The 108,979-nt window shown below is 64.3% G+C and carries 83 protein-coding genes, 1 tRNA gene and 2 pseudogenes; 50 read left to right on the forward strand and 36 right to left on the reverse strand.

Annotation, left to right across the window (positions count from 1 at the left end):
- On the forward strand, positions 1–1,924 hold a 1,924-nt coding region (locus RQI43_RS20125; RefSeq protein WP_311276370.1), incomplete at its 5' end, for a helicase-related protein.
- 32 nt (positions 1,925–1,956) lie between these two features.
- Positions 1,957–2,670, forward strand: coding sequence for a ligase-associated DNA damage response endonuclease PdeM (gene pdeM, locus RQI43_RS20130; RefSeq protein ID WP_311276424.1), 714 nt, complete (start codon positions 1,957–1,959; stop codon positions 2,668–2,670).
- A 26-nt stretch (positions 2,671–2,696) separates the two neighbouring features.
- On the opposite strand, the gene RQI43_RS20135 is transcribed toward pdeM, so the two are convergent.
- The gene (locus RQI43_RS20135; protein WP_311276371.1) at positions 2,697–2,996 is read right to left on the reverse strand and encodes a hypothetical protein; all 300 of its coding nucleotides are present in this window, start codon (positions 2,994–2,996) and stop codon (positions 2,697–2,699) included.
- 545 nt (positions 2,997–3,541) lie between these two features.
- On the opposite strand from RQI43_RS20135, the gene RQI43_RS20140 reads away from it, so the two are divergent.
- Positions 3,542–5,008 carry an FAD-dependent monooxygenase gene (locus RQI43_RS20140; protein WP_311276372.1) on the forward strand — a complete coding sequence of 489 codons (1,467 nt, stop codon included), beginning with the start codon at positions 3,542–3,544 and terminating at the stop codon, positions 5,006–5,008.
- Between the two features lie 4 nt (positions 5,009–5,012).
- On the opposite strand, the gene RQI43_RS20145 is transcribed toward RQI43_RS20140, so the two are convergent.
- Together RQI43_RS20145 and RQI43_RS20150 are read right to left on the reverse strand one after the other, a co-directional pair.
- Positions 5,013–5,450 (reverse strand): DUF3429 domain-containing protein, encoded by a 438-nt coding sequence (locus tag RQI43_RS20145; RefSeq protein WP_311276373.1) that lies wholly within the window; start codon positions 5,448–5,450, stop codon positions 5,013–5,015.
- A 250-nt stretch (positions 5,451–5,700) separates the two neighbouring features.
- Positions 5,701–9,153, reverse strand: coding sequence for a hypothetical protein (locus RQI43_RS20150; RefSeq protein WP_311276374.1), 3,453 nt, complete (start codon positions 9,151–9,153; stop codon positions 5,701–5,703).
- A gap of 284 nt (positions 9,154–9,437) precedes the next feature.
- Here RQI43_RS20150 and RQI43_RS20155 point away from each other — a divergent pair, with 284 nt between their 5' ends.
- The 3 genes from RQI43_RS20155 to RQI43_RS20165 all read left to right on the forward strand — a co-directional run bounded on the left by RQI43_RS20155 (position 9,438) and on the right by RQI43_RS20165 (position 13,243).
- The gene (locus tag RQI43_RS20155; RefSeq protein WP_311276375.1) at positions 9,438–11,225 is read left to right on the forward strand and encodes an acyl-CoA dehydrogenase C-terminal domain-containing protein; all 1,788 of its coding nucleotides are present in this window, start codon (positions 9,438–9,440) and stop codon (positions 11,223–11,225) included.
- A gap of 206 nt (positions 11,226–11,431) precedes the next feature.
- On the forward strand, positions 11,432–12,640 hold the full coding sequence (locus tag RQI43_RS20160) for an acetyl-CoA C-acetyltransferase (RefSeq protein WP_311276376.1): 1,209 nt from the start codon (positions 11,432–11,434) through the stop codon (positions 12,638–12,640).
- Between the two features lie 120 nt (positions 12,641–12,760).
- Entirely contained in the window at positions 12,761–13,243 is a 483-nt protein-coding gene (locus tag RQI43_RS20165; protein ID WP_056426222.1) for a hypothetical protein, read from the forward strand.
- Positions 13,244–13,309: 66 nt separating this feature from the next.
- Here RQI43_RS20165 and RQI43_RS20170 read toward each other — a convergent pair whose 3' ends face one another.
- Positions 13,310–14,095 (reverse strand): EAL domain-containing protein, encoded by a 786-nt coding sequence (locus RQI43_RS20170; protein WP_082470028.1) that lies wholly within the window; start codon positions 14,093–14,095, stop codon positions 13,310–13,312.
- Between the two features lie 110 nt (positions 14,096–14,205).
- Between RQI43_RS20170 and RQI43_RS20175 the strand changes: the two genes are divergently transcribed.
- Positions 14,206–16,410 carry a 3-hydroxyacyl-CoA dehydrogenase NAD-binding domain-containing protein gene (locus tag RQI43_RS20175; protein ID WP_311276377.1) on the forward strand — a complete coding sequence of 735 codons (2,205 nt, stop codon included), beginning with the start codon at positions 14,206–14,208 and terminating at the stop codon, positions 16,408–16,410.
- Between the two features lie 60 nt (positions 16,411–16,470).
- A complete protein-coding gene (locus RQI43_RS20180) occupies positions 16,471–16,887 on the forward strand; it encodes a DUF779 domain-containing protein (protein WP_207411653.1) in 417 nt (138 codons plus the stop codon).
- Between the two features lie 290 nt (positions 16,888–17,177).
- Here the strand turns inward: RQI43_RS20180 and RQI43_RS20185 are convergent, their stop codons facing one another.
- Positions 17,178–17,915 carry a class I SAM-dependent methyltransferase gene (locus tag RQI43_RS20185; RefSeq protein ID WP_311276378.1) on the reverse strand — a complete coding sequence of 246 codons (738 nt, stop codon included), beginning with the start codon at positions 17,913–17,915 and terminating at the stop codon, positions 17,178–17,180.
- Positions 17,916–18,055: 140 nt separating this feature from the next.
- Between RQI43_RS20185 and RQI43_RS20190 the strand changes: the two genes are divergently transcribed.
- Both RQI43_RS20190 and RQI43_RS20195 read left to right on the forward strand, forming a co-directional pair.
- Positions 18,056–18,280, forward strand: a complete 225-nt coding sequence (locus RQI43_RS20190) for a hypothetical protein (protein WP_311276379.1) — start codon at positions 18,056–18,058, stop codon at positions 18,278–18,280.
- Positions 18,281–18,603: 323 nt separating this feature from the next.
- Positions 18,604–20,268 (forward strand): OFA family MFS transporter, encoded by a 1,665-nt coding sequence (locus RQI43_RS20195; protein WP_311276380.1) that lies wholly within the window; start codon positions 18,604–18,606, stop codon positions 20,266–20,268.
- 238 nt (positions 20,269–20,506) lie between these two features.
- Here the strand turns inward: RQI43_RS20195 and RQI43_RS20200 are convergent, their stop codons facing one another.
- Entirely contained in the window at positions 20,507–23,038 is a 2,532-nt protein-coding gene (locus RQI43_RS20200) for a glycogen/starch/alpha-glucan phosphorylase (protein ID WP_311276425.1), read from the reverse strand.
- Between the two features lie 329 nt (positions 23,039–23,367).
- Between RQI43_RS20200 and RQI43_RS20205 the strand changes: the two genes are divergently transcribed.
- Positions 23,368–24,993, forward strand: coding sequence for an alpha-amylase family glycosyl hydrolase (locus tag RQI43_RS20205; RefSeq protein ID WP_311276381.1), 1,626 nt, complete (start codon positions 23,368–23,370; stop codon positions 24,991–24,993).
- Positions 24,994–25,139: 146 nt separating this feature from the next.
- Positions 25,140–26,672, forward strand: coding sequence for a glycogen synthase GlgA (glgA, locus tag RQI43_RS20210; RefSeq protein WP_056429248.1), 1,533 nt, complete (start codon positions 25,140–25,142; stop codon positions 26,670–26,672).
- Positions 26,673–26,979: 307 nt separating this feature from the next.
- Here the strand turns inward: glgA and glgB are convergent, their stop codons facing one another.
- The 5 genes from glgB to treZ form a co-directional block, all read right to left on the reverse strand.
- Positions 26,980–29,292: a 1,4-alpha-glucan branching protein GlgB gene (gene glgB / locus RQI43_RS20215; RefSeq protein ID WP_405030671.1), complete on the reverse strand. Its 2,313-nt coding sequence runs from the start codon at positions 29,290–29,292 to the stop codon at positions 26,980–26,982.
- Positions 29,293–32,550, reverse strand: a complete 3,258-nt coding sequence (gene treS, locus RQI43_RS20220; protein WP_311276382.1) for a maltose alpha-D-glucosyltransferase — start codon at positions 32,548–32,550, stop codon at positions 29,293–29,295. It abuts the gene before it with no gap.
- A 169-nt stretch (positions 32,551–32,719) separates the two neighbouring features.
- A complete protein-coding gene (locus tag RQI43_RS20225) occupies positions 32,720–36,103 on the reverse strand; it encodes a maltotransferase domain-containing protein (protein ID WP_311276383.1) in 3,384 nt (1,127 codons plus the stop codon).
- Between the two features lie 134 nt (positions 36,104–36,237).
- Positions 36,238–41,148 carry a malto-oligosyltrehalose synthase gene (locus RQI43_RS20230; protein WP_311276384.1) on the reverse strand — a complete coding sequence of 1,637 codons (4,911 nt, stop codon included), beginning with the start codon at positions 41,146–41,148 and terminating at the stop codon, positions 36,238–36,240.
- Positions 41,145–42,950, reverse strand: a complete 1,806-nt coding sequence (gene treZ / locus RQI43_RS20235; RefSeq protein WP_311276385.1) for a malto-oligosyltrehalose trehalohydrolase — start codon at positions 42,948–42,950, stop codon at positions 41,145–41,147. Before treZ ends, RQI43_RS20230 begins: the two co-directional genes overlap by 4 nt.
- A gap of 285 nt (positions 42,951–43,235) precedes the next feature.
- Here treZ and RQI43_RS20240 point away from each other — a divergent pair, with 285 nt between their 5' ends.
- Positions 43,236–43,721, forward strand: a complete 486-nt coding sequence (locus tag RQI43_RS20240; protein WP_311276386.1) for a YidB family protein — start codon at positions 43,236–43,238, stop codon at positions 43,719–43,721.
- A 48-nt stretch (positions 43,722–43,769) separates the two neighbouring features.
- Here RQI43_RS20240 and mgtE read toward each other — a convergent pair whose 3' ends face one another.
- Positions 43,770–45,140 carry a magnesium transporter gene (gene mgtE / locus RQI43_RS20245; protein ID WP_056429265.1) on the reverse strand — a complete coding sequence of 457 codons (1,371 nt, stop codon included), beginning with the start codon at positions 45,138–45,140 and terminating at the stop codon, positions 43,770–43,772.
- Positions 45,141–45,668: 528 nt separating this feature from the next.
- Between mgtE and pqqA (RQI43_RS20250) the strand changes: the two genes are divergently transcribed.
- The 6 genes from pqqA (RQI43_RS20250) (at position 45,669) to RQI43_RS20275 (ending at position 48,013) form a co-directional block, all read left to right on the forward strand.
- Positions 45,669–45,758, forward strand: coding sequence for a pyrroloquinoline quinone precursor peptide PqqA (gene pqqA / locus RQI43_RS20250; RefSeq protein WP_056429267.1), 90 nt, complete (start codon positions 45,669–45,671; stop codon positions 45,756–45,758).
- 63 nt (positions 45,759–45,821) lie between these two features.
- Positions 45,822–45,911 carry a pyrroloquinoline quinone precursor peptide PqqA gene (gene pqqA, locus RQI43_RS20255; RefSeq protein WP_018042171.1) on the forward strand — a complete coding sequence of 30 codons (90 nt, stop codon included), beginning with the start codon at positions 45,822–45,824 and terminating at the stop codon, positions 45,909–45,911.
- A 282-nt stretch (positions 45,912–46,193) separates the two neighbouring features.
- Positions 46,194–46,457 (forward strand): hypothetical protein, encoded by a 264-nt coding sequence (locus RQI43_RS20260; protein WP_056429269.1) that lies wholly within the window; start codon positions 46,194–46,196, stop codon positions 46,455–46,457.
- A gap of 531 nt (positions 46,458–46,988) precedes the next feature.
- Positions 46,989–47,339, forward strand: coding sequence for a hypothetical protein (locus RQI43_RS20265; protein ID WP_056429271.1), 351 nt, complete (start codon positions 46,989–46,991; stop codon positions 47,337–47,339).
- A gap of 7 nt (positions 47,340–47,346) precedes the next feature.
- Positions 47,347–47,697 carry a 4-fold beta flower protein gene (locus tag RQI43_RS20270; protein ID WP_207411641.1) on the forward strand — a complete coding sequence of 117 codons (351 nt, stop codon included), beginning with the start codon at positions 47,347–47,349 and terminating at the stop codon, positions 47,695–47,697.
- Positions 47,698–47,788: 91 nt separating this feature from the next.
- Positions 47,789–48,013, forward strand: a complete 225-nt coding sequence (locus RQI43_RS20275) for a hypothetical protein (protein ID WP_056429276.1) — start codon at positions 47,789–47,791, stop codon at positions 48,011–48,013.
- Between the two features lie 433 nt (positions 48,014–48,446).
- Here the strand turns inward: RQI43_RS20275 and RQI43_RS20280 are convergent, their stop codons facing one another.
- From RQI43_RS20280 to RQI43_RS20295, 4 genes are all read right to left on the reverse strand, one after another.
- Complete coding sequence (locus tag RQI43_RS20280) at positions 48,447–48,923, reverse strand: hypothetical protein (protein ID WP_311276387.1); 477 nt, start codon at positions 48,921–48,923, stop codon at positions 48,447–48,449.
- 188 nt (positions 48,924–49,111) lie between these two features.
- Entirely contained in the window at positions 49,112–49,624 is a 513-nt protein-coding gene (gene ldtR / locus RQI43_RS20285; protein WP_056429280.1) for a transcriptional regulator LdtR, read from the reverse strand.
- 163 nt (positions 49,625–49,787) lie between these two features.
- Complete coding sequence (locus RQI43_RS20290) at positions 49,788–50,255, reverse strand: DUF6163 family protein (protein ID WP_056454291.1); 468 nt, start codon at positions 50,253–50,255, stop codon at positions 49,788–49,790.
- Positions 50,252–51,328 (reverse strand): enoyl-CoA hydratase/isomerase family protein, encoded by a 1,077-nt coding sequence (locus RQI43_RS20295; protein ID WP_311276388.1) that lies wholly within the window; start codon positions 51,326–51,328, stop codon positions 50,252–50,254. The genes RQI43_RS20290 and RQI43_RS20295 overlap by 4 nt, the downstream gene beginning before the upstream one ends.
- 247 nt (positions 51,329–51,575) lie before the next feature.
- Here RQI43_RS20295 and hemB point away from each other — a divergent pair, with 247 nt between their 5' ends.
- The 4 genes from hemB to RQI43_RS20315 all read left to right on the forward strand — a co-directional run bounded on the left by hemB (position 51,576) and on the right by RQI43_RS20315 (position 54,834).
- A complete protein-coding gene (gene hemB / locus RQI43_RS20300; RefSeq protein WP_056429287.1) occupies positions 51,576–52,631 on the forward strand; it encodes a porphobilinogen synthase in 1,056 nt (351 codons plus the stop codon).
- 1 nt (position 52,632) lies between these two features.
- Positions 52,633–53,004 carry a hypothetical protein gene (locus RQI43_RS20305; protein ID WP_056429290.1) on the forward strand — a complete coding sequence of 124 codons (372 nt, stop codon included), beginning with the start codon at positions 52,633–52,635 and terminating at the stop codon, positions 53,002–53,004.
- A 172-nt stretch (positions 53,005–53,176) separates the two neighbouring features.
- A complete protein-coding gene (locus RQI43_RS20310) occupies positions 53,177–54,235 on the forward strand; it encodes a methyl-accepting chemotaxis protein (protein WP_311276389.1) in 1,059 nt (352 codons plus the stop codon).
- Positions 54,236–54,336: 101 nt separating this feature from the next.
- Positions 54,337–54,834: an RDD family protein gene (locus RQI43_RS20315; protein ID WP_056429293.1), complete on the forward strand. Its 498-nt coding sequence runs from the start codon at positions 54,337–54,339 to the stop codon at positions 54,832–54,834.
- A gap of 37 nt (positions 54,835–54,871) precedes the next feature.
- On the opposite strand, the gene RQI43_RS20320 is transcribed toward RQI43_RS20315, so the two are convergent.
- Complete coding sequence (locus tag RQI43_RS20320) at positions 54,872–56,101, reverse strand: glycosyltransferase family 2 protein (protein WP_311276390.1); 1,230 nt, start codon at positions 56,099–56,101, stop codon at positions 54,872–54,874.
- Positions 56,098–57,693, reverse strand: coding sequence for a glycosyltransferase family 39 protein (locus RQI43_RS20325; RefSeq protein ID WP_311276391.1), 1,596 nt, complete (start codon positions 57,691–57,693; stop codon positions 56,098–56,100). Before RQI43_RS20325 ends, RQI43_RS20320 begins: the two co-directional genes overlap by 4 nt.
- A gap of 407 nt (positions 57,694–58,100) precedes the next feature.
- On the opposite strand from RQI43_RS20325, the gene RQI43_RS20330 reads away from it, so the two are divergent.
- On the forward strand, positions 58,101–58,847 hold the full coding sequence (locus RQI43_RS20330) for an arginyltransferase (protein WP_311276392.1): 747 nt from the start codon (positions 58,101–58,103) through the stop codon (positions 58,845–58,847).
- A gap of 48 nt (positions 58,848–58,895) precedes the next feature.
- Here the strand turns inward: RQI43_RS20330 and RQI43_RS20335 are convergent, their stop codons facing one another.
- Positions 58,896–61,001, reverse strand: coding sequence for a TonB-dependent siderophore receptor (locus RQI43_RS20335; RefSeq protein WP_311276393.1), 2,106 nt, complete (start codon positions 60,999–61,001; stop codon positions 58,896–58,898).
- A 422-nt stretch (positions 61,002–61,423) separates the two neighbouring features.
- Here RQI43_RS20335 and purB point away from each other — a divergent pair, with 422 nt between their 5' ends.
- From purB to RQI43_RS20360, 5 genes are all read left to right on the forward strand, one after another.
- Positions 61,424–62,731 carry an adenylosuccinate lyase gene (gene purB / locus RQI43_RS20340; protein ID WP_311276394.1) on the forward strand — a complete coding sequence of 436 codons (1,308 nt, stop codon included), beginning with the start codon at positions 61,424–61,426 and terminating at the stop codon, positions 62,729–62,731.
- A 102-nt stretch (positions 62,732–62,833) separates the two neighbouring features.
- The gene (locus RQI43_RS20345; RefSeq protein WP_311276395.1) at positions 62,834–63,679 is read left to right on the forward strand and encodes a D-amino-acid transaminase; all 846 of its coding nucleotides are present in this window, start codon (positions 62,834–62,836) and stop codon (positions 63,677–63,679) included.
- A 91-nt stretch (positions 63,680–63,770) separates the two neighbouring features.
- The gene (locus tag RQI43_RS20350; protein ID WP_311276396.1) at positions 63,771–64,109 is read left to right on the forward strand and encodes a hypothetical protein; all 339 of its coding nucleotides are present in this window, start codon (positions 63,771–63,773) and stop codon (positions 64,107–64,109) included.
- A 137-nt stretch (positions 64,110–64,246) separates the two neighbouring features.
- Positions 64,247–65,539 (forward strand): adenylosuccinate synthase, encoded by a 1,293-nt coding sequence (locus RQI43_RS20355; RefSeq protein ID WP_207411629.1) that lies wholly within the window; start codon positions 64,247–64,249, stop codon positions 65,537–65,539.
- A gap of 182 nt (positions 65,540–65,721) precedes the next feature.
- Complete coding sequence (locus RQI43_RS20360) at positions 65,722–67,290, forward strand: histidine kinase (protein ID WP_311276397.1); 1,569 nt, start codon at positions 65,722–65,724, stop codon at positions 67,288–67,290.
- A 68-nt stretch (positions 67,291–67,358) separates the two neighbouring features.
- Here the strand turns inward: RQI43_RS20360 and rpoH are convergent, their stop codons facing one another.
- Both rpoH and RQI43_RS20370 read right to left on the reverse strand, forming a co-directional pair.
- Entirely contained in the window at positions 67,359–68,249 is an 891-nt protein-coding gene (rpoH, locus tag RQI43_RS20365; RefSeq protein ID WP_207411627.1) for an RNA polymerase sigma factor RpoH, read from the reverse strand.
- Positions 68,250–68,546: 297 nt separating this feature from the next.
- Positions 68,547–69,548, reverse strand: a complete 1,002-nt coding sequence (locus tag RQI43_RS20370) for an RluA family pseudouridine synthase (protein WP_311276398.1) — start codon at positions 69,546–69,548, stop codon at positions 68,547–68,549.
- A gap of 95 nt (positions 69,549–69,643) precedes the next feature.
- Between RQI43_RS20370 and RQI43_RS20375 the strand changes: the two genes are divergently transcribed.
- Positions 69,644–69,719, forward strand: a tRNA-Glu gene (locus RQI43_RS20375).
- A gap of 210 nt (positions 69,720–69,929) precedes the next feature.
- On the opposite strand, the pseudogene RQI43_RS20380 reads toward RQI43_RS20375, so the two are convergent.
- A pseudogene (locus tag RQI43_RS20380) lies at positions 69,930–70,769 on the reverse strand (IS5 family transposase).
- On the opposite strand from RQI43_RS20380, the gene RQI43_RS24595 reads away from it, so the two are divergent.
- From RQI43_RS24595 to RQI43_RS20400, 4 genes are all read left to right on the forward strand, one after another.
- Entirely contained in the window at positions 70,703–71,047 is a 345-nt protein-coding gene (locus RQI43_RS24595; protein ID WP_405030672.1) for a transposase, read from the forward strand. The pseudogene RQI43_RS20380 and the gene RQI43_RS24595 overlap by 67 nt on opposite strands.
- 1,324 nt (positions 71,048–72,371) lie before the next feature.
- Positions 72,372–75,224 (forward strand): hypothetical protein, encoded by a 2,853-nt coding sequence (locus RQI43_RS20390; RefSeq protein WP_311276399.1) that lies wholly within the window; start codon positions 72,372–72,374, stop codon positions 75,222–75,224.
- Positions 75,225–75,330: 106 nt separating this feature from the next.
- Positions 75,331–76,416, forward strand: coding sequence for a polysaccharide pyruvyl transferase family protein (locus tag RQI43_RS20395; protein WP_311276400.1), 1,086 nt, complete (start codon positions 75,331–75,333; stop codon positions 76,414–76,416).
- Between the two features lie 51 nt (positions 76,417–76,467).
- Positions 76,468–77,526, forward strand: a complete 1,059-nt coding sequence (locus tag RQI43_RS20400) for a polysaccharide pyruvyl transferase family protein (RefSeq protein ID WP_311276401.1) — start codon at positions 76,468–76,470, stop codon at positions 77,524–77,526.
- On the opposite strand, the gene RQI43_RS20405 is transcribed toward RQI43_RS20400, so the two are convergent.
- Positions 77,488–78,105 (reverse strand): hypothetical protein, encoded by a 618-nt coding sequence (locus tag RQI43_RS20405; protein ID WP_311276402.1) that lies wholly within the window; start codon positions 78,103–78,105, stop codon positions 77,488–77,490. The genes RQI43_RS20400 and RQI43_RS20405 overlap by 39 nt on opposite strands.
- Here RQI43_RS20405 and RQI43_RS20410 point away from each other — a divergent pair.
- Together RQI43_RS20410 and RQI43_RS20415 are read left to right on the forward strand one after the other, a co-directional pair.
- Complete coding sequence (locus RQI43_RS20410; RefSeq protein WP_311276403.1) at positions 78,055–78,711, forward strand: HAMP domain-containing sensor histidine kinase; 657 nt, start codon at positions 78,055–78,057, stop codon at positions 78,709–78,711. The genes RQI43_RS20405 and RQI43_RS20410 overlap by 51 nt on opposite strands.
- A gap of 409 nt (positions 78,712–79,120) precedes the next feature.
- A complete protein-coding gene (locus RQI43_RS20415) occupies positions 79,121–79,282 on the forward strand; it encodes a hypothetical protein (RefSeq protein WP_200919205.1) in 162 nt (53 codons plus the stop codon).
- 25 nt (positions 79,283–79,307) lie between these two features.
- On the opposite strand, the gene RQI43_RS20420 is transcribed toward RQI43_RS20415, so the two are convergent.
- Positions 79,308–80,213: a metallophosphoesterase gene (locus RQI43_RS20420; protein WP_311276404.1), complete on the reverse strand. Its 906-nt coding sequence runs from the start codon at positions 80,211–80,213 to the stop codon at positions 79,308–79,310.
- A 369-nt stretch (positions 80,214–80,582) separates the two neighbouring features.
- On the opposite strand from RQI43_RS20420, the gene RQI43_RS20425 reads away from it, so the two are divergent.
- From RQI43_RS20425 to lpxK, 3 genes are read left to right on the forward strand one after another with little or no spacing between them, the layout of a single operon-like run.
- A complete protein-coding gene (locus tag RQI43_RS20425) occupies positions 80,583–81,335 on the forward strand; it encodes a lysophospholipid acyltransferase family protein (RefSeq protein ID WP_311276405.1) in 753 nt (250 codons plus the stop codon).
- Positions 81,332–82,636 carry a 3-deoxy-D-manno-octulosonic acid transferase gene (locus RQI43_RS20430; RefSeq protein WP_311276406.1) on the forward strand — a complete coding sequence of 435 codons (1,305 nt, stop codon included), beginning with the start codon at positions 81,332–81,334 and terminating at the stop codon, positions 82,634–82,636. Before RQI43_RS20425 ends, RQI43_RS20430 begins: the two co-directional genes overlap by 4 nt.
- Positions 82,636–83,667 carry a tetraacyldisaccharide 4'-kinase gene (gene lpxK / locus RQI43_RS20435; protein WP_311276407.1) on the forward strand — a complete coding sequence of 344 codons (1,032 nt, stop codon included), beginning with the start codon at positions 82,636–82,638 and terminating at the stop codon, positions 83,665–83,667. The genes RQI43_RS20430 and lpxK overlap by 1 nt, the downstream gene beginning before the upstream one ends.
- Here the strand turns inward: lpxK and RQI43_RS20440 are convergent.
- Entirely contained in the window at positions 83,612–83,836 is a 225-nt protein-coding gene (locus RQI43_RS20440; RefSeq protein WP_056429621.1) for a DUF2093 domain-containing protein, read from the reverse strand. The two genes, lpxK and RQI43_RS20440, sit on opposite strands and share 56 nt — an antisense overlap.
- Positions 83,837–83,990: 154 nt before the next feature.
- Between RQI43_RS20440 and cdd the strand changes: the two genes are divergently transcribed.
- The 5 genes from cdd to RQI43_RS20465 all read left to right on the forward strand — a co-directional run bounded on the left by cdd (position 83,991) and on the right by RQI43_RS20465 (position 87,769).
- Entirely contained in the window at positions 83,991–84,428 is a 438-nt protein-coding gene (cdd, locus tag RQI43_RS20445; protein WP_311276408.1) for a cytidine deaminase, read from the forward strand.
- Positions 84,421–85,230 (forward strand): purine-nucleoside phosphorylase, encoded by an 810-nt coding sequence (locus RQI43_RS20450; protein WP_311276409.1) that lies wholly within the window; start codon positions 84,421–84,423, stop codon positions 85,228–85,230. The genes cdd and RQI43_RS20450 overlap by 8 nt, the downstream gene beginning before the upstream one ends.
- A gap of 8 nt (positions 85,231–85,238) precedes the next feature.
- Positions 85,239–85,985 (forward strand): deoxyribose-phosphate aldolase, encoded by a 747-nt coding sequence (gene deoC / locus RQI43_RS20455; RefSeq protein ID WP_311276410.1) that lies wholly within the window; start codon positions 85,239–85,241, stop codon positions 85,983–85,985.
- Entirely contained in the window at positions 85,985–87,283 is a 1,299-nt protein-coding gene (gene deoA / locus RQI43_RS20460; RefSeq protein ID WP_311276411.1) for a thymidine phosphorylase, read from the forward strand. Before deoC ends, deoA begins: the two co-directional genes overlap by 1 nt.
- Positions 87,284–87,370: 87 nt before the next feature.
- On the forward strand, positions 87,371–87,769 hold the full coding sequence (locus RQI43_RS20465; RefSeq protein WP_311276412.1) for a hypothetical protein: 399 nt from the start codon (positions 87,371–87,373) through the stop codon (positions 87,767–87,769).
- A gap of 194 nt (positions 87,770–87,963) precedes the next feature.
- Here the strand turns inward: RQI43_RS20465 and RQI43_RS20470 are convergent, their stop codons facing one another.
- From RQI43_RS20470 to dnaK, 3 genes are all read right to left on the reverse strand, one after another.
- Positions 87,964–88,599 (reverse strand): class I SAM-dependent methyltransferase, encoded by a 636-nt coding sequence (locus RQI43_RS20470; RefSeq protein ID WP_056429636.1) that lies wholly within the window; start codon positions 88,597–88,599, stop codon positions 87,964–87,966.
- Between the two features lie 184 nt (positions 88,600–88,783).
- On the reverse strand, positions 88,784–89,947 hold the full coding sequence (dnaJ, locus tag RQI43_RS20475) for a molecular chaperone DnaJ (RefSeq protein ID WP_056429639.1): 1,164 nt from the start codon (positions 89,945–89,947) through the stop codon (positions 88,784–88,786).
- A gap of 117 nt (positions 89,948–90,064) precedes the next feature.
- A complete protein-coding gene (gene dnaK / locus RQI43_RS20480; protein WP_311276413.1) occupies positions 90,065–91,981 on the reverse strand; it encodes a molecular chaperone DnaK in 1,917 nt (638 codons plus the stop codon).
- 510 nt (positions 91,982–92,491) lie between these two features.
- Here dnaK and RQI43_RS20485 point away from each other — a divergent pair.
- On the forward strand, positions 92,492–93,478 hold the full coding sequence (locus tag RQI43_RS20485) for a hypothetical protein (protein WP_311276414.1): 987 nt from the start codon (positions 92,492–92,494) through the stop codon (positions 93,476–93,478).
- A gap of 20 nt (positions 93,479–93,498) precedes the next feature.
- Here RQI43_RS20485 and RQI43_RS20490 read toward each other — a convergent pair whose 3' ends face one another.
- Entirely contained in the window at positions 93,499–94,095 is a 597-nt protein-coding gene (locus RQI43_RS20490) for a YqgE/AlgH family protein (RefSeq protein WP_056429645.1), read from the reverse strand.
- Between the two features lie 532 nt (positions 94,096–94,627).
- Between RQI43_RS20490 and RQI43_RS20495 the strand changes: the two genes are divergently transcribed.
- Entirely contained in the window at positions 94,628–95,110 is a 483-nt protein-coding gene (locus tag RQI43_RS20495) for a peroxiredoxin (RefSeq protein ID WP_056429647.1), read from the forward strand.
- A 4-nt stretch (positions 95,111–95,114) separates the two neighbouring features.
- On the opposite strand, the gene RQI43_RS20500 is transcribed toward RQI43_RS20495, so the two are convergent.
- Both RQI43_RS20500 and ligA read right to left on the reverse strand, forming a co-directional pair.
- Positions 95,115–95,966 carry a 3'-5' exonuclease gene (locus RQI43_RS20500; RefSeq protein WP_311276415.1) on the reverse strand — a complete coding sequence of 284 codons (852 nt, stop codon included), beginning with the start codon at positions 95,964–95,966 and terminating at the stop codon, positions 95,115–95,117.
- Entirely contained in the window at positions 95,963–98,386 is a 2,424-nt protein-coding gene (gene ligA / locus RQI43_RS20505; protein ID WP_311276416.1) for an NAD-dependent DNA ligase LigA, read from the reverse strand. The genes RQI43_RS20500 and ligA overlap by 4 nt, the downstream gene beginning before the upstream one ends.
- 225 nt (positions 98,387–98,611) lie before the next feature.
- On the opposite strand from ligA, the gene RQI43_RS20510 reads away from it, so the two are divergent.
- The 3 genes from RQI43_RS20510 (at position 98,612) to RQI43_RS20520 (ending at position 101,021) form a co-directional block, all read left to right on the forward strand.
- Entirely contained in the window at positions 98,612–99,505 is an 894-nt protein-coding gene (locus RQI43_RS20510; RefSeq protein ID WP_311276417.1) for a protein-methionine-sulfoxide reductase heme-binding subunit MsrQ, read from the forward strand.
- An 84-nt stretch (positions 99,506–99,589) separates the two neighbouring features.
- A complete protein-coding gene (locus RQI43_RS20515) occupies positions 99,590–99,910 on the forward strand; it encodes a hypothetical protein (RefSeq protein WP_311276418.1) in 321 nt (106 codons plus the stop codon).
- A 97-nt stretch (positions 99,911–100,007) separates the two neighbouring features.
- Positions 100,008–101,021 (forward strand): adenosine kinase, encoded by a 1,014-nt coding sequence (locus tag RQI43_RS20520; protein ID WP_311276419.1) that lies wholly within the window; start codon positions 100,008–100,010, stop codon positions 101,019–101,021.
- 111 nt (positions 101,022–101,132) lie between these two features.
- On the opposite strand, the gene RQI43_RS20525 is transcribed toward RQI43_RS20520, so the two are convergent.
- From RQI43_RS20525 to RQI43_RS20535, 3 genes and pseudogenes are all read right to left on the reverse strand, one after another.
- Positions 101,133–104,042 (reverse strand): bifunctional [glutamine synthetase] adenylyltransferase/[glutamine synthetase]-adenylyl-L-tyrosine phosphorylase, encoded by a 2,910-nt coding sequence (locus RQI43_RS20525; RefSeq protein ID WP_311276420.1) that lies wholly within the window; start codon positions 104,040–104,042, stop codon positions 101,133–101,135.
- Positions 104,043–104,302: 260 nt separating this feature from the next.
- On the reverse strand, positions 104,303–105,232 hold the full coding sequence (locus RQI43_RS20530) for an alpha/beta hydrolase (RefSeq protein WP_311276421.1): 930 nt from the start codon (positions 105,230–105,232) through the stop codon (positions 104,303–104,305).
- Positions 105,229–105,563 (reverse strand): annotated as a pseudogene (locus tag RQI43_RS20535) (GIY-YIG nuclease family protein). The gene RQI43_RS20530 and the pseudogene RQI43_RS20535 overlap by 4 nt, the downstream one beginning before the upstream one ends.
- 118 nt (positions 105,564–105,681) lie before the next feature.
- Between RQI43_RS20535 and RQI43_RS20540 the strand changes: the two are divergent.
- Positions 105,682–106,287, forward strand: coding sequence for a DUF2239 family protein (locus RQI43_RS20540; protein WP_311276422.1), 606 nt, complete (start codon positions 105,682–105,684; stop codon positions 106,285–106,287).
- A 314-nt stretch (positions 106,288–106,601) separates the two neighbouring features.
- Here RQI43_RS20540 and RQI43_RS20545 read toward each other — a convergent pair whose 3' ends face one another.
- Complete coding sequence (locus RQI43_RS20545; RefSeq protein ID WP_311276423.1) at positions 106,602–107,990, reverse strand: HAMP domain-containing sensor histidine kinase; 1,389 nt, start codon at positions 107,988–107,990, stop codon at positions 106,602–106,604.
- Positions 107,987–108,697: a response regulator transcription factor gene (locus RQI43_RS20550; RefSeq protein ID WP_056429667.1), complete on the reverse strand. Its 711-nt coding sequence runs from the start codon at positions 108,695–108,697 to the stop codon at positions 107,987–107,989. The genes RQI43_RS20545 and RQI43_RS20550 overlap by 4 nt, the downstream gene beginning before the upstream one ends.
- Between the last annotated feature and the right edge of the window lie 282 nt (positions 108,698–108,979).

Here is a 108,979-nt window from a genome sequence, read left to right on the forward strand (position 1 = left end):
GCCCCCTCTCCCGCCTGCTCCGCAGGCACCCTCCCCCGCAGAGGGGGGAGGGTTCGGTGATGCCATGGCCGATCTCGTCGTCGTGAAGGGCGGGGCAGCACCTGACCTCCACCTGCTCGATACCGGCCTGACCCTGCCGCTCGCCGGCCACACCGCCAGTCAGGCGATGCCGGCGATCTACGAACTGATCGAGGCGCACCGGACGGTGCTGGTCTTCGTCAATACCCGGCTCCAGGCCGAGTACACCTTCCAGGAACTCTGGCGGATCAACGAGGCGTCGCTGCCCATCGCGCTCCATCACGGCTCCCTCGATGCCAGCCAGCGGCGGCGGGTAGAGGCGGCCATGGCGGCGGGGCAATTGCGGGCCATCGTCTGCACCGCGACCCTCGATCTCGGCATCGATTGGGGTGATGTCGACCTCGTGGTGAATATCGGCGCACCGAAAGGCGCGAGCCGGATCATGCAGCGGATCGGGCGCGCCAACCACCGCATGGACGAGCCGTCGAAAGCCTATCTCGTCCCCGGCAACCGCTTCGAGATCCTCGAATGCCAGGCCGCCCTCGACGCGGTGGAGGAAGCCGCACAGGACACGCCGGATGCCCGGCTCGGCGCGCCGGACGTTCTGGCCCAGCATGTCCTCGGCATGGCCTGCGCCGATGCGTTCGATCCGCTGCAGCTCTACGAGGAGATCGTCTCGGCCGCGCCCTTCGCGACGTTGTCCTGGGAGGATTTTGAGGCCGTCGTCGATTACGTGGCGACGGGGGGCTACGCGCTGCGGGCCTATGAGCGGTTCGCCAAGATCCTGCGCGGGCCGGACGGGCTGTGGCGGGTGCGCGATGCGCGGATCGCCCAGCAATACCGCATGAATGTCGGCACCATCGTCGAATCCGCCAAGGTGAAGGTGCGCCTCGCGCGCGGCGTCCGCGGCAAGCCGGGCGCCATCCTGCCCAAGGGTGGGCGCGTGCTCGGCGAGATCGAGGAGGATTTCGCCGATACCCTGACGCCGGGCGACACCTTCCTCTTCGCGGGGGAAGTGCTGCGCTTCGAGGGCCTGTCCGAGGACGAGGCCCTGGCGAGCAAGGCCGGGCCGGGCACCGACCCGGCGATCCCGTCCTATGCGGGAGCGAAGTTTCCGCTCTCGACCTTCCTCGCCGCCCGCGTGCGCGCCCTCATCGCCGATCCGTTCGAATGGGACCGGCTGCCGAAACAGGTGGCCGATTATCTCGTCCAGCAGCGCAGCCGCTCGATCCTGCCGGGGCCCGACGGCCTCCTCGTGGAGACGTTCCCACGGGCCAAGCGCCATTACCTCACCGCCTTCCCGTTCGAGGGACGACTGGCTCACCAGACCCTCGGCATGCTGCTCACCCGTCGCCTGGAACGGGCGGGCCTGCGTCCCCTCGGCTTTGCCGCCAACGATTACGGCATCGCCATCTGGATGACCCGCGACGTGAGCGAGGCCATCGCCCGCGAGCCCGGCTTCCTCGGCGCCTTGTTCGCCGAGGACATGCTCGGCGACGATCTCGAAGCCTGGCTCGACGAATCCTCGATGATGAAGCGCACGTTTCGCCAATGCGCCGTGATCGCCGGGCTGATCGAGCGACGCTATCCGGGCCAGAAGAAGACCGGGCGGCAGGTCACCATGTCCACCGATCTCGTCTACGACGTGCTGCGCAAGCACCAGCCCGACCACCTGCTCCTGCGCGCCGCGCGGCAGGATGCGGCAACCGGACTCCTCGACGTGGCCCGCCTCGGCATGATGTTGAGGCGCATCCAGGGGCGAATCACCCACAAGGCGCTGGACCGCGTCTCGCCGCTCTCCGTGTCCGTCATGCTCGAAATCGGGCGCGAGAAGGTCTACGGCGAGGGCGCGGACGAGATCCTGGCGGAGGCCGAGGCGCAGCTTCTCGAAGAAGCGCTCGGGTGACGCGCCCCTTCCCCGAATTAGAGGATGCGATCTTGGCGCTCGGCCAGAAACTCGAACGGACCATCAAGACCCCCGGCCTGACGCTGGCCGGCGAAGCGCTCACCCTCGACCTCTGTGGCGGGTTGTGGCTCGCCGCGCACCGGACCCTGATCGTCTCCGACCTGCATCTGGAGAAGGGCTCGGCCTATGCCGCGCGCTCGGGCCAGTTCCTGCCGCCCTACGATACCCGCGAGACCCTGGCCTGCCTGCACGAGGCGGTGGTCCGCTTCGACCCGGCCTGCGTCGTCGCGCTCGGCGATTCCTTCCACGATGCGCGCGGCCCCGAGCGGATGGAGCCCGGTGACCGGGCCATGATCGCCGCCCTCCAGGAAGGCCGGGACTGGGTTTGGATCGCCGGCAACCACGACCATGCCGTCTCCGAGGGCGTCGGCGGGCGCTATGCCGAGACGCTGGCGCTCGGTGGACTCACCTTGCGGCACGAGCCGCTGCCGGATGCGCCGGAGGGCGAGATCGCCGGGCATCTGCATCCCTGCGGCAAGGTCGCCATGCGCGGCCGCGCGGTTCGGCGCCGCTGCTTCGTCACCGACGGTAAGCGCTTGGTGATGCCGGCTTTCGGTGCCTATGCGGGCGGCCTCAACGTGCGCAACCCGGCCTTCGATCCGCTGTTTCCTGCCGGCTTCACCGCGCATCTCCTGGGAGACGGCCGGGTCTTCGCCATCGGCAAGGCGATGCTGGCGCGGGACTGAGCGCCACCCGGCCGCGTGCCGTCTCTTCAGGCCTTGATGTCGGCGAAGGCTCCGACGACTTTCTCCCGGCCTTGCTTCACCAGTTCCTCGATTTTTTCCTTGATCGCCTGGTTGATCTTTTCGAGCTCCTTCTGCGGCATCCCGGCCAACGCTTCCTCCGTGAGGCCCATCTTCTTGAGGATTTCTTCGCGGATTTTCTCGGCGGGCGTCATCTTGGCATATTTCAGGAAGTCGTCCTTCGCCGACGCCTCCGTCGATCCTGACGGTGTCGTGCGGACGGGGTAGCTCGCTCCCGGGGCGGATAATCCGGTGAGACCGATGGACATGGCGGCACGACTTTCCCAGTGATACACGCCTGCATTGCAAAAACGCCGCCGTCGGTAGTGGCGTGAAATCCTGTTTCATGTCAGATACTTAGAGAAACCCCATCGCCGCTGGGGCGTCCCGCGCGGCAAATCCTGCCCCGGCCATCGCTGCCGAGCGACGATGGCGGCATGGGGGCACTCTCCGATCTAAGGGCGTCGTCGATCGGGTTCATGGGTCGACGACCCGGGGAGTATGGACCATCCCAACCAATCGCCTCATCCTGAGGCGCCGCAGCGCACCGGAGGCCTCGAAGGATGAGGTCGCGTTTCGGTCAGGTGAGGAGGCGGCCGAGGGCGAACGAGACGATCAAGCCCGCATGCAGGGAGGCCAGTCCGCAACCGATCGGAGGCCACCACGCGGTCGTCTTGGACTCCATCGCTACCCCCGGCCCGGAATGGTGGTCGCCCCATACCCTCCTGGCAGGGAGGTCTGTCTCTACCGAGGGTGATCGAATCTCCGATACAGTGGCTTCGAATGCGAATCGCAGCGGAGCCAGGGCACGGTCATGCTTCAAGCGCTCATCGTCGGGGCCGGCCCGGTCGGGCTCACCCTCGCGACCGAACTGGCCCGATACGGCATCGGCATCCGCCTGATCGACAAGAGCCCGCAGCCGACGCAGACCTCGAAGGCGCTCGTGGTCTGGCCGCGCACCCTCGAACTCATGGACCGGATGGGCTGCAGGCAAGCCTTCCTCGATGCCGGTCTGCGCGTCCATGGAGCGGCCCTGCGCAGCGCCGGCAGCATCCTCGGCCATATCCGGTTCGACGCCGTCGCCAGCAGCTACAACTTCGCCCTCATGATCCCGCAGCGGGAGACCGAGCGCCTGCTGATCGAGCATCTCGCCACGTTCGGTGTCGCGGTGGAGCGCGAGGTGGAACTCGTGAGCTTCGTGACGGGTGACGAGCATGTCGAGGCGACGCTGCGCCACGCGGACGGTGCCGAGGAGACCATTTCGGCATCCTGGCTCATCGGCTGCGACGGCGCGCACAGCACCGTGCGGCACGGGCTCGATCTCGCCTTCGCGGGCGAGGCGCAGGGGGACGACTGGCTCCTCGCCGATATCCGCGTTGAGGGCGACGACGCACCGCCCGGCGACGAGATCGCGACCTATCTCCACCGGGATGGGCCGCTCGTGGTCTTCCCGATCCCCGGCGGCCGCGCGCGGGTCATCGCGCAGGTCGGCAAGACCGATCCGGCGCATCCGCGCCCGGACCCGACCCTCGGCGACGTACAGGCCCTGGTGGACCAGCGCGCGGGCGGCTTTCGTGTCGTCGATCCAGTCTGGCTCACGCATTTCCGCATCAACGAGCGCAAGGTCTCGCGATATTCGCAGGGGCGTGCGATCCTGGCCGGCGACGCGGCGCATATCCATAGCCCCGCCGGTGGCCAGGGCATGAATACCGGCATGCACGACGCCATCAATCTCGCGTGGAAACTGGCGATGGTGGAGCGGGGGCAAGCCGCGCCCTCGCTCCTCGACAGCTACAGCCCCGAGCGCAGCGCCGTCGGCGACATGGTGCTGCGCAATGCCGCCCGGCTCACCGATATGGCGACCCTGTCGAACCCCGTGGCGCAGGGATTCCGCAACCTCGCGCTCCGGTTCATGCTCGGCTTCCACGCCGTACAGGACAAGATGGCGGCGACGATGAGCGAGGTGGAGATCGCCTATACCGACAGCCCGCTCTCTCACGGCCCCGAGGCGGGAAAGCGCTGGGCCCCGGCGCAGGATGACGGATTGCCCGCCGGCTCCGGCCCGGTGCCGCTCTTCGTTCTCTACGCGGCAGATACGGCACGGGGAGCGAGCTTCGCGGAGCGGTATCCCGCCCTGCTCGAACCGACGCCGCGACGCCCGCCCGAAGGCGACCGCCTGATCCTCGTTCGGCCCGACGGCTATGTGGGCTTTTCCGGGACGGCCGACACCTGGGACGAGGCGGATCGCTACCTCTCGCGGCTCGGCCCCGACCGGCCCTGAAAGCTCAGGCCGCGATCAGCAGCGCGCATCCGGCCACGACCGACAGGATGAGCCGCAGACGTCCGAGCCATGTCGGCACGAGGCCGCGCCGGACGAGATCGAGATCGACGAAGCCCCAGCCGAGCACGAGCAGGCCGAGCACGCGCAGGTCCCACGGCATGGGGAAGGCCAGGGCCGCCCAGGCGATGAGGGAGGGCAGGATGGCGATGACGTAGTCGCGCCCGCCCGCTCCGCCCGACGCGGCGGCGCCCCAGCGAATGCCGCCGAGGAACGATGCGATCACCGCGCCATAGGTCGAGAGGATGGTGCGTGGGGCCAGCCCGACATTGCCGAGGCCACCATCGCTGCCGCTGAGAGAGAGAGCTGCGAACCCCAGAAAGGGAATGAGGCCGGCGACGCCGAGAACGAGGGCTGATGTCGGTATGGGCGTCACACTCGCCATCGAATCTTCGGCTCCATTGGTCCGTGATCCCGCGATCGTCCGCGATCCACGGCCAGGATCTCACCGCCGTGACTATACACGGTTCTCGCCGCGCGAAACGCCCCGCCGATCGAGAGCCACCGACGGATCGAGTCGCGTCCGGGTTCAGGTAAAGCTCTGAACAAGAACGTCGATTCGACTTCGCTCCGCCCGCGTCGACGCTACGCGCGTCGCTATCACGCGCGGTCCATGTCCGCATGCGACCGGTGTGTCACGCACCCGTGGTGCGGCGCGGCGCGGTCGGAGCCGGTGTGGCGGGGGGCGGTGCACCGATCAGGCTCATCGACCCATCCACGCCGGCGCCGGTGGGCGCGGGAGGCTCGTTGACGGCCGCCACCGATGCCTTCGGTTTGAAGGCGGTGCTGAGCTTCTGCGCCACCACCAGATCCTTCGGCGCCAGCTTGGCGGCGACATCGTCGCGCTTCCGGCCCGCATCGTCGTCGCCCTGGGCCGCAGCGGCGGAGAACCAGAGGTAGGATTGGACCAGATCCTGCTGCAACCCAAGGCCCCGCGCGTAGAGGACGGCGAGGTTGTACTGGCTGTCGCGCATGCCGTACTCGGCGCCGCGCCGGAACCATTGCGAAGCCGTGGTGTAATCCGGCTTGCCGTTCGCCGACGGATTCTCGGCGTAGACCACGGCAAGGTTATGCATCGAGCGGGCATGGCCCTGTTCTGCCGCGCGGGCGTACCAGAGCTTGGCCTGGGCGAGGTCGCGCACCACGCCCGAGCCCTTCTCGTAGAGGCCGCCGAGCTTGTACTGCGCCGGGGCGTAGCCGACTTCGGCCAGGGCCTCGAACAGCTTTGCCGCCACCGCGAAGTCGCGGGGCATGCCCCGGCCTTCGAGGGCGCGGGCGGCGAGATCGTAGACGGAGGCTCCATCGCCTTCGAGAGCGGCCTTGCGAAGCTGCGCGAGCCCCGTCGGCACCGCCCCGAGATCGCCCGCCAGATTACCGAGGGCAGCGACCTTCGGCACCGGACGCTGGGCCGGCTGGCTCGAGGATTCGGTCAGGGTCGGTACGGCCTTCGACGAGGCCGGCTCGGAGATCGACTGTGTGGTTTCCGGGTCCGGCCGCGCAGGCGTATCCGCGGCGACCCTGGCCGTCTCGGTGGGAGATGCGTCAGCCTTCGATGCGTCAGCCTTGGCCGTGTCGGCATTGGCCGAATCGGTTTTGGCCGCGCTGTCCGAGGGCTGGCCTGGGGCGGCCTGCGCTTCGGCGATTTGAGCCGCCGACACATCCGTCGCGGTACGCCGTGAGTCGATGGCCTGCAATGCACCGAGCGCGAGGACGATGGCGGCGAGGCCGAGGAGGAGCGGCTTGCGGCGCTTGTCGAATTCGGCGCGCAGACGCGCAACGCGCCCGGGGGTCGAGGTTTCCAGGGCGTCGTCGGAGGCACCGCGACGCTGCATCTCGGGCGAGCGGGCGGCGATCGCGGCCTCGTTCTGCGCGGCCTGCGCCGCACGCCGCGCGGCGGCGATGAAGCTCGTCTTGATGTCGCTCTCGGTCGGCTTGATCGCGTCCGAACCGCTCTCCGCGGACCTGTCCGGGCTGGGACGGCGGGCGCCGGGCTCCAGCGGCTCGTCCGTGACGCGACCGAGCTCGAAGGATTGGGCCGTCGGGCTCACCCGCAAGGGCTCGGCCCGCCGGATCATGGCGCCCGCCTGCATCGGGGCCCGCTCGTCCACGCGGCCGGTGGCGATTCCGAGCCGCTCGGCGAGGTCGTGAGACGAGGTGGAGCGGCCGGCGGCGAGCGGGCCGGCCTCGGCCAGGACGCCCAGCTGGCCTACGAGCCTGTCCAGGGTGGAATGGACGCCGTCGAGCGTCGCCTGCATCCGCTGCTCGGAGGCCGTCTGCTGGGCGCGCAGATCCGCCAGGCTGGCCCGGAGCATCCCGAGTTCGCCCGTCTCGCCGGTGGTCCCGATGCTCTCGGCCACGGCATTGCGTGCGGCGCGCTCTACTGCGGCCTCGATCGGAACCTCTTCGCGCAAAGCCGAGACCTGGCCGAGCAGGTCGGACATCGTCCGCTCGAGGCCGGCGATCGCGGGGTCCGCGTCGCGTGTGTCGATGCGGCTGGCCAGCGCCAGAACCTGCTTCTCCAGCACGTCGAGACCTTCGGCGCGGGGTCCGGCGGGGCCTCCCACCCGGTCGAGCTTGTCGGCGAGGTCGTGCAGCATGCCGTGGATCGAGGCGAGGTCGCCGCCGGGAATCACCGGCCGGCGCAGGGTCTCGCCGAGATCCTCGAGGCGGCCGATCAGGTCGCCGACCGGATTGACGCTGACCCGCTCGACCTTGTCGGCGAGGGCGTCTATCCGCACGATGATCTCGTCCGAATGGCTGCCGCCGCCGACGGAGCCGCCTTCGCGCAGCGCGTCGAGCTTGGCGCCCATCGCCTGGATCTGTTCCTCGATCCCACCCGAAGGCGGGGTCCGCAGGCCGAGGCGGATCTCTTCGAGCAACGGCCGCAGCTCGGCCATGTTGGCTCCGTCACCGCCGACGCCGCCCTGCAATTCTGTGATCTGGGCGCTGATCGCCTGGAGCCCCTGGGCGAGGCTCTGGATCCGCTCCGGCCCGGCGAGCGAACCGATCAGGCGGCGGATTTCGTCCAGTTCGCGGAACAGGTTACCGAGTTCGTCACGGTCGGCGAAGCCCGGCGCGCTGCTGCTGAGCGCCCCGTCCACCTTCGCCGCGAGGCGCTCGACGTCGCTGGCGACGCGGGCATGGACGTTCTCCGCCACATCGTCGGCGAGACGGGCGACCTGAACGCGGATCAGTTCGATGGGGGCCGCGATGGCGGCGAGGTCGGAGGGCTCCTGCGCGCGCTGGACCCCGGTGACGAGGGAGTGCATCGCCTGTTCGAGGGCACCGACGTCGCGGCCCGTGGCGAGGCCGGTGATCGATTCGCGAAGACGGCTCGTCTCGGCCTGCAATTCCGAGAGCGCCGGCGACGGCGCCCGTGTCGCCGAGGCGGCGGGCTTCTGCTCGGCAGTGGCCGCGTCGGAATCGAGTTCGCGCTGGCGCTGGCGGATTTCAGCCACGGCGTCGCGCAGCTCCACCTCGACGGGGCGGCCGCGCCGGCCGATGGGGCGCGGCGAGGCAAGCTGCTCGCCGAGTTCGACCATGCGGCGCTCGATCTGCGCCAGACGCTCGGCCATCTGTGCCGCCGGGGACAGGCCGGCATCCAGCACCGTGCTGATCCTGGCTTCGATCTCCTCGATCGTCCGCGTCGCCGTCTCCTGCGAGATCTGGTGATCCTGGGCGATCTTATGATCGATCTGGTCGAGACGCCGCATCATCTCGGCGATGGAGGTGGTGAAGGGCGCGATCGGGTCCGGTGCAGGAGCCGAGACGATGGGGGACGAGACGACGTCAGCGCCGTCGGTGACGACGGCCTCCGCGGCGTCGACGGGTGCGGGATCGGCCTCGGCGGATGCGGGATTGGCCTCGGCGGGTGACGGCGCGCTGCTCGAAACGTCGACGAGCGGGCGGGTCTGATGCTGCATCGACGAGGTCAAGCGGCGGCGGCGTGCCTTGGGCTTCTGGTCCGGCGTGACGATCGACGCGATCCAGGTCTCGACCGGCACCCCTGCGCGACGCGCCACATCGCGGGCGGCATCGAGGATTTCCGGGTCGAACTCTTCCAGGTTGAGCGTCGCGTTGCGTTTCATCGTCAAACCCGGGGCAGCGAGGTCCGTGACCCAATCCGGTTTGTCAGTGTGCAACGCAGAGGTGTCGCAGCGGCAGCGAAACGGATCGATTGCCGCTGACATTTCGCACTCTTGGTAAACAGGCGGTTAAGCCCTGTGCCAAACTGGCCTTATGTTATCGTCGACGTCTCGCGGACGGTGCCCCTTTCCCTCCGCACGGCGATAGTTTATATATGAACTATCAAGCGTGCCGGGGCTGAGAGGCCGAATCGGGCATGCGATCAAGCGGGTGGAGGACGGACGAGATGCCGAGTTATCGTGCACCGGTCGAGAACGTGCAGTTTCTCCTCAACGACGTCTTCGCCTTCCATGGACGCAACAACCTGCGCGGTTTCGCGGATGCGTCGCCCGACCTGATCCAGGCGGTTCTGGTCGAGGGCGCCAAGCTGGCCGAGGGCGTGCTCACCCCCCTCAATGCCGTGGGCGACAGGCAGGGCTGTACCCGCCAGGCGGATGGCAGCGTCTCCACGCCGGACGGGTTCAAGGCCGGCTACGACGCCTATGCCGAGGGCGGCTGGATGGGCATCTCCGTGCCGGAGGAATATGGCGGCCAGGGCCTGCCGCACACGATCAACACCGCGATCTCGGAATTCACCTCTTCGGCCAATCTGGCATTGGCCATGTATCCGGGCCTGACGCAGGGCGCGATGGCGGCCCTCCTCGTCCACGGCTCGGAGGAGCAGAAGGCGACTTATCTGCCCAAGATGGTGGAAGGCGCCTGGACCGGTACGATGAACCTCACCGAGCCGCATTGCGGCACGGATCTCGGGCTCCTCAAGACCAAGGCGGTGCCGAACGGCGACGGGTCTTACAGCCTCACCGGCACCAAGATCTTCATCTCGGCCGGCGAGCACGACCTGTCCGAGAACATCGTCCACCTCGTCATCGCCCGGATCGAGGGTGCGCCGGCCGGCACCAAGGGCATCTCCCTGTTCGTGGTGCCGAAATTCCTCGTCAACGAGGATGGATCGGTGGGTGAGCGGAACGGCGTCTCCTGCGGCTCCCTCGAACACAAGATGGGCATCCACGGCAATTCCACCTGCGTCATGAACTATGACGGCGCGAAGGGCTGGCTCGTCGGCCAGGAGAACCGCGGTCTCAATGCGATGTTCGTGATGATGAACGAAGCGCGCCTCGCGGTGGGCGTCCAGGGTCTCGCCCAGTCGGAGGTCGCCTACCAGAACGCGGTGGCTTACGCGAAGGACCGGCTCCAGGGCCGCGCCCTCACCGGCGCCAAGGCGCCGGACAAGGTGGCCGACCCGATCATCGTCCATCCCGACGTACGCCGGACCCTGATGGGCATCCGCGCCTTCAACGAGGCTGCCCGCGCGCTGGTGCTGTGGACCGCGCTTCAGGCCGATATCGGCCATCGCTCCGACGATGCGGCCGAGCGCCAGAAGGCCGAGGACCATATGGGCCTGATGACCCCGGTGGTGAAAGGCGTGCTCACGGACAAGGGCTTCGACAACGCGGTGGCGGCCCAGCAGCTCTTCGGCGGCCACGGCTACATCGAGGAATGGGGTATGTCGCAATTCGTGCGCGATGCCCGCATCGCCATGATCTACGAGGGCGCCAACGGCATCCAGGCCATGGACCTCATCGGCCGCAAGCTGCCCAAGGATGGCGGCCGGGCGATGATGAGCTTCCTCGCCGAGGTCCAGACCTTCATCAAGGACCATGACGAGGAGGCCGAGATGAAGCCGTTCACCGGCCCGCTCCAGGCCGGCCTGAACGACCTCCAGGGCGCCACCATGTGGTTCATGCAGAACGCCTTCTCCAAGCCCGACAATGCCGGGGCCGGCGCCACCGACTACATGCACCTCCTCGGCCTCGTCGCCATGGGCTACATGTGGGGCCGGATCGCCAAGGCGGCGCTGGCGCGCATCGCCCAGGGTCCGTCGCCGGAGATGGACGACAAGCTCGTCATCGGCCGGTTCTACATGGAGAGGACGCTGCCCGAGACCGCCCTGCGGCTAGTGCGGATCAAGGCCGGGGCCGACACGACCATGGCGTTGAGCGCCGAGGCGTTTTAGAGCGGACGACAGACTTTCAGTTCACCACGTCATTCCGGGACGCTCGCAGAGCGAGCCCGGAATCCAGAACCGCCGACGCGACAAACCTTGGATGTGTTCGCGGATCTGGATTCCGGGCTCCGCTTCGCGGCCCCGGAATGACGGCGAGACCGAGAGCAGACTTTGAAAGCCGTCGCTCCGCAGGAGCGGACAACAGGGAAACGCATATGCCCGAGGCCTTCATCTACGATCACGTCCGCACGCCGCGCGGCCGCGGCAAGCCGGATGGCGCGCTGCACGAGGTGACGGCCCTGCGCCTCGCCGAGACGGCCCTGCGCGCCCTCAAGGAGCGCAACGAACTCGACACGCGGCAGGTGGACGACGTCATCCTCGGCTGCGTCGATCCCGTCGGCGAGGCCGGTGGCGACATCGCCCGGGCGGCGGCCCTGGTGGCGGATTACGGCACCCATGTCCCCGGTGTGCAGATCAACCGCTTCTGCGCCTCCGGGCTCGACGCGGTGAACTTCGCCGCGGCCCAAATCATGGCCGGCCAGCACGACATGACGGTCGGCGGCGGCGTCGAATCCATGAGCCGCGTCGGCCTCGGCGCCTCCGGCGGGGCCTGGCCGGTGGACCCGGCCATCGCCATCAAATCCTGGTTCATGCCGCAGGGCGTGTCGGCCGATCTCATCGCCACGAAATACGGGTTCAGCCGCGACGAATGCGACGCCTACGCGGTCGAATCGCAAAAGCGCTCGGCGAAATCCTGGGCCGACGGGCTGTTCAGGAATTCCGTCGTCCCGGTGCGCGACGTCAACGGCATCACCCTGCTCCACACCGACGAGCACATGCGTCCCTCCACCGACATGCAGTCCTTGGCCGGGCTGAAGGCCTCCTTCGTCCAGATGGGCCAGATGGGCGGTTTCGACGCCGTGGCGGTCGATGCGCATCCCGACGTGGAGGTGGTCAACCACGTGCATCACGCCGGCAATTCCTCGGGGATCGTCGATGGCGCCGCCGCCGTGCTGGTGGGCTCGAAGGAAGCCGGCGAGCGGGCCGGCCTCAAGCCGCGCGCCCGTATCCGCGCCTTCGCCAATATCGGCTCGGACCCGGCCCTCATGCTCACCGGACCGGTGGACGTGACGAAGAAGGTGCTGGCCCGCGCCGGCATGACCATCGCCGATATCGACCTGTTCGAGGTCAACGAGGCGTTCGCCGCCGTGGTCCTGCGCTTCTGCCAGGCCTTCGGGCTCAATCCGTCCGAGGTGAACGTCAATGGAGGCGCCATCGCCATGGGCCATCCGCTGGGCGCCACCGGCGCCATGATCCTCGGCACGGTCCTCGACGAGCTGGAGCGCACGGGCAAGGAGCGCGCCCTCGTGACCCTCTGCATCGGCGCCGGAATGGGCACCGCCACGATCATCGAGCGGGTGTAGAACCGGGCCGGGGCGGGCTTTCGCCGGTCCCGCCTCCCAAACCCTTCGAAACGCTGTTAGACGGCGCGCTCCCGCCGCCGGAACCGGCGGCGCAAAGACAACATCGGGAGACACGCCAAGATGACACGCATTCTCGCCACCATGATGCTGACCACGGCATTGATGGCGCCGCTCGCCGCCCGCGCGGACGACATGTCCGACCGGGTCACGATCGCCAAGGATCTGGTTCAGAAGACGCTGATCAAGAACCTCGAAACCGGCTTCACCGGAGCTCTCGAGAAGACCGTGCAGCCGATGGCGGAAGACAAGGCCGAGGCGGTGCGCAAGGAAGTCCGCGCCGAGTTCGAGAAGCAGCGCGAAGTCATGATCGACGGTCTCTCGAAGGCCTATGCCGAGAAGTTCAACATCGACGAGCTCAAGCACCTCAGCGGCATCTACGACGACAAGATCTACCAGAAGTTCCAGGCGATCAATTCGGACCCGGCCTCGACCGTCACCGTCATCTCGCAGGGTGCGGTCACCAAGATCCTGAACATGTTGGCGATCGCCTCGGCCGGCGACAAGCCGGCCGCTCCGATGCCGCCCATGCCCGGCGCCAAGTAGAGACAGGCGCCAAGTAGAGACCGGCGCGAAGTAGAGCGCGAAGACTGGGAGGGGCTTCGCCCCGCCTTAGGACGCGAGGTCGAGGCGCGGCTCCCGCGCCTCGAAGCCGGAAACGCTCGGGAGGGCTTCGAGTTGGGGACGGGCGAAATAATAGCCTTGGAACAGATTCGCGCCGAGTTCGCGCATGGTCGCGAATTCCGCCTGCGTCTCGATTCCCTCGGCGATGACCTCGATGCCGAGTTGCCGGGCGATCGAGAGGATGCCCGCCGTGATGACCTGCCGCGCCCGGTCACGGTCGATGCCGCGCAGCAGGTCCATGTCGATCTTGATCAGGTCCGGCTGAAAGTTGGCGAGCAGGCTGAGCCCGGCGAAGCCGGCGCCGAAATCGTCGAGGGCGGTCAGGAAGCCCTGGCGGCGATATTCGTCGACGATGCGCTGGAGATGCGCGATGTCGCGGAATTTCTCGTTCTCGGTGAACTCGAACATGATCCGCTCGTGAGCGAAGCCGAATTGGCGCGCCGCCTCCAGGGACGAGCGGATGCAGGCCGCGGGCTCGTAGACGGCGTTCGGCATGAAGTTGATCGACAATCTGGTGTCGTCGTCGGCCTGGAACAGGCGTCCGGCGAGTTCGATGGCACGCACCCGCGCGGCCTGATCGAACCGGTACATGGTCGCTTCGGTCACCTGCCCGAGGATCGATCCGGCGGACTGGCCCTCCGGGCCCCGGATGAGCGCTTCGTAGCCCCAGATCCGGTCGACCCTGGTATCGACGATCGGTTGAAAAGCCATGGTAAAATCAAGATCGAGATCGACGCCATCACGACATCCTTGGCAGGCCTTCCTCGACGCCATCAACTCTATCCCATGTTAAGACTTTGAACTTTCTCGGAAAACTATCCATCGGAAGGTTTTAGATCGCCTTAATGGATACGATTCCTTCGCCGAACCTTCGAGGGTCAGAAATGAATCTCACGAATTTCCGCTACGACGTCGATGCCGACGGGATCGCCCTCGCGACCTGGGACATGCCGGGCCGTTCGATGAACGTCTTCACCGAAGAGGTGATGAGCGACCTGCATCAGGTCATCGACGCCGTGGTGGCCGATCCGGCCGTGAAGGGCTGCGTCATCACCTCGGGCAAGGACAACTTTTCCGGCGGCGCCGACCTGACCATGCTCCAGGGCCTCGGCCAAGCTTACGAGAAGCTGAAAGCCGAGAAGGGCGAGGAGGAGGCCATGCGCCACTTCTTCGAGGAATCGCGCAAGCTCACCCTGGTCTTCCGCAAGCTCGAGACCTGCGGCAAGCCCTTCGCGGCGGCGGTGAATGGCATCTGCCTCGGCGGCGCCTTCGAGCTCTCGCTCTCCTGTCACCACCGGGTGCTGTCCGACGACCCGAAGACCCGCGTCGGCCTGCCCGAGATCAAGGTCGGGCTGTTCCCCGGCGCAGGCGGGACCCAGCGCGTCCCCCGCCTGATGCAGACCGGCGACGCCCTGCAGATGCTGTTCAAGGGCGAGCAGATCCGTCCGCTCATGGCCAAGAACATGGGCCTCGTCCACGAGGTCGCGCCGAAAGACGAGATCGTCGAGAAGGCCAAGGCCTGGATCAAGGCCGGCGGCTCGGCCGTCGCTCCCTGGGACCAGCCGAAGTTCAAGGCCCCCTCGGGCAAGGTCTATTCGCCCGCCGGCATGATGATCTGGCCCCCGGCCAATGCGATCTACCGCCGCGAGACCCACGACAATTATCCGGCCGCCAAGGCCATCCTCGCCTCGGTCTACGAGGGCCTGCAGCTGCCGATGGATCTCGCCCTGCGGGTCGAGAGCCGGTACTTCGCCAAGATCCTGCGCTCCAAGGAGGCGGCGGCGATGATCCGCACGCTGTTCATCTCCATGGGCGAGCTGAACAAGGGCGCGCGCCGGCCGAAGGAGATCGCCAAAACCAGCGTGAAGCGGGTGGGCGTCGTCGGCGCCGGCTTCATGGGGGCCGGGGTCGCCTACGTCACCGCCAATGCGGGGATGGAGGTGATCCTCCTCGACCAGTCCACCGAGGCGGCCGAGAAGGGCAAGGCCTACGCCCACAAGCTCGTCACCGACCAGATCAACAAGGGACGGGCCAAGACCGCCGACCGCGAGGCCTTGCTGGCGCGCATCACCACCAGCGCCGATTACGCCGACCTGTCATCCTGTGATCTCGTGATCGAGGCGGTGTTCGAAGACCCGAAGGTGAAGGCCGAGGTCATCGCCAAGGTGGAGGCGGTGATCGGCGAGGACGTGATCTTCGCCTCCAACACCTCGACCCTGCCGATCTCGGGCCTCGCCAAGGCGTCCCGGCGCGCGGGTAATTTCGTGGGCATCCACTTCTTCTCGCCGGTGGAGAAGATGATGCTCGTCGAGATCATCAAGGGCGAGCAGACCGGCGACGCCGCGCTCGCCACCGCCCTCGACTACGTCCGCGCGATCAAGAAGACCCCCATCGTCGTCAACGACAGCCGCGGCTTCTTCGCCAATCGCTGCGTCGGCGCCTATCTGTACGAGGGCCACAAGATGCTCATCGAGGGCATCCCCGCCGCCATGATCGAGAATGCCGGCCGGCAAGCGGGCATGCCGGTGGGGCCCCTTTCCCTCACCGATGAGGTCGCCGTCGACCTCGCCCTGAAGATCGTCAAGGCCACCGAAGCGCAGCTCGGCGCCGAGGCGATCGATCCCGCTCAGAAGGCTCTGCTCACGACCCTGGTGGAGGGTGAGGGCCGGCTCGGCCGCAAGAACCGGAAAGGCTTCTACGACTATCCGGAAGGCGCCTCGAAGAAGCTCTGGCCCGGCCTGTCGGAGCTCCAGACCACGCGAATCGACCCCGACGACGTCGATTTCACCGAGCTGAAGCAGCGGCTGCTGGTGGTTCAGGCCCTGGAGGCCGCCCGCACCGTGGGTGAAGGCGTGATCACCGACCCGCGCGAGGCCGATGTGGGCTCCATCCTCGGCTTCGGCTTCGCCCCTTTCACCGGCGGCGCCCTGTCCTACATCGACTTCATGGGTGCGAAAGCGTTCGTGGCCCTGGCCCAGGGCCTGGAGGCAAAGCACGGGTCGCGTTTCGCAGTGCCGGAGAACCTCCTGCGCATGGCGGAGTCCGGCGGCACGTTCTACGGCGAGGCCGCTGCCAAGAAGGCGGCGTGAACGAACACCTCGGCTCGGGACATTCCCCGGCCGAGGTCACATGACGGGAGGGAGCGTTCCATGAGCACGACCGAAGCGACCACCGCCGATCAGGTCGGCGCCGACGGAACGCCCCTGCGGGTCACGGCGACACCGGCCGCCATCGCGTTGATCGAGGAATTGCGCGCCGAGCACGGGCCGGTGATGTTCCACCAATCGGGCGGGTGCTGCGATGGCTCGTCGCCCATGTGCTACCCGGTGGGAGATTTTCTCACCGGCGACAGCGACGTCCATCTCGGCCAGGTGGCCGGCGCAGATTTCTGGATCAGCCGTCCTCAGTTCCAGGTCTGGAAGCACACCCACCTGATCCTCGACGTGGTGCCCGGCCGCGGCGGCATGTTCTCGCTGGAGAACGGCCGCGACAAGCGCTTCCTCATCCGCTCGCGGATTTTCACCGAGGCCGAGAACACGGCGCTCGAAGGCGCGTGCCGGATCTGACCCGCACGCAGCGCGCTTCCCTCATAGGCGAAAGCCCCCGCCTGGTCGCCCGGCATGGTCGGTTGCGTGTGATCCTTGACGAGCCTTGGAAGGGGCCGCTTTCGTGCCGTTTCACGGGGCGGAGCGTACGACCGGGTTTGGTGGAGAGCGGTCAGACAGCTTTCGGAAAGGAAACAGCCAAAAGCTGCTATCTGCATGGAGTCGTCAGTCGTTCCGAGTTCGATTGTGTCTTGGGCGAAATGGCCCGTCGAATAGGAAGTAGAAGGGCCGCAAATTCGTCAGAGCCTCTGCTAGCATTTGCGAGCAACAATTGTCTGCATCTGGTTGATTGACGTGTCGATCTCTACAGAAAATCCTAGCCGGCACATTTCGGCAGCAACCCATGAGGGACTCAGCCGAAGCTTTCGATAACTGCTTTTGTGAAGTTCCCAACCATGGTCAGATAGGAGATACACAAGGTCGTTCACGACAACATGCTCAGGCTCATACAACAACGCGCATAGCATAATACGCTGGTCGTCTGATCGCACAGGTATGAACCGATCAGTCCCGGTCAGTTCGGTCGAGAAATCACGAAATGTGAGTGCAAGCCGGCCATCGGAACGCAACGCACGATAAGTATCTTCGAGCAACCTTGATACATCATTCTGACTTTCAAGGTGAGTGAGGGTGTCTCCCATGCAGACGATGGCGTCAACTCCCCCTTCCGTGACGAGCCTTGGAAATGTTCGCAGGTCTGCAAGTATCGCCTTGATCGAGCGGCTTTCGATAGTTTTGCTTAACTCATCCAATAATGCTTGGCTCGTATCAAGCGCCAGCACGTTCTTATACCCAAGATCAGAAAGTGCTAGCGTTTGATAGCCGGGTCCGCAGCCAAGATCAATGGCTACTTCCATAGAGCTAGTCGGAAAACCAAGTTCAGCCAACATGTTGCACTGCTCCGCGAGCTTGCTAGCGAACGACATTCCATTCATCCACGAATAGTGCGCTGCTAAAAAATCGTCGTAATGCCGCTGAACATCGCTCACGGTTGTAACTCCACAGGTAAGATTGTCGTCCAACCGCTAATAATATCGACTTTGGCCAATGGGGCAGGCTGTCGGTGGTGTGAGGTGACTAAGCGTGAGTGACAGGTGGGCTGGTTGCATCTCCGCCAAAAGACACCGCTATGCTGTCCCTAACTGCTCACTTCGCCGGGCTCATCCTGGCCTTCGGGCCGCTGTTCGTCCACCACTCATGGCGGCATGCCCATCTATTACTGGTCGGGGCGATCCTGACGCCGGGTCGGCGCACGGTGACGAGTAGTCTACGCATCATGGGTCTCGCGCAGGAGCGGCTGTCCATGAACGCCCATCGCATCCTGCTCGGGCTCCTGTTCAACGCGTTCGCGTAGTGCGGCCGAGAACACGGCATTGGAAGGCGCGTGCCGGATCTGACCCGGTCGTGCTGCTCCGTCGAGCGGGATTCCGATGCGGCAGCCGTCGCGCGAGGGCACCCGTAAAGGAGACGTTCCCTCGCTCCGTGGCGGACATGAGCATCCCCCCGTTCGCCGGACGATGGCCCTTCACGGAGGCGCAGACGCATCCTCCGGCCACGAGGCGGCCGAGCGGCATACAACCCTCACCCCGGGACCACACCATAGCGTAGCAATACGTTTATAAACCTGTGTTAATCCTGAGGACCAGGCCGCCTTTCGGTCTGGATGAGAGATGCCTCATGAACATACGTATCGGTGACGCCGCTTTCGCGGGAGCGGCCGCCCCGCACTGGCTCTCACGTGAGGCCACGGTCGCGAAGCGCGGGTTCAACCGGTGGCTCGTGCCTCCCGCGGCGCTGGCCATCCATCTGTGCATCGGAATGTCCTACGGATTGTCGGTGTTCTGGCTACCGCTGTCCCGAGCGCTCAGTATCGGGCGAACGGCACCGGCGGCTTGTCCGGACATGAGCATCGCCACGTCCCTGTTCACCACTGCCTGCGACTGGCGCGTCAGCGACCTCGTCATCGTCTTCTCCATCGGCATCGTGATGCTCGGCCTCTCGGCCGCCGTGTTCGGCGGCTGGCTGGAGCGGGCCGGCCCGCGCAAGGCCGGCCTCGCTGCAGCCCTGTGCTGGGGCGGCGGCTTCCTGATCGGGAGCCTCGGCGTCTACCTGCATCAGCTCTGGCTGATCTGGATCGGCATGGGAGTGCTCGGCGGCATCGGCCTCGGGCTTGGCTACATCTCCCCGGTCTCCACCCTGGTGAAATGGTTCCCCGACCGGCGCGGCATGGCCACGGGAATGGCCATCATGGGCTTCGGCGGCGGCGCCATGATCGGCTCGCCGCTCGCCACCCTGCTCATCAACTCTTTCAAGACACCGGACTCGGCCGGCGTCTGGCAGACGCTCTCGGCGATGGGCGGGATCTACATCGTGGCAATGCTGTGCGGCGCGTTCGGCTACCGCGTGCCGCCGGCCGGCTGGCAACCCAAGGGATGGACCGCGCCGGCAGCGAAGAGCGCGATGATCAGCTCCGGCCACGTCCATCTGGACCAGGCTCACAAGACCCCGCAATTCTGGCTGCTATGGGCGATCCTCTGCCTCAACGTCTCCGCCGGCATCGGCGTCCTCGCCCTCGCCTCACCGATGTTGCAGGAAATCTTCGGCGGCGCGCTGATCGGCCTGCCCGGCCTCGGCTTCGGGGAGCTCGATGCCGGCCAGAAGACGCAGATCGCGGCGGTGGCGGCCAGCTTCGTCGGATTGCTGTCGCTGTTCAACATCCTCGGCCGTTTCTTCTGGGCGTCGATCTCGGACAAGATCGGTCGCAAAGTCACCTATGCGACCTTCTTCGTCCTCGGATGCCTGCTCTATGCCGGCGCGCCCTGGGCGGCGTCGATCGGTTCGAAGGCGCTGTTCGTCACGTTCTTCTGCGTGATCCTGTCGATGTATGGCGGCGGCTTCGCCACGATCCCGGCCTACATCGCCGACATCTTCGGCACGCAGTTCGTCGGCGCCATCCACGGGCGCCTGCTCACCGCTTGGTCGACGGCGGGCGTGGTCGGTCCCTTCGTGGTCACGGCGATCCGGCAGGCTCAGGTGGATGCGGGCCTCGAGAGCGCGGCGCTCTACACCCGGACCATGTACATCCTCGCCGGTTTCCTGGCGGCGGGCTTCGTGGCGAATCTGCTGGTCCGTCCGCTGGCCGCGCGCTGGTTCATGAGCGACGCCGAACTCGGTGCCACAGCGAAGGACGGGGTCGCCGCCCTGACGGGCGGGGTCGGCGATTTCGGCATCGGCCGCGGCGGCGTCACGCCGCTCGCGGTTCTCGCCTGGGTCGCCGTCGGCCTGCCCATTGCCTGGGGGATATGGAGCACGCTGTCGAAGGCGACGATTCTCTTAGGGTAGGCACCGAGAGCGCCACCCCCTTCCGCGGCAACGGAGGTTCGTCTCCGTCCGCGACCCGAGACCGGTCGCGCATGGCGGCCGGCGCGACCGGCCTCTTCGGGACATCGACGCGACCGGGACGACGTCGTCTGTGACAGCCCGCAAGCAGACCGACGCAAGTCGGCCCCGCAGGGTCCTTCCGGGCGGAGCCGCTACGTCGGTCTTCGACCACCCGGCGGGTGGGGTTGAGCCTTCCGGCTCACCCCACCTTCACCCGCCAGATGTCGTCGGCATATTCGCGCATGGAGCGGTCGGAGGAGAACCAGGCCATCCGGGCGGTGTTGAGGATGGCCTTCTTCCACCAGCTGGCCTTGTCGATCCAGGCGGCGTCGATCTCGCGCTGGACGCGCCAGTAATCGTCGAAATCGACCGTGAGCAGGTAGCGGTCGTTGTGGCGCAGGTCGTCCACGATCGGCTGGAAGCGGCCGCGCTCCTCCGGCGAGAACCCGCCCGCCTCGATGAAATCGAGGGCGGAGGCGAGGCGCGGTGAGGCCGCGATGGCCCGGGCGGCGTAATCCGGCTCGGCCGCACGCTTCTGAACCCCGGCCGCGTCGAGGCCGAAGATGAAGATGTTGTCCGCCCCCACATGGTCGCGGATCTCGATATTGGCGCCGTCGAGCGTGCCCACGGTGAGCGCGCCGTTCAGCGCCAGCTTCATGTTGCCGGTACCCGACGCCTCCATGCCGGCGGTGGAGATCTGCTCAGACAAGTCGGAGCCGGGGATGATCGCCTCGGCGAGGCTGACGCGGTAATTCGGCAGGAACACCACCTTGAGCCGGCCGGCGATATCCGGGTCGCTGTTCACGAGCTTGGCGACATCGCAGGCGAGCTTGATGATGAGCTTGGCCTGGACATAGCTCGGCGCCGCCTTTCCGCCGAAGACCTTGACGCGCGGCGTCCAGTCCTTGTGCGGCTCGGCCTTGATCGCCTGGTAGAGCGCCACAGTCTCGATGACGTTGAGGAGTTGGCGCTTGTATTCGTGGATCCGCTTGATCTGCGTGTCGAACAGGGCCGACGGATCGATGACGATGCCGGTATTCTCGGCCACCACCTTGGCGAGGGCCTCCTTGCGGGATGTGCGCATGGCGGCGTAGCGGGCCTGGAAGGCGGGATCGGCGGCGTGATCGGCCAGCCCCAGCAGCGCCTCGGGATCGTCGAGGACGCGCTCGCCCACCACCTCCACGGCGAGCTTCGTCAGCTCGGGGTTGCAGTTGTGGAACCAGCGCCGGAAGGTGATGCCGTTGGTCTTGTTGACGATCTTATCGGTGTCGAGGGCGTGGAGGTCCTTGAACACGGTGGAGCGCATCAGGTCGGTGTGGAGCGCCGAGACACCGTTCACCCGGCGGGCGCCCAGGAAGGCGAGATGGCCCATCCGCACGCGCTTGCCGTTGGCCTCGTCGATGAGCGAGACCGAGGCGAGCTGCGCCGCATCGGCCCGGCCGTGGCGTCCCTGCTCTTCGAGATGCATCCAGTTGATCAGGTAGATGATCTGCATGTGGCGCGGCAGCAGCCGCTCCATCAGCTCCACCGGCCAGGTCTCCAGCGCCTCCGGCAGGAGGGTGTGGTTGGTGTAGCTCAGCGTGTTGGTGGTGATGTGCCAGGCATCCTCCCAGGTCACGCCATGATCCTCGAGGAGGATGCGCATCAGTTCCGGCACGGCAATGGCCGGATGGGTGTCGTTGAGCTGGATCGCCGCATGGTCGGGCAGCGAGCGCAGGTCGCCACGCTCGGCCACGTGCCGGGAGACGAGGTCCTGCAGCGAGGCCGAGGTAAAGAAGTATTCCTGGCGCAGGCGGAGTTCCTGGCCGGTCTCGGAGGAATCGCTCGGATACAGCACCCGCGAGATCGCTTCGACCTTGGACCGGGCGGCCACCGCGCCCACATGGTCGCCGCCGTTGAACTGCGCGAGTTCGAGGGGCGATTCCGCCTCCGCCTTCCAGAGCCGCAGCGTGTTGACGTGCTTGCCCCGCCAGCCGACCACGGGGACGTCATGGGCCACGGCCCGAACGGTCTCCGCCGGGTGCCAGTGCCGGCGGATCACGCCGTCCGAGATCGCCGACATGGTGACATGGCCGCCGAACCCGATCGTGTAGGTCGCCTCGGGCCGCACGAACTCCCAGGGATTGCCCTCGGCGAGCCAGGTTTCCGGCGCTTCCTTCTGCCAGCCATCCTCCAGGGATTGCTTGAACAGGCCGTGATCGTAGCGGATGCCGTAGCCGATGGCGGGGATCGACAGGCTCGCCATGCTCTCCATGAAACAGGCGGCGAGACGGCCGAGACCGCCATTGCCGAGCGCCGCGTCCGGTTCGGCCGCCTCGACGTCGCCGAGATCGATGCCGAGATCGCGCAAGGCCCGGCGGGTCGTGTCGACGAGGCCGAGATTGTTCATGGCGTCGGACAGGAGCCGGCCGATGAGGAATTCGAGGGAGAGGTAATAGACCCGCTTGTTGGGAATGCTCGTGGACCTGCCGTCCATGCAGGCATCGACGATCCGGTCGCGCAGGGCCAGGGCGGTGGCGGCGAACCAGTCGCGCTCGCGAGCGGTCTCGGGGGTCTTGCCGATGGCATAGGCGAGCTTGGCGAGGATGGCTTCGCGCAGATCCGCCACTGGGTCGCCGGAAGCGGGCTTGGCGGGAGCGGTCCAGCCCGGCCGGGCCGGCGCTTCCGCCGCGGCGGCGCGCGTGCCGGTCTCGTCACTCCGTGCGGAGGCGGCCAGGATTTCGTTCAGCATGGTCTCGTTCCCCCATAGTGTCGCTGCCGCGACGCCGATTTCGCCACCCGCTTCTTCCGGCGGTGACCGTTCGGCAACGGCGATATCGATGAGGTCGGCCCATGGGACCAAGCGGTCCCGCTGCCCGCGCCCGATCCTCGCGATTCGCCAATCTCACATCGAAACAGCGCGGGAATGAGACCATTTCGCGCTGAAGGTTTCATGAATGCGGCAGATGAGCGCTGGCGCGCCATAAGGCGGACACAGCCACGGCGGGGTCGCTTGACGCGCCCGCGCAGGCTAGGCTGTTACCGCCATCGGGGCGTGAATCGGGTCAGACCGGGGGACGGATGACGTCAGGCGAGACGACTGTTCCGGATCTGGCGAAAGCCGTCTGGTGGAAGCGGGGGACCGTCTATCAGGTCTATCCGCGCTCGTTCCAGGACACCAACGGCGACGGTGTCGGCGATCTCGCCGGCATCACGCGCCGCCTCGATTACCTCGCTTGGCTCGGCGTCGACGCCGTCTGGATCTCACCGATCTATCCGTCGCCCATGGCCGATTACGGCTACGACGTCGCCGATTATTGCGGCGTCGACCCGCTCTTCGGCAGCCTCGCCGATCTGGACGAGCTGGTCGCCCAGGCCCATGCCCGGCGGCTCAAGGTCATCCTCGATTTCGTGCCGAACCATTCCTCCATCGCGCATCCCTGGTTCACGGAGAGCCGCGCGTCGCGCGAGAATCCGCGGCGGGACTGGTACATCTGGCGCGATCCCGCGCCGGATGGCGGACCGCCCAACAACTGGCTGAGCAATTTCGGCGGCCCGGCCTGGACCTTCGACGAGGCGAGCGGCCAGTATTACTACCATGCCTTCCTGGCCGAGCAGCCGGACCTGAACTGGCGCAATCCGGCGGTGCGGGAAGCGATGCACGACGTGCTGCGCTTCTGGCTCGACCGGGGCATCGACGGGTTCCGCGTCGACGTGATCTGGCACCTGATGAAGGACGAGGGTTTTCGCGACAATCCCGCGAACCCGGCCTTCCACCCCGAACAGCCGGAGATCAACCGGTTCGATCAGGTCTATTCCGCCGACCGCCCGGAAGTGTTCGACATCATCGCCGGCATGCGCCGCGTGCTGGACGGTTACGACGACCGGGTGCTGATCGGCGAGATCTACCTGCCGATCGAGCGGCTGGTGGCCTATTACGGCCCCGGTCTGACCGGCGTCGATCTACCCTTCAACTTCCAGCTCATCCAGACCCCGTGGCAGGCCGATGCCGTGGCGGCCCTGGTGGACGAGTACGAGGAGGCGCTGCCCCCGGGCGGATGGCCGAACTGGGTGCTGGGCAACCATGACCAGCCCCGCATCGCCGCGCGGATCGGCGAGGCGCAGGCGCGGATCGCGGCGATCCTCCTCCTTACGCTTCGCGGCACGCCCACGGTCTATTACGGCGACGAGATCGGCCTCGCCCATGTGGAGATCCCGCCGGAGCGGATGCGCGACCCCTGGGGCTTCAACGAACCGGGCCATGGCCGCGACCCGGAACGGACCCCGATGCAGTGGGACGACACCGAACATGCCGGCTTCAGCGAAGCCGAACCCTGGCTGCCCCTGAGCGCCGACCGGGACAGGCGGCATGTGGAGGCATTGCGGGACGATTCCACTTCGATCCTCACCCTTTACCGGCGGCTCCTGCATCTCCGCCGCGCCTATCCCGCTTTGGCGGCGGGAAGCTACCGCCGGCTCGATACGGACGGGCTCGAACACGTCCTCGCCTATGAGAGGATGGAGGCCGGCGAGACCGTGCGGATCGTGCTGAACTTCTCGGCGTCACCAGTCCGGTTCCCTCTGGCGGGCGAATCAGGCTGGAGCGTTCTCCTCTCCACCCATCCCGGGCGAGCCGATATCGGTGCCTCGGAGGTGCTCGACATGGCCGGAAACGAGGGCGTGATTCTGCTCAAACACTCGGATTGAAACCTCGCACGCTGAGGGAGGCGGAAAAAACTATCGCGGCGCGACATTTTCCCCGCGCCGCAGCAAACTGAACGTAGTATTAACCGACCCAGTGGCTTGAGTTGTGCATCGCGAAGAGCACGATCTGCCCTAGAGGTCTCCATCATATGCCGGCGACGACCACCTCCAGTGCCGACCTCGCCTCGCCGATTTTCGCCTCCGGCGCGGCCGATGCCGAGGTGATCCGGAGCCTCTCGCTCCAGCCGCGCATCCTCTACGCCACCCCGGAAATGTCGGATTTCGTGAAGACCGGCGGTCTGGGCGAAGTCGCCGGCGCCCTGCCCCGGTCGCTCCGCCGCCATTACGACGTCCGCGTGCTCATCCCCGGCTATCGCCAGGTGGTGGACCGGTTCGACCACATCCCCGTCGTCGCCCATCTGCGCGGCCATGCCGGCATCCCGCCCTGCGATCTCGGCCTCATCGAAACCGGGGACGGCCTCAAGGTCTACATCATCCTGAGTGCCGACCTCTACCAGCGCGACGGAACGCCCTATGGCGACGCGCAGGGGGATTTCCGCGACAACGACCTTCGCTTCGCGCGCCTCAGCCTCGCGGCGGCGGAACTCACCGGCGGGGTCGACCCGTCCTGGTCGGCCGACCTGCTTCACCTCAACGACTGGCAGACGGCGCTCGCCCCCGCCTATCTCGAATGGACCGGGCAGCGCGTCCCCAGCGTGCTGACGATCCACAATCTCGCCTATCAGGGTCTGTTCCCGAGTGATTCCCTCGGTCGCCTCGGCATCCCGGACGGGGCCTTCCAGATGGATGGCTGCGAGTTCTACGGGCATCTCTCCTTCCTCAAGGCCGGCATCTACTACGCCTCGCACGTCACCACGGTGAGTGAGACCTATGCCCGCGAGATCATGATGCCGGAATCCGGCTGCGGCCTCGACGGCCTGCTGCGCACGCGCGCCGCCCAGGGGCGGCTGGCCGGCATCCTCAACGGGATCGACGAGAGCTGGGACCCGCGCACCGATCCCCACCTCGCCACGCGGTTCGAGGCGGACGATTGGAAGGGCAAGCGCGCCAATGCCGAGACGGTGCGCCGGAAGTTCGGCCTCGCCGTATCGCGCGGCCCGCTCTTCGCCATCGTCTCGCGCCTCGTCCATCAGAAGGGCATCGACCTCAGCCTCAGCGCGGCCGAGACCATCGTGGCCGAGGGCGGTCAGATCGTCGTCATCGGCGAGGGTGAGCGCCGCTTCGAAACCGCGCTCAGCGATCTCGCCCGCCGCCATCCGGATGCCGTCGGGGTCCATGTGGGGTTCGAGGAGAAGGAAGCGCGGCGGATGTTCGCCGGAAGCGACTTCCTGCTGATGCCCTCGCGTTTCGAGCCCTGCGGCCTCGCGCAGATGTACGCCCAGCGCTTCGGCTCGCTGCCGATCGTGCGCCGCACCGGCGGCCTCGCCGACACGGTGGAGGACGGCGTGACCGGCTTCACCTTCGGCGAAGCGTCACAGACAGGGTTCCTCGGCGCGGTCCGCCGCGCCCTCGACACGTTCGGCGAGAAGAAGCGCCTCAACGCCATGCGCCGCCGCGCCATGTCCCGCTCCTTCACCTGGGACGGCGCCGCCATGGATTACTCGGCGCTCTACGCCCGGGCTTTGGGGAATGGCGGCGGTCTCCGCGCCCAGACTGTCTGAGAGTCGGTCTCCGACCGATCTTAGCGTCCGAACAGCCGATTTGCATTGTCTTCCAAAGCTTTACCTCATCCTGAGGTGCCGCGCAGCGGCCTCGAAGGAGCCCTCCAGGGATCGCTTCGGTCTCTGGAGGGCTCCTTCGAGGCCTCCGCTACGCTCCGGCGCCTCAAGATGAGGTGGTCGGTTTGGATGATCGACTTTCCCGTCAGCATCCGCTGAGCAATCCGATCAAACAGCCTCCAACACAAAAGGGCGCCGGTTCATCGAACCGGCGCCCTTACTCATGGTATCTTTAAAACACGAGGCGATCTCAGCCCTCGAGCACGAAGATGATCGTCCCGAGCGGCGGCGCCGAGAGCACCAGCGAATAGGGCTGGCCGTGGCTCTCCACGGCTTCCGCCTGGATACCGCCCATGTTGCCGACATTCGAACCGCCGTAGCGCTCGGAATCCGAGTTGATCGCCTCGCGATAGAACCCCGCCTCCGGTACGCCGATCCGGTATCCCTCACGCGGAATCGGCGTGAAGTTGGAGACCACCACCGCGACCTCCCCCGGTGGCTTGCCCTTGCGGGCCCAGGCAATGACGCTGTTGTCCTGGTCGTCGGAGACCAGCCACTGGAAGCCGGCGGCCTCGCAATCCCTCACATGCAGGGCGGGGGTGGAGGTGTAGAGGTGGTTCAGGTCGCGGACGAGATCCTTCACGCCGCGATGCAGAGGATCGTCGAGCAGGTGCCAGTCGAGGCTCTGGTTGTGGTTCCACTCTTTCTGCTGGCCGAACTCGCCGCCCATGAAGAGCAGCTTCTTGCCCGGATGGCCCCACATGTAGCCGAAATAGGCGCGCAGATTCGCGAATTTCTGCCAGCGGTCGCCCGGCATCTTGTCCAGCAGCGAGCCTTTCCCGTGAACAACCTCATCGTGCGAGAGCGGCAGGATGAAGTTCTCGGAGAAGGCGTAGAGCAGGCCGAAGGTCAGGTCATGGTGGTGATAGCGGCGATGGATGGTCTGCTTCGACATGAATTCCAGGGTGTCGTGCATCCACCCCATGTTCCACTTGAAGCCGAAGCCGAGACCGCCCGTATAGGTCGGGTGTGACACACCCGGCCAGGAGGTGGATTCCTCGGCGATCGTCATCGTGCCCGGCGCGTGGCTATAGGTCGCCTCGTTGGTCTTGCGCAGGAAGTTGATGGCGTCGAGATTCTCGTTGCCGCCGTATTGGTTGGGAATCCACTCGCCCTGTCGGCGCGAATAGTCGAGGTAGAGCATGGAGGCGACGGCATCCACGCGCAGGCCGTCGAGATGGTAGTGTTCGAGCCAGAACCGGGCATTGGCGGCCAGGAAGCTCGACACTTCCGTGCGGCCGAAATTGTAGATGTAGGTGCCCCAATCCTGGTGGAAGCCCTGGCGCGGGTCGGCATGTTCGTAGAGATGCGTCCCGTCGAACTGGCCGAGACCATGCGCGTCGAGGGGGAAGTGCCCCGGCACCCAGTCCAGCATCACGCCGATGCCGGCCTCGTGGGCCACATCGACGAAGGCCGCGAAATCGTCCGGCGTGCCGAAGCGGCTCGTCGGCGCGAAGAGCGAGACCGGCTGGTAGCCCCATGAGCCGTCGAACGGATATTCCGTGATCGGCAGCATCTCGATATGGGTGAAGCCCATTTCCTTGACGTAGGGGATCAGGCGCTCGCCCAACTCCTTGTAGGTCAGGTAGCGGTTGCCCTCCTCGGCGACGCGTGCCCAGGAGCCGAGATGGACTTCGTAGATCGAGATGGCGGTGTGGCGTGGATCCTTCTCGCCGCGCGTCGCCATCCACTTGTCGTCTCTCCAGACGGGCGCGTTCGTGCCCTGGAGTACGGAGGCCGTCTCCGGCGGCTTCTGCGCCGCGAAGGCGACGGGATCGGCCTTCAGCGGCAGGAGCGAACCGTCGGGTCCGCGGATCTCGAACTTGTAATGGGCTCCTGCGGCGAGGCCTGGAACGAACAATTCCCAGATGCCGCCATTCTGCCAGAGCCGCATCGGGTGGCGTCGGCCATCCCACTCGTTGAAATCGCCGACGATGCTCACCCGGCGGGCATTGGGGGCCCAGACCGCGAAGCGGAACCCGGCGATGCCATCGAGCTCCATGGATTGGGCGCCGAGCACCCGATAGGTCACGTCGCTGCCGATCTCGCGCAGGTTGTCGATATCTTGCTGATGCAGCGATGAGCCGAAGCTGTAGGGGTCGTGGCGCGGACGCTCGGTACCGTCCCAGCCTTCCACGGCCAGCTCATAGAGCGGCCGTCCCTGGCTCTCGACCCGGGCGACGTAGAACCCGTCCTGATGACGCCGCTCGAACGGGATGCGCTTGCCCGCGGTGAGAAGGGAGGCCGACTTCGCCTCCGGTAGGATGACGCGCACCTCCCAGAGGCCGGGGCCGATCTGGTGAGGGCCGAGCACCGAGAACGGATCGCCGTGATCCGCCCTCATCACAGCGGCGACCGCGTCCGGATGGACGCCCTGAACGGTCGACGTATCGGCATCGGCCTGGCGGGAACTCCCCGACGCGGCCGAGCGGGCCGCGATCCGTTCGGACCGCTTCCGCTCCTGCTCGGACGTCTTCGCCAGGCTCTCGTCGATATCCGTCATTCAAACGCCTCTCTTGGTGTCGTCCAGAATTGTGAGAACCCCACGGGCTGGGATTTCGATCCAATCCGGCCGGTTATTGGCCTCGTAATCGACCTCGTAGAGCGCCTTCGCCAGGAGCGAGAGCGCGAGCAGCCGCGTCTCGGTCTCCGGGTCGGTCACTGCCGCACGGCTGGTCGAGGCCACGCCGCGGTAGGCATCGAGGAACGCGGCATCGATCATGCCACGCCAGGCGATGGACGCGTTGCGAGCCCGGCCCTCCGAATCCGCGAACCTCGCCGCGATCTCGCGGGTGACGGTCTCGGCCCCATAGGCGAAGGAGCGCAGCATCCCGGCGACGTCGCGCAGCGGCGTCGACTTGGCGCGGCGCTCATCGGCCGGGCGAGCGGGCTCACCCTCGAAGTCGATGATGATGAGGTCGCTCTCGGACGCGAGAACCTGGCCGAGGTGGAAGTCCCCGTGGATCCGGGTCTTCGTTGCCCCAACCGGCGGACGCGACGTCATGTCCTCGATCAACAACTCGACTTCGCGGCGGCGACCGGCCAGCTCGGTGATCGCCGTGCTGGAGGTGCGGCCCGCCAGGGCGTCGAGGGCACGGAAGGCCCTCTCGCCCATCCGGCGTGCATCCTCACCGAGGTCGCGCAGGTCGTCATGCGTGAACGGTTCGGGCGCAAAAGCCGGGTCGTCGGTCTCGATGGCGAAGGCGTTGTGGAGCTCGGCGGTGCGGCGGCCGAGGAGTTCGGCCCAACGCAGATGCGGGGCGAAGGCTTCGGTGGGCTCCGGCGCCTCGCTCTCGGGAGCGAGCACGACGGTATCGAAGTCGCGGCGTAAGCCCTCCAGCATGAGGGTCCAGGCATCGCCCTGGTTCGGCACGAAGGCCTGGAGCACGGCGAGCGCCGTCCGTGTCCCGTCCCCGTCCACGTGCTCGACGACGCCGAGCAGGGCCGGAGTGTTGGCGAAGCCCGCCTGCTCGGTGAGGAACCGGCCGACCTCGATCTCGGGATGCACCCCCGTCTGCATGCGGCGGAGGAGCTTGAGCATCATCTTCGAGCCGATGGCGATCGAGGTGTTGCTCTGCTCCGCGTTCAGGCTGCGGACTTCCGCCAGATCCACGGCGACATCGCGATCGAAGGCCGAGGTATGGGAGAAGACGAGCTTGCCGGTCTCTGTCGGCAACTCGACGCCGTTGCGCATGCCGTCGATCAGGGCGACCGAGAAGGCCGGCGAAGCGGACGCTCCGAACAGCAGGCCCGTGCGCGGTCCGCGACGGACGCGGGCGACCGCATGCGACAGCAGCGTCTCGTCCTCGCGGCCCTCATCGACCCCGAGGGGCACGAAGTAATCCTGGCGCTCGCCATTGGCGAGATGCACCGCCACGCGCGGCAGCAGGAAGCGGGTGAAGCCGCCGGCATCCTTGAGGGTGGCGCTGTCGATCACCGAGACCGACTTGATGCGGGTTCCCTTGGCGCCGAACCAGCGGCGGGTGCCGATAAAGCGCGGCGCCACGGTGCGTTCGAAGGCGGTCCGCTCGCGGCCGGCCATGAGGGTCTCGACACCGCCGGTGAGGACCAGGGTGAAGAGCTCCGGCGTCTCCGGCTGCGGGCCGATTTCCCCGGCATTCGCCGCGTTCAGCGAGAACCAGTAGAACCCGTAGGACGGCAGGGTCAGCAGGTAGGGCAACTCGCCGATGGCCGGGAATTCCGAACCGCCGGTCAGCTCGATCGGCACGGCGCTACGGAACTCGGACAGGTCCAGCTGCACGGCCTGCGGCGCGCGGGACAGGTTGGCGACGCAGAGGACGCGCTCCCCCTCGAACTCGCGGATCCAGGCCAGCACCTTGCGGTTCGTCGGATACAGGAACTGCATGCCGCCGCGCCCGAGGGCGACCGAATTGTTGCGGATCGCGATCATGCGGCGCGTCCAGTTCAGCAGGCTCGTCTGCGACTGGGTCTGCGCCTCGACGTTGATCGCGTCGAAACCGTAGATCGGGTCCTGCACCGAAGGCAGGAAGAGCTTGGCCGGGTTGGCGCGGGAGAAGCCGCCGTTACGGTCCGGAGACCATTGCATCGGGGTGCGCACGCCGTCGCGGTCACCGAGATAGATGTTGTCTCCCATGCCGATTTCGTCGCCGTAGTAGAGCACCGGCGTGCCGGGCATCGACAGGACGAGGGACTTCATCAGCTCGATCTTGCGGCGGTCGTTCTCCAGTAGCGGAGCCAGACGGCGGCGGATGCCGAGATTGATGCGGGCGCGGCGCTCGGCGGCATAGAACGACCAGAGGTAATCGCGCTCCTCCGCCGTGACCATTTCGAGGGTGAGCTCGTCATGGTTGCGCAGGAAGATGGCCCACTGACATCCCTCGGGGATTTCCGGGGTCTGGCGCATGATGTCGGTGATCGGATGCCGGTCCTCGCGGGCGATCGCCATGTACATGCGCGGCATCAGCGGGAAGTGGAACGCCATGTGGCATTCGTCGCCGTCGCCGAAATACTGCGCGGTCTCCTCCGGCCACTGGTTGGCTTCCGCCAGCAGCATGCGGTCGGGATAGCTCGCGTCGAGCGCGGCGCGAATCGCCTTGATGACCGTGTGGGTCTCCGGCAGGTTCTCGCAATTCGTGCCGTCGCGCTCGATCAGGTAGGGGATCGCGTCGAGCCGCAGGCCGTCGACGCCCATGTCGAGCCAGTAGCGCATGACCTCGATCACGCCCTCCAACACAGCGGGGTTGTCGAAGTTGAGATCCGGCTGGTGGCTGTAGAACCGGTGCCAGAAATACTGCTTGGCGACCGGGTCCCAGGTCCAGTTCGAGGTCTCGGTGTCGAGGAAGATGATGCGCGTGTCGGAATACGGCGTGTCGGTGTCCGACCAGACGTAGAAATCGCGCTCAGGGCTGCCGGCCGGCGCCTCGCGGGCGCGCTGGAACCACGGATGCTGGTCCGAGGTGTGGTTGATGACGAGCTCGGTGATGACGCGCAGGCCACGGTCATGCGCGGCCTCCACGAACTTCCGGAACTCCTCCATCGTCCCGTAGGACGGATTCACGTCGCGGTAATCGCCGATATCGTAGCCGTCGTCGCGCAGGGGCGACGGATAGAACGGCATCAGCCAGATGGCGGTGACGCCGAGGTCCCGCACATAATCCAGTTTCTGCGTCAGGCCCTCGAAATCGCCGATCCCATCGTTGTTCGAGTCGAAGAACGACTTGACGTGGATCTGGTAGATGATGGCGTCACGGTACCATTGCGGATCGCTACGATCGATCATCGCGTCGTTGCCTCATGCGTCGGGTTCAAGGGCGTGTTCGGCTTCGCGGCGCGCGCCCTTCGCCGAAACGAAGGGCTTGGCCGCGTCGGCCGCAGCTTTGGCACCAGCTTCTGGGCGACAACGCGACGGACGGCTGAAAACTCGAAGTTTTGTGCTGACACGCGGGCGGCTACTCCGCAACCCGCTGGGGTGCGCGCAGCCGCCATACGATGACGGACCGCTCCGCCGGATCGAGGGCGATGCGGTGGGACTTGCCGCGCAGCTCGAACTTGTAGCCGAGCAGCAGGTCCTCCACCTCGACGGCGCCGTGATCGGGCTCCCCAAGGAGCCAGAGCGGTACCTCGTAGGTGCATTCCTGGCGGTTCTTCGGATCGAGGTTGACCATCACGAAGATGCAATTGTCGCCCTCGGGCGTCGCCTTGGCGTAGGCGACGATCTGGTCGTTATAGGCCGCCGTGAAGGTGATGTTGCGGAAGTCCCAGAGTGCCGGGTTCTCCTGCCGGATGCGGTTGAGCTTGATGATGTGCGCGCGGATGTTGCCCGGCGCATGGTAATCCCAGGCCTTCAGCTCATATTTCTCTGAATTGAGATATTCTTCCTTGCCAGGATAAGGTGCTGCCTCGCACATCTCGAAGCCGTTATAGATGCCGTAGACCGAGGACAGCGTCGCCGCCAGGGTCGCCCGCACGATGAATCCGGCGCGGCCGCTGGTCTGGAGGTAGACCGGATTGATGTCCGGCGTGTTGGCGAAGAAGTTCGGCCGGTAATATTCGCCCATCTCGCCGGCGAGCTCGGTCGAGTAGTCGATGAGCTCCTGCTTCGTGTTGCGCCAGGTGAAGTAGGTGTAGCTCTGCTGGTAGCCGGCCTTGGCGAGCTTCTTCATCATCTTCGGCCGGGTGAAGGCCTCGGCGAGGAAAATCACGTCGGGATAGCGGGCATTCACCTCGGCGATCATCCATTCCCAGAACGGGATCGGCTTGGTGTGGGGGTTGTCGACGCGGAAGATGCGGGCGCCGAGTTCGGCCCAGCCCATGACGATGTCGCGCAGTTCGATCCAGAGCGAGGGCAGCGCGCCGCCGTAGAAGTGGACGTTGGAGATGTCCTCGTACTTCTTCGGCGGGTTCTCGGCGAATTTCAGAGTGCCGTCGGGGCGCCACTCGAACCATTCTGGGTGGTTCTTGATCCACGGGTGGTCGGGCGAGCACTGGATCGCGAAATCGAGCGCGATCTCCATGCCGTAGGCGTGGCTCGCGGCGACCAGCCGGCGGAAATCGTCGAGGGTGCCGAGTTCGGGATGCACCGCCTCGTGCCCGCCCGCCTCCGAACCGACCGCATAGACCGAGCCGACATCGCCTTCGAGCGCCGTGAGGGTGTTGTTCTTGCCCTTGCGGTTGGTCTTGCCGATCGGGTGGATGGGCGTGAAGTAGAGCACGTCGAAGCCGAGTTCCCGGATCTCGGGCAGACGCCGGATCACGTCGTCGAACATGCCGTGGCGGTTGACGTCCATGGATTGCGAGCGCGGGAAGATCTCGTACCAGGCCGAGAACCGGGCCGCGAGGCGGTCGGCGATCACCGGCACGTTCACCGGGTAGCGCGAACGGTTGACCCGGTCCGCATGCTTGCGGATCAGGGACGCAGTCTCGGGGGCGAGGATGAGATCGAGCTGCGCTGCCGATCCGGTTTTCTCCGCTCCCAGGGCCGAGACGATGGCCTGGAGCCGGGCCTGGTCCGGCCCGGTGGCGAGGTCCGCCGCCCCCTGTACGAAGCTGGCGCCCTCGATGGTCTCGAGGCGCACGTCCACGCCCGCATCTCGCTTCTTCAGCGTGTCGCGGATCCAGGACGAGAAGGCGTCGCGCCAAGCCTCGATGGTGAATTCGTAGCGGGCATTGTGTTCGAGGGGGAAGGAGCCGCTCCAGCGGTCGTTGTCCACGAACACCATGCGGTCTCGGCGCCACTCCTCCTCGCCGACGACGCGCGACAGGATCGCGGCGTCGATGATCTCGTGACCGTCGCTGAAGATGTCGGCGGAGACCGCCACCTGCTCGCCGACCACGCGCTTGACCGGGGAACGGCCCCCGTCGATCTCGGGCGAGACCGCCTCGATGACGACGCGACCTTCGCCCGACGGCGTGGAGGGAGCGGGGGGCTTTGCCACCACCCGCCGCTCGGCGGCGAGGATGCGGATTTCGCCGGGCGCGAGATCGAGGCTCGTGCCGGGGAGGAACTCGATGGGCTCCGCCTCGGGGGTGAGGTCCTTGAAGCGGCCGAGCATGCCGCCCGTCCGAGCCACCAGAGGCCCGGCATCCACCGCCACCGCCACGGGGCCGGGGTTGAACAGGACGAGGGTGGCGTGGCGCGCGGAGGCGCCGTGTCCGGTGTCGAATTTCAGCAGCGCCACATAGGCCGCATCCGGCGCCGAGATCCGCGACTGCGCGCCCTCCACATTGGCGGAAGCGAGGCTGGCCTTCAGGGCGTTGATGGCCGCGACATAGCCGGAAATGTCGATGCCGGTATCGGTTTCGCGGGAATCCGGCGTGGTCTCGACCACGTGCAGGGCGCGGCGATAGCCCCATTCGTAGCCGATGGGCAGGAGTACGCCGGCCGAGAAGAACGCGGCCAGGGCGTAGCGCGCCTTGAGCCGTCGCGCGATGGCGTCCGGCCCGCCGGAAAGCCCGCCCGCGAGGCGGGGCATGTCGTGGTTCTCGGGGAAGGCGATGGAGGGGGCGATCACGCGCAGGCGGTCGTATTGTTCGAGCGCCCATGGCGCCTTCAGGTCCCACCAGGCGAAGGAATTGAACAGGTAGTCGAAGCCGGCGCCCGCCGTAGCCTGGGCCTCCTCGAAGGTGCAGCCCAGGGTCTCGGCGGCGAACAGGCAATCGGGCTCCAGCGCCTTGGCGGCGCCGATGAGCGAGCGCCAGACATCCGGCGGCACCTTGTAGGCGGCGTCGCAGCGGAACCCGCCGACGCCGAGATCCTGCATCCGATTGATGTAGCCGGCCCAGAGCCGGGTCAGCTCCTCGCGCGCACCGGCCGAATGATAGTTCAGCTCGGCGAGGTCGCCCCAGACCGTGCGGATCGACGGATCGTCCGGGTCGACGGCGGCCGGGCTCTCGATGTTGCCGGCCTCGTCGCGCAGGAACAGATCCGGCCGCTCCCGCGCCAGGGGGCCGTCCTTGGCGGTGTGGTTGATGACGAGGTCGGTCATCACCCGGATGCCGTGCGAGGTGGCGGCGGCGCAGAAGCGGCGGATCTGCTCGTCGTCCGAGGTGCCGTCATCGTCGCGGAAACGCTCGTCGAGCCTTTCCGGGTCGGAGACCGCGTAGAGGCTGCGCGAGCCGCCGGTCTGGTGGAACGGATTGAGGTAGATCCAGTCGAAACCCATCCCGGCGATGCGGGGAAGCTCCGCCGTCCAGGCCGAGACCTTTCCCACGAGGAGGGGGAACAGGTTGTAGATGCGCGGCCCCTCGGCCCGGGGGGCGAGGCCCGCAGGCAGCGCCACGGTTCCGGCTTCGGTCCGCGCGGCGGAGATCTTGGCTGGGCTCGGCGCGTTCATGCGTACTCCGTTCATTTGAATAGCGTGTCCCCGTCTCCCGAAGGAGCCTCCCGCGCGGCGGCGGGTGAGGTGGGGATGGGCGGTCCCCGTCGAGGACCGCCCTTCAGGGTTCGGCTGCCGTCCCGAACTCGGGCTCAGGCGGTCCGCTTCAGGACTGCGTAGGGCAAACGCGCGAACAACCGGCCGAGATCGACCGATGTTCCCTCCGGCTGCACCTCGGCCCCCGACATCAGGTCGACCCAGCGGCTCTCCGCCGGCACCGGCAAGGTGGTGCCGGAGAAGGCCTCGCCCGACCATGCCGCATCGCCGACGAGGCCGGAGACGAGTCGCGGCACGGCGACGAGAAGGTCGCCCTCTCCGCTTGTGGCATCGGACCGTGTGAATGCGATGACATGGGCGCTCAACCGGCCTTCTGCGGTCACCGCAAGATGGTCGGCATCCGCGTAGAAGCTGGGTCGCTCCGCACGGTCGGCAAGGAGGCGCGCCAACGTCGCCTGCTTGACTCGCCCGTCCGGCCAGTGATCGATCAAGCCGGCGATGTCGGCGCTCCCGTTCAGGGCTTCGGCACGGGCCGTATAATCCACGGGGCGACGGTTATCCGGGTCCACGAAGGAGAAGTCCCAGAATTCCGTCCCCTGGTACACGTCGGGCAAGCCCGGAAGCGTGGCCTTCAGCACCGTCCGGCCGAGGCCTGCGACCATGCCGAGATGGGCGAGCCGGAGCGCGATCGGACGCATGAGCGTCATGAACTTCGCGCCCGGCGCGATCAAGCCGGCGAAGAACCGCTTGACCGCCGCCTCGTACTGCTCGTCCACATTGACCCAGCTCGACCGGCGCTTGCCCTCGCGAAGGGCCTTTTCAGAGTACGCGTCGAGACGTTCGCGGAATTCCGCGATGGCGGCCTCGTCGTCCCGCTCCAGCAATTCGAGCGGCCAGGCGCCGAGGATGGCCTGCAGGAACATCCACTGATCGTTGGCGTCGGGCGCGGGGCCCTCCTCCATGGCGGTGAGATGGGTCCGGGCCGATTGGCCGAGGATGGTCCAGGCCTCGGCCCACACCTCCGGGATCTCGGATAGGGCGAGGAGGCGCGAGCGGGCATCCTCGCCGCGCTTGGTGTCGTGGGTCGCCGTGGTGATCATGGCGTTCGGCCAGTCGCGGGCCCGCGCCGCCTGGAGCGCGTGGAAATGCTCCAGATCGATCCCGTATTCGCCCGGATCGCCGCCGACCTCATTGAGGGCGAGGAGTTCCGAGAACCGGTAGAACAGCGTGTCTTCCAGGCTTTTCGCCATGACCGGCCCGGTCAGCTGCTGGAACCGGCGGCGGAACCGCAGGATGACGGCGGGATCGGGCCGCCCCGGCCCGCCGGAATCGACCCGCCCCAGCAGGGCCTGCGAGGCGAAATCGTGGACCGACCTGTCCGGCAGGGCGCTCCAGCGCTTGGCCTTGGCCACCGCGCCCTCGATCAGGCGGATATCTTCACCCTCGACGTCGCTCTCGTCGAGATCGCCCGGCAGATAGGAGCGGTAGGTGGGAAAGCGCGCGATGATCTCGATCAGCGCGCGGCGGATGGCGTTCACCGAGAAGTCGCGCGTGCGCCGGTCCGCATCGGCGATCCGCTTCAAGTCGGCGGTGAGCACTTCGAGCTCGCTGGCGAAGCTGATCTCGAGGATCTCGGCCTTGGCCGCCCGGAGCTGCGCCTTGTAGGGGTCGTCCATGCCGGTGGCCCAGCGATAGAACCGGGTGATCCTGGTGTGCTTCTCCTGATCCACCAGGATTCCGTCGAGCTGGTTCAGCACGTCGTAGCCGGTGGTTCCGGCGACGGGCCAGGGCCGCAGCTTCTCGCCGGGTTCGAGGATCTTCTCGACCACGACGTAGAAGCCCGGGCCGACAGCGCTCTGCAGGGCGCGCGCATAACCCTGCGGGTCGGCGAGACCGTCGATATGGTCGATCCGCAGCCCGTCGATCCGCCCCTCGGAGATGAGGCGGAACACCGTCTCGTGCGAGCGGTGGAAGATGTCGGATTTCTCCACGCGCAGGCCCGCGAGGCCGTTAACGTCGAAGAAGCGACGGTAGTTGATGTCGCTCGCCGCCACGCGCCAATGGGCGAGACGGTAGGATTGCTGCTCGAGGAGCCGGTGGAGCGGCCCGAAACTGTCGGGCCTTCCCTCGAAACCGTTGAGCAGGGTCAGCGTGCGGTCGATGGCCTTGGCGATGGCCGGCGAGGCCTCCACCGCGTCGGCGAGCCGGCGCTTGAGGCCGTCGGCCTCCTCCGGGAAGCCCCGGCGGCGCTCCGCATTCGTCTCTTCGCTCATGAGACGCAGCCGCTCGGAGACGGCGAGAACTTCTGCCGCCGCGTCGTCGCCGATCTCGCCATGCGCCGCCAGGGCGCGGTTGAGGATCGAGGGATATTGCAGCGGGCAGATCGGGAATTGATGCTCGTAATGCCAGACGCTGAAGGCGCCGGCGGCGGCATCGTATTTCAGGTCGAGGGTGCCGTGTTCGAGGGCCTCGCCATAGCGATCGCCCAGGAACGGGATGACGAGGTTGTTGCGCGCGCCCTGGCGCTGCCAGTCGATGTCGAAGGCATGCGAGAGCGGCGAGAGATCGCCCCATTCGAGAACGGAGAGCCACCACGGATTGTCGGCCCCGCCGACGCCCATATGGTTCGGCACGATGTCGAGGAGCAGCTTCAGGCCGTGCCGCTGCATCACGTCGGAGAAGTGGACGAAGCCCTCCTCGCCGCCGAGTTCCGGATTGATCGTCGAATGGTCGACGATGTCGTAGCCATGGGTCGAGCCGGGCCGCGCCTTCTGGATCGGCGAAGCATAGACGTGGCTGATGCCGAGTTTCGCCAAATACGGCACGATCTGCTCGGCATCGGCGAAGGTGAAGTCCTTGTGGAATTGCAGCCGGTAGGTGGCGCGCGGCGGCGGCGAGGCGAGACGCGCCGCCCCCGAACGGGGGCCGCGTTCCTCGGCCGACAGCGCGGCGGCGAGCTTTGCCAGCGGACCGCCCTGCGCCGCGATGGCCTCCAGGCTCCGGTCGAGCTTGCGCCGCCAGTTCGGATAGCCCTCCGTCGAGCCCGGCACGTTGGCCTGGCTCAGTTCCGAGATGACGTCCTCGTATTGCACCGCCGTCAGCATCGAGGGCGCCCGCGCGAGGTAGCGTGCCGCTGCTTCGAACGGCGCCGTCTCGGGCACGTCGTAGCTCGGCAGCAATTGCTCGGAGGCCAGAGCCTCGGCGAGGCGGGCGCGCTCGGTGACGCGCTCGCGCCGCTCCGCTTCCGCCCGCTCGGCGTCGTAGAGGCCCAGCGCCTGGCGAGTGTCGGTATCGACGCCGCGCCACCAGCCGACGAAGGTCGGCAGGTCATGCGTGGTAATCGCGGTCAGCGCATCGCGCGGATAGGCGCCGGGTCCCTTGAACCGGCCGCCATGCTCGCGCTCGAAGGCGAGGATGCGGTAGCTCAGGATGCCGGCCTGCATCAGCGCGTCGGAGAAGCCCTCCGGCGCGGTGCCGAGGTCCTCGGCGATGACGAGGCATTTCGCCCGGTGGCTCTCCAGCCGCAGGACCGCGAGCATCGGCTCGAACGGCATGGCGACATAGGCCCCGTCCTTCGCCGATCCGGTGATCGGGATGAGGAAGAGCCGGGCGAGCTGGAACGCGTGGTCGATGCGGATCGCACCGGCATGGCGCATGTTCGCCTGGACCAGAGCGCGGAACGCCGCGAGCCCGTTGCGCTCCATTTCGAGGGGGTGGAAGGCCGGCAGGCCCCAATCCTGGCCCTTGGGCGCCAGTAGATCGGGCGGCGCACCGATGGAGACACCATTGGCGAAGCGCTCAGGATGCGACCAGACTTCCGACCCGCCGCGATCGGCGCCGACGGCGAGGTCGCGGTAGAGGCCGAGCCGCATCCCGCTTTCGAGGGCGGCCTTCGACGCATCGGCCAATTGGCGATCGGCGAGGTATTGCAGCCAGATATGGTAGGTGACGGCCTCGGCATGGGCCATCGCGAACGCCTCCACGGCCGGTGTCCCGGCGCGGCGCATCTCCTCCGGCCAGTCGCCGGACCAATAGGCGCCAAGCGCCTTGTAATGGGCGGACAGGGCCTCGAACGTCCCGTGGGCTTCGAGATCCGCCCCGCCCTCCTCGCGGAAGGCCGAGAAGGCGGGGTCCTGCCCCGCGCGAGCCGGGGATTCCTGCCAGAACGCCTCCAGCACGGGGGACAGCACGCCCCAGATGCCGGGATGGTCCACCAGGGTCGCGGCCTGAAGACCGGCGATGTCGGTCGCCTTGTCCGCCAGTAGCGCGGCGGCACGCGAATTGGTGAAACCGGGCAACGCGCCGGGTTCGATGAACAGGGTCTCTAAGAACAATCGCGAGGACGGCGAATAGGGCGAGATCTTGCCGCGGTCCGATTCGAACAGCGCATGGACCGGGCTCAGGCCCAGGAACGAGGCACCGCGAATGCCGGCATCGCGCGCGGCGCGGCCCGCATCGGCGTAGCTGCCGATGCCGAGGTTGTGCGGCGAGCGCAGGCCGTAGAGCTGCGCGGCGAGGCCCCAATCCCGCGCGCCCTCGTCGGCATAGGCGGCGGGGCGCCAGCAGCGCTGCGGCGCGGAGATGACCCAGGCTTCCGATTTCCGCTCGCCGAGCGCCACGGTGAGCCGGTGGTAGCCCGGCGTCAGGGGCGGCAACTCGATACGGGGTTCGCCAGCGCCGGTGATCGACGCCCTCCCCTCCCGCGCGAGGCCGCGCTCGTCGACGAGGCGCCACGACACGGCGCCGTGCGCCTCCGCGGCCTGAAGCGGGATCGTGGAGGCACGCCTCGCTTCGACCGGGTTCAGAGACGGGACGAGCCCGAGCCGGACGGATTCGACCTCGGCGAGGCTGCTCGCGATCACGTCGTCGTTGCTCGCCGGGAAGCCCAGGGCGGCGACCATGCCGCGCCGAGTTTCGATATCGGTCGCCACGGGCTGGCCGAACGCGTCGGTATAGCCGGATGCGATGCCGAGGAGGTCGGCCAGGCGTTCGAGATCGCGGCTCATCGGGCGGCTCCCGTCAGCACGATACCCGTCCAGGTGGGAAGCTCGATCTCGCTGCCCGTATGACCGTTCGACCAGATCACCTGACCTCCATGGGAATCGACGGCGAGGGGATCCGCGCCGAAATTGGCGACGAAGCGCAGGGTGCCCCCCGCATAGCGCCACGTCACGTCGAGGGAATCCGGGGACGGCCGGGTCACGTCGGCCCCGAGATATTGCGTCTTCGTCAGGGGCACGACGGATTGGTGCCTGATCTGCAGCAGGTTGCGGGTGTCGGCCCAGACACCGCGATGGGGCTGCCGCTCCGGCTCGGACCAGTCGAGCTTCGAATCGAGGAAGGTCTGTTCCGCCGTGGGATCGGGGATCACCGACGTGTCATCCGCGAAGGCGGCGAAGCTCTTGAACTCGCGACGGCGCCCCTCGCGCACGGCCTTGTTGAGCTCCTCGTCCGGCGCGAAATCGACGAAGAACAGGAACGGCGTCGTGGCCGACCATTCCTCGCCCATCCACAGCATCGGAATCTGCGGAGCGAGCAGGAAGCCGGCCCTGGCCAGGCTGAGTTTGTCGGGGTCGCTGAGCGCGCTCAGGCGCTCGCCGAGCGCCCTGTTGCCGACCTGATCGTGGTTCTGGAGGAAGGTGACGAAGGCCGATGGCGGCAGATGGGAAGAGGGCTCGCCGCGCGGGTGGTTGTCGAGGCTCGGGAACGGCTCGCCCTGATAGGCGAAGCCTTCCGCGAGGCAGCGGGCGAGATGCTCCACCGGCTTGCCGGCGAAGCTGACATAATAGCCCGCATCCTCGCCGGTCAGCAGCACATGCCAGCAATGGTGGAGGTCGTCGGCCCATTGCGCCGTGTGCTGGAGCGGCTGGGCCTGATCGTCGCGTTCGAGCCAGCGGGCCTGGTTGGCCTCGTTCTCGAGAACGAGATGTATGTGCCGGCCAGGCAGGCGCGCGCGGATCGTCTCGGCGAGTTCACCGATGAAGTGCTTGGGCGAATCGTCCAGAATGGCGTGGACCGCGTCGAAGCGGATGCCGTCGAAATGGTATTCTTCCAGCCAGTAGAGCGCGTTCTCGATGAAGTAGTCGCGCACGACCTTGCCGCTGGTCTCGCCGTCGAAGTTGATGCCGGCGCCCCAGGGCGTCTGATGACGCTCGGTGAAGAAGGTCTTGGCATAGGCGTGGAGGTAATTCCCGGCCGGGCCGAAATGGTTGTAGACCGCGTCGAGGAACACCATCAGCCCGAGCGAATGGGCCTTGTCGATCAGGTGCTTGAGCTCGTCCGGGCGTCCGTAGACGGCGTCCGGCGCGTAGGGCAGCACGCCGTCATAGCCCCAGTTGCGGGTACCCTTGAAATCGGCGAGCGGCAGAAGCTCGATGGCGGTGACCCCGAGATGGGTCAGGTCCTCGAGCTTGGCCTCCAGGGCGGCGTAGGTGCCCTCCGGCGTGGCGGTGCCCACATGCAGCTCGTAGAGGACGGCCTCTTCCCAGGGGCGGCCGGTCCATTCGCCGTCGCTCCAGTCGAACGCCTTCGGGTCGATGACCTCGCTGAGGCCCGACACGTCGTCGGGCTGGAAGCGCGAGGCGGGATCCGGCACCACGAGGTCGCCGTCGATGCGGAACCCGTAGCGGGCACCCGGGCGGACGTCCGGCACGGTGGTGCGGCGCCAGCCTTCGCCGGCCTCTGGGATGGGATGCTCGGCCCCGTCGACCACGAGGGCGACGTCCTTGGCCGTGGGTGCCCAGAGGGCGAAGCGCACGCCGTCCGCCGCGATGGCGGCACCGAAGTTCATGTCGTGTGTGCGCCGCATCAGACCGCCATCTCGCTCATTGGGAAACCTCGCGGCGGAGTCGCACCCGCCTGCGGTGAGAAGGCTGTCCGCGGTGCTCTGGTTCCCTCACCGAACAGCTTCGCTTGCGACGTAATGCGCGGGTCGCGGCGGACAACCGCCGGGCAGAGAAGTTTTATGTGCAGCGCGCCATTGATCCATGATTGTGCCCGTTCCGGCGGCGCGATGCATCGGTAAGCGCCACATGCACGTTGATGAGCGTCGCCTCGCCGATCAGCTGGCGGCAAACCTCAAGGGAGACAGCGCATGAGCCGCGGATATCCGTCCATGACCGCCTTGCTGGGCCTGCTCGCCGTGGCGGGCTACCAGAACAGGGACAAGATCGCCGAGTTCCTGGGCGGTGCTTCGAACAAGAGCACGGCTCCGGGCACGCCGGGGGCCGTCACCGATGGCCAGAGCGGCCTCAATCAAAGCGGGCTTGGCGGCATCCTCGGCCAGCTGGGAAGCGCCCTCGGCGGTGCAGGAGCCGGCGGCCTCCTCGGCGGTGGCTTGAACGAACTCGTCGAGCGGTTCACCCAGAACGGCCACGGCGAGACGGCGTCGTCCTGGGTCAACCAGGGTCCGAACCAGGAAATCGCGCCGCAGAACCTCGAAAAGGCGATCGGCCCGGACATCCTGGCGACCCTCGCGCAGCAGACGGGACTGACCCGCGAGGAATTGCTGTCCCGCCTGTCGCGGGAATTGCCGCAGGCCGTCGACCGCTACACCCCCGACGGCCGCGTTCCGGCCTGAGGCGTCGTCTCCTCCCGGGCGCGCTCCGCCCGGGAGGATCGATGAGGGTCAGAGCAGCGTGCCGCGCAGGATCAGCATCGCCACCGAGAAGTAGATGACGAGGCCGGTGACATCGACGAGCGTCGCCACGAAGGGCGCCGAGGCCGTCGCCGGATCGAAGCCGAGGCGCTGGAGCACGAAGGGCAGCATCGATCCCGTCAGCGAACCGAAGGTGACGATCCCCACCAGGGCGGCCCCCACCGTCGCCGCCACCAGCATCCAGTGCTCGCCGTAATCGTAGAGCCCCGCCTTCTGCCAGACGACGATGCGAATGACACCGATCGTCCCCAGGATGGCGCCCAGCAGCAACCCGGTGGGCACTTCGCGCAGGGCCACCCGCCACCAGTCGCGCAGGCGGACCTCGTGGAGCGCCAGAGCGCGGATGAGGAGCGAGGTCGCCTGACTGCCCGAATTGCCGCCCGAACTCATGATGAGCGGGATGAACAGGGTGAGGACGATGGCCTTCTCCAGCTGCCCCTCGAACCCCTGCATCGCCGTGGCGGTCATCATCTCGCCGAGGAACAGGGCGCAGAGCCAGCCGGCGCGCTTCCGGATCATCGTGCCGAAGCCGATATCCATATAGGGCTCGGGCAGGGCCTCCATCCCGCCGAAGCGCTGCACGTCCTGGGTCTGCTTCTCGACCATGGCGTCGATCATGTCGTCCACCGTGACGATGCCGATGAGGTGGCCCACCGCATCCACCACCGGCAGGGCCAGCAGATCGTATTTCGAGATCAGCCGCGCCGCCTCCTCGCGGCTGGCGGTGGGCGAGACGGCGAGCGGCCGCCGGCCAGCGGCGACGCTGAGGACGTTGTCGTCGGGATTGCCGGAGATCAGCCGGCGCAGGGGCACGGCCTTCGTCAGCGCCTGGGTGCGCGGGTCGAGGACGAAGATCGCGTAGATCGTCTCGCGGGTCTTCTCCACGGTACGGACATGGTCGAGGGTCTGCTGCACCGTCCAGTTGCCCGGTACGCTGACGAATTCCGTGGTCATCAGCGAGCCCACGCTCTCCTCGCCATAGGCGCTGAGCCGGTCGATCGTGCCGCGCGTCTCCGCATCGAGGCGCGCCCTCAGATCGGAGCGGCCCGGCTCCTCGATCTCGCGGAACACGTCCGTCACCCGGTCCGCCGACATGCCGGACAGGTAGGACGCGACCCGGTCGCGCGGCAGCATCTCGATGATGTCGGCGGCGAGGTCGAGTTCCGGCTGGTCGAGCACCTCCACCGCCCGGTCATGGGGCAGCCCGAGCAGGATCGCGGCGGCGACCTCGGGCGCCTCCTCGTTCAGCGCCTCGACGATGTCGGGCGCGCGTTCGTCCGACAACCGGGCGGCCAGCACGGAGGGATCGATCTTGGTCGGGAAGGGGGCGATCTGGTTCATGGGCTCACCTCGGGGGAGGAGTGCGATCGGGCCGTGTTCGGCCGGATCGCGGTGAGCCGCGTGTGAACCCGTCAGGGCCTCAGGCGGTCAGAACGAAATCGGCCGGGCGGGCTGGATCGACGGGACTGTCGCTGGGCATGGATGGGGAATTCGGGCTCCAAAGCTTCCACCTGCGATGCGCACATGCGGATCGCCGAGGGGAAGCCGTCGGCGGCGCCCCCATGCGCTCCGCCACGGGGCGCGTCAAGATGAATTTCCTCCTGTCTTTCAGACCTATCGGCGGGATGGCCGGGACGGCCGTGGGAGCCGCCGTTTCGACGTTCGGAACGGGCGGCGCCGGGGCCGGGATCGCGCACCGACGGAGCACAATCCTGCATCATAGTTCCCTAAAGAAGGAAAATCGTCCTCTTATCGGGGAAAATTCGGCCCTTACGATCCATCATATGAAAAATATAAGTCTCGTGCCCGCTTGTATTGCGCCCAACTCATTGCTTATGTTGAGGGCGTCGGACACGAAGGAGTTCTGCCATGGCATGGTCTACCCCCGTTGTTCAGGAAATCTGCGTCGGCATGGAAGTCACCAGCTACGAGTCGGCGGAAATCGATCCCTTCAACTAAGGGATCGGCGCCCTCACGGGCCCGTGTCACCAAGCCTCATCACTACCAACCAGGAGAAACGTCATGACGTGGTCTGCCCCCATCGTTCAGGAAGTGTGCGTCGGCATGGAAGTTACCAGCTACGAGTCGGCTGAGATCGACACCTTCAACTAAGTCGATCGCGACCAAGTCGATCGCTCCCTGGAGCGGTTTGAAGGGGCGGCATTCCATCGGGAATGCCGCCTTTTTCGTGTTCGCTCGGGACAGGGGATCGGGTCGGTGCAGAGATCGTCAGTCATGTCACCCATCGGAATGTCGACGTCACTGGTCTCGCCGCAAGGGTGAACTTTACGAGACCGTTCCGTCGAGAACTCTGCTAGGATGGTCACTTCGGCTCATGAGATGGGGACACGTTCGGGTCCCTGCGGTGAACTCGTCATTCGAGAGAAACACCCCATGACCCACGAGATGCCAGCCATGGAATTCTCGGACCTCACAGGACGGGCGACCCAGGACGGCATCACGGTGACGGTGAACGTCTATCGCTTCGCCGGCACGCAGGATCGGTGGACACTCGAAGTCATCGATCAGACGGGTTGGTCGACGGTCTGGGCCACCACCTTCGCCTCCGACGAAGATGCCCTCGACGCATTCATCGAGGCCGCCGAGGAAGGTGACGGCATGCGCGCGTTCCTCGAACCGCCGCCGACCTTGCACTGACGCAGATCGATATCGGCCTTCCGCCGCCGCACGCGCCTACCGGCTTCGCACAGCGACTCAAACGCCGTTCGCTTCATCCAAGCTCTTCGACAATAGGGGCGACGGGTTCCCTCTGCTGCAAGGAGACGGTATTCACCCATCTACTTGTGCAGGCAAAACGCCTCCCTCTCCGCCTTGTGGGGAGAGGTCAGGAGTGGGGTGGCGCCGCTTGCCTCCGCAGCTTGAGGGTCGCCCAACCAGCCCCACCTCCACCCCACAAGCTCGACGGATCTCGGGCAGGCCCGAGATCCGCTGGGGAAGAGGGCTGCGCAACCTGCGAGATGTTTGAATATCGTAGCCCCCGCACCGCGAAATCTCGCGGCGTGGATGGCAGCGCCGCCCTGCCCCTCATGCCGACATTCGAGTGCCGGCCGAACAAAGTCCACGTCACACCCAAGGACGAACGCCCCCGCAGGGAACATCGCGCGTCGATGCATTCAGTCTCTGCGGGTGGACCACGTGCCATCACAACAATTGGAAAGTAGATCCATCATGAACCAACCCGACCTGCTCGCCGAGAACGTCTCCATCGCGGATCTCGCCGGCCGGAAAGCCGAGCGTCTGGAATATCTGAAAGGCGTCTACCTCAACATGGTCCCCGACCAGACGCGCAACCCGACGCTGCGTGTTCGCCTCAGCCGGGTCGGATCGAAAGTCCAGCCGCACTACCGGATCGAGAGCGACGACACCGATGGCCAGACCGTCATCTTGGGGGTCTATCAGGGCGACAAGCACAAGCCGCTCGCCAAGAGGCTGCACGACGATGACGGACCGACCTGGAGCAGCGAGACCATGAGCTACGTCGACCTCCGCACGCTACACAACAGCCAGATCGGGGTTTGAGCCGTCCATGATCGAGTTCTTCGACAGAGATGGCGGCGAGGCGGTTTTCTGCCACGACGGGCACTCGCTCTATCTCTGGAACGGCAAGGCCGCGGCTTTCATCCACGATGACAAGGTCTACGCCTATGACGGCCGCTTCATCGGCTGGGCGGATCGCGGCTGGATCTCGGACGAGGACGGAGCCTGCCTGCTCTTCGAACGGGACGCGGTGGGCGGCCCTCCCAAGCCCCAGCGGCAGGGGAAAACGACGCCCGGTCCGAGACGCCCGAAACCGGCACGGGCCGAAATGCAGCAGGCCCCGTCTCGTCCCGCCTCATTCGCGGCCTGGTCCCATCGCGTCTTTTCCGACCTGATCTGACCCTCGGCCGAACCCGTTCGCACGACCTCCCTCGCCACGTCGAACGGTGTGACGAGAGGGGTCGGGCGATGCCTGACGATAGGAAACTCGCATGACACTGACGAAGAAGCTGGCTCGCGTCCTCACCGACGAGACGGCGGGAGGCTATCGACTGACCATCGAGACCGTGGACGGGGAGATCTTCCGTATCCTCGCCACGGAGGATCAGGTGAACGACCTGATCGATGAACTCGATGAACTGGTCGGAGACGATGCCGACGACATTCCCGCTCTTTCCGAGGAGGAAGAGCGTGTCGGGGAGGAGCAGCCTTCGTAACGACGGGCCGAGCGTATGAATGCCCGGAGACGAATCCGGGTTGTTCCTGAACGTCGATGACGAGCGGGTTGGCTGTGCGCGCTCGCCGAGTTCCGTCATCTGTTCGGCGATGGCAGACTGATCGTCCCGGCCTAAGCCGGTGATCGAGGTGCTTCGCTCGACACTACACCGCGCCGGGAGAAACGACCGGTTTGGATACCCATACCGTCTTTCCGGGGCGCCGAAGGCGAGCCCGGAATCCAGAACCACCGAGCGTGTAATATATAACTCGCGTGGAGGCTCTGGATTCCGGGCTCCGCGATGCGGCCCCGGAATGACGGACTTGCATGCTCAGTGTCATGCCGAAACTCATCTATCCGAGTTCGAAACCCTGTAGCGCCCCCGACTATCGGTTAGCGCCAAAGCCCGTCATCCTGCTCATGGGACGTGGATTTCATTCTGTCGAGGCATCGGGGCCATATCGAGCAATGACCGCTTGCAGCTCCTGAACCTGTAATCTTTCGAAATCTTTCTCGAAAAAATTGTCCTCTTGGTACGCCGCGATGTACTGCCGGGCTTCTTCGTAATGAGGGATCTGAACCCGCCGCATAAGTTCCAGAAACTCTTTCATGTTGGCCACGCGCCTATAACCACTACTATTCGAAAATGAACCTTGATCTTCGACCATCTCCATGAGTCTGAGCAAGCCGTTCGGTCCAATAAGCCGGTTCATGTGCATGTTCGGCCGCCCGGAAGCGGCGTCGAATATGCTGTATGATTGAAAGCCTTCTGGTGTTGCTAACTGGTGGTGACAAATCCGAAATCCGGTTCGGCCGCCGTCTCTATGCCCAAGCCACTCTACCCAAGCGTCCTCAGGCGAGAAAATCACTTCGCGGCAGCTATCACAAAGCCATTGCCTGAGCGCCTTCATTGCACCTCCTACTATACCGCTTGGGGGTGGAAGCGTAACGACGATTCGGCAGGGTTCCAATCAAACTGTCGGTGAAAGCTCAGCATCGGAAAACGACCGGAAGACTGGCGCGCACCGGGCTGCCTCTTGCAGCGTCCGGCCACCCCGGTTCACACCTTGCTCTTGGCAATTCCCTACGTCCGCCAATGCTACAGCCGGTAGCGGATCTGGTCGGTCCAGAAGCGCTCGAGACGGCCCAGGGCGACGTTGAGGCGCCCGAAATCGTCGTCGGAGATGCCGCCGATCGGCTGGATGGTCCGGGCGTGCTTGTCGTAGAGGCCCTGGATGATGTCGTGGATGGACCGGCCCTTGTCGGTGAGGCTGATCCGGACCGAGCGGCGGTCGGTCTTCGACCGGGCGTGGTGGAGGTAGCCGGCCTCGACGAGCTTCTTGACGTTGTAGGAGACGTTGGAGCCGAGATAGTAGCCCTTCGTCCGCAGCTCGCTGGCCGTCAGTTCCTTGTCGCCGATGTTGTAGAGCAGCAGCGCCTGGACGCTGTTGACGTCCTCGCGGCCCCGGCGCTCGAACTCGTCCTTGATCACATCGAGCAGGCGGCGGTGGAGCCGTTCCACGAGATGCAGCGCTTCGAGATAGGATCCATGCACCGGGGTGGTCTCGGTGGAAGTATTGGTCTCGATCACCTTGGCGGACTGGGACTTCATCTGATTGCCTCGTCAGGGTTCTTGCTCGGGCGCCGTGGTGTTCGGCACCGCTTATGAAGCCAATTTACGAGTGACCGATGAAAGACGATTTAAGCGATAGGATGAATATGCGATTTACCTCTGTCGGTAAATGCAAAATGAAAGTAATCCAGTAAGGTGTTGTTTACCTGACCTCGCGAGCCGCAGCCCAAGACAAAGCGAAGTAGACCACAATGATACTTGCATGCGCAGCAAGGGACGGGACCGACATCGGCAGCAGATGCGGAGTGAGGATCGCCAGGGTGACGGCACTCGTGGCGGCCAACAACCAGACCACACCGCCCCAGGCGCTGGTCAGCCACATCCCGATCGCCGCCGTGAAGTCGATCACCGCGAAATAGACGATGACGGCTTGGCGGCCGAGGGGTTCGGCCTCGAAAGGACGGGCTCCGGGAAAGATATCGAGGATCGTCGCCCAGGTAGAGACGCCCTTTGCCAGCCAGAACATCGCCGTCAGGCGCATGAACCAGACCAGAACCACGTCCCAGCCCGTCTGCGGTGCACGCGGCGACCGCTCGATCCGGTCGCCGGCCATCTCGCTGGCGCGCCCGCGCCCGTCCCGCGTCGCACCGACCTTGGTCAGTCCCCTCATGATAAGATCCTTTCTGATCCATCGAATTTCGGCGCGTCGCCATCGGGCAGATCGGTGAAGGCCTCGGCGATCGCCGCCGGGTCCACCTCGGCCAGGGTCACGGGTCGCCAGTCCGGGCGGTTGTCCTTGTCCACGAGCACGGCGCGGACCCCTTCCCGGAAGTCGTGCCAGTGCATGGCGCGCATGGCCAGGCGATACTCCGCCTGGATCGCCTCGGCGAAATCCATGGCGAGGCCGCGGTTCATCTGTTCGTGGGCGATGCACAGGGAATGCGGGGAGCGCGTGCGCATCAATGCGGCGGTCTCGGTGGCGAAGGGCGACCCGTCCGAATCGAGCCTCGCCAGGATTTCGACGACGCTGCCGGCGGAGAAACAGGCCTCGATCGTACCGCCATGCGACGTGATCGGCCCAACCTCCTGAAAGGCGGTCGCGTGGCGGTCGAAAGCCCGTCCGATGACGCCACCTTCGGCCAGGTCATCCGTGATCGCGTCGAAGTTTTCCGCCGCCGAATGATGGGTGGCGAGCCCCAGAGCGAGGGCATCTCCGGCACCGATCCGGGCGCCGGTGAGGGCGAGATAATGTCCCGCGTAACCGGGCAGACGCGGCAGCGCATGAGTCATTCCCACATCCGGAAAGAACCCAATTCCCACTTCCGGCATCGCCAGCGCGTAGCGCTCCGAGGCGACCCGATGGCTGCCATGCAGGGACAGCCCGACTCCGCCGCCCATCACGATCCCCTCGATCAGGGCGATGTAGGGTTTGGTATAGCGCTTCACATAAGCGTTGAGGTGGTACTCGGCGAGCCAGAACTGCCTCACCTCCTCGTCCAGCCCCTGGCGCGCGAGGTCGTAGATCTGGCGGATGTCACCACCGGCGCAGAAGGCCCGGCCGCCCCGGCCACGGACGACTACGCGGGTGATCCTGTCGTCCCGCTCCCATTCGGCCAGGGCGCGATACATCGCCGTCGACATGGAGAAGGTGAGCGCATTCAGGGATTTAGGCCGATTCAGCGTGATGAGGCCAGCTTCGCCGCGCCGCTCGAACAGGATCTCCGGCTCGTCTGCGCCTGTCATCCATCGTCTCCGGTTGGCCTCCGGCGGGGGCTGTCTCGCCCCTCGGGGGGCTCGCGGGTTTCCACGTGGTCCGTGGTGCGAGCATCGGGACATGCCACGCTCGCCCGGTCGCTTAGACGAACTCTGCCGAGACCCGTCAACATGCGCCGTCCATCGGGGAGCGGCGATCGGCCCGGGTTTCGAAGAGTTTTGGGGATGTGTTAGGCCGGCTCCGACGCGCCCGCGACGAGCATTCGAGACGAAGACCATGACCGAAGCGACCCCGACCCCGCGTCCCCTCGCCATCGAGACGGCCAAGGCGAGCTCCGCCGCGTCGCTGAGCATCACGCAGCGCCCCCGCCGCAACCGCAAGGCGGAGTGGTCGCGCCGCCTCGTGCGGGAAAATACCCTGACGGTGGATGATCTTATCTGGCCGCTCTTCGTGATCGAAGGGACCGGCCGACGCGAGCCCATCGCCTCGATGCCGGGGGTGGAGCGCCTCAGCGTGGACGAGGTGGTCCGCGACGCCGAGCGCGCGGCACGGCTCGGAATCCCTGCGATTTCGTTCTTTCCCTATACCGACCCCGCCCTGCGCGACCCGACCGGATCGGAATCCCTGAACTCCAACAACCTCGTCTGCCGCGCGGTGCGTGCGGTGAAGAAGGCCGTGCCCGAGATCGGCGTGATGACCGACGTCGCCCTCGATCCCTATACCAGCCACGGCCATGACGGCCTGATCGAGGACGGGGCCATCCTCAACGACGAGACGGTGGCGCTCCTCGTGGAGCAGAGCCTGATCCAGGCCGAGGCGGGAACCGACATCATCGCCCCCTCAGACATGATGGACGGTCGCGTCGGCGCGATCCGGAGCGGCCTCGACAAGGCCGGCTTCCGCGACGTCCAGATCATGGCCTACGCGGCGAAGTATGCCAGTGCCTTCTACGGCCCGTTCCGCGATGCCATCGGCACGACGGCGGCCCTGGTGGGTGACAAGCGCACCTACCAGATGGATCCGGGCAATTCGGACGAAGCCCTCAGAGAGGTCGCCCTCGACCTCGACGAAGGTGCCGATTCCGTGATGGTGAAACCCGGCCTGCCCTATCTCGACATCATCCGGAGGGTGAAGGACGAGTTCGGCGTGCCGACCTTCGCCTACCAGGTCTCGGGAGAGTACGCGATGATCGAGGCCGCCGCCCTCAACGGCTGGCTCGATGGCACCCGTGCCATGACGGAGAGCCTCCTCGCCTTCAAACGCGCCGGCGCCGATGGCATCCTGACCTACTACGCCCCCCGTGTGGCCGAACGCCTGCGCGACGGCCTCTGAAATGCGCCGACGGGCCGTCATCGGCCCTGCTGCGCTCCTGCTTCTGGTCGCCCCCTTCCTGGCAGGCTGCGACAGCTCCATCGACCGGCAGCGGATCACCACCTGCCGGCGAACGCTCCCTGCCTTGGTGGCATCGGACCTCCCGCCCCGTCTGCTCCATGTCGGCCGTGGATCGGCGCCCGACAGCGTGCGCGTCGATTACGCTTTGGGCCAACGCCAGCACCGCATCGACTGCCTGTTCGACGGCGGCGCGGGTCTCATCGGCGTCCGCATGGACCACAAGGCGGTGTCGGGCGGAGCGCTTTTCATGCTTAAGAAATACTATCTCGAAACATTAGATTCCGAAGCAAACGACCCCGTGCCGGCGCGCTAGGCATTCGCGCGCCCCTGGCATTCTTATTGCTTGGGTTTCCTTGGGGAGGCGACAGGATTGTCTCTGACCGGCAGACCTCGAATCGTTCGCAGTCGCCTGCCGGCCAATCTAGATCTTGAATCGATATTTAAATACCAAGCGCTGAGCTTGGGCGGTCCATTTTGAGGATGCGATGTCGACAAAACTCAACGAGGCAGATCATCCAGCCGACAGTCTTTCGATGCTCGTGGAGACGTCGACCCAGCAGCTGAAAGCCCTCACTCACCGCAGCGTGGGATCGATCAAGTCCATCACCCGGCGCATGAATCTGCTGGCCCTTAACGCCCTCATCGAGGCCGCTCATGCGGGGGAACGCGGGGCCGGCTTCTCTGTCGTCGCCAATGAGGTCCGCACCGTTGCGGGTGAGATCGAGGGTCTCGTCTCAGGCCTCGGCAACGCCCTGGGAGACGGTGTCGACAACCTGACGCAGGCCGTAGAGCATCTCGCCAGCGAGACCCGCTCGGCCCGCTGTATCGATCTTGCCCTCAACGCCGTCGAGATCATCGACCGGAACCTCTACGAGCGCACATGCGACGTAAGATGGTGGGCGACCGATGCCGCGGTAGTCGAGTGCGCGCTCGCCCCGTCGGAAGCGGCACGGAAACACGCCTCGCACCGGCTCGGAGTCATCCTCTCCGCCTACACGGTCTATCTCGATCTCTGGCTGTGCAGCCTCGACGGCAAGGTCATCGCCAATGGCCGGCCCGACCGGTTCAATGTGGTCGGCCAGGATGTGAGCCATGAGCCGTGGTTCGCCCGCGCCAAGCCGCTAGCCTCGGGCGATGACTTCGCCGTGGCCAATGTGGCGCGGGTCGCCGCGCTCAACGGGGCGCAGAGCGCCACCTATGTCGCCTCCGTGCGAGCAGGTGGTGAGACGAACGGCAAGGCGATCGGCTTTCTCGCGATCCATTTCGATTGGGAGCCGCAGGCACGCACCATCGTCGAGGGTGTCCGCCTCGCGCCGGCGGAGCGGGCCCATAGCCGTGTCATGCTGCTCGATGCCGAGAACCGCGTCATCGCCTGTTCCAAGGGCAACGGACTCCTCACCGAGCGCTATCCCCTCCGCACGGAGGGACGGAGCCAGGGAAGCTACATCGACGCAGCGGGGCGCCTCGTCGCCTTCCACGAGACCCCGGGCTACGAGACGTATCGCGGACTGGGATGGCGCGGCGTGATCGAGCAATCCGCCTGACTTCGAACCCGGCAAGGCCCGTGTGACCTTGAGCGAAGGCATGGGTCCTCCCATGTCTTCCCATGAAGGAGAATCGTCTCCCCTCCTAAAGGCTACCGGCCATGCTCAACACGCCCCCAGGCTACGACCCCGCCGGCTATGCCGAGCGTTTCGGGACCGGCTTTCCGAGCAACCTTCCGATGCCCTTCGTGCGGGCGAGCCTCGGCGCACGTTTCGTCGCCTATCTCCTCGACATCCTCTTCATCCTGGGCTTCACCGCGCTCCTCACCCTGGCGATCACGGTGCTCGGGGTGCTGACCTTCGGGCTCGGCTGGACCCTGTTCGCGATCCTTCCCGCCAGCGGCATCCTCTACAGCGCGGTGACGGTGGGCGGCGCCGCCCAGAGCACTTGGGGCATGCGGATGATGGGTTTGCGCGTGGTGACTCCGGCCAGCGGCCTGCGGGTGGATTTCCTCACCGCCGCCATCCACGCCCTGCTGTTCTACGTCGCCATCTCGACGTTCCTGCTTTGGTTCGTCGATATCCTGTTCGGCCTCATGAGATCGGACCGGCGCCTGGGCCACGACGTTCTCGTCGGCCTCGCGGTGGTGCGGCTCTGATCACACCGGGGGACGAGGTCCAAGGAGGATTTCTTCTCTACCGCGAGACGTAAGGGGGCTGCGCGATACCGATGTCTCCGCCGCCCTTCGATAGAACGGCGTCTCCCTCAGGCGCTTGCTTCTCCCGATCTTTCCGCTTGTCGAAGCGCCGCCAGACCGTGAGGGCCGACAATACGTAGTTGCAGGCGGCACCCACCAGGATGCCCACCCCCGTAGCCAGCCACCAGATGCCCGTCGCTGTGTAGATGAGGTGTGCGACCAGGATATTGTTGAACGCACCGCAGGAACAGGACAGGCAGAACACCGCAAGCCCTCGCAGCAGGTCGATCCCGACGATCCGCTGGTCCCGATATGTCAGGACGTTGTTCAGGAAAAAATTGGCCGTCATGGCGCCGAGCGTGGCAACAGTCTGAGACAGCAGGAAATTATCGTTCAGGACGTATAGCATCAGCCCCAGAAGGGCCAGATGGACAATGACACCTAGGCCACCGACCAGGGCGAAGGAGACGAACCGCGTAGGCAGTGCTCCGAAGACGGATTTCGCAATGAGAAGGACGGCGAAGTCGAAGAGAACCCTCTCGTCGAGCTTGCTTTGCCCGGTAAGCCGGGGGCCGAAGACGTAGGGAACCTCCTCGATCTTCATCGCCCGCCCACCCTGAACAAGGATGTCTGCGAGAAGCTTGAAGCCGTCGCGGCTCAGGCGCGGCTCGGCTTTCACCAGAATACTTCGGCGCATGAGGAAGAAACCGCTCATGGGATCGCTGGTCTGGACCCGCAGCAGAGCGCGTACCAGACGGTTGCCGGCATTGCTCAAGGCTTGTCGGACGGACGAAAAGGCCGCCACGTCGGGATCGTCGACATAACGGCTGGCGATGACGATGTCGCACTTGGTCGACGCCATCAGGTCGAGCATTGGCACGAGGGTCGCAGGCTCGTGCTGGAGGTCCGCATCCATGACCGCGACGAGTTCGGACCGCGCCGCGAGCATCCCCTCGATACAGGCTCCCGCCAGCCCGCGTCGTCCGGTCCGCGTGATGATTCTGATCCGGGAATCGGCCTTGGCCAAGCTCTCGACGACGGCTGAGGTGCCATCCGGGGAATCGTCGTCGACGACGATCACCTCGAACGGATGTCGGTCGAGCGAGGCGGCGATCCGGCCGCAGATGACCGCGATGTTATCCCGCTCGTTGAATGTCGGGATGACGATCGTGACGAGAGGCCGATCCGCATCGGGTGCGAACGTCGCCTGGGGCAAAGTGAGAGTCACTGGCGGCCTTTCGCGCCGATCCTGGGCTTCGGCCAGGTACCATCGAAACGGCTCGCCCGGACGATCTTCAGATCGTGCATCTTGCGCCCATTGAAAGTCAGACGGATGGGCGAGTCCTCCGAGAACGTCTCGAAATGACCGTCGAGATTATACCGGATTGCATCGGGATTGGCATACCTGTCGACGATGATGGCATCCATACCCCGGAAGCGCGCCGGATCCGCGAGATAGGTGAAGTGGATATTGTCTCCGGCGAGGCACAGGCTGCGGAACTGCTGTCGGATGGCATAGAAGGCCTTGGCGCAATCTTCCCAACGAGTGGCGGCAATGAAGGTGCGGGCGGGATCGACACCGCGAGCGGTCAGCGCGGAGGGAAGATCGCTCCAATCGTAGAGTTCCAGGAGGATTGGATCCTGGTTTCGGAACGCTTTAGCCGGAGCGACCCGCTCGGCCCAGCCGGTAAAGGCATGTAGCAGTAGTAGGCCGATCGCCAGGATCGTCGTTGCGGCTAGCGTCGCGAGCCAGCGCCGTGCGGCGTCCGGCCGGTCGCTGGCTGCGAGGCCGTCCGCCCAGGCGCCTACGAGCGGCAGCAGGGGAAGATACCCCATGGACGCCCAGTGATAGCCGCGCAGTGGATGGCTGCTCCACACCATTACACCGAGAATGAACAGAAGAACGGGCGCCGCGAGACAGGCGAGAAGCCAGGGTCCTGCCTCCCTCGGGCCGTTTCTCAGGCTTCGATACAGCATGTAGAAGGCGGGAAATAACACGAGTGGGTGGACGATCATTACCTGTGTCAGGGTCCAGCGGAACGCTCTCGTGAGGTTCACGCTCCCGTTCCCTTCGGCGCGCGCACCCTGATATAGGAACGAAACCCAGCCGTGCTCCGCATTCCAGATGATGACCGGGAGGAGCGGCAGCAACAGGAAGACGAGGCCGAAATAGGTGGCCGGCCGAAGGAGCCAGCGCCTTCCCTCGGCTTGGCTCGCAACTGCGACGAGAAGGCCCGGCACAAGAAGGACCGCGAGATACTTCGAGGCAAGGGCACAACCGAACAGGAAGGCGCAGACAAACCAGATCCCGTTGTCCTGCAGTCTTCGGGCGCTGAAATCGATGTGAAGGAAGGCAAGCAGGGCGGCTAGGATGAAAAGGGTCATCGGCCCGTTCGTCTGGGCCAGACTCCCATCCGACAGTCCGAGAAGCGGGGACAGGGAGTAGGCGCAGACAGCGTAGAGACCGGCACGCGAATTGAAGATCCGCAGTGTGATCAGGTAGATCAGCCACCCCGAAACCACCGACATCACCAGGAATGGGAGGCGCACGATCACTGCATCGTCGGATCCGAACAGACGCATGACACCGGCGATCGTCCACCATGTCAGGGGTGGCTGATCGAAGAACGAGATCGACGGGTTCCTCGCGACGACAGCACCGTATGTTTCCATGAAGGTAAGGTCGAGAAACCGCACCGCGACCAGCCGGGCGATGAACGAGACGATCAAGATAACGATGACATGATGCGTATAATCGGCCGACCGAGCGGCATCCCCGAAGGGACTGGCCTTCGCGGCACTCGGCGGGTCGTAGCGCATCGGCGTTAGTTGGAGGGAGCTGATCTGACTAATTCCTTGTCCAGTCTTGCAAAAGTAGATCGACCGCGTCCGAGTCGCATGCCGGTCGTCTCGCGATCCTCCGATGTCGCGTCACGATTTTGCCCCCGCTGATGGCAACGAACACAATTCACGTGAGAATTTTGCTATCGTGTTTCAACTCACCGACATCACCCCGGTCACGACATGGGATGATTTCGTCCTGAATTGCCTCCGAAATACGGTCGCTCCCCACCCGGGCGCGGTGATACGCTCGGCGGGCCGACCATGCCAGCCTTCACGCTGAAAATGAGATACCGCGACGTTCACCCACTTGAGACCTGGCACGGGGCGGGTACACTCATCGAGTGCGGGGAACGCTCCCGCCGGCCCCGAGGTCAGCTGCAAGCGTGACGAGCCATCCCCGAGACACCCCGCAATTCTATCTGACGGCACCTTCGCCCTGCCCTTATCTGCCGGGTCAGGAGGAACGGAAGGTGTTCACCCATCTCGTGGGGCGGCGCGCCCGTGACCTCAACGAGATCCTCACGCAGGGCGGCTTCCGACGCTCGCAGACCATAGCCTATCGCCCGGCATGCGAGACCTGTCGGGCATGTATCTCCGTGCGAGTTCTGGTGTCGGATTTCGTCGCTTCGGCGAGCCATCGCCGCATCCTCCAGCGGAACGCGGATCTCATCGGCAATCCCGAGCCCAATCGTCCTGCCTCGGAGCAATACGCTCTCTTTCGCCGTTATCTCGACGCGCGCCACGGTGATGGTGGCATGGTCGACATGACGGTGCTCGACTACGCTATGATGATCGAGGACAGCCACGTCGATACCCACCTCGTGGCCTATCGCCGACGCGGCCCGGACACCGCGATCAACGGGCGGGGTACGGGTCCGACCGTAGCTCTCTGCCTGACGGATGTGCTCTCCGATGGCCTGTCGATGGTCTATTCCTTCTACGATCCGGTGGAGGCCCAGCGTTCGCTCGGAACGTTTATGATCCTCGACCATATCCGCCGCGCCGCTTCCCTCGGCCTGCCCTATCTCTATCTTGGCTATTGGGTCGATGGCTCACGCAAGATGGATTACAAGGCCCGCTTCCGACCCCAGGAGCGCCTGATGGGGCCGGGCTGGCAGCGGGTGGATTAGTCCGCCGCCCCGATCGCTCACCGGAGCGGCGTCGACGCGAACCACGCGTCAGAATTTGGCAATCACCTGAGCGCGAATGATCCTCGGTGCGCCCGGGCTGATGTTGTTGTTGCCGTCCGCCGTGGCGATGTAGCCCCGGTCGAAAAGATTCTCGATGTTGATCTGCGCCCGCACCAGATCCGTGACCTGATAGAAGAGGCCGAGATCGAAGCGGGTGTAGCCTGGGAGTCTGACCGTGTTGTCGGCTGCCGCGAACGTGTGGGTCTGATGGATCGCGCCGATACCGAACGAGAAGGACGGCGTGACCGCGAACTTATTCCATAGGGTGACGGCGTTGAACGGCACCAGTCCGACATGGTTGCCCGGGACGATAAGTGCCGAGCTGAACCCGCTGACGATGCGCGCATCGGTGAAGGCATAGCCGCCCGCGACCTGCCACCAATCGGTGACGAAGCCGTTCGCGCCGATCTCGACACCCTTCGCGTTGGTCTGGCCGCTCAGCAGGAAGAAGCCAGGGCGGTTCGGATCGGCGAGCCGCTGGTTGAACCGGTCGAGGTCGTAGAGCGCGCCGGTGAGTTGGAGCGTCGACGAGAGGTCCCATTTCACGCCGACCTCGCGGTTCTCGAACCGCTCCGGCTCGGCGATGGCGAGCCCTTCGGACAGGGCGCTGAACTGGTCGCCGGCGGATGGCAGGTAGGAGATGCTGTAGTTGCCGTAGAAGGCGAGGCTGTCCACCGGCTTGAACACCAATCCGACCCTGGGCGACAGCAGATCATCGATGCGGGAATTGGTGACGTTGGTGCGCCGGTCCGTCGAGGAGAAATCGAAATGATCGTAGCGCAGGCCACCGATCACCTGGACATGGGGGCCGATCTCGATCTGATCCTGGACGTAGACCGCAGCCAGTCCGAGGTCGTAGCGGCTGTTGGAGGACGAAGCCAGGTTGCGGAAACTGACGGGGACTCGCGAAACCGGTGAGAGCGGATTGACGGTCAGCGTCTGCGTTCCGGTCGTCGCGAAGAAGCCTTCCTCCCGGTAGGTGATGCCTTCCTGCTTGCCGAGTTCGAAACCCGCGAGCAGCGTATGGGCCAGCGGCCCCGTGGCGAATTTGTACGTGAAATCGTTCTGGTTGAAGAAGTTTGTCCTCGGCGTGTCGTTGTTGAACGCGCTGAGATCGACGGTCGTCCCGGCGGCGTTCACCGCACCGCCGGCGCGGATGCTCGGATACACGACCTGATAGGCCTTGGCGTAATCGGCGTAGCGGAACTGGCTCCGCATCTCGACGCCCGAGGCGAAGCGGTGATCGAGAACCGCCGTCGCGATATGTGCATCCACGCGGGAGTAGCTGAGGTCGGGATTGCCGAAGAACGTTCTGATGTTGTCGCGATACCGATAGGGCCGCCCGAACTGGGACGGGATCCCGCGATCCGCCGTCCGATCGTCGTGGAAATACTCGTAGGACAGTTTTAGCGTGGTCTCGGGCCCGAGCAGGATCGTCGCCGTCGGATTGATGCCCCAGCGCCGCAGATCGACGTGGTCACGATAGGTGCTACTATCCTCGAACATTCCGTTGAGGCGGAAGAACACGCTGTCCGCGACCCGGTCGCCGACATCCACGGCCACCCTTTTATTGAAATACTGGCCACCCTGAAGGATGACTTCCCGAACCGGAGTTCCGGTGGCGTCCTTGAGCACGCGATTGACGACGCCCCCGCCGCCGCCGCGACCGAAGATCATTGCGTTCGGTCCCTTGAGCACTTCGATCCGCTCGACGTTGTAGAGATCGCGGTAGTACATCGCGTCGTCGCGCATGCCGTTGACGTAGAAATCGGCGCTGGATTGCTGCCCGCGGATCACGACCTCGTCCCGGTTGCCGGCACCCTGGTGCAGGAACACGCCGGGCACGTAGCGCAGGGCTTCGGTGACTCCCTGGAACCCCTGATCCTGGACTTGCTCGCGCGTAATGACCGTCACCGCCTGCGGGGTGTCGATCAGCTGGGTGTCCGTCTTCGTCGCGCTCCGGCTGCGGTTGGCGCGGTAGCCTGTAGTATGTCCCCCTGTTCCCTCGACATTGAGCTGGTCTAACGTGACTTCAGCATGATGACCGGAATCGGGAATATCTGCCTGTGCTTTGGCTGCCCGCACGTCCGACATGAAAGGTACGGCTGTTAGAACCGTGATCAGACGTAGGCGGACAAAGGAGTGCATCGGTGCGCCTCAGTTATATTTGCAATATTCTGCATAAATAGCGATATATTCCGCTCATCGTGCAGATGCTATTTGTCTAATAGACACGCTAAATTGATCGGCAACCGGTTGCGGCCAGTTTGACAGCGATCTAGATTTTGGAATCTTTTGATAATTATTCTAGAATATCGCCCAAGTTTCAGGACATGCGATGGAAATCCCGTCATTAGTGCATCAGCTCGGCTATTCGGACGCCTCTGGTTTCGCCACTGCGATGCATAAATGTATCACTCCATACAGAGTGCTTCTGTGACGTCGCGTTGAGCGCAGCCTCCGCTCATGCTAGGCGCCAGCCTCATCGCTCCAACCCGTCCTGCCCGAGGCGTCGCATGATCCCCCGCTATAGCCGCCCCGAAATGACGGCGATCTGGTCACCTGAAAGCCGCTTCCGCATCTGGTTCGAGATCGAGGCTCACGCCACCACGGCGCTGGCCGAGATCGGCGTCGTGCCCAAGGAAGCTGCTGCGACGATCTGGGAAAAGGGCCGCGACGCGGTCTTCGACGTCGCCCGCATCGACGCCATCGAGGCGGTCACCAAGCATGACGTCATCGCCTTCCTGACGCATCTGGCCGAGATTGTGGGCCCCGATGCGCGGTTCGTGCACCAGGGCATGACCTCATCGGACGTCCTCGACACCTGTTTCAACGTGCAGCTCGTCCGGGCCGCCGACATCCTGATCAAAGATGTTGATGCGCTTCTCGCCGCGATCAAGCGCCGGGCATTCGAGCACAAGCTGACCCCGACCATCGGTCGCTCGCACGGCATCCATGCCGAGCCGGTGACCTTCGGCCTGAAGCTCGCCCAGGCCTATGCCGAGTTCGAGCGCACCCGCGCCCGTCTCGTCGCCGCCCGCGAGGAAGTCGCCACCTGCGCGATCTCTGGCGCCGTCGGCACCTTCGCCAACATCGACCCGCGCGTGGAGGAGTATGTCGCCAAGGCGATGGGCCTCACCCCCGAGCCGGTCTCCACGCAGGTCATCCCCCGCGACCGCCACGCCATGTTCTTCGCCACCCTGGGCGTCGTCGCGAGTTCGGTGGAGCGTCTCTCCATCGAGGTACGCCACCTGCAGCGCACGGAAGTTCTGGAAGCGGAAGAGTTCTTCTCCGAGGGCCAGAAGGGCTCGTCGGCCATGCCGCACAAGCGCAATCCCATCCTCACCGAGAATCTGACGGGTCTCGCCCGCATGGTGCGCTCGTTCGCCCTCCCCGCCATGGAGAACGTGGCGCTCTGGCACGAGCGCGACATCTCGCATTCCTCGGTGGAGCGCATGATCGGCCCGGACGCGACGGTAACTCTCGATTTCGCTCTGGCGCGACTGACCGGCGTGATCGACAAGCTGCTGATCTATCCCGAGCAGATGCAGCGAAATCTCGACAAGCTCGGCGGCCTCGTCCACTCGCAGCGGGTGCTGCTGGCCCTGACGCAGGCGGGCGTATCCCGCGAGGACGCGTATCGCCTGGTTCAGCGTAACGCCATGCCGGTCTGGCGCGGCGAAGGCGACTTCCTCACCCTGCTGAAGGCCGATGCGGACGTCACCGCGTCGCTGAGCCCGGAGCAGATCGAGGAGTGCTTCGACCTCGGCTACCATTTCAAGCACGTGGACACGATTTTTTCGCGCGTTTTCGGTACGGCCTGATCGTCAATCGTACCCGACGCGGCGATCCGCGGAGCACATTTCGTGCTTCGTGGATCGCGTAGCGGCGTAGCCGCCGTTTCTGCCCGGAGAAAAGGAAGTTCGATGTCGCGCATCGTCTACGTCAACGGCGAGTTCGTGCCCTTCGAGGCCGCGACCGTGTCGATCATGGACCGGGGCTTCCTGTTCGCGGACGGCATCTATGAAGTGTCGGCCGTCCTCGACGGCCGTCTCGTGGACAACGCGGCGCATCTGGCCCGGCTCGACCGGTCGCTGGGCGAGATCGGCATCCGCAATCCCTACCCGACCGAAGACTGGATCCGGCTAGAGACCGAACTGGTCCGTCGCAACGGTGTCGACGAGGGCCTCGTATACATGCAGGTGACGCGGGGGGCCTACGAGCGGGATTTCGCCTTCCCGCCGGCCGAGACCGAACCCACCGTGGTGATGTTCACCCAGGCCAAGACGGTAGCCAGGAACCCGCTGGCGGAGCGGGGCGCCAAGGTCATCACCGTTCCCGATATCCGCTGGAAGCGGCGCGACATTAAGTCGGTGGCGCTCCTCGCCCAGGTTCTGGCCAAGCAGGAAGCGGCCAAGGCCGGCGTCGCGGAGGCCTGGATGGTGGAGGACGGTTTCGTCACCGAGGGCTCCTCGTCGACCGCCTTCATCATCACCGGCGGAAAGGTGGTCACCCGCCCGCTCTCCACCGCCCTGCTGCCCGGCATCACGCGCCTCGCCGTCATGCGCCTTGCCGAGGAAGCAGGCCTGACGATCGAGGAGCGGCTGTTCTCCGTGGAGGAGGCGTTCGCGGCGCAGGAGGCCTTCTACACGAGCGCTTCCGCCTTCGTGATGCCCGTCATCGACATCGACGGGCACGAACTGGGCGACGGCAAGCCGGGCGCGCTGACGAAGCGGCTGCGCGCACTTTATCTGGAGATGGCCGGGACATAAGGGCGGGCCGGTCTCATCCGTCATCCGGCGCCGCCATAGGAACTGCATCGCCGCCGGAGCGGTTTGTCTCCCGACTTTCTGGGGGACATCGATGCCGAGACCGTTTCGTCACGCCGCACTGCTTGCTTTCGCCCTGACGGCGTCGGGCGCCTATGCCCAGTCGCCCGATGTACCGCTGAAAGGGCGCGACACCTCCCCGAACATCCCGCCCTCCACGGAGACGGTGCCGGAGAAGGTTCGTCCGTCCGAGGAAGGAACCGGCGGCTCGACCTTGAGCGACAAGCTCGAGAAGAACGACGGCGTCATCACGCCGCCCGGTAATTCCGCACCGGGCCTGGTGGTCAAGCCTCCCGAGTCCGAGAACAGCGGCATGCCGGTGATCAAGCCGGGCCAGTTGCCGGGCCGCGAACCGGGGACGGAAGCGCGCTAGGAATTGGGCGCGCCTCAAGACTTCGGGCGCGGTTTGCTTGATTTCCGGCCTGGGATCGCGGAAAGACCCCGGAGATGCGTGTCGGCCCGCCTTCGCGGCGGGGCGTTTCCACGCGGGCACCGGACAGGTTGAAGTGAATGGCGAACGTCGTCGTCGTGGGCGCCCAATGGGGCGACGAAGGCAAGGGTAAGATCGTCGACTGGCTCTCGGAGCAGGCCGACGTCGTGGTTCGCTTTCAGGGCGGCCACAATGCCGGGCATACGTTGGTCATCGACGGTGTGACCTACAAGCTGGCGCTTCTCCCCTCCGGCGTTGTCCGGGGCGGAAAGCTCTCGGTGATCGGCAATGGCGTCGTGGTCGATCCGTGGCACCTCGTGGACGAGATCGCCCGGCTTCAGGCGCAGGGCGTCGAGATCTCGCCCGAGAGCCTCCGCATCGCCGATAACGCGACGCTGATCCTTCCGCTTCACCGGGAACTCGACCATTTTCGCGAGACGTCCAATGCCGGTCTCAAGATAGGCACGACGAAGCGCGGTATCGGCCCAGCCTACGAGGACAAGGTCGGTCGTCGGGCCATCCGCGTGGTCGACTTGGCCGACGAAAGCACGCTGGAATCGAAGATCGAGCGGGTGCTCACCCACCACAATGCCCTCCGCCGCGGCCTTGGGATCGACGAGGTCGATGCCGGCGCGTTGCTCGCAGAACTGAAGGCGATCGCGCCGACGATCCTCCCCTACGCCACCACCGTGTGGAAGCTCCTCGACGACGAGCGCCGGGCGGGCAAGCGCATCCTGTTCGAGGGCGCGCAGGGTGCCCTCCTCGACGTCGATCACGGCACCTACCCGTTCGTCACCTCCTCCAACATCGTCGCCGCCCAGGCCGCCACTGGCTCCGGCATGGGGCCGTCCGCGATCGGCTACGTGCTGGGTATCGCCAAGGCCTATACGACGCGCGTGGGCGAAGGCCCGTTCCCGACCGAACTATTCGATGAAATCGGCGAAACGATCGGGGCCAAGGGCCGCGAATTTGGCGTCAATACGGGGCGCAAACGTCGGTGCGGCTGGTTCGACGCCGTTCTGGTGCGCCAGACCGTCCGAACCTCAGGCATCGACGGCATCGCCTTGACCAAGCTCGACATCCTCGACGGGTTCGAGGAGATCAAGGTCTGCACCGGGTACCGCCTCGATGGCCAGGTTCTTGACCATTTGCCCGCCAATCAAGCGGCACAGGCTAAGGTCGAGCCGATCTACGAGATCATCGAAGGCTGGTCCGGCACCACCGCGGGTGCGCGCTCATGGGCCGATCTTCCCGCCCAGGCGATCAAGTATGTACGGCGGATCGAAGAACTGATCGGGGCACCCGTGGCGTTGCTCTCGACGTCGCCGGAGCGCAACGACACCATCCTGATGCACAATCCCTTCGAGGATTGAGCGTCCGGCTGAGGCTTCGGCACTTGGGGTAGCGACAAGGCGACCGGTGGCAATTTCCCGAGTGATCAAGCGCTGTAGGGCTGGTGGGTGCCTCGTTCGAGGGACAGGCATCGCGGATCATGCGGTCGCGCCCCGCCGGGCGCCCATATCTGGACGGTGAGAACAGGGCGGACCGAGGTTCGATGGCCGATTATTACCCTTTGCTGGCACGAGCGCTTCAAGCGATGCCGGATCGGTCTCCCGCCCTGCGCAAGGCGGTCTATGACCGGGCGCGCGGCGCTCTGATCGGACAGCTCCGGTCGCTCGAACCACCGCTATCCGAAGCCGACATCGACCTCGAGAGCAAAGCCCTCGAAACCGCCATCGAACGGGTCGAGAACGAATTTGGCGAGCCGCCGGCCGCCGCGGCCAACGATGTCGTGCCGCCGATCTTCGTTGCCCCCGAGGAGCGCGACACCCTGCCGGAAGCGGCGGCTCCGGATCGATTACCGGAACCGACCAAGCGCGACTTCGCCGAACCGACCCTGCCGCCCGCACCTGAGCCGAACTTGGGCATTCGGCCCTCGCGGCCGGATCGCTCGCGTGTTGCAAACGCAGACGCGTCGCCACCCAAGTCTCTTCCCCCGGCCTCGGAACAGGTGCCTGTCTCAGACGGCCCTGCTACGGTCTTGCCGATCAAGCCGCGGAAGGCGAAATCTGCCGACAGGGTCGCCGACCGGAAGGCTGCGCGAGACGCTGCGAAGATGACCTCGGGCGCTGAGACGCCATCTGGTCAATCCACGGAGTCGGAATCACCCATAGAACCATCGATCGAAGCGCCGCCCGCCGAGCGTGACGCGGCGGGCATGCCTGTCGATTCCTCGAATGCGCGGCATCGTCCACGGATCGACGTCGTCGCCCCGCGTAAGGGCCGCCCTCGCCTTCTCCGGAATGTCTTCGTGGGAAGCGTTCTCCTGGTCGTCGTCGGGCTCATCGCGGTAGCGGCCTTCATGCTTCGCGACAAACCATCGGACCTGCAGCCTGGAATCACGGAGACACAAGAGGAGGGGTCCGATCCGGCGGCATCGAAATATGCAGATCGGATCGGCGGTGACGCTCCCGCCCTCCCGGAGCGACGCGACCAGACCTCTCGTCAGGCTCCCGCCCGCCCGACGACGGCAACGCCGGATGCCGGCAAGGCACCGACCCAGCCCGATGTGGCAGTCGCACAGCGGGCCGTTCTTTTTGAAGAGAATACAGCGGGCGGAAATGCACAGCCGATCACCTTCCAGGGCATGGTGGTCTGGCGTCTCGAGGCGATGAATGGCGAACAGGGCCAGCCACTGGAGACCGTGATCCGGGGGCGTGTGACCTTTGCCGATGCTGGCCTGTCGCTGGTGATGACGATCCGACGGAACCTCGATCCCACCTTTCCTGCGTCCCACACCATCGAACTTGCCTTCACCACCACCAGCCCCGCCGGGGATACGCATGCGGTTCAGGATGTCGGCCTTCTGAGTGCGAAGGATGAAGAAGGAGGCCGGGGATCGCCTGTCTCGGGCCTTCCGGTACGCGTCAAGGAAAACCTGTTCCTGATCGGCCTGTCCTCGCTTCAGGCCGATGTAGACCGGAACACCGACCTGTTGGAGCATCGCAACTGGTTCGACCTACCGATGAAGTTCGTCTCGGGCCCTCGTGGCGTCCTGACTTTCGAGAAGGGCACTTCGGGCAATCAGGTCATCCGCTCGGCCTTCGAGCAATGGCGTCGATAGGCACAAAAAAAGGCCGGTTCCGCATCAGCGAAACCGGCCTTCTTTCTAAGTGCCTTTCGGAGGAAACTTCAGGCGTGAGCTGCCGCCCGCGGGGCCTCGCGAGTAGCGAGGTTGCGTTTCACCGCCTCCTGGATCTTCTCAAAGGCTCGAACCTCGATCTGTCGGACGCGCTCGCGCGAGACTCCAAACTCGCCTGACAGGTCTTCGAGGGTGATCGGGTCGTCTGCCAGTCGGCGCGCCTCGAAGATGCGACGCTCACGCGGGTTCAGGACCGACAGCGCATCGCGCAAGGCGGTCAGCCGGTTCTGGCCCTCTTCCTCGCGGGCGAGCACGGTTTCCTGACTCGGGCTGTTGTCCACCAGCCAATCCTGCCACTCGCCCTCACCTTCCTCGCGGAGGGGAGCGTTGAGGGAGGTATCGCCGGACAGGCGGCGATTCATGTCGATTACGTCCTGCTCGGGCACGCCGAGCTTGACCGCGATCTGAGCCACCTGATCGGGTTTCAGATCCCCTTCATCCAGGGCGGAGATCTTGCCCTTGGCCTTACGGAGGTTGAAGAACAGCTTCTTCTGGTTTGCGGTGGTGCCCATCTTCACCAGCGACCAAGAGCGTAGAATGTACTCTTGGATCGCAGCCTTGATCCACCACATAGCATAGGTGGCGAGTCGGAAGCCCTTGTCCGGCTCGAACCGCTTGACCGCTTGCATGAGGCCGACATTCCCTTCGGACACGACTTCGCCGATGGGAAGGCCATAACCACGGTAACCCATGGCGATCTTGGCCACGAGTCGGAGATGCGATGTCACGAGCCGGTGCGCCGCATCGCGGTCGCCCTTTTCACGCCAGCTCTTGGCAAGCGTGAACTCCTCGTTCGGCTCGAGCATCGGAAACTTGCGGATCTCATCGAGGTAGCGCGAAAGTCCACCTTCGGTGGCGAGCACGGGTAGTGCGCCTGCCATAGTCATCTCTCCCTACAAGGTCCCCCATCCGGGCAGACCAGAAACGAACCGCCGCTCTATGAGCCGACCGTCCCACTCCCCGAGCCTACCCGGAAAGAAAACGGTACGGTAGCGGTCCGTGACTCGAACGTGGCTAACAACGCGCCAGTGAGCCGATGGCTCGAAGGTGACACGAAAGGCCGCGGGCCGGGGTGCGCCCGCACACCTGTTTGCCGGCCATCCTTGACAGGCGCAACTCCGCAACAGTGACGGGAATCGACGATTCCGTCCGAATACCTGGGGTCGCTGCTCGGCTCCTCAAGGCTTCGATGGTCCCCGCAAGGCAGCGATGAGGGCAGCCATATCCGGCGGGATCGGGCTTTCGAACCGCAGCACCTCGCCGGTGCGTGGGTGCTCGAAACCCAATATGGCAGCGTGAAGCGCCTGCCGACCCAAAGCTTCGAGCTTGGCCCGCGCCGCTTCGCCGAGTCGGCCGGCCTTGGTCTTGAAGGCGTTGCCATAGACCGTATCGCCGAGAAGCGGATGGCCGCGATGACTGAGATGGACGCGGATCTGATGCGTCCGTCCGGTCTCGAGCCGGCAACGGACGAGAGCGACTTCGGCGCCCGCATCCAGGATCTCCTCGACAACGTAATGGGTGATGGCTGTACGGCCCTCCCCCGGGCGCATGACGGCGATCTTCTCGCGATTGCGCTGGCTGCGCGCGAGCTCGACATCGATCGTGCCCAGCCGGGGCTCCGGCGCTCCCCAGGTCAGGGCGAGATACGCACGCTCCAACGGTCCGTTACGGCCATGGTCGGCAAACTGCGCCGTGAGCCCCTTATGGGCCAGATCGTTCTTGGCGACGACGAGGAGACCGCTCGTGTCCTTGTCGAGCCGGTGCACGATACCAGGCCTCCGTACACCGCCGATCCCCGACAGGCTCTCGCCGCAATGAGCGATGAGGCCATTCACAAGGGTTCCAGCATCGTGACCGGGCGCCGGGTGAACCACCAGCCCCGCCGGCTTGTCGATGACGATCAGGTCGTCGTCCTCGTGAACGATAGCGAGATCGAGGGCCTCCGCCATTGGCGTCGCATCCACCGGCGCAGGAATCGTCACGTCGAGGACGGCACCTCCGCTGACCTTCAGGGAGAGGTCCAGCACGACGATTCCATCCTTGCTCACCTGACCGGTACGGATCAGCTCCTGCAATCGCGAACGCGACACGTCCGGCAGCGCGCGGGCGAGCGCCCTGTCGATGCGCTCCGCCTCTGCGTCCAGGTCGAGGACGACACGGCGGTCCTGCGGTTCTTGCACGATATGATCTCTTTCGATGCCGATGAAATTTAAGCGCTCGGGAGGCCTTGCTCCCCCGCTCGACCGTCGCTATACGATCGCCAGCCGCCCGGAAAGCTCCCATCGTCTAGCGGTCTAGGACGTCGCCCTCTCACGGCGAAAACAGGGGTTCGATTCCCCTTGGGAGCGCCAGCGGGTGTTACTGGTCGTTGCAATTTTGACATGTTGCGGTGAGGTCGGTTGACTGAGGTGACACAGGCTATTGTTAGCCGTTGCCCGTGCAGTTATCAGCCTTACAAATTGCTCAAGCTCAGCTGCAACAGACAAGTTTGAGGGATAGGACCTGTGCTCACACGAGTCGCGTTCCTCGTGCACCACTTAGACCTTCAAGCCGGGCAAGTTCTAGAAGTCCATCCGAGTACCGAGTTTACGAGGTCGGATGAGCGTCGAAGTCGAGGTCGTAGGCACACAAGATTGCAGCCAGATACAGAGGGCGGCGGATTTGACGCTGGCGAGATAGTTGGACGAATCCTTGTCGTAGTGGGTAGCTATTGCTCTGAAGTGTTTGATCTTGTCGAAGAAGCGTTCGACGAGTTTGCGGTACCGGCACAAGAATGAGCTGAAAGCCGGGACGTTCTTGCCGTTGGGCATCGGCCGGACTTTGGCCTACGCTCCCTGTTTCGCCAAACGGTCTCGCCGTTCGTCGCTGTCATAGTTCAGGTGACCGAGCAGGGTCTGACCGGGACCAATCGCGCCATGCATTTCGTCCGTAGAGCGACTATCATGGGTCTGCCCCCCGGTCTGCTTGAGAGCGATGGGGCGGCCCTCGGCTTCGACTAGAGCTGGGATCTTGGTGGTCGGGCCGCCACGACCTTCGAGAGCCTCAGGATGAGGCGACCGATGCAACCGGATCGGCCGTCTTTGTTTAGCGGTGGCAGAATGCTGATGCACCTGCACACTGGTGGAGTTGGTCAGCCGAATGTCGCCGTCGGAAGCCTTTGACACGGCATCGCGCCGTCGATCCCACACCCTGGCCTTGCGCCAATACCGGAAACGATGGCCACAGGCCGTTTGAGGTCCATACCGCGCTGGGATATCGGCCCAGGACGCGCCCGTACGCAAACGCCAATAGATGCCATTGAGCACACGCCGGTCGTCCACCCGCTCGACACCGCGTGTGTCTGCCGGCAGGACCGACTCGATCACCGCCGATTCCGCATCCGTCAGATCAAACCGAGCCATCGGCACTTCCATCCAAGGGCGGGAGACCCGATAATCCTCGCCTTGATCCACAACCCATTTTAAGTTCACGACCTAGGGCGGAGGGGCTGGGCTTCAACATAGTGCTGGCTGATGCAGGCTACCGCGTCAGCGCTGACTTCCGCCACGGCCACAATGCGTGGGGCCTTCGCTGGGCGGTGGGCGTCGTGGAGAACCAGAGAGCCTACGTTTCCGATTGGCCGCTTTTGCCCGTCAGCCCAGATCTGACCGCTAGCCGTAGCGAGCTGAGGCGATGCTGAATGAGCCGCTTGAGCAGCTTGTGGCGTAGTGCGAGGGCACCAAGGGGGATCTCTCAGATCGGTTCGCTGCCCTCCACTGTGAGCCGGCAATGGTCCAGCTTGGTGCAACAACCGACATCTACTGAGAGCAAAGGTCTGGCTGGTGGGCGAATGACACTCATCCGGTAAGCGCAAGTACTACCTCCACAACCTGCCATTCGACACGGCACGCAGCGCGTTAACCGGCAAGATCAAGGCGCGTTCGGGCGGCGGGCAGAGGCCCAAGCAGCTTACGGAAGAAATCAGCCTCAATCACCTCGAGGGGCGCTCCGGGACACGTTTGCACGGCTACGCGCTGTGACGTGCATCGCCTGGGCCTCGTTGCGGCCCTTCTACCTCGAAGCGTACCATCGCAGGGGGTGAAGAAGTACCCCAGGTGTCGGAAGCCATCGTCAAGCACCTCTCCGCTCCCCCATCCAGCTTGACCAAGGCCTATACTGCCGATGCCACTTACGGCGGCTACGTTCCATAAAAATGCACGGGAAGTGACAAACGCCCCTATAACCGAAGCCCTGAGTCGGAGCATCAGCAGCTCGTAGGCGCATCGCACAAGTCGCGTGCACTTAGCCTTCCCTTAGTGCCGCTCTTTGGATGATACGTTACGCAAGAAGAAGCTTAATGGACGACCTGTACCGGCAGGGATACCTTGCTCAATCAACCAATTCCGCAATTCACGAAATAAGGCAGGGGCTGCTCTCGCAGCCCGTCAGGATCTGGCTGGCATACCCTTTGATTCAGTGCGACTCAACTATTAAGCTGAACACGTTCCAACGCGCAGCCAATGCTCGATGCGCTCACTCCGAAGTAAGCAGGCGCTTAACAGCCTGAGACTCTATCGGACAGCGACACCACAATGGTTCACAAAAAGCGAGGACGAGCACGAAGGCATTGCCCCCACCTCGACCGTTGGAACATCATGCGCGCCTTCATCTCGATGAAGGAAGAAAACACGCTGCGCGAGCGATCGGCGGAGGCAATTCTTCTGCGGGTGAGACGCACAGAAAGGCAAGCTTTCAGACGCGCCATCGCTGCCACAAAAAAATTGCGCTCAAGGAACGATCGGAATAAAAGTCACGAAACTGCGAACAGATTTCTCGAAGGGGATATAATAATGATGCTTACGAGGAGCGAGATTATGAAATATATTTCTAATAAGCATGGGAACCCCTGGATATTATCCAAATCATAGCAAGAATTGCTGTCAATAAATTTTGGACGCTTAGTCAGATTTTGTACTAAACTCGCAATCTATGAAGTATATAGAACCAAATAGGAGGCTTTTAAGGTGAGCGAATACAGTCAAACCGTAGTTGGTCCTGTAGCTATCATTTGTCCTTCATTAGGTAAAGCGTGCGGGATTGCGCGATACTCAAGTTACGTTGCAGAGTCGCTTAAACGTCTAGGCGTTGAATATGCGTTGATGACTAAGGCTGAGACTTTGATGGAGCCGAATCAGCCTATTTTTAAAACAATTCTGATTCAACATGAATATGGACTTTTTGATCATTTGTCACACCTCGGTGCAGGTGAAACAACATCCGCTGTCATCTCAACTGTAGAAAAATATCTTTCCTATAATACATTTTCCCGTGCAGCGATAATCATGCACACGATAGTTGTAAAAGATCACGTTCTAAATATGACAAATATGCAGTTATTTAGTTCGTCAATTCCGATTTTCCACCTCAATGCTCAAGGCTGTTTTGATCTCGGAATTCCATATTTAGAGCACGGAATATTTACATACGATGGACTCAATATTTCAAGTCATGTTACACAGGATGACAGTACGCAAGCCGAAATCCCAAGAACGATGGCGAGCTTTGGCCTGTTGTCTCCGAACAAACGTCCAATAAAGCTGATCGATATTTGCTCTCGCGCGGGCGTCAAATTTATCGGAAATTTTGCAACACACGACCAGAGTCTTGTCAACGATCTCAAAAATCATGCCCGCCAGAAGGGAGTGGATGCGACGATATTCTCTGACTTCTGTGAAGAAGACGTTTTGCTCAATAGGTTGAAGACAGCGACAATTGCCGCTGTTGCACAAGATCCAATCAAACATTCGGCAACCAGTGGATCTGTCAGATTTCTTTTGAATTTGGGAATTCCTGTCATTGCCTCGTGTGTCCCGCAATTTGAAGATTGCAGTGATGCCTTGATTTTATGCGATGAAGATTCAATGCATGAAATGATCCAATCTCTAACTACCGATTCTGATCTATGGCAGACTGCCGCTGAAAGAGCAGCAAACTTCGTCAAGCATAACGATATGCGGTTAGTTTATCAGAGGTTTCTCCAGGACCTTCATTCGATTCCGACAAGCGAGTTCACTGCGTATCGTAAGAGGAACTTCAGAGAGTCTGGACACAAACTAATTCTTTCAGATTTGCTCATGAGAACCAGTAAATCTTCCGAAGATATGGCGGAGATTGAGATTGTATCTAGTTTGTCTCAACCTGTTACAAACGGCGTAGATCATGATTGGATCAGCAATAATCTGTCCTCTCTACCCAAATCCGGTAAGGTTGAATTTCGGTTGAGTCGTGATCGAAACATAAGCAGCTCGGCAAGGCCAGATGAATATCTCGTGCTCGCTTCCTCGAATCAATTTATAGCCAGTAGTCTCGATAGAATTAGCGATAATATTTCTGTGAACACGTCCTTAGATGCACGCGATAAAACAGCGCTTACTCGTGCGATATCAAAAGCAGTCAAGATGGATCTGCAAGTCGATGCCAATCTTAAGATGGTCAGGCGCTTGGCAGAAATCGTACTTAAAACGCTGAAACCTTCATTGTATACATACCCTGAAATTATCTATTCCAAGCTCGAAGCTTTGAAGGATGCCTACGGCAGTCAACGGGGCTTTGCCCAACGGAGCGGGAATATAGCTTCTGCACAGGTACTGACAGCCCTACCCGCCAAATACGTGATCACATATTTGTACCGGGTTGCCGGTCTTCGTGCTGATGAAATTCTAAGTGTCCTGGCAGCTAGTGGCTACCCAAATGACGATCTCGATGATCGCCTAAAATGGATCCAATCACTTATCTCGGTTTTCCCTCGCAGGGTTGGCACCGAGCTTACACCCCGGAGGCCTGATCCTCGACATTTCCGCGGAAGGACACATTTCTTTCGAACTGAGTTCGCATGTTTGACAAACGAAGAATTCACGCTTGCGATCGAACAAATATTCTATGATGTCATGCACAACGACAACTACAAAAACTATTGGTCTGATATCAAAGGAAGCGACCGCCGAGCCATTCTTAAGAACGTTGTAGACAGGGAAGCGGCAGCTGGCATCGTCATTGTCGGTATGGACGACACGGAAACCGACATCATCGACAGCATAGAATATCTGGAGATGATTTCTGAATCGCATAATGCCCTGACAAGTTTCATGAGCCCCATTAATTTCTATTATTTAAATGTTTCCAACATTTCGAAAGCGCATCTCGAAACTACGTACGGAATAAATGATCTATTCGTACGTGGTAAATCACTACCTTCGAGCTATCGACCAATATATTACGCACCGTATGAACTCATACGCGAGCTCGAGCACAGTGCTTCTCTTAACATCGATAATACCGAGGTAATGGACGCACTATTTTTGCTTGTCTTCGGTGAAGAGTATGCGGGAGAAACACTTGAAAGTGATTTTTGGAGAGCGCCGTTCAAGCACGCAGAGGAGCTTGGTGTACCTCTTGGCATTCTTCCCGAGCCCTGGTCTTTAATAAGAAAAGGCACTAGCCGATTAAATTTTGGAGGACATAATAATGTCTCGGAACGGCGCGCTCGATTACCAGACCAGTTTTGGGAAGAAGCTTGGCGCGCCGTTGAACAGTCACCCAATGGTCGAGCAATCGTACCAAAAGAGATGAGTGAAATTTCGCCGAGGGCAATTTCGGTCGATGCGGCGACATCTCCTATTAACGTCAACTTTATCGTTATCCATAAGGGAAAATTTGAGTCTTATGCCGCGATCCTGTCTAAAGCTCCACCGAAGCATTGGCGAGTTTACTTCTCGAATGAAGTTTTTGTAATTCTGTCACGCCGCAGGATTCAACAGGAGATTTTTAGCGTCGAACACATTCCCGATGAATTTGCAAATTATGCCAGCGATTGGTAGGACTGGTAATGTATGCATGCTGCATTGTAGCCGTCAGCGCTTTCCCGCTGGCGGAGCATGATGTCCAATTTGTTGCTATCAGACCTAGAACTTGAAGGCTAGAAACATGCTGAGCCCGGACGAAACTGTAAAAAATTCAAGAACCATAGTCTTACGGGGATTTTATGGCAAAGGAAATATGGGCGATGAAGCTTTGCTAAGATCCATTCTTAGCCACTTAGGGCAAGAATTTAACTACAAAATTTCCGTCAACACTCCAGGAACACCTAAGGACGATTGGCGGAAGCGTTTTCCATACTCACAACATACTATCATTTCAAGTTTAGCTCGCGGAAAAGTTATGAGTCCAGAAGTTTCGACCTTCTTCCTGGGTGGGGGCGGATTGGGCCTGGGTTTCGGGTATGACCAGTTAATCTGTGCAAGAAGAGCAGGGAAAGCATTCATTCATTCTGGCGTTCACATTCACGACGATTTTTTTGAAGGCAAAGATAAGGATTTCCTGCAAGCTACACGTTCAATGCTTCTCTTGGCGAATATGACAACTGTTCGAGACAAGTTTTCCCTAGAGTCGTTGAATAAATACGATATACCTGGTGAATTCTTACCTGATTGGGCTTTCGGTCTTGAGTCAGAAGTTTGGAGTCCTCCCGTTCCTGAAAAGTATGTTGTGGTGACGTTTCGGCGAAGGCCTCCGAATGATGCTGAGCTTATCAAGCCGTGGCTCTTCGAGATGCAAAGATTTATCGATGCTCTCGGTGCAAAGATGGTCGTCCTGCCCTTCGATAAGGGCGATGCTATGCTAACTAAGATGCTTGGATTCAGCGATTTAAACGTTCCCGATTTGTACTTTTCGCCCGAGAAGGCGAAGTACCTTATTTCCAAAGCACTTGCAGTAGTATCCTTTGGACGGTTCCATCCTATTGTTTTTGGACTATCAGAACATGTCCCTACTTTTTCCGTCGATTACTGGTACGCAAAGGAATCGAAACATAAAACCAGCCTTCTGTTAAGAGAGGAGGGTTTCGGTGATAGCATTTTCCATCAAGGAAATTTTGTGGACTTTACGTCAGAGCGACTCATGCGGACGACCCACGAGATGGCCGGTGCACTTACCGACGGAAGATTCAACGAATATAAAGCCATGATTGATCAGAGCTCCCAGAAGATGCGAGCCATTGCCAACCAACACTAGTAGAAAAGCTTCTTTTCTACTGAAGTCTTTGGCGTGAAGTTTGGAATTAACATGAAGAAGCTAGTTATCCGTGGCTATTACGGAAATGGAAATTGCGGGGATGAAGCCTTGCTTCAGACGATGCATGGGTTTTATTCATCTGCGTTCCAAATAGTGGTGTCGGTCAATAAGCTTGAAAGCGCTCTGAGCCTTCAGAAGCAGGGGGTGTTCCCTTATAAATCGTCAGAAGTTTGTGGCAGTCTTCATAGAGGTCTACTGGCAAACCGGGAAACGGTGGGCATGATCTTAGGAGGTGGGGGGCTAGGTCTGGGGTTCGGCTGGGACCAGTATATGTTTGCTTGGCGAAACAATAAAAAAATTATTCATGCCGGCGTTCATATAACGGGAGAGTTTTACAAAGATTCGGACGAAAGTTTTAATCAGGTTTCAAGAAATTTTCTTGCAGCAGCAGATTGGTTTAGTGTTCGACATAGGCATTCTATTGCTATGTGCAGTAAGATTGGAGTTAAGGCTAGGTATCTCCCTGATTGGGCTTTTGCTTTACCCGTGGAGCCGGCAAATTTCGTTCCTCATAGAGATTATGTCGTTGTCGTAATACGTAGCGATACAAACAAGGATCGAGATTTGACCTTGAAAACGTTTGAAACAATTCAGGGCTACGCAAGTAAAAATGCACTTGATATTGTTATTATACCGTTTGATGGTTCAGATGAGAATATGACTAAGCGTCTTGGTCTGGACTCTCATATGCTTGGGAAAATGTATTTCGAGCCCAAGAAAGTTAAATCCATCATATCTCATTCCAAAGCTGTTTTCTCGTTGGGGCGATACCATCCTCTTGTTTTCGCTATGGCCTCGGATGTTCCAGTTTTCAGCATCGATGCCCTTCGGCAGGACCGATCTGATGATAAAACATGCCTCCAACTGACTGAAGAAGGATTGGAAGACTTTCATTTTCCTTTGAATAGACTCAACCAGTTCAATGTTGATTCTATATCGGCGCTCGTACAGAACTATAATACTCAAGGAAAGTATACCAAACGCTTTCTCAGCTATGGCGAGGAAGTAACCTCAGCTGCGCTTGAGATTTCTGAAATTCTTGCGAGTTAGAGCGGCATCGGAGCTTGCGTGGTATCCCGCGGCGGCGGGATAGTTGCGGCACCCGGTTGGCTGGAAGCGTGTCAGCGCGGGTCTAATGGCGTCCCGCAGGTTGGGGATGATGCGAGCCGCCTCGGTGCGTAGCAGGGCCTTGAGCTTGGCAAAAGCCCGCTCGATCGGATGAAGTCTCGGCTTCAGATTGGAGAATAGAGCAGCCGCGCGCAAGCCGCTTCGATGCGCTCGCGCGCGGATACCGCCGACCTTGTTGGGCGGCACGTTGTCGAGCACGACCGTGTCACCGGGCTGACGGTCGGGCACGAGCACGGCCTCGACGGAGATACGGAACGCTGAGCCATACATCACCTCATCGAGTAGCCAGGGCGCGGTGATACCACTCGCGCGCAGCCCCGTCGTCTGAGCGCCCTGGCCATCGCGGCGGCCATTGCCTTCGGGAGCAAGCTCGAACTGCTTGAACGGCAGCGGCAGGAAGAGAGCAAGCGGACGGAACGGGAGCGTCAGCGCCTCGAGACCCTCGGCCAGATGGTCGGCTCGGTGGCGCACGAACTGAATAACCTGCTTCAGCCGGTCCATGGCATGACGGAGATCATGCTCGCGGATTTCGAGGCGAATGCGCCCGAGCGGGCAGACCTCGAAACCATCCTCGCCTGCACCGATCAGGCGGTCGGGGTCATCCGCAACATCCTGGCCTATGTCAGACAGGAGCGCAGGGTACCCGAAGCCATACCCTTGGGCCATGAGGTGGAGAATGCCTGCGCGTTCCTCCAGCCAATGCTGCGTCCGCCTCTCGATGTCGCGATTCGGGATACCGAGAGCCCGGTTCTCGCCACGGAGAGCGAGGTCACCCAGATCCTGCTCAATCTCGTCCAGAACGCCATGCAGGCCGAGGCATCGCGCATCACGGTGCGGGTCGACCGTTGCAACCGGCGCTTCACCGCGGGTCCTGCCGAGGTGCCATGCCTTCAGCTCGTGGTGATCGACGATGGGTGTGGCATGTCCGAAGAAGTCGCGGCCTGTGCGACCGATCCTTTCTTCACCACAAAGACCGAGGGTCAGGGCACCGGCTTAGGCCTCGCCATCGTCAAGGGGATCGTCATGGGATGGTCGGGCGAGTTCGAGATCGCGTCGCGGTTCGAGCGCGGCACGGTGGTGACGATGTCGTTTCCAGTTGTGTTCTGACAGCCCATCACCGCACCTTGCCGGCAGCGGCCTACGTGATCCCCTCACGGCTTCATCCGCAACGATATGACGCGGCGTCCGCCCGGCAGCTTGCTCAGCGCAGGGTGGGCTGTCAGGTCGCCCTCATGATCCGTAAGAGTTTTCGCCACTGCCCAAATCGGCCTGAGCACAGAGCGCTACCGACGCGAAATATGTATCGTTGTGCGACGCACCAATCTGCTGTCCGTCGTTGATCGTGAACGTGTTCTTGTGCCGGAGGTGTGTGAGCACCGCTCGGGTCGGAGTGCGATGCAATGACGAATGTGGACTAAGTAGGCGTCTGCCACACTTGCGGCGGATGAACGCCCGATTAACACTACCTACTCCGAAAGAAAGAATCGACCGATTCCTCGAGGCCGGGAGACAGTCCATGTCCCAGACGATTCACGTCAAACCGACCCATGATGGCACCTATACGGTCTATCGGGGTCCGACGGCCCTCGTGAGCGGCCTCACGCGGCTTCAGGCAGAGCTGTATCAGGCCAGCATCTCCCGCCAGGCCCAGCGCCCCCTGGTGGGATTGACGGCCTGATCTGGCATCGCCGGCGGGTGAGCGGTCATCTTCGCGTCAACTGCAACACCCGGAGGTCGGCAATCGCCCCGGCTTCCGTCAACCCGCGTTCCTTGGCTTCGATCACGTAACGGTTGTCGGCCTTTCTGACCGTATAGACATGATAGCTCGCGCGGCGGTGCAAGGTGCCGCCGTGCGACACCGCCGAGGCCGAAGGCGCTCCGACCACCGGGACGGCGGCACCACCGGGGCCTTCGACGAAGGCGATGCTCCCCACATGGTTGTGCCCGTGCAGGATCAGGTCCGCGCCGGCGCGCGCGATCATCGCCGTAAACGCATCCGCGTCCTTCAATTCGCGCCCGGGCGACGCCCCCCCTGGCTGCGGCGGATGATGGATCATCGCCACGCGAAACGGTGGTTCGGGCTCGGCGCCCAGGCGTTTCAGAATGGTCTCGACAGACTCGATCTGCGACGAGCCGAGGCGCCCACTGGCGACGAAGGGCTTGGTGGGAATCGCGGACGAGACCCCAATCAGGGCGAGCGGTCCACGGCGCCGGAGATAGGGGAAGATGCCGTCGGTGCCATCGTCACCGGAGGTCCAGGCGCGGCACGCCTTCAACAGCCCTTCGAGCGAGCCGCGCACATAGGCGTCGTGATTGCCCGGAACGAAGCTCACATCGTCTGGAGCGCCGAGTGCTTCGAGGAAGACCCTAGCCGTCGACCACTCACTCGGCAGACCGATGTTGCACAGGTCGCCGGTGCAGGCGATGTGATCGTGGGGCTGTGTCCGCAGATCGGCCACCAGCGCCGCGAGGATCTCCATGTCGTGGTGTCGGCTGCGCCCGCGGCGCCAATTCACATAGCCGGTGGCGCGCTTGCCCAGAAGCTGGCGCAGGCGAGGACGTGCGATAGGGCCGACATGCGGATCGGTGAGATGGGCGAGGCGAAACATCGGTCTCCGTTTCGGATGAGGGCCTCGCCTTCGCCACTGGCGGCTGCCGCGTCAAGCCTCGCAAATCGTCGCTCGCGCGTTCGAATCCAGGATCGCGACGGCGCAAGCTCACACATCATAGAGGACCGCGTCGGCGCTCCGATACGGTGCTTCCTCCCCTACATGATGGCCGTTCCGTCGAACGGATGAGGTCGGGCCCGCCCCGGCGAGGTTGCGCCGGTAATTCGAACGGCGCTAGACCACGCGGGACCGGCCATGCTCCCGAGCGAGCGCCGTTCGGCGGATGCGCAGACGACGCAACCGGCCGCGCGTGCGCCCTGAGGGCCGACCGGACGAAGGGCCGAACGTCCGGCCCGCGGAACCGAGTGTATGAGCCTACTCAAACGCGTCGGCCGGTCGCCACCGGTTCAGAAAAGCCTCGGCTTCGTCGCCTTCCACTATCTGCGCTTGGTGCGCGCAACGAACCGCTTCACGGTCGAACCGGCCGAGCCGCACCGCTGGCTCGACGGGAAATCGCCGTTCATCGCCGGCATGTGGCACGGCCAGCATACGATGATCTCGTTCATGCGCCGTCCGCAGGACAGGATCGCGACGATCATCTCGCGGTCGGCGGATGGCAACATCAACACCATCGCCCTCACCCGAATGGGTGTCCGCGTCATCCGGGCCTCCGGGGCACGCGGACGCGCCGTGCGGGATGCCAAGGCGAAAGGCGGCGCGGAAGGCCTGCGCGCCATGATCCGGGCTTTGAAGGATGGCGAGAGCGTCGCCTTCAGCGCCGACGTGCCGAAGGTGTCACGCCGCTGCGATCTCGGCATCCTGACACTGGCGCGGTTCTCCGGTCGGCCGATCATTCCCGTCGCGGTCGTCACGAGCCGGCATCTGCGCTTCAACAGCTGGGACAAGGCCTGTTTCGGGCTGCCCTTCGGCAGGGGTGCCATGGTCTTCGGTGAACCGGTCCTCGTCCCGCGCGACGTCGATCCGGAGGATTTGGAGCGCTTGCGTCAGCGCCTGGAGAACGAGATGAACCGGGTTCACGACCGGGCCTACACCCTCGTCGGCCGCCCGGACCGGGTCGTCGATCCGGTGGCCGGGTCCCTGGCCCTCGGGCCGTTTTCGTGAAGGCTCCCCCGCTCACCATCGCTCTACGGGCTTATCGCTTCGGCCTCTATGTCGGTGAACCGGCGGTGGCGGGCCTTCTGGCCTGGCGCTCCCGCCAGGGCAAGGAGGATCCCGGGCGCCTGCCTGAGCGTCGCGGCCTTGCCGGACGAGCCCGCCCGAGCGGGTCCCTGGTCTGGATGCACGGAGCGAGCGTGGGCGAGGCCCTCTCGCTCGTCGGATTGGTCGACGGCATGATCGCCCGGGGCTTCAGCGTCCTCGTCACGACGGGGACGCGCAGCGCCGCCGAACTGATCGGGCGGCGCCTGCCCGCGGGCGCGGTCCATCAGTACATGCCCCTCGACGCGCCGCGCTGGATCGAACGGTTCCTCGATCACTGGCAGCCGGACCTGGCGCTGGTGGCGGAATCGGAGATCTGGCCGAACACCGTCATCGCCCTGCACCGGCGCGGCATCCCGCTGCTCCTCGTCAACGGCCGCATGTCGGAGCGGTCGTTCAAGGGCTGGGTTCGCTCGCCGCGCACCGCCGAAGCCCTGCTCTCGCGCATCGCAATCTGCCTCGCGCAGACCAGGGACGATGCCGAGCGTTTCGAAAGGCTCGGCGCACCGCGCGTGAGCATCGCCGGCAACCTGAAATACGATTCGGCCGTGCCCCCTGCAGACGATCAGCAGCTCGCCTATCTGCGCGACGTCATCGGCGACCGTCCGGTCTGGGTCGCGGCCAGCACGCATCCCGGCGAGGATGCCACGATCGCCGAAGCTCACGCCGCCTTGCAGGAGAGAGTGCCGAATCTTCTCACCGTGGTGGTGCCGCGTCACCCCCAGCGCGGCGAGGACGTGGCGGCGTGCGCCTCCGCCCTCGGGCTTCGAAGCACGCTTCGCTCCCGCGGCGGTCGCCCCCACGGCAACGTCGACGTCTATGTCGCCGATACGCTCGGGGAATTGGGTCTGTTCTATCGCCTCGCGCCGCTGGTCTTCCTTGGAGGTTCCATGACGCAACGCGGCGGCCAGAATCCGATCGAACCGACCCGTCTCGATGCGGCGATCCTGCATGGGCCGAACGTGCAGAACTTCGCACAGGTCTACCACGCCCTGGACGAGGCCGGCGGGGCCCTGATGGTGGCGGATGCCGGGGAGCTGGCAGCGGCTGTCGGCGCACTCCTCCTCGACCCCCGACGGTCCCGCGCCATGGCCGATGCCGGAAACGCCGCCTTGCGTCCGTTCGAAGGGGCGGTGGAACGCACCCTGGCGATCCTCGATCCATTCATCGCCCAGATGAAACTCTCTGCCCTGATCGCCTCCTGATGCGAGCCCCGGTTTTCTGGGACTTGCCCGGCCATCCCCTCGGCCGATTGCTGGCGCCGCTCGGGGAAATCTACGGATCGCGCGTCGCCGCCCGCATGGACCGCGCCGGCAACAAGGCGGCCTGCCCCGTCATCTGCGTCGGCAACTTCACCCTTGGCGGCGCGGGCAAGACCCCGACCGCTCTCGCCCTGGCAGCGATGCTGCGGAAAATCGGCCTGAAGCCAGCCTTCCTGACCCGTGGCTACGGCGGACGTCTGACCGGGCCGATCGCCGTCGATCCGTCTCGGCATGGATCGGCGGATGTCGGCGACGAGCCGCTCCTGCTAGCCCGCAGCGCTTTAACAATCCTGGCCCGCGACCGGCCTGCCGGGGTGGAACTCTGCCGCGCTCTCGGTGCCGGCGTGGTGGTGATGGATGACGGGCTCCAGAATCCGAGCCTCGCCAAGGACCTTTCCCTCGCCGTGGTCGACGCCGTCAGCGGAATCGGCAACGGCCTCGCTTTTCCGGCAGGTCCTCTCCGCGCACCGCTCTCGCGCCAATGGCGTCACGTCCATGGCCTCGTCGTCATCGGCGATGGCGGCCGGGGCGAGGACCTCGCGACGGAGGCGGCATCGCGAGGCTTGCCGGTCCATCGAGCCAAGTTGGTCCCGACAGTGCCCGCTGCGGTTGCGGGAAAGCCCGTGCTCGCCTTCGCCGGGATCGGGCGGCCGCGGAAATTCTTCGATACGCTGGTGGAGGCCGGAGCGACCCTGGTCGAGACCCGGTCCTTCCCGGATCACCACCCCTATCGTGCCGCGGATGTCGCCGGCCTCGCGGCTTGGGCCGAGGCTTTGGGCGCGATGCTGGTAACGACGGAGAAGGACATGGTGCGCCTGCCCGCGGATTTCGCCGCGGGGGTGACGGCGCTCGGCGTGACCCTTCGGTTCACGGACGAGAGCCGGCTGCTTGCGCAGGTGAAACGCGTCGTCGAGGCGTTCAGCCCGCCGAACGACCGAGCTCAGCCAGACGCTTCATCACCGCTTCGGGCGTGATGTAAGCCTCCTGGAGCTCGGCACTCCAGTAACGAAGATTGTCGAGGGCGATCGGCTCGCCGGTGACCGCGCAGCGCACGAAGCTTCCGGGCTTGACGACGCGCATGGTGCCGTCGCCGTACTCCACCGTCGCCTCGCCAGAGGCCTTGCGTTCGAACCGACCCAGCATGTCTCGCCCGCTTCTCAAGTGCGACCATCGAAGGAGCGTTCTAGGATCGCGCCGACGCCGTGTCGATGGCGCTTGATGACGTCCGATGGCGCTCGACAGGCCGGTCGCGTTCCTGTTCTAACAGCCGTCGAATCCTCCTACCGGACCCCATGCGATGGCGGACACGATCGACGCGGATCTCGCTGCTCTGTTCGATGCCGCCGGCGCGGCGAAAGCCCGCGCTTACGCGCCTTATTCGAACTTTCCCGTCGGCGCCGCCCTGAGGGACGAGCACGGCCGCCTGCATGCCGGATGCAACGTTGAGAACGCGGCCTATCCCGTCGGCACCTGCGCCGAGGCGGGCGCCATCGCCGCGATGATCGCGGCCGGCGGACGCGCCATCGCCGCTATCCTCATCACAGGCAACGGCCCGATTCTGGTGACGCCATGCGGCGCCTGCCGCCAGCGCATCAGGGAGTTCGCCCCCCCCGAAACGCCGATCCACATCGCCGGCCCGGAGGGTATCCGACACAGCTTCACCCTGGAGGCACTACTCCCTCAGTCTTTCGGGCCGGACAATCTGCACCGCACCAAGCCGTGCGCCGATGTCTGACACAGCCATCTCCCTCGCCGCCGACACGGTGCGTCGCCACGGTTTCGGCGGACCCTACGATGCCGCCATCGTCACCGGCACTGGCCTCGGGCTGGTCGCCGGCAAGCTCGAAGACAGCATCTCCCTCGCCTATTCGGGGATTCCAGGCTTTCCCTCCCCTGGCGTGACCGGTCACGGCGGCACCCTCCATGCTGGGCGCCTCTCCGGGCGACGGGTGCTGGTTTTCGAAGGACGGAGCCACGCCTACGAAACCGGCAACGCCGCCGTCATGAAGGTGCCTCTGGGGGTCGCAAAGGCGCTTGGCGTCCCGCTCCTACTCCTCACCAATGCGTCTGGATCGTTGATGGCGCAGGCGGGCCCGGGCAGCCTTGTGGCTGTCGCAGACCACATCAATTTGTCGGGCCTCAATCCGCTGATCGGCGAGACGGGTGATGGTCGTTTCGTCCCCCTTGTCGGCGCCTATGATTCGGCTGCGCGCGAAACCCTCCACGAAGCGGCAAGGGAATGCGGGATTCCCTTGCATCACGGAGTCTATGCATGGTTCTCGGGGCCAAGCTTCGAGACTCCGGCCGAGATCCGTATGGCGGGGCGCCTCGGCGCCGATCTGGTGGGCATGTCGACAGTTCCGGAGGTGATCCTCGCCCGCTTCTTCGGCCTGCGGGTCGCGGCCATCTCGGTGGTTACGAACCTTGCCGCCGGGATCGGAGACGGCGATCCGCACCACGACGAGACCAAGCGCGCGGCCGCCGCTGCCGCGTTCGACCTCGCCCGTCTCATCGACGCGTTCGTCGCACGGCTGTAGGAAAGAGCATGAGCGACGATCCCCATCATTCCGAAACCGCCGTTGCCCGACGCGCGCTGCCCCTTCTCGATCTCACCGATCTCGGCGATTCTTGTTCGGATCAGGCCATAGCGACGCTTTGCGGCAAGGCCCGGGCAAGCCGTGTCGCCGCTGTCTGCGTCTGGCCCCAGCATATCGGGCGCTGCGTCGAGTTGCTGGCCGGGACTCCGGTGCGTATCGCCACGGTGATCAACTTCCCAGCCGGAGGCACGGATATCGAGCGCGCGGTGGAGGATACTGCCGAAGCGCTGCATGACGGCGCGCATGAGATCGATCTCGTCCTACCCTATCGGGCGTACCTTGCCGGTGACACGAGGACTACGGCAGGGATGATTGAGGCCGTGCGGGAGATTGCAGGGCGCGCCATTCTCAAGGTGATCCTCGAATCCGGAGCGATGCCGGGGATCGGCCAAGTCACCAAGGCAAGCCGCCTCGCCATCGCCGCGGGGGCGGATTTCCTCAAGACCTCAACGGGCAAGAGCGTCATCTCCGCAACGCCGGAGGCCGCGGAGGCGATGCTCGCCGCTATCCGGGACAGTGATCGCCCTGTCGGATTTAAGGTCTCGGGCGGATTGCGAACCGTGGCCGATGCCGCCCTGTATCTCGCCATCGCCGACCGGATCATGGGGCCGGGCTGGGTCGAGCCGCAGACTTTCCGCATCGGGGCGAGCAGCCTGCATGACGCGTTGACTGCGAGCCTTGGAGGCCGCGCTTGATGCTGCCGCAGGAGCTGATCCGGGCCAAGCGGGATGGACGCATTCTCGCTGATGCCGAGATCGCCGACTTCATCTCCGGTCTCGCCGATGGGCGGGTGACCGAGGGGCAGGCCGCTGCCTTCGCCATGGCTGTGTTTTTCCGTGGCCTGTCACTGGCCGAGCGCGTGGCCCTAACGCGGGCGATGACCCATTCGGGTTCAGTGCTGAATTGGGATTTGCCCGGCCCGGTGCTCGACAAGCACTCCACCGGCGGCGTCGGCGATACGGTCAGCCTCGCTCTGGCACCCATGGTGGCTGCCTGCGGTGGTTACGTACCGATGATCTCCGGCCGCGGCCTGGGCCATACCGGCGGCACCCTCGATAAGCTCGCGAGCATTCCCGGCTACGACGCGACACCCGGCCTCGATCGTTTCCGCAGCGTCACCCGCTCCGTCGGTTGCGCCATCATCGGACAGACGGCCGACCTAGCTCCAGCGGACCGGCGGCTCTACGCCATCCGCGACGTCACCGGCACGGTGGAATCTCTCGACTTGATTACGGCATCGATCCTGTCGAAGAAGCTCGCGGCCGGGCTCGACGGTCTCGTGATGGATGTGAAGACGGGCTCCGGAGCGTTCATGGCGGAGACGAAGGAGGCACAGGCTCTCGCGGAAAGCATCGTTACCGTCGCCAAGGGCGCTGGGCTGAAAACCGTCGCGCTTATCACTAACATGGACGCTCCCCTGGCCTCCTCCGCCGGCAACGCCCTCGAAGTCTCCTATGCGGTGGATTACCTCACCGGTCGCTCCTGTGAACCAGCCTTCCATGCCGTAACCGTGGCGCTCTGTGCCGAGATGCTGATGCTGGGCGGCCTTGCCAAGGATCTCGACGACGCATCCCGCAGGGTCGAGCAGGCACGCGACTCCGGACGGGCGCTCGAAATCTTCGGACGGATGCTGGCTGAGTTGGGGGGGCCTGCGGACTTCATCGAAAAAACCGACCAATATTGCTCCGTCGCACCGGTGATCCGCCGGGTGACGATGACCACGACCGGTACAGTCGCTCGGGTAGAGACTCGCAAACTCGGGCTTGCTGTTATTTCACTCGGCGGCGGCCGTACCCGGCCACAAGACGATATCGACCCGGTAGTCGGCTTCTCATCACTCGCCCGCCCAGGAGATACAGCCGATCTCCTCGGCATCATTCATGCGCGGACAGAAGCCCAGGCCGATGCCGCTGAAGTAGCCCTCCGTGCTGCCTACCGGATCGCCCCCGATGCCCCTCAACCGCCTCCGGACATTGCCCAACGGATCGCTTGAGGAGCACGACAGCTAGCGCTGAAAGAGGAACCGCCCGCGCCGTTTAAGTTCAAGAACTGCCCGGCCTCGTCAGAGAACGCGAGTGTCGTGAATGGCACCGATGCCCATGCCGAAGGCGAGATTCTTTATGCCCTGGAAAGGGATGGATTGGTCCTATGGGAAACCAAGAAGAAGCCCCAGCGGACGAGCCCGCTGGAGCTTTTTTTACTAGAAGCGATAGTAACCGCCGTGGCGATGCCCGTGATGGTGATGGTGGCCCCAACCGTGATGGCGCGGGCGCCATCCATGATGACCGTGACCGCCCCAGCCGTGCCCACGGTGCCCGCCCCAGCCATGGCGATGATGTCCACCCCAGCCATGGTGCCTACGATGGTGATGATGATGGTGCCCGCCCCAACCGTACTGAACGGGAACGATACCGGCCTGTGCCGGATCGGCCAAGGCTACGGAAGGGGAAAGGGGTGCTGCCTGAACGATGCCCGGTGACATGCCAACAACGCCGACGGCGAGGGCCGCAGCGGCAAACCAACCTCTCATCCGATGTGCGAATGCGCGAAACGCCATGTCAGCCTCCGTCGATTGCTACGCCGGGGCGATCCCGGCGCTGTAGCCAGACCTTAGGAGCAATGGGCTGAACCGTGGATGAGCCGGCTCTTCAGCCAACGTTCGGCAGCAATGACTCAGGGACGGCGGTAAACCCAGACCCGTGCTGGTGGAAGGTTGAGCCATACACGGCTCGAGCGACTGGCTGTATAGCTCCCGGCATCGCAGCGTTCGGGGATCGGCGGCACCACCGCATAGGTGAACTGCACGAAGGGCGAACCCGGATGCATCATCGTATGCGCGGCATTGAGAAGATCGAGACGTTGCTCGAGAGGCTTGGTGAACAGCGGCAGGCTGGAGACGGTTGCGGCGGCCTTCGAAGTGAGCAACTCACCGATCGTCTGTTTCATGTTGTAGGCGTCGCCGCGCAGGATCGTAGCGCGAGGAAAACGCTTCTGCAGCAATTTGCAGAAATCCGGATTGTACTCCACGAGCACGAGACGTTCTTGCTCGATGCCCCGGCGGATGAGTGCCTCGGTCACCGGACCGGTACCGGGTCCGAGTTCGATCACGGGGCCCGGCGTACGAGGATCGACATAGGATGCCATCATCCGCGCGAGCATCTTGCCCGACGGCGTCACCGAACCGGTAACGAGCGGCCTCTCGAACCAAGAGCGCAGGAAGCGAGCTTCATCCTCCAGCGGCTCCCGCCGTTCACGGACAGAACCGGTAGCGGCGTAGGCTTTGGCGCTGGGTCGGCGTAGCGGCAACAAGATCCACTATCCTCAGATCACGCGTGGGAGGCTAAGGCTAGACGACAAAAGAGCGATGTCCGTCAAGACACAAGCCTCGTATCTTCAGGAAGGGCGGAGCGTGCTCGCGGCGCCGATGCAACACCGCCACAGCTACAACGGCGAAGAGCCGGTTTCGATCCGCCGTCGCGGATGAGGACGCCCGTCACGAGCGGGCTGCCCCGCTGAGACCATCGAAGAAGTCCCGCACCTTAGAAAAGAAGCCTGCGCTCTCAGGGTGGTTCTCTTCGGAGGCCGTACTATTAAATTCTTGGAGGAGCTCGCGCTGACGCTTCGATAGGTTCTGCGGGGTCTCTACGAAGACCTGAATATAAAGATCGCCGACATCCCGCGACCGCAGGACCGGCATGCCACGACCCTTTATGCGAAACTGCTTGGCGGTCTGCGTCCCCGCGGGGATGCGGACTTCCGTCTGCGAACCATCGATGACCGGCACAGTGATTTCACCCGACAAGGCGGCTGTCACCATGGAGATCGGGACGCGACAGAAAAGATCGGCACCATCGCGCTGGAAGAAGGTATGCGGCTTGATCGACAGGAAGACGTAGAGATCGCCTGCCGGCCCGCCTCGCAGTCCCGTCTCGCCCTCTCCAGCCAGACGGATGCGCAGACCGTCATCCACGCCCGCCGGGACGTTGATGGACAGTGTGCGTTCCCGCGTGACGCGCCCCGCGCCGGAGCAATTACCGCACGGATTATCGATGATCTCTCCGCGCCCGTGACAAGCCGGGCAGGTACGCTCAATGGCAAAGAACCCTTGGGCAGCCCGCACGCGGCCGTAGCCGCCGCAGGTCTGGCAGGGCTTCGGCTTGGACCCGGCCTTCGCACCGCTGCCGGAGCAAACTTCGCAGGTTACGGCCGTCGCCATCGTGATGGTTTCGGTCTTGCCGGCGAACGCATCCTCAAGAGAGATCTCTAGATTGTAGCGCAGGTCTGCGCCGCGCTCACGGGTCGCGCCACCGCGACCGCCTCGCGCGCCCCCGGCTGCTGCCCCCCCTCGACCATCGCCGAAGAAATTATCGAAAATGTCCGACATGAAGTCGCCGAACTCGTTTCCAAATCCGGGGCCACCCGCTCCCCCCTGCTGGAAGGCAGCATGACCGAAACGATCGTAGGCCGCGCGCTTCTGCCCATCGGTGAGCGTCTGGTAGGCCTCGTTGATTTCCTTGAATTTGAGCTCTGCTTCCGCATTCCCCGGATTACGATCCGGGTGGTAGGTCATCGCCAGCTTGCGGAAGGCGACCTTCATCTCGCCGTCGGTCGCGGTCTTTGAGACCCCAAGAATCTCGTAGTAGTCCCGCTTCGACATTCCCCGTCCTCAAAAGTCCCCGGCGGATCTCACCCATCGTCGCGGGAATCACGCCATTGTCGATAACCAGACGTGATGCGGGGCCGGATCACTCCGGCCCCGCATGCAGCGTGCGCCTTATGCCCGCTTCTTCTGGTCCTTGTCATCGACTTCCTGGAAGTCGGCGTCGATGACATCGTCTTTCTTAGTCTCCTCACCGGCAGCGGCATCCGCCCCGCCTTCCGGCGTTTGGCTGGCGGCGTACATCGCCTCACCGAGCTTCATGGAAGCTTGCATGAGATCCGTGGTGCGGGACTTGATGACCTCGGCATCATCACCCTCGAGGGCCGTGCGAAGGGCAGTCATAGCGGTCTCGATGGCGCCCTTGTCGTCGGCCGAGACCTTGTCGCCATACTCCTTCACCGACTTCTCGGTGGCGTGGATCAGGCTTTCGCCCTGGTTCTTCACCTCGACCAACTCACGCCGCTTCTTATCCGCCTCGGCATTGGCCTCGGCATCCTTCACCATCCGGTCGATATCGGCATCAGAGAGGCCACCCGAGGCCTGGATACGGATCTGGTGCTCCTTATTCGTCGCCTTATCCTTGGCCGTCACGTTGACGATGCCGTTAGCGTCGATGTCGAAGGTCACCTCGATCTGCGGCATGCCGCGCGGGGCCGGCGGGATGCCCATCAGGTCGAACTGGCCGAGCATCTTGTTGTCGGCCGCCATCTCGCGCTCACCCTGGAAGACCCGGATGGTAACAGCGTTCTGGTTGTCCTCGGCCGTCGAGAAAGTCTGTGACTTCTTCGTCGGGATCGTGGTGTTGCGGTCGATCAGGCGGGTGAACACGCCACCAAGGGTCTCGATGCCCAGCGACAGCGGGGTCACGTCGAGAAGCAGCACGTCCTTGACGTCGCCCTGGAGCACACCGGCCTGGACCGCCGCGCCGATAGCCACGACCTCATCCGGATTGACACCCTTGTGGGGCTCCTTGCCGAAGAAGGACTTCACGACTTCCTGGATCTTTGGCATGCGGATCATGCCGCCGACGAGCACGACCTCATCGATCTCGGAAGCCGAGACGCCCGCATCCTTGAGAGCCTTGCGACAGGGCTCGATCGTGCGCTGCACGAGGTCGTCGACCAGGGACTCGAACTTGGCGCGGCTGAGCTTCAGAGCGAGGTGCTTAGGCCCCGTGGCGTCGGCCGTGATGTAAGGCAGGTTGATCTCGGTCTGAGTAGCCGAAGACAGCTCGATCTTCGCTTTCTCAGCGGCCTCCTTGAGGCGCTGAAGGGCGAGCTTGTCCTTCGTCAGATCGATGCCCTGCTCCTTTTTGAACTCGGAGGTCAGGTACTCGACGACTCGGTTATCGAAATCCTCGCCGCCGAGGAAGGTATCGCCGTTCGTGGACTTCACCTCGAACACACCGTCACCGATCTCGAGGATCGACACATCGAACGTGCCGCCACCGAGGTCGTAAACTGCGATCGTGCCGGTCTTCTTCTTATCGAGGCCGTAGGCCAGGGCGGCCGCTGTCGGCTCGTTGATGATGCGCAGGACTTCGAGGCCGGCGATCTTGCCGGCATCCTTGGTCGCCTGACGCTGTGCATCGTTGAAATAGGCGGGGACCGTGATGACGGCCTGCGTCACCGGCTGACCGAGGTGTGCCTCAGCAGTCTCCTTCATCTTTTGGAGCGTGAAAGCCGAGATCTGCGAGGGAGAATACTTCTTGCCGTCGGCCTCGACCCAGGCATCGCCATTGTCGCCGCGGACGATCTTGTAGGGCACGAGGCCCTTGTCCTTCTGCGTCATCGGGTCGTCGTAGGTACGGCCCACGAGACGCTTGATGGCGAAGAACGTGTGTTCCGGATTGGTGACGGCCTGACGCTTGGCCGGTTGGCCGACGAGACGCTCGCCGTCGTCGAGGAAGGCGACGATCGACGGCGTGGTGCGCGCGCCTTCCGCGTTTTCGATGACCTTGGGCTGCGCGCCTTCCATGACGGCCACGCAGGAATTGGTGGTGCCCAGATCGATGCCGATTACTTTACCCATGGCGGGATCCCTCTCATGTCATTTGGTCAAGCAGACCGCCGAGCCCCGAAGCGGCCCGGCCCATGGCGGTGAAGAACGAAAGATTGTGAGAGCGGAATTCGAACCAGCCAGAGCGCCTAAAACGCGCCAATCCAGGTCTTAATCCCGCGTCCCGCCGGATATAAGAAGGGTGATGCGGAGCCGCAAGGCAAAGCGTTCCGAACTGCCACGCCGATCCTATCTCCTTCGCGAATCGGGATGTTTGCACGGGAAATGATCGATATTCGGCAGCATGGATCTCAAAAATGTTGCAGGGACGCCACGTCCGCGCCACCCATCACATGCTAGTCTGGAACGTGGAAGACGGGCTTCCGGGCCGTCAAAGCGGGTCAAAAGTCAGTTTGTCGGCGAAAGCATCAGCCCCGGATGTGACATCAGGGTTTCGAAACAGTTGATGCAAGAACGAGAGCCCGACGCACATTCACCGTTCACCAGTCCGGTGCCGCGAGCTCCAAAGGCATGAAAGACTTGATGCGTCCATCCCGCGCCTTCCACCTGCTCCCTGCACTCCTCGTCCTGCCTCTCGTCGCCCTTCCGGCGAACGAAGCCGGGGCGCAGAACTTTTTCGAGGAGCTGTTCGGCATCGGCAAGGCGGCTAAGCCTCCAGTACCACCTCGCGGGGTACCTCCGGCCGGAGCGCCTCAGCCGGGGACGTTGCTGCCGCCGGGCGCACCAGGAGAAACAGCCCCTGAAGCTCCAAGGCCGGCCCCTGCGCCCCCGCGCCCCGTCGTCCTGAAAACACCGAGCGACGACAACATCCTTGGCCAGGAAATCCTGCTCAATGGCCTGACCGGCAGCCTCAAGATCGACAAGGCTGGCAATGCGGCCACCGCGCGGATCACCTTGCCCGGCACCAAGATTTCGCAGCCGAGCGAGACCTGCAAGGTACCGCTATCCGGGGGCTCGCCGATCTCTCTTTCCTCCGAGGGACGTCCCCAGGGCGTGGCACGCTACGAGATCACCGGCGGTGAATGCCCGCTTCGGTTCGAAATCCTCGAAGGCAGCGTCTTGGTGACACCGATTAGCGGTGGCCGTGTCTGCAGCTTCGCATCGGCAGATTGCGCCACCAATCCGGGCGGCCTATGGGGTCCTGCAGCAGCGACCCTAATCCCTCGCTCCGCCGAATTCGACTCTGGACGAGGCGTCGCCGACAAGGCTGTGCGTGATAACTACAAGGTGATGACCCAGCGCGCCCGCGGGCAGGACGTCCGCACCATCGTCACCGAACAGGCGGCTTTCTCCTCCGACCGTGAGCAAACGTGCCGGACCTATGCCCGGGAGGGCGCCCACGGCTTCTGCAACGTGCGTTTCACCGAGGCGCGGGCACTTTCCCTTGCTGCAAGGCTTGGCGCTAATACGAGCACACCGACCGCGAGCACGACGCCCAGGCCTCGTAAGGCGAAGCCGCCGGTGGAGGGTATGAACCCAGACAGTGACGGTTCGCCGATCGGAGAATGAAGCGATACGAGCCGATCCGTTCAGGCTCGCCCTGCGCTGAAGGATAGCATCGCCGGGTCGATACCGTTGCTGCGCAGAGTGCGTTCGTACTTCGTTTCGAGCGCAGCATTGAAAATCATCTCCGGGTCTGCAGGGCAGTTGAGCCAGCCATTGGCGAGAATCTCGCTCTCGAGCTGGCCTGCCTGCCACCCTGCATAACCGAGGGCGAGGACTGCGCTGGCAGGTCCCGCCCCGTTCGCGATGGCCCGTAGAATCTCCACGGTCGCGGTGAGGCAGATCCCATCATCAATGATGAGTGTCGACTGATCGATGTGGAAGTCGTCGGTGTGAAGCACGAAGCCGCGCTTGGCATCCACCGGACCGCCCATGAGCACAGGAATATGGCCCACCTTCTCACGCAGGCGGATCGCGTCGTCCTCACTGGCGATGTCCAACTGGACCAGGAGGTCGGGCATGTTCAGGTCGCTGGCCGGCTTGTTAAGGATAATCCCCATCGCACCATCGGCGGAATGGGCGCAGAGATAGATCACCGACCTTGCGAAGCGCTCGTCCGTAAGGCCGGGCATTGCCACGAGGAACTGACCGTCGAGATAGGCGGAGACCGGATCATGTCGCATCGCATCATGCTACCTGGGCGTGATGGCTTGTCCAGCAGGGATGCGATCCAGCCCATCGATAAGAAGGATGACGACCTCCCTGTCCCTGCTGAAGCGGCGGCGCGTGAATGATGCATCGCTGGAAAATTCGCAGTTCCTAAGCTTCGATGACCTAAGGATCGAAGCGGGGAGTTGGAGGTCCACGGCGTCGGGAAGGGCTGAATCATCATCCTTCCCCACGGATTTTCAGCCCTTGCTAGTTCGGGAAACGGGAACGGCCTTTCGCCTCCTCTTTTCGCTCGAACCCGACTGGGCTGAGGACGACGACCTATCCGTGCCCGCTCGATACGGTCGACGTCCATCAATGGAATGTGGACGGGGGCTCCTTCGCGGAGGCTCGCCTCGACACGCCCCGAGGCTCGGGCTAGACCCTTCTCACCTATCGGGGGTCATCATGGCTCCATTGGCCCATGAGCTCTCGCGCGTCGTGGTGTCAGAACTCGGTCATCGAGACCGGGCATGGGCTCCAGGCGATCTGAGGAGACGACGACGGATGACGATCCAGGTTGGCGACCACCTTCCACAGGTGACCTTTCGCGTGAATGGCGCCGGGGGCCCCGAGGCTAAGACCACCGACGATATCTTCAAAGGGCGCCGTATCGTGCTGATCGGCGTACCAGGCGCATTCACGCCGAGCTGCCACCGCAACCACTTGCCCGGCTTCGTCGAGAAGCAGGAAGAGATCAAGGCACGCGGCGTCGATGCCGTGGCGGTGACCTCCGTCAACGACGTGTTCGTCCTCGAAGCCTGGCAGAAGGCCAGCAATGCCGACGGGATCGAGTTCCTCGCCGACGGCAATGCCGAGTTCGCCAAGGCCATCGGCCTCGACATGGACGGGGCCGGCTTCGGTCTCGGACCGCGCTCTAAGCGTTATTCCATGCTGGTGGATGATGGCGTGGTGCGCGTCCTGAACGTCGAAGAATCTCCGGCCAAGACCGAGATTTCCGGCGTCGACGCCCTGCTCAAGGTCATCTGAACGGTCACATGTCCCGGGGTCGCGGTATCGCGGCCTCGTCGAACATCCTGCTGAGGGCGACCACGTCCGCGTGGTTGCCCGATACGAGATCGGTGATGTCACCGACGAGAAGCGCCTTGGCATGGCGGCAGGCGACACCGTAGCGTCCTGCCATACAGGTGCATCGCAGACGCGGGCCGCTCGGGCGGTCCTCCAGGGTCACCGCGTAGAGATTGCCGCTGCTACCCCGCACGGAGAACCGCATCGCCCCGATCGGCGAGACAGGTGACTCGAACGACCTTGTTTCCCGTTCGACATATCCGGCTGGCAGTCGCGTAACCGGCAGGTGGATCGCCCTTGCCAGGGCAGTGATGTCAGGAGCTCCGTGCTGCCTCGCCGCAGCGAGGGCGATCTCCGCGCAGGCATAGGCGTCCTCACCCGCATCGTGATGTTCGAAACGGATACCGAGCCGGGCGGCGACCTTGCCGAGGCCGCATCCCTCCGGTGCGGGAAACACTTTTCGCGCGATTTGAAGTGTGCAGAGCGAAGCGAAGGCTGGAACGGTCATGCCATAGGCGTGGAGCGAAGCCCGGAGCACACCCATGTCAAAGCCGGCATTGTGAGCGAGTACCAGCCCGGACGAGAGGTCGGGCAGGAACTCCGCCATCACATCCGGGAATTCCGGTTCCTTGCGGACATCCGCCGGCAGGATACCGTGGACCCGGATGTTGCCCGGCGAGAACCGAATCTCACGTGGCCGGATCAGGCGTGATTCACGCCGGACCACCGCACCACCTTCGATCCATGCGAGCCCGACCGCGCAGGCGCTGTCGCGCCGTTCGTTGGCCGTCTCGAAATCGATGGCGAGCGTCGTCACGCCGTCTCCACCATGGCGATCCAATCTTCCTCGCTCACCACTTTGACCCTGTGCTTCTCGGCATCTTTCAGCTTTGAGCCCGCGCCGGGCCCCGCGACGACAAGGTCGGTCTTGGCCGAGACGGAGCCCGAGACCTTGGCGCCGAGGCGTTCAGCCGTGGCCTTGGCCTCGCCTCGGGTCATGCGCTCCAGGGTGCCGGTGAAGACAAGGGTCTTGCCGGCGAAAGCGGTCGCAGTGGCGGCCACCGCCATCGGCTCGGTCTTCACTTCTCCGAGCAGGGCGTTGACCGCATCGGCATTGTGAGGTTCGGCAAAGAACGCGATGAGGGAATCGGTGGCCACGGGGCCGATCTCGCCATCGTCGGCGAAGACCCGATAGGGATCGCCGGGACGCTGGTCACGGGCGCGGGCGACGGCTGCATCCACGGCAGCCTCGTCGCCGTAATGGGCGATCAGGTTAGCCCGCTGCGCCGTAGTCGGGCGCCGGCCCGTCCCGACCTCGCTGCCCTCCGCCTCGCCCACGAAACCGAATTCGAGCAACCGGTCCCGCGTCGTCGGCCCAACCCTCGGTACCGCCGAGAGTTCGAGCCAGTCTGGTCCAGCTTGAGCGGCGGCAGCGGCGGCGAGGGCCTGCATCAGGCTCGGCATATCCGGAAAGCGTTTGGCCAGGGCTTTGGCGGTGGACTCGCCAATATGGCGAATCCCGAGGGCGAACAGGAACCGGTTGAGGGCCAGGCTGCGGCGCTCATCGATGGAGGCGAGCAGGTTCTTAATGGCCTTGTCCTCGTCGTCCCCCTTCTTCTTCGCCTTTTTCGGTGGCGGCTCACCTTCGGCGCGACGCTCGGCCGAAAGCGCTTCTCGACGGGCGACGATAGCCTCCTTCAACGGCGCGAATTCCAGGCGGAACAGGTCAGCAGGTTGCTTGATGAGTCCGGCCTCGAACAGCACCTCGATATAGGTCTGGCCGAAGCCTTCGAGATCGAAGGCGTTGCGCGAGACGAAATGCTTCAGGCGCTCCAGTCCCTGCGCCGGGCAGATGAGCCCGCCAGTGCAGCGGCGTACCGCATCGCGCTGTCCGGTGCGTGGATTGACCTCGCGGACGGCGCGGCTGCCGCAGGCGGGGCAGGTCTCCGGAAAGACATAGGGCTTCGATTCCGGCGGCCGCCGCGCAAGATCGACATCCATCACCTTCGGGATCACGTCGCCGGCACGTTGGACGATGACCGTATCGCCGACGCGGATGTCGCGACCGTCGCGGATCGGCTCGCCGTCCCCGCCAACGCCCTGGACGTAGCCTTCGTTATGAAGCGTCGCGTTCGAAACAACGACACCGCCCACCGTTACGGGCTTCAACCGCGCCAGCGGATTCAACGACCCGGTCCGGCCGACATTGATCTCGATGGCCTCGAGGATCGTGAAGGCCTTCTGCGCCGCAAACTTATGCGCCAGCGCCCAGCGCGGGCTGCGCGAGACGAAGCCGAGGCGTCGCTGAAGAGCCAGATCGTCGACCTTGTAGACGATGCCGTCGATGTCGTAGCCGAGGCCGGCGCGATCCTCCTCGATCGTGCGGTAATGCGCCAGCATGGCTTCCGCGTCTGTGCAGAGCACAGTGCGGTCGTTCACCGCGAATCCCCAGGAGGCGAAGGCCGCGATCATGCCGTGCTGCGTCGTCTCCGGCATCTCCGACATCTCACCCCAGGCATAGGCGAAGAATTTCAACGGCCGCGAGGCGGTGATCTGGGAATCGAGCTGGCGCAGGGACCCAGCCGCCGCATTGCGCGGATTGGCGAAAAGCGCCTTCCCTGCCGCTTCCTGGCGAGCGTTGATGGCGGCGAAATCCGCGTGCGAGAGATAGACCTCGCCACGTACCTCGCAGATCTCCGGCCAACCCGTCCCAGCCAGCACCTCCGGGATGCCCGAGACGGTTCTCGCATTCGCGGTCACATCCTCGCCGACCTCGCCATCGCCGCGGGTGGCCGCCGTGACAAGCTTACCCTCGACATAGCGTAGGGAGAGGGACAGGCCGTCGATCTTGGGCTCGGCAGTGAAGGCAAGCGGCTCATCGGGCAGGTTAAGGAAGCGACGGACCCGGCCCACGAAATCGTGGACCTCCTCATCCGCGAAGGCGTTCCCCAGCGACAGCATCGGCACCGCATGCCGAACTTTAGCGAATTTTTCCGAGGCCTTTGCGCCGACGGAGGCGCTTGCCTGTCCGGTGCCGGCAAGATCCGGAAAGCGGGTCTCGATCGTCTCGAGGCGACGCCGGAGGGCGTCGTATTCCGCATCCGTGATCTCGGGTGCGTCCTCTCCGTGATAGAGCCGGTCTGCCTCCGCGATCTGCTCGGACAATGCGGCGTGCTCGGCCCGAGCCTCCTCGGCGCTCATGGCATCGATCGGGTCGGACAAGGCGGATGCTGGCATGAATACGTTTCGCGGCTTTGGCTGGGGCATCGCGGGGTTTATCACAACCGGGCACGGCGACGGGAGGCCCCACGGATGCGCCGCAGCGGCACGGTGGAGAGGTAACCTTCGGCGGAAGCCATACGAATGGAACAGGCAGTCTCGCGCGAACGTGTGACTGGCCACCCTATATCGTCCCCACGCTCGCCTATTTGAGGGTGAAGACTTTTCCGATGACGGACCTTCATGCCTGCCACACCCGCTTTCTCCGCTCCCTGGCGTGACCGCGCCGGCCGTGTCTCGGGCTTGAAACTCGCGACATTCCTGTTCGCGCTGGCGCCCGGCCTCTGGCTCGCCGCCGCCTATGGGCTCGACGCCCTTGGGCCGAAGCCGATCACCGCCCTCATTCACAGCACAGGAGAGTGGGCGGTGCGCTTCCTGCTGCTGTCGCTCGCAGTGACACCGCTGCGGCGGATCGCGAACTATCCGAAGCTGATCCTGGTCCGGCGCATGCTCGGCCTCACCGTCCTCGCCTATGGTGTCGTCCATCTCGGTCTCTATGTCGTGGACCAGAATTTCATCCTGTCGAAGGTGGTGAGCGAGATCGTCTCGCGGTTCTATCTCACCATCGGCTTCGTGGCCCTGCTCGGTCTCACCGTATTGGGGATCACCTCCACGGACGGGATGATCCGCCGTCTCGGCAAAGCCTGGCCGCGCCTGCATAAAACCGTCTACGTCATCGCGGTGCTCGGCCTGTTCCACTACTTCCTTCAGGCCAAGATCGACGTGTCGGCGCCGGTCTACTGGACGGGCCTGTTTCTTCTGCTCATGGGCTGGCGAGGAATGCTGCGTTTCCGCCTGCCGATGAACGCGATCACCCTTCTCGGCCTTGCCATCGCGGCCTCCCTCGTCACCGCCCTGGTGGAGGCGGCGTGGTATGGGGTGAAGAGCGGCGTACCCGCCAGCGCGGTGCTCGGAGCCAATCTTGAATTCTACGATGGCCTACGCCCGGCCTGGTGGGTGCTCGTCACCGGTATCGCTCTACCCCTGCTCAACGTGATGCGTCCCGCCATGACTAGAGGCGGCAAGTGCAGACCTGCCCCCCACCAGTCCGGGCGGGAAGCGGTCCAGGCGAGCTGAGCGCTTGCCGCAGCGCAGTCCCTCACGCACAAGCTCAGCACCGTCCGGGTGATTGGGCGTCTCGAACGTGAGGGAATTCCAGCGATGCGTGTCAGGCTTCTTGGAGCGGCTCTCGTCCTGACAGTCCTTCTTCCGTCCTTCGCCATGGCGGAATGCGCGAAGGCCGTTCCGCCGGACCCAGCGACGCGCCCGACGAAGCCGACCGCCCCCGCCAAGCCGGCTTGCCTCGATGCCAAGGGAGGATGCCCCGGCTGGGAGGCCTACACGTTCAACGACGCGGTGAAGGCTTACAATCTCCAGATCGCGGCCTATCGTCCCCTGGCCGAAGCCTATGTGAAGGCGCTGAACGCCTATGTGAAAGCGAGCGGCGACTACGCGCAGTGTGAGGTGAAGGCGCTGCAATAGCCGACGCCGCCGCGATCTATGGTGCCCTCCCTCGCTTGACCCTCCTTGGGTGCGATGCCACAGCCTGCGGCATCGCCAGCGCCAGACAGGATGTCAGATGTCCGCTCCCCTCGACCTTCTCGTCCTCGGCAATGCCATCGTCGACCTGATCGCGCGGACGGATGATGGATTTCTCGAACAGCAGGGCGTCCCTAAGGGCGCGATGCAGCTCATCGACGAGGACCGCGCGGAGAGCCTGTTCTCGGTGATGGGACCAGCCACCATCGTTTCCGGCGGTTCTGGCGCGAACACCGCGGTGGGCGCGGCTCTCCTCGGCGCGAAGACCGGCTTCATCGGCAAGGTCCGCGACGACGAGCTCGGGGGCCTTTTCGCCCATGATCTCAAGGCGACGGGGGTCTCCTTCACTGTGCCGGCCGCGCTGGAAGGACCGGCCACGGCGCGCTGCTTCATTTTGGTGACGCCGGATGGCGAGCGCACCATGAACACCTATCTCGGCGCCTGCCAGGGTCTGTCACCGGCCGATGTCGACGAGGCCACCGTGGCGAGCGCCCGCACCGTCTATCTCGAAGGTTATCTCTGGGACCCGCCGGCGGCCAAGGAAGCTTTCCGCAAGGCCGCCAAGATCGCCCACAATGCCGGCAACGCCGTCGCGCTCACATTATCGGATGCGTTCTGCGTCGGCCGCTACCGCGAGGAGTTCCTGGGCCTCATCCGCGACGGCAGCATCGATATTCTGTTCGCCAATATTGGCGAGTTGAAGAGCCTATACGAGACGGACAACGAAGAAGCGGCCATCAAAGCTTTGCGTGACGAGCGCAACCAGCGCGGCATGCATCTCCTCGGCCTCGTCACCCGCTCCGCCGAGGGCGCGATCGTGGTGAAGGGCGGCGAGATCCGCGCCATCGAGGCCGCGCCGGTGACCGAGCTGGTGGATACGACCGGCGCCGGGGACCTGTTCGCGGCTGGCTTCCTCGCCGGCCATGCCCGCGGCCTCGACAACGTCTCGAGCGCCCGGCTCGGAGCCTTGGCGGCGGCGGAGGTGATCCAGCATATCGGTGCCCGGCCGCAGCACGACCTCGTGGCTCTGGCCAAGGCGCGCGGCCTCCTCTGAAATCACCGCCATAGCCCCCCCCTTTCGACCGCCATCGGACGCGATTTACGACGAAGCGGTAGATGGGTCCGATTCCGGTGCGGGAGGCCCGCGAAAGCGGGCCTGCGAGGCTCAACCGAGCAGCCGCTCGAACAGCGCTCTGACCTCGGCGCGGCGTTCATCGAGTTCCGCCGCCAGGGTCGCGGCATCCGGCAGGCCCATGGCGATGGCGAGCCGCGTCAGCGCCACCGACGCGCCCGCCTTCGATTCCGCCTCGCCCATGAGACGCTGCCAATGGAGCACGTCGTCGAAGAGGCGATAGGCCTCGCCGAGCCGTCGCGCCTCGTTCACCGGCAGAAGGCTGCCATCGCCGGCCTCGCCGAAGACGGAGGATGCATCGAGGCCGACAAGACCGGGATGGCGCTCAGCATGGGCCAGGGTCAGGGCCTGGGCCATGAAGTCGAGATCGAGCAATCCTCCGGGCGCCAGCTTGAGATCGAGCGGCCCCGCAAACCCTTTCTCACTGGCTACGACCTGGCGCATGTCGCGAACCGCGCGGAAGACCTCCGCCGTCTCGCGCTTCAGCCCGACGATGGTCCGGATCTGCCCCATCACCTCGTCGCCGAGGCTCCGATCCCCGGCGATGACCCGGGCGCGGGTGAGCGCCATATGCTCCCATAGATCGGCCTCCCCCTGCTGATAGGGGAGGAAACTCCGCACCTGCACCGCCACGGGCCCCTGCCCGCCGCCGGGACGCAGGCGAAGATCGACCTCGTAGAGACCGCCGCGCCGGGTCAGCGCAGTCAGCGCCGCGACGAGGCGTTGCGTCAGCCGGTTATAGGCCATGACCGCGTCGATGGACTTCGGCCCGAGACTCGTCCGGTTCTCCGCATCGAAATCGTAGAGCACGACGAGGTCGATGTCGGATTCCGCCGTCATCTGGTTGGCCCCGAGCCGACCGAGGCCGAGGACGACACAGCGCCCGCCGGGCACCTCCCCATGCTCGGCGAAGAACTGGCGTGAGACCGCATCGAGGCTGGCCGCCACGACGGCATCGGCGATGCCCGCATAGGCCCGCCCCGCCGCCTGCGGCGAGAGGATGCCCGTGAGCAATCGCGCCCCGGTGACGAAGCGCAATTGCCGCGCGGCGTCCCGGCTGCGGTCGAGGAAATCCTCATAGGCCGCCGGTTTGCCGACCAGCCCGTGATACTGCGCGGCGATGTCCTCGGCATCTACCTTCGGCACGACGAAGGCCGGGTCAATCACAGTGTCGAGGACATGGGGGCTGAAGGCGACGGTCTCGGCCAGGCGCGGCGCACTTCCCAACAGGTCGGCGAAGAGCAGGCGCAGACGATCGTTCGAACGCAGGATGGTGAGGAGTTCCACCGCCGCCGGCATCCGCGCGAAGGCCCGGTCGAGGGTATCCAGGGCCACATCGGGGTTCGGCGTGCCGCCGAGCGCCTGCATCAAGGCCGGGACGAGCTCGGTGAGAACCTCGCGGGCACGCGCCGTGCGGACAGCGGGGCGACGACCGAAATGCCAACCGCGCACCGTCTCGGCCACGCGCTCGGGATCGGCAAAGCCCAGGGTCCGAAGGGTGGCGAGGGTCGCGGGATCGTTGTCCGTCCCGCTGAAGACGAGATTTCCCACGGAAGCCGACAGGTCCGGCTCCGCCTCGAACAACAACGCGTAATGTGCCTGCACCCGCCGGGCGTGATGGAGCAGTTCCGTCTCGAAGGCCTTGGCATCGGCGAAGCCGGCGAAACGGGCGAAGCTCTCGAGGCCCGCCTCTTCGGTCGGCAATCGTTGCGTCTGTTCGTCATTCACCATCTGCAGGCGGTGCTCGACGGTACGCAGGAAATCGTAGGCCTGCCCCAGCTCGTCGCGCGCAGTGCCGTCGATCCAGCCTTCCTCGGTGAGCGCCGCCAGCATTGCGATGGTGCGGCGGCCGCGCAGGTCCGGCCGTCTCCCGCCGAAGACGAGTTGCTGGGTTTGGACGAAGAACTCGATCTCGCGGATGCCGCCGCGCCCGAGCTTGATGTCGTGCCCGGCCACCGCGATCGTGTCGTGACCGCGCACGGCATGGATCTGGCGCTTCATCGCATGGACATCGGCGATGGAGGCGAAGTCGAAATACTTGCGCCAGACGAAGGGCCGCAAGCCCGTCAGGAAGTGTTCGCCCGCCTCGATGTCGCCGGCGATCGCGCGCGCCTTGATATAGGCGGCGCGCTCCCAGTTCTGGCCGAGATTCTCGTAGTAGAGATAGGCGGAGTTCAGCGAGATGGCCGTCGGTGTCGATCCGGGATCGGGGCGCAGGCGATAATCGACGCGATGGACGTAACCCTCGGCGGTGCGCTCCTGCAGCAGCTTGGCGATCCCCTGCGCGAGTTTGGAGAAGAACGGCGTCGGAGCCAGGCCTTCCTTCAACCGCGCGATATCGGGATCGAAGAACACGACGAGGTCGATATCGCTGGAATAATTGAGCTCGCCGGCCCCGAGCTTGCCGAGGCCGAGGATGACGAGGCCGGATTTGAGCTGCGGGCTCGCGACGTCATGGGGGTGAAACCGCCCGGCCTCGGCCGCCTGCAACAAAAGAGCTTCGGCCGCTGCATGAACGGAGGCATCGGCGAAATCGGAGAGCGCCTCGGTCACCGTCGCCAGGGGCCAGAGGCCGCCGATATCGGCGAGGGCCACGAGAAGGGCATGATCGCCACGGTTGCGTCGAAGCTCGGCGGCGACGGCATCGAGATCGCGGACCTCTCCGGTGTCACTGCGTGCGGCGGAACGCTGCCGGGCGATGAGGTCGGCCACCACGCGTTCGGGCGGTCGCTCCAGCATCGCGGCGACGCGCCCGGGATCCCGCACCACACGCTGCCAGAGAAAGGGAGAATGGTCGGCAAGGCCGAGAAGTAGCGCTCGTCCCGCCTCGTCGAGATGGCCGAACGCGGCCTCGACCTCTCTGAGCCGTGCCGCCGCACGCTCGGGATCCCTCAGGACGGGCGCCCTCGTCAGGCGCTGGGTCAAAGGCGCTTCCTCGGTCACGGGCTGTCCTTTCCCGGCTCAGCGGGTTCAGCAAAAGCGGGCACTGATTTTACGTCAGAAAACGCGCGACACTTCAAAAGCTCAAGCTCGTGGTGGAAATCTGACGGATGGTACCCGCCTTGAGTATCCGCGATGGGTGAGAAGCGGGCTTTAGCCCTCCGCCCGGAATCGGACGTTCCGTATTCGGCCCGACAACGTCATAGGATGGGCGCGGCTGCCTTCTCGAAAGCGGTCGTTCGACCCCTCGAGATGGTACTCTTCTACCCTCCTGATGCCGAGATGGTCGAACGACGAGCGGTTCGCTCGATTGCATCGGCAATGGCTCGGTACAAGGATGGCGGCAGATCATGGCCCATCCCGGCGATCAACATCATCTCCGCTTCCGGGATTGAAGCTGCAGTGTCCTCACCGCAGGCAGGAGGAAAGAGAGGATCGTCCGTCCCGTGAATGACGAGTGTCGGCGCCGTGATCCCGGCAAGCCGTGAGCGACGGTCACCAGCCACCCCAACCGCCGCGACCTGTCGTCCGAACCCACCCGGCGCACGGCCTCTCCGAACCTCCTCCTGGAGGAGAGCGCGGAAGCCCCCTTCGTCGAACGGATGAGCAGTGCCAGCAATGCGGCGTGCGAAGGTGACGCCGTGATCGAGGAAGCCCGCCTCGTCCCAGACGGGATCGGGAGCGGGACGCATCATCATTGCCAACACGTCGGGCGCAGCCGGTGGCAGACACGGGTTGCCTGTGCTCGACATCATCGAGGTAAGCGAGAGAACGTGGGACGGGTGCTCGCTTGCCATGATCTGGGCGATCATGCCGCCCATCGAGCGACCGACGACGTTGGCTCGGCGTATGGACAGGACATCGAGCAAGCCGAGCGCGTCTGAGGCCATGTCGTCGAGCGTGTAGGCGAGTTCCGGCCGTCGCCCCTCAGCAAGCGTCGCGGCCAAGGCCGAGAAATCCATTGCGCCGTGCTCGGTAAAGTGGGTCGAGCGTCCTGTGTCCCGGTTGTCGAACCGCACGACACGATAGCCGCGCGTCACCAACTCGCGGCAGAAGGGGACGGCCCAGCGGATCATCTGCGTGCCGAGCCCCGCGATCAGAAGGATCGTCTCAGCCGCCTCGTCTCCGAAGCTGTCATAGGCCAGGGTGACGCCGTTGGCCGTCAAACGTGCTGGACTGGGTTCTGTGCTCATATCCGGACAGCCCGAAGCTGCTCTGCCCATAGGAGAAGACGCTCCTTCATCACTCGGTCGCGGACGTATCCAATCTCTTCAGCATCCAACCGCTCGACGATCTCGAAGCTGAACGCCTCTGCTCCATCGCATTCCAAGCGATCTGGAGCGAACGGTGCGTGTTCATGCCCTGCCGGAGGGTAAACCAGAGGCGGTTCTGGATCTTGGAGAGGTCGGGCGACCCACCGACCCAAACCTCACCGGACGCCACGCAGCGGACGGCGTAGATGCCACCTTCGACCTCCCGCTTCTTGTAGGCGTTAACAGCCATCTTTCTGTCTTCGGTTCTCATCACATGCCCTCGTAGATCGGCAGCGACGCTATCGAAGCCGATACTTACGCGCAATATCATCCGGGTAAAATTGACGACAAGGGCTCGCTGTGGTTATGACGGTCAGGATGGAGGTGCCATGTCAGAAGACCAGATGAGGACGTTCACCGCGTTTGTGGGGGTGCGGCGGCTCGCCAGCGGTCGCTTGACAGACGTGGCTCTCGCCATGAAAGCGCAGGCGGCGGAAGAAGGGGATCCGATCTTGGCCTTCGACGACAGGTCGGGCGCCGTCATTGACCTCGATCTGCGTGGAACCGAGGCGGAGATCGTCGCACGTTTCGCCGAACTCGCGGATGCGGGAGACGCCACGAGTACCGTCGAGAGCCGACCGGATCCCGATGGTGCACCAAGGAGCCGTGGTCGCCCGAAGCTCGGGGTCATCGCTCGCGAGGTGACGCTGCTTCCCCGTCATTGGGAGTGGCTTGCCTCCCAGCCGGGCGGCGCATCGCAAGCGTTGAGGCGCCTCGTTGACGAAGCGCGGAGGGCAGATGGTGGGCAAACCCGGATGAAAGCAGCGAAAGAGGCCGCATACCGCTTCCTCTCAGCGCTGGCGGGCGATCTACCTGGGTTTGAGGAGGCAATCCGGGCGCTGTTCGCCGGGGATGCCAAGGGCTTTGCCAGCCACATGACGGCATGGCCCCCGAACATACGAGACCATGCGCTTAAGCTTGCAGCGCTCGCCTGAGCAAACGCCCGGCGGGAAGCTCAAGTCCGCGTTCGAACAACGTCGGCTTTTCAAGATCCGCGTCAGCAAGCTGACATTCTGAAATCCACCCCAACCCGGTCGTTGGCCTTTGCCTCGACAGCCTGGGAGCGGACCTTTCGAGAATCGGCAAGGGGGTCGGGACGGACACAGGCGGTCGGTTCCATCCGTCGGATGTCGATCACCAGATGGAGCATGGGCTCGCCAACGCGAACCTGCTTTGTATCTCTAAAAAAAACTCCCGCTGCGCCGTTGTGCCGTGAGCGAGGGACGACGGTAAGTTTTGTAAGGCAGTTTCAGGCCGGGAGGGTCATGACGACGCGAAGTCCCGGCCGATTGTCTTCCAGCGCGAGCGTGCCCTGATGAAGGCGCACCACCGCATCGATGAGACTGAGGCCGAGGCCAAATCCCGGCAGGGACCGCGCTTCCTCCAGGCGGACGAACCGGCCGAGCACGCGCCCGCGCGCCTCCTCGGGAATGCCCGGACCATTGTCGGAGACGATGACCGCAATGCCGGTCCCGCGCTCTTCGGCGGTGACACGCACCGTTCCGCCGGTGCCGCCATATTTCACCGCATTGTCGATGAGATTGGCGAGGGCCTGGCCCACGAGTTCACGGTTGCCACGGATCATGAGCCCTTCGGGCGCCTCCATGGCCAGTTCCATCCCCCGCTCGGAGGCCAGCGCCTCGTAGAGTTCGCCCACCTCCTGCGCCACGAGGCCGAGATCGAACCGGGCCATGATCTCCTGCGCGTTTCCGGCCTCCAGCCGCGCGATCATCAGCAGGGCATTGAAGACCCGGATGAGGCCGTCGCTCTCCTCGATGACGCCCTCCATGGCGGCACGCAATTGCTCGGGCGTATCGGCGCCGTGAAGCGCTTCGTCGGCGCGGTTTCGCAGCCGGGTGAGCGGGGTCTTGAGATCATGGGCGATATTGTCGGAGACTTCGCGCAAGCCGCGCATCAACTCGCCGATACGCTCGAGCATCTCGTTGAGATTGCTCGCCAGGCGATCGAGTTCGTCGCCGTTTCCGGCGACCGCCAGCCGCCCGTCGAGGTCGCCGGCCATGATCCGGCGCGTCGTCTCGGTCATGGCATCGACCCGCCGGAGAACGCGGCTGGCCACGAACCATCCCCCGACGACGCCGAGGATGACGACCAGGGCCATGGAAGAGCCGAAGGTCGTCGCGATGATGGAGCGCAGCCGGTCACGCTCCTCCACGTCGCGTCCGACAACGAGGCGAAACCCTCCGGGAAGAACGAAGACCTGCAGGATGGCGTGGCGGTCGAGCACGTCGGATTGACCGCTGCGGGCATAGGCGGCCTCGGTCTGGCCGGGCTGGGCCAGGGTTCCGTCGGCGAGCGCTCCCACATTGCCGACGACCCGCTCTCCCGCCGCCGTCGTGACCAGATAGAGGGAGGCTCCGGGTTCGCCGGCCCGGCGTTCGACGACGGAGATCAGCCGGCGCAGGCCTCCGGCCTTGTACTGTTCCGACAGGCCGTTGATCTCGGCCTCGATGGTCGACACCATCTGATCGTCGAGGACTCGGCTCGCATTCCAGGCGACATAGCCCAAAGCCAGAAAGGCGAAAGTCGCGAAGACGACGAGGTAGGCGAAGGAGAGCTTGAAGGCGGTTGTCCGGAACAGGTTCCGGATGCGCGCGGGCAGACCGTCGGCCTCGCTCACGGCGTGTCGGACGAGCGGGAGGAATCGTCCGGTCGCAGGATATAGCCGGCACCGCGGATCGTATGGATCAGGGCGGTGTCGAAATCCTTGTCGAGCTTGGCCCGCAGGCGTGAGACATGGACATCGATGACGTTGGTCTGCGGGTCGAAATGGTAGTCCCAGACATGTTCGAGCAGCATCGTGCGGGTCACGACCTGCCCGGCATGGCGCATGAGATATTCGAGCAGACGAAATTCGCGCGGTTGGAGCAGGATTTCATGGCCGCCGCGGGTGACGCGGTGCGACAGGCGATCGAGATGCAGGTCCCCCACATGATAGGACGTCGCCTCGGCGGTGCCGGGCGTGGATGCACGGCGCCGTGCCAACACCTCGGCGCGTGCGAGGAGCTCGGAGAAGGCATAGGGTTTCGGCAGATAATCGTCGCCACCAGCCCGCAGGCCTTTCACCCGGTCGTCAACCTGCCCGAGCGCCGAGAGAATCAAGATCGGCGTCGTGACCTCCTGCTCGCGCAGGGAGCGAACGAGCGACAATCCGTCGAGCTTCGGCAACATGCGGTCGACGATGAGGACATCGTAATCGCCCTCCCGCGCCATCGCATAGCCATCCAGCCCATCGACCGCATGGTCTGGCACGTGACCGGCTTCCTTGAAAGCCTTGACGAGATAGGAGACCGCCTCGCGGTCGTCCTCGATGATGAGAAGACGCATGGGGCCGGACGATACGTGGTCGGGAATGCGCGGGAAAGCCGCTTGAGCTTGGATCGGCACGAAGCCCCCTCCCCTCTTCTGAGACAGGATGGGACTGTGCCGGGCCTCGCCTTACCTCCCTTTGGCCGGATCATGACCATCCGGTAAGAAAAGCGACGTCGAAACGCAAAACGCCCGCCTCGTGAGAGGCGGGCGTTTCGGTGTGATCGTTGAGGGGGATGGTTATCCTGTTCTGTGCAGGTCTGGCGGCGACCGACTCTCCCGTGTCTTGAGACACAGTAC

Source organism: Methylobacterium sp. WCS2018Hpa-22 (assembly GCF_031843785.1).
In the GTDB taxonomy this organism is placed as follows: domain Bacteria; phylum Pseudomonadota; class Alphaproteobacteria; order Rhizobiales; family Beijerinckiaceae; genus Methylobacterium.

What these genes read in the sequence shown, in the direction of transcription:
- RQI43_RS20275 (WP_056429276.1), top strand. Translation starts at nt 47,789, where the DNA reads ATGACACTGACGAAGAAGCTGGCTCGCGTCCTCACCGACGAGACGGCG.
- glgA (WP_056429248.1), top strand. Translation starts at nt 25,140, where the DNA reads ATGCCGGCGACGACCACCTCCAGTGCCGACCTCGCCTCGCCGATTTTC.
- hemB (WP_056429287.1), top strand. Translation starts at nt 51,576, where the DNA reads ATGACCGAAGCGACCCCGACCCCGCGTCCCCTCGCCATCGAGACGGCC.
- RQI43_RS20355 (WP_207411629.1), top strand. Translation starts at nt 64,247, where the DNA reads ATGGCGAACGTCGTCGTCGTGGGCGCCCAATGGGGCGACGAAGGCAAG.
- RQI43_RS20515 (WP_311276418.1), top strand. Translation starts at nt 99,590, where the DNA reads ATGCGTGTCAGGCTTCTTGGAGCGGCTCTCGTCCTGACAGTCCTTCTT.
- RQI43_RS20265 (WP_056429271.1), top strand. Translation starts at nt 46,989, where the DNA reads ATGAACCAACCCGACCTGCTCGCCGAGAACGTCTCCATCGCGGATCTC.
- dnaK (WP_311276413.1), bottom strand. Translation starts at nt 91,981, where the DNA reads ATGGGTAAAGTAATCGGCATCGATCTGGGCACCACCAATTCCTGCGTG.
- RQI43_RS20410 (WP_311276403.1), top strand. Translation starts at nt 78,055, where the DNA reads ATGGTCGGCTCGGTGGCGCACGAACTGAATAACCTGCTTCAGCCGGTC.
- pqqA (WP_018042171.1), top strand. Translation starts at nt 45,822, where the DNA reads ATGACGTGGTCTGCCCCCATCGTTCAGGAAGTGTGCGTCGGCATGGAA.
- RQI43_RS20260 (WP_056429269.1), top strand. Translation starts at nt 46,194, where the DNA reads ATGACCCACGAGATGCCAGCCATGGAATTCTCGGACCTCACAGGACGG.
- RQI43_RS20240 (WP_311276386.1), top strand. Translation starts at nt 43,236, where the DNA reads ATGAGCCGCGGATATCCGTCCATGACCGCCTTGCTGGGCCTGCTCGCC.
- glgB (WP_405030671.1), bottom strand. Translation starts at nt 29,292, where the DNA reads ATGACGGATATCGACGAGAGCCTGGCGAAGACGTCCGAGCAGGAGCGG.
- deoA (WP_311276411.1), top strand. Translation starts at nt 85,985, where the DNA reads ATGCTGCCGCAGGAGCTGATCCGGGCCAAGCGGGATGGACGCATTCTC.
- RQI43_RS20295 (WP_311276388.1), bottom strand. Translation starts at nt 51,328, where the DNA reads ATGACAGGCGCAGACGAGCCGGAGATCCTGTTCGAGCGGCGCGGCGAA.
- RQI43_RS20190 (WP_311276379.1), top strand. Translation starts at nt 18,056, where the DNA reads ATGCTGTCCCTAACTGCTCACTTCGCCGGGCTCATCCTGGCCTTCGGG.
- ldtR (WP_056429280.1), bottom strand. Translation starts at nt 49,624, where the DNA reads ATGAAGTCCCAGTCCGCCAAGGTGATCGAGACCAATACTTCCACCGAG.
- RQI43_RS20280 (WP_311276387.1), bottom strand. Translation starts at nt 48,923, where the DNA reads ATGAAGGCGCTCAGGCAATGGCTTTGTGATAGCTGCCGCGAAGTGATT.
- RQI43_RS20490 (WP_056429645.1), bottom strand. Translation starts at nt 94,095, where the DNA reads ATGCGACATGATCCGGTCTCCGCCTATCTCGACGGTCAGTTCCTCGTG.
- RQI43_RS20360 (WP_311276397.1), top strand. Translation starts at nt 65,722, where the DNA reads ATGGCCGATTATTACCCTTTGCTGGCACGAGCGCTTCAAGCGATGCCG.
- RQI43_RS20350 (WP_311276396.1), top strand. Translation starts at nt 63,771, where the DNA reads ATGCCGAGACCGTTTCGTCACGCCGCACTGCTTGCTTTCGCCCTGACG.
- RQI43_RS20310 (WP_311276389.1), top strand. Translation starts at nt 53,177, where the DNA reads ATGTCGACAAAACTCAACGAGGCAGATCATCCAGCCGACAGTCTTTCG.
- RQI43_RS20520 (WP_311276419.1), top strand. Translation starts at nt 100,008, where the DNA reads ATGTCCGCTCCCCTCGACCTTCTCGTCCTCGGCAATGCCATCGTCGAC.
- treZ (WP_311276385.1), bottom strand. Translation starts at nt 42,950, where the DNA reads ATGCGGCGCACACACGACATGAACTTCGGTGCCGCCATCGCGGCGGAC.
- RQI43_RS20315 (WP_056429293.1), top strand. Translation starts at nt 54,337, where the DNA reads ATGCTCAACACGCCCCCAGGCTACGACCCCGCCGGCTATGCCGAGCGT.
- RQI43_RS20225 (WP_311276383.1), bottom strand. Translation starts at nt 36,103, where the DNA reads ATGAACGCGCCGAGCCCAGCCAAGATCTCCGCCGCGCGGACCGAAGCC.
- RQI43_RS20195 (WP_311276380.1), top strand. Translation starts at nt 18,604, where the DNA reads ATGAACATACGTATCGGTGACGCCGCTTTCGCGGGAGCGGCCGCCCCG.
- RQI43_RS20200 (WP_311276425.1), bottom strand. Translation starts at nt 23,038, where the DNA reads ATGCTGAACGAAATCCTGGCCGCCTCCGCACGGAGTGACGAGACCGGC.
- RQI43_RS20345 (WP_311276395.1), top strand. Translation starts at nt 62,834, where the DNA reads ATGTCGCGCATCGTCTACGTCAACGGCGAGTTCGTGCCCTTCGAGGCC.
- RQI43_RS20425 (WP_311276405.1), top strand. Translation starts at nt 80,583, where the DNA reads ATGAGCCTACTCAAACGCGTCGGCCGGTCGCCACCGGTTCAGAAAAGC.
- RQI43_RS20160 (WP_311276376.1), top strand. Translation starts at nt 11,432, where the DNA reads ATGCCCGAGGCCTTCATCTACGATCACGTCCGCACGCCGCGCGGCCGC.
- pqqA (WP_056429267.1), top strand. Translation starts at nt 45,669, where the DNA reads ATGGCATGGTCTACCCCCGTTGTTCAGGAAATCTGCGTCGGCATGGAA.
- RQI43_RS20335 (WP_311276393.1), bottom strand. Translation starts at nt 61,001, where the DNA reads ATGTCGGACGTGCGGGCAGCCAAAGCACAGGCAGATATTCCCGATTCC.
- RQI43_RS20305 (WP_056429290.1), top strand. Translation starts at nt 52,633, where the DNA reads ATGCGCCGACGGGCCGTCATCGGCCCTGCTGCGCTCCTGCTTCTGGTC.
- RQI43_RS20495 (WP_056429647.1), top strand. Translation starts at nt 94,628, where the DNA reads ATGACGATCCAGGTTGGCGACCACCTTCCACAGGTGACCTTTCGCGTG.
- RQI43_RS20485 (WP_311276414.1), top strand. Translation starts at nt 92,492, where the DNA reads ATGCGTCCATCCCGCGCCTTCCACCTGCTCCCTGCACTCCTCGTCCTG.
- cdd (WP_311276408.1), top strand. Translation starts at nt 83,991, where the DNA reads ATGGCGGACACGATCGACGCGGATCTCGCTGCTCTGTTCGATGCCGCC.
- RQI43_RS20170 (WP_082470028.1), bottom strand. Translation starts at nt 14,095, where the DNA reads ATGGCGTCGAGGAAGGCCTGCCAAGGATGTCGTGATGGCGTCGATCTC.
- RQI43_RS20145 (WP_311276373.1), bottom strand. Translation starts at nt 5,450, where the DNA reads ATGGCGAGTGTGACGCCCATACCGACATCAGCCCTCGTTCTCGGCGTC.
- purB (WP_311276394.1), top strand. Translation starts at nt 61,424, where the DNA reads ATGATCCCCCGCTATAGCCGCCCCGAAATGACGGCGATCTGGTCACCT.
- deoC (WP_311276410.1), top strand. Translation starts at nt 85,239, where the DNA reads ATGAGCGACGATCCCCATCATTCCGAAACCGCCGTTGCCCGACGCGCG.
- RQI43_RS20230 (WP_311276384.1), bottom strand. Translation starts at nt 41,148, where the DNA reads ATGAGCCGCGATCTCGAACGCCTGGCCGACCTCCTCGGCATCGCATCC.
- RQI43_RS20550 (WP_056429667.1), bottom strand. Translation starts at nt 108,697, where the DNA reads ATGCGTCTTCTCATCATCGAGGACGACCGCGAGGCGGTCTCCTATCTC.
- RQI43_RS20420 (WP_311276404.1), bottom strand. Translation starts at nt 80,213, where the DNA reads ATGTTTCGCCTCGCCCATCTCACCGATCCGCATGTCGGCCCTATCGCA.
- RQI43_RS20140 (WP_311276372.1), top strand. Translation starts at nt 3,542, where the DNA reads ATGCTTCAAGCGCTCATCGTCGGGGCCGGCCCGGTCGGGCTCACCCTC.
- dnaJ (WP_056429639.1), bottom strand. Translation starts at nt 89,947, where the DNA reads ATGTCGAAGCGGGACTACTACGAGATTCTTGGGGTCTCAAAGACCGCG.
- RQI43_RS20135 (WP_311276371.1), bottom strand. Translation starts at nt 2,996, where the DNA reads ATGTCCATCGGTCTCACCGGATTATCCGCCCCGGGAGCGAGCTACCCC.
- RQI43_RS20175 (WP_311276377.1), top strand. Translation starts at nt 14,206, where the DNA reads ATGAATCTCACGAATTTCCGCTACGACGTCGATGCCGACGGGATCGCC.
- RQI43_RS20205 (WP_311276381.1), top strand. Translation starts at nt 23,368, where the DNA reads ATGACGTCAGGCGAGACGACTGTTCCGGATCTGGCGAAAGCCGTCTGG.
- RQI43_RS20150 (WP_311276374.1), bottom strand. Translation starts at nt 9,153, where the DNA reads ATGAAACGCAACGCGACGCTCAACCTGGAAGAGTTCGACCCGGAAATC.
- treS (WP_311276382.1), bottom strand. Translation starts at nt 32,550, where the DNA reads ATGATCGATCGTAGCGATCCGCAATGGTACCGTGACGCCATCATCTAC.
- mgtE (WP_056429265.1), bottom strand. Translation starts at nt 45,140, where the DNA reads ATGAACCAGATCGCCCCCTTCCCGACCAAGATCGATCCCTCCGTGCTG.
- RQI43_RS20530 (WP_311276421.1), bottom strand. Translation starts at nt 105,232, where the DNA reads ATGAGCACAGAACCCAGTCCAGCACGTTTGACGGCCAACGGCGTCACC.
- RQI43_RS20395 (WP_311276400.1), top strand. Translation starts at nt 75,331, where the DNA reads ATGCTGAGCCCGGACGAAACTGTAAAAAATTCAAGAACCATAGTCTTA.
- ligA (WP_311276416.1), bottom strand. Translation starts at nt 98,386, where the DNA reads ATGCCAGCATCCGCCTTGTCCGACCCGATCGATGCCATGAGCGCCGAG.
- RQI43_RS20450 (WP_311276409.1), top strand. Translation starts at nt 84,421, where the DNA reads ATGTCTGACACAGCCATCTCCCTCGCCGCCGACACGGTGCGTCGCCAC.
- rpoH (WP_207411627.1), bottom strand. Translation starts at nt 68,249, where the DNA reads ATGGCAGGCGCACTACCCGTGCTCGCCACCGAAGGTGGACTTTCGCGC.
- RQI43_RS20405 (WP_311276402.1), bottom strand. Translation starts at nt 78,105, where the DNA reads ATGGACCGGCTGAAGCAGGTTATTCAGTTCGTGCGCCACCGAGCCGAC.
- RQI43_RS20540 (WP_311276422.1), top strand. Translation starts at nt 105,682, where the DNA reads ATGTCAGAAGACCAGATGAGGACGTTCACCGCGTTTGTGGGGGTGCGG.
- RQI43_RS20440 (WP_056429621.1), bottom strand. Translation starts at nt 83,836, where the DNA reads ATGCTGGGTCGGTTCGAACGCAAGGCCTCTGGCGAGGCGACGGTGGAG.
- RQI43_RS20180 (WP_207411653.1), top strand. Translation starts at nt 16,471, where the DNA reads ATGAGCACGACCGAAGCGACCACCGCCGATCAGGTCGGCGCCGACGGA.
- RQI43_RS20155 (WP_311276375.1), top strand. Translation starts at nt 9,438, where the DNA reads ATGCCGAGTTATCGTGCACCGGTCGAGAACGTGCAGTTTCTCCTCAAC.
- lpxK (WP_311276407.1), top strand. Translation starts at nt 82,636, where the DNA reads ATGCGAGCCCCGGTTTTCTGGGACTTGCCCGGCCATCCCCTCGGCCGA.
- RQI43_RS20290 (WP_056454291.1), bottom strand. Translation starts at nt 50,255, where the DNA reads ATGAGGGGACTGACCAAGGTCGGTGCGACGCGGGACGGGCGCGGGCGC.
- RQI43_RS20270 (WP_207411641.1), top strand. Translation starts at nt 47,347, where the DNA reads ATGATCGAGTTCTTCGACAGAGATGGCGGCGAGGCGGTTTTCTGCCAC.
- RQI43_RS20415 (WP_200919205.1), top strand. Translation starts at nt 79,121, where the DNA reads ATGTCCCAGACGATTCACGTCAAACCGACCCATGATGGCACCTATACG.
- RQI43_RS20165 (WP_056426222.1), top strand. Translation starts at nt 12,761, where the DNA reads ATGACACGCATTCTCGCCACCATGATGCTGACCACGGCATTGATGGCG.
- RQI43_RS20400 (WP_311276401.1), top strand. Translation starts at nt 76,468, where the DNA reads ATGAAGAAGCTAGTTATCCGTGGCTATTACGGAAATGGAAATTGCGGG.
- RQI43_RS20325 (WP_311276391.1), bottom strand. Translation starts at nt 57,693, where the DNA reads ATGCGCTACGACCCGCCGAGTGCCGCGAAGGCCAGTCCCTTCGGGGAT.
- RQI43_RS20510 (WP_311276417.1), top strand. Translation starts at nt 98,612, where the DNA reads ATGCCTGCCACACCCGCTTTCTCCGCTCCCTGGCGTGACCGCGCCGGC.